Source organism: Bacillus sp. G16 (assembly GCF_021282335.1).
GTDB classification, from domain to species: domain Bacteria; phylum Bacillota; class Bacilli; order Bacillales; family Bacillaceae; genus Bacillus; species Bacillus inaquosorum.
On sequence record NZ_JAJSOZ010000010.1, the window covers coordinates 1 to 115343 of the forward strand.

The 115343-nt window shown below is 43.3% G+C and carries 107 protein-coding genes and 3 pseudogenes (1 of these 110 running past the window's edge); 77 read left to right on the forward strand and 33 right to left on the reverse strand.

All coding sequences use genetic code 11. From position 1 onward, the window contains the following. The 3 genes from LWH95_RS13860 to LWH95_RS13870 form a co-directional block, all read left to right on the forward strand. The coding region (locus LWH95_RS13860; protein WP_232919793.1) for a hypothetical protein at nt 1-864 on the forward strand (864 nt) is incomplete at its 5' end. Between the two features lie 101 nt (nt 865-965). Beyond that, the gene (locus LWH95_RS13865) at nt 966-1772 is read left to right on the forward strand and encodes a toll/interleukin-1 receptor domain-containing protein (RefSeq protein WP_232919794.1); all 807 of its coding nucleotides are present in this window, start codon (nt 966-968) and stop codon (nt 1770-1772) included. Between the two features lie 410 nt (nt 1773-2182). Beyond that, nucleotides 2183-4207, forward strand: a complete 2025-nt coding sequence (locus LWH95_RS13870) for a hypothetical protein (RefSeq protein ID WP_232919795.1) — start codon at nt 2183-2185, stop codon at nt 4205-4207. 609 nt (nt 4208-4816) lie between these two features. On the opposite strand, the gene fbp is transcribed toward LWH95_RS13870, so the two are convergent. Further along, entirely contained in the window at nt 4817-6742 is a 1926-nt protein-coding gene (fbp, locus tag LWH95_RS13875; protein WP_232919796.1) for a fructose-1,6-bisphosphatase, read from the reverse strand. 296 nt (nt 6743-7038) lie between these two features. After that, on the reverse strand, nt 7039-7749 hold the full coding sequence (locus LWH95_RS13880; protein ID WP_225515457.1) for a GntR family transcriptional regulator: 711 nt from the start codon (nt 7747-7749) through the stop codon (nt 7039-7041). Between the two features lie 157 nt (nt 7750-7906). On the opposite strand from LWH95_RS13880, the gene LWH95_RS13885 reads away from it, so the two are divergent. The 3 genes from LWH95_RS13885 (at nt 7907) to LWH95_RS13895 (ending at nt 12862) form a co-directional block, all read left to right on the forward strand. Beyond that, nucleotides 7907-9775 carry a beta-glucoside-specific PTS transporter subunit IIABC gene (locus LWH95_RS13885; RefSeq protein WP_232919797.1) on the forward strand — a complete coding sequence of 623 codons (1869 nt, stop codon included), beginning with the start codon at nt 7907-7909 and terminating at the stop codon, nt 9773-9775. A gap of 13 nt (nt 9776-9788) precedes the next feature. Then, nucleotides 9789-11228 carry a 6-phospho-beta-glucosidase BglA gene (gene bglA / locus LWH95_RS13890; protein ID WP_232919798.1) on the forward strand — a complete coding sequence of 480 codons (1440 nt, stop codon included), beginning with the start codon at nt 9789-9791 and terminating at the stop codon, nt 11226-11228. Between the two features lie 281 nt (nt 11229-11509). Continuing rightward, nucleotides 11510-12862, forward strand: coding sequence for a polysaccharide pyruvyl transferase family protein (locus LWH95_RS13895; RefSeq protein WP_133485311.1), 1353 nt, complete (start codon nt 11510-11512; stop codon nt 12860-12862). A 111-nt stretch (nt 12863-12973) separates the two neighbouring features. On the opposite strand, the gene ahpF is transcribed toward LWH95_RS13895, so the two are convergent. From ahpF to gntR, 6 genes are all read right to left on the reverse strand, one after another. After that, the gene (gene ahpF / locus LWH95_RS13900) at nt 12974-14503 is read right to left on the reverse strand and encodes an alkyl hydroperoxide reductase subunit F (RefSeq protein WP_232919799.1); all 1530 of its coding nucleotides are present in this window, start codon (nt 14501-14503) and stop codon (nt 12974-12976) included. Between the two features lie 13 nt (nt 14504-14516). Beyond that, nucleotides 14517-15080, reverse strand: coding sequence for an alkyl hydroperoxide reductase subunit C (gene ahpC / locus LWH95_RS13905; protein WP_003236447.1), 564 nt, complete (start codon nt 15078-15080; stop codon nt 14517-14519). Between the two features lie 486 nt (nt 15081-15566). Then, complete coding sequence (gnd, locus tag LWH95_RS13910) at nt 15567-16973, reverse strand: decarboxylating NADP(+)-dependent phosphogluconate dehydrogenase (RefSeq protein WP_232919800.1); 1407 nt, start codon at nt 16971-16973, stop codon at nt 15567-15569. A gap of 23 nt (nt 16974-16996) precedes the next feature. After that, on the reverse strand, nt 16997-18343 hold the full coding sequence (gene gntP, locus LWH95_RS13915) for a gluconate permease GntP (protein ID WP_003236443.1): 1347 nt from the start codon (nt 18341-18343) through the stop codon (nt 16997-16999). A 28-nt stretch (nt 18344-18371) separates the two neighbouring features. Next, on the reverse strand, nt 18372-19913 hold the full coding sequence (gene gntK, locus LWH95_RS13920; RefSeq protein ID WP_232919801.1) for a gluconokinase: 1542 nt from the start codon (nt 19911-19913) through the stop codon (nt 18372-18374). Next, nucleotides 19906-20637, reverse strand: coding sequence for a gluconate operon transcriptional repressor GntR (gene gntR, locus LWH95_RS13925; RefSeq protein ID WP_133485317.1), 732 nt, complete (start codon nt 20635-20637; stop codon nt 19906-19908). The genes gntK and gntR overlap by 8 nt, the downstream gene beginning before the upstream one ends. A gap of 195 nt (nt 20638-20832) precedes the next feature. Between gntR and LWH95_RS13930 the strand changes: the two genes are divergently transcribed. Together LWH95_RS13930 and LWH95_RS13935 are read left to right on the forward strand one after the other, a co-directional pair. Then, entirely contained in the window at nt 20833-21981 is a 1149-nt protein-coding gene (locus LWH95_RS13930) for a glycerate kinase (protein ID WP_232919802.1), read from the forward strand. A 93-nt stretch (nt 21982-22074) separates the two neighbouring features. Continuing rightward, on the forward strand, nt 22075-23106 hold the full coding sequence (locus LWH95_RS13935; RefSeq protein WP_232919803.1) for a polysaccharide pyruvyl transferase family protein: 1032 nt from the start codon (nt 22075-22077) through the stop codon (nt 23104-23106). 41 nt (nt 23107-23147) lie between these two features. Here LWH95_RS13935 and LWH95_RS13940 read toward each other — a convergent pair whose 3' ends face one another. Further along, on the reverse strand, nt 23148-23840 hold the full coding sequence (locus LWH95_RS13940) for an LrgB family protein (RefSeq protein ID WP_003236432.1): 693 nt from the start codon (nt 23838-23840) through the stop codon (nt 23148-23150). Continuing rightward, nucleotides 23810-24214 carry a CidA/LrgA family holin-like protein gene (locus tag LWH95_RS13945; protein WP_232919804.1) on the reverse strand — a complete coding sequence of 135 codons (405 nt, stop codon included), beginning with the start codon at nt 24212-24214 and terminating at the stop codon, nt 23810-23812. Before LWH95_RS13945 ends, LWH95_RS13940 begins: the two co-directional genes overlap by 31 nt. A gap of 223 nt (nt 24215-24437) precedes the next feature. Here LWH95_RS13945 and LWH95_RS13950 point away from each other — a divergent pair, with 223 nt between their 5' ends. Further along, complete coding sequence (locus LWH95_RS13950; RefSeq protein ID WP_003236430.1) at nt 24438-24869, forward strand: MarR family transcriptional regulator; 432 nt, start codon at nt 24438-24440, stop codon at nt 24867-24869. Nucleotides 24870-24918: 49 nt separating this feature from the next. Here the strand turns inward: LWH95_RS13950 and LWH95_RS13955 are convergent, their stop codons facing one another. Next, nucleotides 24919-25992, reverse strand: a complete 1074-nt coding sequence (locus LWH95_RS13955; RefSeq protein ID WP_232919805.1) for an SDR family oxidoreductase — start codon at nt 25990-25992, stop codon at nt 24919-24921. Between the two features lie 129 nt (nt 25993-26121). Here LWH95_RS13955 and yxaF point away from each other — a divergent pair, with 129 nt between their 5' ends. The 3 genes and pseudogenes from yxaF (at nt 26122) to LWH95_RS13970 (ending at nt 29118) form a co-directional block, all read left to right on the forward strand. Beyond that, a complete protein-coding gene (yxaF, locus tag LWH95_RS13960) occupies nt 26122-26697 on the forward strand; it encodes a transcriptional regulator YxaF (protein WP_003236428.1) in 576 nt (191 codons plus the stop codon). A 92-nt stretch (nt 26698-26789) separates the two neighbouring features. After that, nucleotides 26790-27803 (forward strand): quercetin 2,3-dioxygenase, encoded by a 1014-nt coding sequence (locus LWH95_RS13965; RefSeq protein WP_232919806.1) that lies wholly within the window; start codon nt 26790-26792, stop codon nt 27801-27803. Between the two features lie 107 nt (nt 27804-27910). Further along, nucleotides 27911-29118 (forward strand): annotated as a pseudogene (locus LWH95_RS13970) (DUF418 domain-containing protein). 29 nt (nt 29119-29147) lie between these two features. Here the strand turns inward: LWH95_RS13970 and LWH95_RS13975 are convergent. Next, nucleotides 29148-29603, reverse strand: a complete 456-nt coding sequence (locus LWH95_RS13975) for an RDD family protein (protein ID WP_003236425.1) — start codon at nt 29601-29603, stop codon at nt 29148-29150. 155 nt (nt 29604-29758) lie between these two features. Between LWH95_RS13975 and LWH95_RS13980 the strand changes: the two genes are divergently transcribed. From LWH95_RS13980 to LWH95_RS13990, 3 genes are all read left to right on the forward strand, one after another. Continuing rightward, the gene (locus tag LWH95_RS13980) at nt 29759-30139 is read left to right on the forward strand and encodes a MerR family transcriptional regulator (RefSeq protein WP_232919807.1); all 381 of its coding nucleotides are present in this window, start codon (nt 29759-29761) and stop codon (nt 30137-30139) included. Nucleotides 30140-30218: 79 nt separating this feature from the next. Then, complete coding sequence (locus tag LWH95_RS13985) at nt 30219-31160, forward strand: aldo/keto reductase (protein WP_133485330.1); 942 nt, start codon at nt 30219-30221, stop codon at nt 31158-31160. A gap of 122 nt (nt 31161-31282) precedes the next feature. Further along, complete coding sequence (locus LWH95_RS13990; protein ID WP_232919808.1) at nt 31283-31711, forward strand: DUF5391 family protein; 429 nt, start codon at nt 31283-31285, stop codon at nt 31709-31711. 418 nt (nt 31712-32129) lie between these two features. Here the strand turns inward: LWH95_RS13990 and LWH95_RS13995 are convergent, their stop codons facing one another. Beyond that, on the reverse strand, nt 32130-33467 hold the full coding sequence (locus LWH95_RS13995) for an aldehyde dehydrogenase family protein (protein ID WP_133485334.1): 1338 nt from the start codon (nt 33465-33467) through the stop codon (nt 32130-32132). 141 nt (nt 33468-33608) lie between these two features. Here LWH95_RS13995 and LWH95_RS14000 point away from each other — a divergent pair, with 141 nt between their 5' ends. After that, nucleotides 33609-34751: a TetR/AcrR family transcriptional regulator gene (locus LWH95_RS14000; RefSeq protein ID WP_232919809.1), complete on the forward strand. Its 1143-nt coding sequence runs from the start codon at nt 33609-33611 to the stop codon at nt 34749-34751. A gap of 28 nt (nt 34752-34779) precedes the next feature. Here LWH95_RS14000 and LWH95_RS14005 read toward each other — a convergent pair whose 3' ends face one another. Beyond that, nucleotides 34780-35601, reverse strand: coding sequence for an SDR family oxidoreductase (locus tag LWH95_RS14005; protein ID WP_133485338.1), 822 nt, complete (start codon nt 35599-35601; stop codon nt 34780-34782). Between the two features lie 117 nt (nt 35602-35718). Here LWH95_RS14005 and LWH95_RS14010 point away from each other — a divergent pair, with 117 nt between their 5' ends. Together LWH95_RS14010 and htpG are read left to right on the forward strand one after the other, a co-directional pair. Beyond that, complete coding sequence (locus LWH95_RS14010) at nt 35719-35970, forward strand: hypothetical protein (protein ID WP_133486268.1); 252 nt, start codon at nt 35719-35721, stop codon at nt 35968-35970. A gap of 175 nt (nt 35971-36145) precedes the next feature. Beyond that, nucleotides 36146-38026 carry a molecular chaperone HtpG gene (htpG, locus tag LWH95_RS14015; RefSeq protein WP_148982279.1) on the forward strand — a complete coding sequence of 627 codons (1881 nt, stop codon included), beginning with the start codon at nt 36146-36148 and terminating at the stop codon, nt 38024-38026. Between the two features lie 41 nt (nt 38027-38067). Here htpG and LWH95_RS14020 read toward each other — a convergent pair whose 3' ends face one another. The 7 genes from LWH95_RS14020 to iolR all read right to left on the reverse strand — a co-directional run bounded on the left by LWH95_RS14020 (nt 38068) and on the right by iolR (nt 43980). Then, on the reverse strand, nt 38068-39453 hold the full coding sequence (locus tag LWH95_RS14020) for a sugar porter family MFS transporter (protein WP_060399896.1): 1386 nt from the start codon (nt 39451-39453) through the stop codon (nt 38068-38070). Nucleotides 39454-39571: 118 nt separating this feature from the next. Beyond that, nucleotides 39572-40060, reverse strand: coding sequence for an HPP family protein (locus tag LWH95_RS14025; RefSeq protein WP_225515665.1), 489 nt, complete (start codon nt 40058-40060; stop codon nt 39572-39574). A gap of 135 nt (nt 40061-40195) precedes the next feature. Continuing rightward, nucleotides 40196-40762: a CGNR zinc finger domain-containing protein gene (locus tag LWH95_RS14030; RefSeq protein ID WP_148982281.1), complete on the reverse strand. Its 567-nt coding sequence runs from the start codon at nt 40760-40762 to the stop codon at nt 40196-40198. A 197-nt stretch (nt 40763-40959) separates the two neighbouring features. Further along, entirely contained in the window at nt 40960-41265 is a 306-nt protein-coding gene (locus LWH95_RS14035) for a DUF2653 family protein (protein ID WP_232919810.1), read from the reverse strand. A 3-nt stretch (nt 41266-41268) separates the two neighbouring features. Next, a complete protein-coding gene (locus tag LWH95_RS14040) occupies nt 41269-41919 on the reverse strand; it encodes a hypothetical protein (RefSeq protein WP_084994141.1) in 651 nt (216 codons plus the stop codon). Nucleotides 41920-42238: 319 nt separating this feature from the next. After that, nucleotides 42239-43171, reverse strand: a complete 933-nt coding sequence (locus LWH95_RS14045; RefSeq protein WP_019259956.1) for an aldo/keto reductase — start codon at nt 43169-43171, stop codon at nt 42239-42241. 53 nt (nt 43172-43224) lie between these two features. Further along, complete coding sequence (iolR, locus tag LWH95_RS14050) at nt 43225-43980, reverse strand: myo-inositol utilization transcriptional regulator IolR (RefSeq protein ID WP_084994145.1); 756 nt, start codon at nt 43978-43980, stop codon at nt 43225-43227. Nucleotides 43981-44397: 417 nt separating this feature from the next. Here iolR and iolA point away from each other — a divergent pair, with 417 nt between their 5' ends. The 10 genes from iolA to fba all read left to right on the forward strand — a co-directional run bounded on the left by iolA (nt 44398) and on the right by fba (nt 55700). Further along, nucleotides 44398-45861 carry a methylmalonate-semialdehyde dehydrogenase gene (gene iolA / locus LWH95_RS14055; RefSeq protein ID WP_060399889.1) on the forward strand — a complete coding sequence of 488 codons (1464 nt, stop codon included), beginning with the start codon at nt 44398-44400 and terminating at the stop codon, nt 45859-45861. Between the two features lie 74 nt (nt 45862-45935). Continuing rightward, nucleotides 45936-46751: a 5-deoxy-glucuronate isomerase gene (gene iolB / locus LWH95_RS14060; RefSeq protein WP_003236390.1), complete on the forward strand. Its 816-nt coding sequence runs from the start codon at nt 45936-45938 to the stop codon at nt 46749-46751. A gap of 23 nt (nt 46752-46774) precedes the next feature. Next, nucleotides 46775-47752 carry a 5-dehydro-2-deoxygluconokinase gene (gene iolC, locus LWH95_RS14065; protein ID WP_019259953.1) on the forward strand — a complete coding sequence of 326 codons (978 nt, stop codon included), beginning with the start codon at nt 46775-46777 and terminating at the stop codon, nt 47750-47752. 32 nt (nt 47753-47784) lie between these two features. Continuing rightward, nucleotides 47785-49698, forward strand: coding sequence for a 3D-(3,5/4)-trihydroxycyclohexane-1,2-dione acylhydrolase (decyclizing) (iolD, locus tag LWH95_RS14070; protein WP_232919811.1), 1914 nt, complete (start codon nt 47785-47787; stop codon nt 49696-49698). 15 nt (nt 49699-49713) lie between these two features. After that, a complete protein-coding gene (gene iolE / locus LWH95_RS14075) occupies nt 49714-50607 on the forward strand; it encodes a myo-inosose-2 dehydratase (protein WP_232919812.1) in 894 nt (297 codons plus the stop codon). Between the two features lie 14 nt (nt 50608-50621). Then, nucleotides 50622-51938 (forward strand): myo-inositol transporter IolF, encoded by a 1317-nt coding sequence (gene iolF / locus LWH95_RS14080; RefSeq protein ID WP_232919866.1) that lies wholly within the window; start codon nt 50622-50624, stop codon nt 51936-51938. A gap of 22 nt (nt 51939-51960) precedes the next feature. Next, complete coding sequence (gene iolG, locus LWH95_RS14085; protein ID WP_148982286.1) at nt 51961-52995, forward strand: bifunctional inositol 2-dehydrogenase/D-chiro-inositol 1-dehydrogenase; 1035 nt, start codon at nt 51961-51963, stop codon at nt 52993-52995. A 19-nt stretch (nt 52996-53014) separates the two neighbouring features. After that, entirely contained in the window at nt 53015-53884 is an 870-nt protein-coding gene (locus tag LWH95_RS14090) for a sugar phosphate isomerase/epimerase family protein (protein WP_232919813.1), read from the forward strand. An 86-nt stretch (nt 53885-53970) separates the two neighbouring features. Beyond that, nucleotides 53971-54807, forward strand: a complete 837-nt coding sequence (gene iolI, locus LWH95_RS14095; RefSeq protein WP_232919814.1) for a 2-keto-myo-inositol isomerase — start codon at nt 53971-53973, stop codon at nt 54805-54807. 20 nt (nt 54808-54827) lie between these two features. Next, on the forward strand, nt 54828-55700 hold the full coding sequence (gene fba / locus LWH95_RS14100) for a class II fructose-1,6-bisphosphate aldolase (protein WP_232919815.1): 873 nt from the start codon (nt 54828-54830) through the stop codon (nt 55698-55700). A gap of 43 nt (nt 55701-55743) precedes the next feature. On the opposite strand, the gene LWH95_RS14105 is transcribed toward fba, so the two are convergent. Beyond that, a complete protein-coding gene (locus LWH95_RS14105; RefSeq protein WP_232919816.1) occupies nt 55744-56709 on the reverse strand; it encodes an iron-hydroxamate ABC transporter substrate-binding protein in 966 nt (321 codons plus the stop codon). 176 nt (nt 56710-56885) lie between these two features. Between LWH95_RS14105 and LWH95_RS14110 the strand changes: the two genes are divergently transcribed. The 6 genes from LWH95_RS14110 to LWH95_RS14135 all read left to right on the forward strand — a co-directional run bounded on the left by LWH95_RS14110 (nt 56886) and on the right by LWH95_RS14135 (nt 62210). After that, a complete protein-coding gene (locus LWH95_RS14110) occupies nt 56886-57284 on the forward strand; it encodes a hypothetical protein (RefSeq protein WP_084994167.1) in 399 nt (132 codons plus the stop codon). A gap of 121 nt (nt 57285-57405) precedes the next feature. After that, nucleotides 57406-58095: a response regulator transcription factor gene (locus LWH95_RS14115; RefSeq protein WP_019259943.1), complete on the forward strand. Its 690-nt coding sequence runs from the start codon at nt 57406-57408 to the stop codon at nt 58093-58095. Then, entirely contained in the window at nt 58092-59069 is a 978-nt protein-coding gene (locus LWH95_RS14120; protein ID WP_133485357.1) for a sensor histidine kinase, read from the forward strand. The genes LWH95_RS14115 and LWH95_RS14120 overlap by 4 nt, the downstream gene beginning before the upstream one ends. 146 nt (nt 59070-59215) lie before the next feature. Next, nucleotides 59216-59989: an ABC transporter ATP-binding protein gene (locus LWH95_RS14125; protein ID WP_084994169.1), complete on the forward strand. Its 774-nt coding sequence runs from the start codon at nt 59216-59218 to the stop codon at nt 59987-59989. Then, a complete protein-coding gene (locus LWH95_RS14130; RefSeq protein WP_148982288.1) occupies nt 59964-61847 on the forward strand; it encodes an FtsX-like permease family protein in 1884 nt (627 codons plus the stop codon). Before LWH95_RS14125 ends, LWH95_RS14130 begins: the two co-directional genes overlap by 26 nt. A 12-nt stretch (nt 61848-61859) precedes the next feature. After that, on the forward strand, nt 61860-62210 hold the full coding sequence (locus tag LWH95_RS14135; protein WP_232919817.1) for a YxeA family protein: 351 nt from the start codon (nt 61860-61862) through the stop codon (nt 62208-62210). Nucleotides 62211-62251: 41 nt separating this feature from the next. Here the strand turns inward: LWH95_RS14135 and LWH95_RS14140 are convergent, their stop codons facing one another. Together LWH95_RS14140 and cotNE are read right to left on the reverse strand one after the other, a co-directional pair. After that, nucleotides 62252-62605 carry a hypothetical protein gene (locus LWH95_RS14140; RefSeq protein ID WP_003236356.1) on the reverse strand — a complete coding sequence of 118 codons (354 nt, stop codon included), beginning with the start codon at nt 62603-62605 and terminating at the stop codon, nt 62252-62254. A gap of 236 nt (nt 62606-62841) precedes the next feature. Further along, nucleotides 62842-63207 carry an inner spore coat protein CotNE gene (gene cotNE, locus LWH95_RS14145; protein ID WP_003236354.1) on the reverse strand — a complete coding sequence of 122 codons (366 nt, stop codon included), beginning with the start codon at nt 63205-63207 and terminating at the stop codon, nt 62842-62844. Between the two features lie 158 nt (nt 63208-63365). On the opposite strand from cotNE, the pseudogene LWH95_RS14150 reads away from it, so the two are divergent. From LWH95_RS14150 to yidA, 3 genes and pseudogenes are all read left to right on the forward strand, one after another. Beyond that, nucleotides 63366-63733: pseudogene (locus tag LWH95_RS14150) on the forward strand (DUF3255 family protein). Beyond that, nucleotides 63723-64283 carry a hypothetical protein gene (locus LWH95_RS14155; RefSeq protein WP_232919818.1) on the forward strand — a complete coding sequence of 187 codons (561 nt, stop codon included), beginning with the start codon at nt 63723-63725 and terminating at the stop codon, nt 64281-64283. Before LWH95_RS14150 ends, LWH95_RS14155 begins: the two are co-directional and overlap by 11 nt. Nucleotides 64284-64322: 39 nt before the next feature. Beyond that, nucleotides 64323-65135, forward strand: a complete 813-nt coding sequence (gene yidA, locus LWH95_RS14160; protein WP_003236348.1) for a sugar-phosphatase — start codon at nt 64323-64325, stop codon at nt 65133-65135. 45 nt (nt 65136-65180) lie between these two features. Here the strand turns inward: yidA and LWH95_RS21625 are convergent, their stop codons facing one another. Further along, nucleotides 65181-65309 carry a hypothetical protein gene (locus LWH95_RS21625; protein ID WP_268280840.1) on the reverse strand — a complete coding sequence of 43 codons (129 nt, stop codon included), beginning with the start codon at nt 65307-65309 and terminating at the stop codon, nt 65181-65183. A gap of 136 nt (nt 65310-65445) precedes the next feature. Between LWH95_RS21625 and LWH95_RS14165 the strand changes: the two genes are divergently transcribed. The 14 genes from LWH95_RS14165 (at nt 65446) to LWH95_RS14230 (ending at nt 80020) form a co-directional block, all read left to right on the forward strand. After that, complete coding sequence (locus LWH95_RS14165) at nt 65446-66432, forward strand: choloylglycine hydrolase family protein (RefSeq protein ID WP_232919819.1); 987 nt, start codon at nt 65446-65448, stop codon at nt 66430-66432. Nucleotides 66433-66873: 441 nt separating this feature from the next. Next, nucleotides 66874-68199 carry an LLM class flavin-dependent oxidoreductase gene (locus LWH95_RS14170; RefSeq protein WP_232919820.1) on the forward strand — a complete coding sequence of 442 codons (1326 nt, stop codon included), beginning with the start codon at nt 66874-66876 and terminating at the stop codon, nt 68197-68199. Between the two features lie 13 nt (nt 68200-68212). After that, a complete protein-coding gene (locus tag LWH95_RS14175; RefSeq protein WP_003236337.1) occupies nt 68213-68710 on the forward strand; it encodes a GNAT family N-acetyltransferase in 498 nt (165 codons plus the stop codon). Nucleotides 68711-68734: 24 nt separating this feature from the next. Continuing rightward, entirely contained in the window at nt 68735-69529 is a 795-nt protein-coding gene (locus LWH95_RS14180) for an amino acid ABC transporter substrate-binding protein (RefSeq protein WP_119914512.1), read from the forward strand. A gap of 22 nt (nt 69530-69551) precedes the next feature. Continuing rightward, nucleotides 69552-70226 (forward strand): amino acid ABC transporter permease, encoded by a 675-nt coding sequence (locus LWH95_RS14185; RefSeq protein WP_003236334.1) that lies wholly within the window; start codon nt 69552-69554, stop codon nt 70224-70226. Between the two features lie 12 nt (nt 70227-70238). Beyond that, nucleotides 70239-70988, forward strand: coding sequence for an amino acid ABC transporter ATP-binding protein (locus LWH95_RS14190; RefSeq protein WP_019259931.1), 750 nt, complete (start codon nt 70239-70241; stop codon nt 70986-70988). 16 nt (nt 70989-71004) lie between these two features. Further along, the gene (gene sndB / locus LWH95_RS14195; protein WP_232919821.1) at nt 71005-72147 is read left to right on the forward strand and encodes an N-acetyl-sulfur-metabolite deacetylase SndB; all 1143 of its coding nucleotides are present in this window, start codon (nt 71005-71007) and stop codon (nt 72145-72147) included. Then, nucleotides 72144-73481 carry an MmgE/PrpD family protein gene (locus LWH95_RS14200; RefSeq protein ID WP_225515518.1) on the forward strand — a complete coding sequence of 446 codons (1338 nt, stop codon included), beginning with the start codon at nt 72144-72146 and terminating at the stop codon, nt 73479-73481. Before sndB ends, LWH95_RS14200 begins: the two co-directional genes overlap by 4 nt. Before the next feature lie 69 nt (nt 73482-73550). Then, a complete protein-coding gene (gene eutH, locus LWH95_RS14205; protein ID WP_232919822.1) occupies nt 73551-74669 on the forward strand; it encodes an ethanolamine utilization protein EutH in 1119 nt (372 codons plus the stop codon). A gap of 64 nt (nt 74670-74733) precedes the next feature. Beyond that, complete coding sequence (locus LWH95_RS14210) at nt 74734-75561, forward strand: DUF1206 domain-containing protein (protein ID WP_232919823.1); 828 nt, start codon at nt 74734-74736, stop codon at nt 75559-75561. A gap of 135 nt (nt 75562-75696) precedes the next feature. Beyond that, the gene (deoR, locus tag LWH95_RS14215; RefSeq protein ID WP_060399869.1) at nt 75697-76638 is read left to right on the forward strand and encodes a DNA-binding transcriptional repressor DeoR; all 942 of its coding nucleotides are present in this window, start codon (nt 75697-75699) and stop codon (nt 76636-76638) included. Between the two features lie 105 nt (nt 76639-76743). After that, a complete protein-coding gene (deoC, locus tag LWH95_RS14220) occupies nt 76744-77415 on the forward strand; it encodes a deoxyribose-phosphate aldolase (RefSeq protein WP_232919824.1) in 672 nt (223 codons plus the stop codon). Between the two features lie 93 nt (nt 77416-77508). Then, the gene (gene nupC / locus LWH95_RS14225) at nt 77509-78690 is read left to right on the forward strand and encodes a nucleoside permease NupC (RefSeq protein ID WP_133485378.1); all 1182 of its coding nucleotides are present in this window, start codon (nt 77509-77511) and stop codon (nt 78688-78690) included. Nucleotides 78691-78718: 28 nt separating this feature from the next. Next, nucleotides 78719-80020 carry a pyrimidine-nucleoside phosphorylase gene (locus LWH95_RS14230; RefSeq protein ID WP_133485380.1) on the forward strand — a complete coding sequence of 434 codons (1302 nt, stop codon included), beginning with the start codon at nt 78719-78721 and terminating at the stop codon, nt 80018-80020. Between the two features lie 43 nt (nt 80021-80063). Here the strand turns inward: LWH95_RS14230 and LWH95_RS14235 are convergent, their stop codons facing one another. The 6 genes from LWH95_RS14235 to hutP all read right to left on the reverse strand — a co-directional run bounded on the left by LWH95_RS14235 (nt 80064) and on the right by hutP (nt 87537). Then, nucleotides 80064-81491, reverse strand: a complete 1428-nt coding sequence (locus LWH95_RS14235; protein ID WP_133485382.1) for an amino acid permease — start codon at nt 81489-81491, stop codon at nt 80064-80066. Between the two features lie 78 nt (nt 81492-81569). Further along, complete coding sequence (gene hutG, locus LWH95_RS14240; protein ID WP_003236314.1) at nt 81570-82526, reverse strand: formimidoylglutamase; 957 nt, start codon at nt 82524-82526, stop codon at nt 81570-81572. Then, nucleotides 82519-83784, reverse strand: coding sequence for an imidazolonepropionase (gene hutI, locus LWH95_RS14245; protein WP_232919825.1), 1266 nt, complete (start codon nt 83782-83784; stop codon nt 82519-82521). The genes hutG and hutI overlap by 8 nt, the downstream gene beginning before the upstream one ends. A gap of 12 nt (nt 83785-83796) precedes the next feature. Next, complete coding sequence (hutU, locus tag LWH95_RS14250; protein WP_232919826.1) at nt 83797-85455, reverse strand: urocanate hydratase; 1659 nt, start codon at nt 85453-85455, stop codon at nt 83797-83799. Further along, nucleotides 85452-86978: a histidine ammonia-lyase gene (gene hutH, locus LWH95_RS14255; protein WP_232919827.1), complete on the reverse strand. Its 1527-nt coding sequence runs from the start codon at nt 86976-86978 to the stop codon at nt 85452-85454. Before hutH ends, hutU begins: the two co-directional genes overlap by 4 nt. Before the next feature lie 112 nt (nt 86979-87090). Beyond that, complete coding sequence (gene hutP / locus LWH95_RS14260) at nt 87091-87537, reverse strand: hut operon transcriptional regulator HutP (RefSeq protein ID WP_003236310.1); 447 nt, start codon at nt 87535-87537, stop codon at nt 87091-87093. Nucleotides 87538-87780: 243 nt separating this feature from the next. Between hutP and LWH95_RS14265 the strand changes: the two genes are divergently transcribed. From LWH95_RS14265 to LWH95_RS14320, 12 genes are all read left to right on the forward strand, one after another. Then, the gene (locus LWH95_RS14265; RefSeq protein ID WP_232919828.1) at nt 87781-88770 is read left to right on the forward strand and encodes a Gfo/Idh/MocA family protein; all 990 of its coding nucleotides are present in this window, start codon (nt 87781-87783) and stop codon (nt 88768-88770) included. Between the two features lie 330 nt (nt 88771-89100). Next, nucleotides 89101-89277, forward strand: a complete 177-nt coding sequence (locus tag LWH95_RS14270; protein WP_232919829.1) for a hypothetical protein — start codon at nt 89101-89103, stop codon at nt 89275-89277. 182 nt (nt 89278-89459) lie between these two features. Then, nucleotides 89460-90740 carry a helix-turn-helix domain-containing protein gene (locus tag LWH95_RS14275; protein WP_232919830.1) on the forward strand — a complete coding sequence of 427 codons (1281 nt, stop codon included), beginning with the start codon at nt 89460-89462 and terminating at the stop codon, nt 90738-90740. Between the two features lie 255 nt (nt 90741-90995). Further along, a complete protein-coding gene (locus LWH95_RS14280) occupies nt 90996-92078 on the forward strand; it encodes a serine hydrolase (RefSeq protein ID WP_232919831.1) in 1083 nt (360 codons plus the stop codon). A 369-nt stretch (nt 92079-92447) separates the two neighbouring features. Further along, nucleotides 92448-93104 carry a DUF5819 family protein gene (locus LWH95_RS14285; RefSeq protein ID WP_232919832.1) on the forward strand — a complete coding sequence of 219 codons (657 nt, stop codon included), beginning with the start codon at nt 92448-92450 and terminating at the stop codon, nt 93102-93104. 13 nt (nt 93105-93117) lie between these two features. Then, complete coding sequence (locus tag LWH95_RS14290) at nt 93118-94485, forward strand: DCC1-like thiol-disulfide oxidoreductase family protein (RefSeq protein ID WP_232919833.1); 1368 nt, start codon at nt 93118-93120, stop codon at nt 94483-94485. 14 nt (nt 94486-94499) lie between these two features. Beyond that, nucleotides 94500-94787, forward strand: coding sequence for a hypothetical protein (locus LWH95_RS14295; protein ID WP_232919834.1), 288 nt, complete (start codon nt 94500-94502; stop codon nt 94785-94787). Between the two features lie 61 nt (nt 94788-94848). Next, nucleotides 94849-95913, forward strand: coding sequence for a serine hydrolase (locus LWH95_RS14300; RefSeq protein ID WP_232919835.1), 1065 nt, complete (start codon nt 94849-94851; stop codon nt 95911-95913). A gap of 119 nt (nt 95914-96032) precedes the next feature. After that, entirely contained in the window at nt 96033-96356 is a 324-nt protein-coding gene (locus tag LWH95_RS14305; protein ID WP_232919836.1) for a hypothetical protein, read from the forward strand. Between the two features lie 541 nt (nt 96357-96897). Beyond that, nucleotides 96898-97056, forward strand: coding sequence for a hypothetical protein (locus LWH95_RS14310; RefSeq protein WP_232919837.1), 159 nt, complete (start codon nt 96898-96900; stop codon nt 97054-97056). A gap of 72 nt (nt 97057-97128) precedes the next feature. Then, nucleotides 97129-98547: an arabinan endo-1,5-alpha-L-arabinosidase AbnB gene (gene abnB, locus LWH95_RS14315; protein WP_232919838.1), complete on the forward strand. Its 1419-nt coding sequence runs from the start codon at nt 97129-97131 to the stop codon at nt 98545-98547. A gap of 109 nt (nt 98548-98656) precedes the next feature. Next, nucleotides 98657-99046, forward strand: a complete 390-nt coding sequence (locus LWH95_RS14320) for a (deoxy)nucleoside triphosphate pyrophosphohydrolase (RefSeq protein WP_003236306.1) — start codon at nt 98657-98659, stop codon at nt 99044-99046. Here LWH95_RS14320 and LWH95_RS14325 read toward each other — a convergent pair. Then, nucleotides 99035-102169, reverse strand: a complete 3135-nt coding sequence (locus LWH95_RS14325; protein ID WP_232919839.1) for a DUF3427 domain-containing protein — start codon at nt 102167-102169, stop codon at nt 99035-99037. The two genes, LWH95_RS14320 and LWH95_RS14325, sit on opposite strands and share 12 nt — an antisense overlap. Before the next feature lie 309 nt (nt 102170-102478). Between LWH95_RS14325 and LWH95_RS14330 the strand changes: the two genes are divergently transcribed. From LWH95_RS14330 to LWH95_RS14375, 10 genes and pseudogenes are all read left to right on the forward strand, one after another. Then, nucleotides 102479-102844 carry a YwqH-like family protein gene (locus tag LWH95_RS14330; RefSeq protein WP_044160051.1) on the forward strand — a complete coding sequence of 122 codons (366 nt, stop codon included), beginning with the start codon at nt 102479-102481 and terminating at the stop codon, nt 102842-102844. Between the two features lie 11 nt (nt 102845-102855). Beyond that, on the forward strand, nt 102856-103125 hold the full coding sequence (locus LWH95_RS14335) for a YwqI/YxiC family protein (protein WP_014481382.1): 270 nt from the start codon (nt 102856-102858) through the stop codon (nt 103123-103125). A gap of 19 nt (nt 103126-103144) precedes the next feature. Then, nucleotides 103145-104824 carry a ribonuclease YeeF family protein gene (locus LWH95_RS14340; protein WP_232919840.1) on the forward strand — a complete coding sequence of 560 codons (1680 nt, stop codon included), beginning with the start codon at nt 103145-103147 and terminating at the stop codon, nt 104822-104824. 3 nt (nt 104825-104827) lie between these two features. After that, the gene (locus LWH95_RS14345) at nt 104828-105079 is read left to right on the forward strand and encodes a hypothetical protein (protein WP_060399853.1); all 252 of its coding nucleotides are present in this window, start codon (nt 104828-104830) and stop codon (nt 105077-105079) included. A 101-nt stretch (nt 105080-105180) separates the two neighbouring features. After that, nucleotides 105181-105553, forward strand: a pseudogene (locus LWH95_RS14350) (hypothetical protein). A 16-nt stretch (nt 105554-105569) separates the two neighbouring features. Next, complete coding sequence (locus LWH95_RS14355; protein WP_060399851.1) at nt 105570-106073, forward strand: hypothetical protein; 504 nt, start codon at nt 105570-105572, stop codon at nt 106071-106073. Nucleotides 106074-106512: 439 nt separating this feature from the next. Then, nucleotides 106513-107028, forward strand: coding sequence for a DUF2247 family protein (locus tag LWH95_RS14360; RefSeq protein WP_080429069.1), 516 nt, complete (start codon nt 106513-106515; stop codon nt 107026-107028). Between the two features lie 301 nt (nt 107029-107329). Then, a complete protein-coding gene (gene bglP / locus LWH95_RS14365; RefSeq protein ID WP_232919841.1) occupies nt 107330-109159 on the forward strand; it encodes a PTS beta-glucoside transporter subunit IIABC in 1830 nt (609 codons plus the stop codon). Between the two features lie 22 nt (nt 109160-109181). Then, a complete protein-coding gene (bglH, locus tag LWH95_RS14370; protein WP_148982308.1) occupies nt 109182-110591 on the forward strand; it encodes an aryl-phospho-beta-d-glucosidase in 1410 nt (469 codons plus the stop codon). 102 nt (nt 110592-110693) lie between these two features. Continuing rightward, complete coding sequence (locus tag LWH95_RS14375; RefSeq protein ID WP_232919842.1) at nt 110694-111140, forward strand: universal stress protein; 447 nt, start codon at nt 110694-110696, stop codon at nt 111138-111140. A 277-nt stretch (nt 111141-111417) separates the two neighbouring features. Here the strand turns inward: LWH95_RS14375 and LWH95_RS14380 are convergent, their stop codons facing one another. Continuing rightward, complete coding sequence (locus tag LWH95_RS14380) at nt 111418-112182, reverse strand: TerC family protein (protein ID WP_232919843.1); 765 nt, start codon at nt 112180-112182, stop codon at nt 111418-111420. A gap of 651 nt (nt 112183-112833) precedes the next feature. Between LWH95_RS14380 and LWH95_RS21820 the strand changes: the two genes are divergently transcribed. The 4 genes from LWH95_RS21820 to wapA form a co-directional block, all read left to right on the forward strand. Beyond that, nucleotides 112834-113202 carry an SDR family NAD(P)-dependent oxidoreductase gene (locus tag LWH95_RS21820; RefSeq protein ID WP_442860844.1) on the forward strand — a complete coding sequence of 123 codons (369 nt, stop codon included), beginning with the start codon at nt 112834-112836 and terminating at the stop codon, nt 113200-113202. Further along, a complete protein-coding gene (locus LWH95_RS21825) occupies nt 113199-113288 on the forward strand; it encodes a hypothetical protein (protein ID WP_268279676.1) in 90 nt (29 codons plus the stop codon). Before LWH95_RS21820 ends, LWH95_RS21825 begins: the two co-directional genes overlap by 4 nt. Nucleotides 113289-113355: 67 nt before the next feature. Beyond that, nucleotides 113356-114291, forward strand: coding sequence for a DMT family transporter (locus LWH95_RS14390; protein ID WP_232919867.1), 936 nt, complete (start codon nt 113356-113358; stop codon nt 114289-114291). 168 nt (nt 114292-114459) lie between these two features. Next, a protein-coding gene (wapA, locus tag LWH95_RS14395) for a tRNA nuclease WapA (RefSeq protein WP_232919844.1) crosses the window boundary here: on the forward strand, nt 114460-115343 show its 5' portion. Its footprint extends 6148 nt past the window's final position; only the first 884 of its 7032 coding nucleotides appear in the window; the start codon lies at nt 114460-114462; the stop codon falls past the right edge of the window.

The following is a 115343-nucleotide window of genomic DNA, read 5'->3' on the forward strand; positions in this document are numbered from 1 at the left end:
ATATTAAATAGCTCAAAATCTCAAAAGGTAGAAGCTTTTATTTTAACTACGATTATTAATAAATGTATTAACAGGTTAGAGAGAGCAAACCCTTATCTAATTAATTCTATTTTATATCATATGTCAAGGAGTACAGGTGCAAAAGGAAGAGGCTTTTCAACACGGTTCAAGTCAGTGATCATTAATAAAATTATTGAAAAAAACATTTATAAGGTAAGCAATTGTGGACAATTCATAATAGATGCCTTTTTAAAGGATGCCTCATTATTAGAACTGTTTGAGAATTCAAATGAGAAAGCACATATAAATTTTTTAGATTTTTTGAGAAAAGAATATCAAGAATTATATAAGCTATTGATTGTTAAAGATGTCCAGGAAGAAATTGTAGAACCAAGTGAAGGTTATTTTACTCTACATAGTTTACATTCTACATTTAATAGTGTGAAAGATATTTTTATTTTCTTAAAAAAGGTTATTACGTTAATTAGGAATGATAATCGATATATGAATAATCCTATTTTCGTAAACCCAAAAAATTTATGGGTGAAAACCTCCTTATACCATGATATGGAGGTTAGGCTTAATCCAAAACCAGTAAAAGATAGAAGCTTATATTTGAGTGCTCCCGAAGATTTTTTTGATAGACAGCATGTCAAAAATGAATTAAAGATATCTTTTATGATAGGACTAATAGTTTTTAGTCTCCTCCTTAAAGAAATGGATAAAATTAATAGCTTAAATTTAATCTCTTTACAGTTTAACCCAAAGCGAGTATGGAAGAATAATAACGATGAATTTAAAACAGTATTTAGTAGGGATTTTGTAGTAAGTCCCCTATACAAGAAGGTTTTTATGAGTTACTGAATATTATTGAAAAACTCACTAAGAAAAATCCACGATCAAGATTATCAATACTAAATTTTAATAACTACTTAGAAAATAAAAAGGGAGATGAGAAAAGAATAATGAAGTTTTTTATTAGTCACTCAACTAAAGATAAAGGAAGAATAACCCCATATATAAACCTAATAGAAAATAATGAAAAAAAACATAAAGCATTTGTAGATACTCATGAGTTTATTCCGGGAAAATCTATAATAGGAGAAATAACTAAAAAAATTGATGAAAGTGACATAGTAATAGTGTTTTATTCAAGCAACGTAGTTGAGAATTTCAAGTGGGTAATGGCGGAAGTTGAATATTCTATACAGACAGAAAAACCTTTTGTCTGTGTGCTTTTAGACGATATTCCAGTTCCACCTTTGTTGCAAGGTGAGAAGGAGAAGTTACACTTTGTGCATAACGAAAATGTTAGTATGGAAGAAATCCAAAGTTTTCTATATAAATTAGAAGGAATTGATGTTGAACAAATTAAAAGTAAATTAAATTTAGATAAAGTCGAACCAGCCTATAGATTTATTAAGCATTTAAATGAAAAGGAAGTTAGTCCTTTAAATATGTTACTGAGCGATAAATACTTTAATATATTTGATGTTCTTACTAAAAGTAGAGAATGCAAATTAGCTCCTGCGAATATATTTAAAATTCATTTAAAGGGCACAGATATTAATGCATCACCTTATCATGATATTATTGAGACTCTAAAATTTTATGATCTAATAGAAACACAGGATTCTGGATCTTTTGTTACAAGGTTAAAGTTGCAAAATAGCAGCTTCCATAGCTGTATTAGAGAAGCTAAAGAGAGATATGGACTATATTGGATGGATTATTTTAAAGATGCTATTAAAATTGAAGAGTATAAAGATTAAATAAAATGATGAGATGTGGTTTATGTTATGCAATTCATAGATATCCAAAGTTCAAAAATACTTAACTTAAAAAAATAGCTTGCATGGCGATCGGGATCCAATTAAAGCTGAAAAATATTTAACATTTAGTCAATTAGAAACTGATGGTATATTTCTTTTATATGTGAAAGGTTTAAATTTGTCTTTGGAAAATATCTTGAGCAAAAACCTAGAGTAGAACAAAATTAGAATAAACTGAGAAATTCATTCGCTCATCACGTTCAATTTCATAAAAATCTCATTTAGATACATTCCTGTGAGCCTTATAATAAGTGAATGAGGTTTTAATATTAAGTCTATCTTCTAAAATAGATAGGCTTTTATTCAATATTATATTGTTAATTGTTATTTAAGCTTGGAAGGTGAGATGAATGTTTTTAATTGATCCAAAAAATTACCCCAAACATAGGGAATGGAATGCAAAAGTATTTTCACTGCCGAAGATCCCCAGAAGTGACATGGGGCAGCCTGTTGTTTTAAGAGAAATTTTAAAAGCGTTAGTGAATAAAGTTCCATATGGTACAAAAATGAAGTTTAAAGGAAGCACCAGTGAAGCAACGTTAGAAAATTTATGTAGATGGTTAAGGCCTATTGGTCTAATCTATAAAGAAGACGGTATATGGAAAATATCAGAGGAAAGCAAAAAATATTTAGAGTCTGAGGATGATTTATACTTAACAGCTTTATTCTGCGCTAATGTTAGATTTATTGGTGAACTTCTTGTAAAACTTGATAAACCAATGACAACTATGGAGTTATTAAATATAGCTAATAAAGACTACAAATTAAATTGGGATACCAAGTCCGAAGTTGGTAATAGATTGACGTGGTTCAGACAATTAGATTTAGTAAATTTTAATGACTTTAAAAACACTTATTGTTTAACTGAAAAAGGAAAGGAATTCATAAAAAATATTAGTTATGTAAAGCCCGAAGAAATAGAAATCATTGGAGACCCGACAACTAAAGAAACTGATATACCGGTTTCTTTTTGGGCAGAAGAGTTAATTCAAATGAGTCAAGAACAACTTAAATCCAGAAAGCCGTCTATAGGCTATATCCCAGGAAATATTTCTGAAGTATGTGATACATTTAATGGATATATTCAATTAATGTATTCGACTGTTGATAAGGAATCCTTTTTAAATTATTCAAAGGAAACTTTTAATATATCAGTTTCTTCAGCAAATTCTTTTGTTACAACTTTAACCAATATTGATTTTTTAGAGCGAAAGTCAAGAAATTTGTATGAGGCTACAGAATTAGCGAAAAAATGGTTAACAACTAAATCAGCTTTAGATTTAGTTTTCTGTTTACAAGCAAAAGTATTATTTATATTTGAAATGTTAAAGGAATTAGAAAAAGAAAGTTTATCTGTTAAAGAACTAGCTGTAATTGCAAAGGTATCTTATGGATTTGAGACTGAAAGAATAGAGGAGATTAGAAAGCGACTAAATATTATGCAATGTGCTTTACTCGTTCAAGAAGAAAGTCCGGGTAAATATTGCTTAACGCAAAGAGCAAAACATATCCTAAAAAAAGTTTTAATACAACAAAAAATAGATATAGAAATTAAAAATGAGATTGAAAACAACCCAAGTGAAAATAAACATTTAGTAGTAAATGAGCATTTAACCGAACTTCGTTTGGCTTCAAAAGACTCTTCAAACCCTGCAAGATTTGAGAAAGCTATTACAGGTGCTTTTTCAACCTTAGGCTTTAATGCAACTTGGCTTGGAGGGTCAGGTAAAACGGACGTGTTAATACATTCTCCAAGTATACCGAAATATTCATATACTGTAACCGTCGATGCAAAATCAACACAATCAGGTGTAGTCTCAGAAGGACAAATAAATTTTGATACATTAAAAGAGCATAAGAAACTACACTCAGCTGATTATATTGCGGTTGTAGGGTATTCTTTTCAAGGAGAACGTTTAGTTAAACGAGCAATAGAACACAAAGTAGTTTTGATAGATATTGATTCGCTGGAAAAATTAATTAGATCCCATTCTCAAATTCCATTGCAAGCTAATGCATATAAAAATATATTTTCACAAGCAGGCAAAGTTGATATTAGTTGTTTAGAAGTCGAAAGGAGAGAAATTAAAAGATCCGGGAAACTACTACTATCTGTTATGGAGTGTCTTGTTGCGGAAAGTAATGATCCTGTGACCGAAGGTTTGTTACAAGAAAAAGACATATATAGAACTTTAAGAAATGATAATAGATTTGATACACCGCCTTCATTAGAAGAAATTGCTGAAATGTTGCAGTTTTTATCTTCACCATTAATAGGATGTGTTGACCGATCTAAGGAAGGTTATTATGCGTTAGGTACAGTATATGATGCTATGAATAAATTTAATTTCTATGCTAAGTCATGTTCAGTTTAATAAATATTATCAAAAGGAAAATATACTTAAACTATTTATGGTGATACCATAAATAAAGGGAAAAGTTATAAGTACAATCGTATTTTATTTTATGGAAACGGGTAATGGCTGTTTGAAAAATCATCGTTATCCGTTTCAAATTAATAGAGTGTCTATTATAGTATAAGTCTTGGATGTGTTGACTTCTGTAAAATCAAGATCGAATTATTTTTTAACGACTCTTGAATGTCTTTTTATTTGCTCAATCGAAATTTTGGTTAATTAGAAATTGAAATATGACTTCGAGTAGTCAAATTGTATGATTTAATGTTCTATTATCATCAAAAGTCTATAACTCAAAGAAATAGCACCAGTTCTAAGTCGTAACAGCAGATGGATAAACATGCTCGAAAATATATCGCAGACCCTATTAAAAAAGTGTGCACTTCCCTTCAAAACACAGCGTCTGTTCTGGGATCAAGATCTTTCTTTTTCCGTCCTCCAACTTTTAATACTGTATTATTTATGCTCATGAAGGAGTAGATAACGAGATTTGTTAACAATTTGTTGTGCTAAATGAGAAACCATAAAAAAGAGCCCAGAGAATTCCATCTCTGAACCCCACATCCCTCACTTCATATACCGATACTCCCGCAAACTCTCCAAAATCGCAACCTCCTGCAGCAATTCCTCACCCACATTCGTTTCCTTCACTTTCTTCCGCTCAAGCTCTTTGTCCACTAATCGCTTCACCGTTAAGACATCAGTTCCGGTGCTTAGGACTTCTGCCTTGGAGTTGAAGTGTTTATGGGCGACGAGCTGCATGCCGTAGGAGTTGTATAGCAGCGTGTAGCCGGCGATGCCTGTTGTGGATTGGTAGGCTTTGGAGAAGCCGCCGTCGATGACGATCATTTTCCCGTTTGCTTTGATTGGGTCTTCTCCTTCGATTTCCTTTACTGGTGTGTGGCCGTTGATGATATGGCCATGATCTGGATTGAGGCCGAATTCTGCCAGGATGTTTCGGCAGGTTGCCTCGTCTTCGCGTAAATAGTAATACGGATTTTTCTTCTCTTTATGCGTTTCCTTCTCTTTGATGAAATAGCGCTCAAATGTCGTCATGGCGCGTTTTCCGAAGAGGGAGGAGTACTCGCCTGTCCATAAATACCAGGCCATATCTGTCGCCAGGTCATCGGTTTTTTCCGGGTGGGCAAACGCTTCCCGTAAGAATCGTTCAAATACATCGAGCAGCTCACGGCCCGCATAGGCTTTATCCTCAATCATCATCGTTTCCATATTGCCGTTATCATCGACTGGAATACAGCCATGAATTAATAGGTTGCCGTTATATTTTAAATAAAGGCTGCCTTTTTTCATCATAAAATTCATATGGCGGCCCAGTTTTTCGGAATGCTGGACAGAGAATAGCAGCTTGTCTATGACTTCTGCTTCTTCTTCTAATAGCTGATCTGGCTGTTCCGGATTAATCGTCGCAAAGCAGGTGTTTTCCAGCTGATATGTTTTTCCGTGCAGCGTGATTTCATTTTTGTCGTAATCTATTTTCTCTAATAACAGCCGCTCTTCCATATTAAAGTTCGGCCGTCTCTTGATAATCGGGCTCTCAAGCTTGAATTGGATCATGGCGATCGCTTGATGGATTTTTGTGATCTGCTTGATCTCATCCTCTGGTCTATTCTCGTCTGCTTTTGGACGGAATGCTGGATTATCGTCGTAATATTTTTCGGCTAGGTTCAGCAGCGGTCTCAGGTTGATGCCGTAGACGTCTTCAATAATATCCAGGTTGTCATAGCGGGCACAGATGCGGATTATATTGGCTAGGCACACTTTGGAACCGGAATAGGCACCGATCCAAAGGACATCGTGATTTCCCCACTGGATATCGACAGAATGATAGTTGATCAGTTCCTCCATAATCCTATCTGGCTGCGGGCCGCGGTCGTAAATATCGCCGACCACATGCAGATGGTCGACCACTAGTCGCTGAACGCTGTAAGCAAGGCCGGTGATCAGCTTATCAGCTTGGCCAAGTTCAATGATCTGATCTATGATTTCAGAGTAATATTGCTCCTTGTTGGCACCTTCTTCAGTTTTGTATAGCAGCTCCTCCGTAATATAAGCGAACTGGGCAGGCAGTGCTTTGCGCAGTTTGGAGCGGGTATACTTCGAGGAGCAATAAGAAACGAGCTTAATCATTCGGTTAATCGTTTCTTTATACCACTCGTTTAATGCTTCTTTCGCATCAAAGTCATGTTTGATTAACTTCAGTTTGTCTTCCGGATAATAGACCAATGCCGCTAATTCATCAATTTCTCTATCGTAAATGACACCGCTGAAAATGTCGCGTATTTTCTCTTTTACTCGTCCTGAACCATTACGCAGCACGTGCTGGAATGCCTGATATTCCCCGTGCAAATCACTGACAAAATGCTCAGTGCCCTTTGGCAGGTTCAGTATCGCTTTTAAATTAATGATTTCCGTTACCACTTTTTCTTCACAATCATATTTTTGTGCGAGTAGATCTAAGTACTTGCTTTCCAAAATCGTCCATCCCCTTTTTAGAATAAACCCCTATTTATGAGCATTTGCATGATAAGGTGAATTTAAAAGTATGACATTATGTTTTAAACATTGGACCTTTATATGATAGTAACGCATAACTGCTTTTAGAGACAATTAAAACGAGGAAAGAGGTGCTGGGATGAGCGAGGATATAGATAAAGCAGAAAACAGAAGAGAAAGCTAAGGCTGCAAGAATGTCGGGTAAGTCATTCAGAAAAAAGACCAAGAATAAATTGTTCTTGGTCTCTTTCACTTTCTGCAGGTTGAGCGTTATTTCACAACAAAAAACTATTAGCCTGCACCACAAACTGCGACTGCTTATAATTATAAGAAATCTTCGAGTAATCAAACGGCTGTCCATTCGTCAGATGAAAAATACTTTCTATATACAGCTTCGGCAGTCCAGCCTCCAACTCCAAATACTCCGCTTCCTCCTCAGTCAGCTGACCCACGTGAAGAAACAAATCAGAAAAACCAATCTTCAATCCCAGTCCTTCCCGGATGTAGTGGAAGATCGAGTGGGAGACGATTTCGTTGTTTAAATACGTCACGATAGATTTGTTGTAGTAGGATTCTTCGTAGCAAAGAGTTTGGCCGTTGATGTAGCGGACCCTTTTGACATAGTAGATGTCCTCGTCAATTCCGATGTTCAGGTTTTCTGCCGCTTCCGGTGTTGGCTTTCTCACGTCCAGTTCGATGACCTTTGAGGTGACGTTGAAATCCTCGAGGTCTTTTTTAAAGCCCTGATTCGACAGGAGGCTGAGGTAGCCTTTTCGTTTATGCTTTCTGACGAAGATGCCACTCCCTCTGAGCTGAAAGATCGCGCCTTTTTGCTCTAATAGATCCAGGGACTTTGTGATTGTACTTTTGCTGACTTCAAACTGGGCCATGAGGGTTTCTAGCACTGGCAGTTTGTCTCCCTGTTTGAGCTGGTGCTCTTCTATATATGTTTCAATTTCCGCTGCGATTTGCTGGTACTTTAACATACGCATTCCTCATTTATTCGTTTAGTTTCACTTGCCAAAATTATAGCATAAACCGCTTACAATGATAGTTAGTGTCAAAATATTTTGTTTGGGTATTGATAAATTATACCGGTACAATTATAATGAAAGCGCAACCAAAACTAAGGGGTGGGTGAAAATGTCGGGGAAAGTGAGAGATTATACGAGACTAGCGAAAGACATTTTGGAGGCCGTAGGCGGGGAAGAGAATGTGATTGGAGCTTCTCGCTGCGCTACCAGGCTTCGGTTGGTGCTGAAGCGGTCTAACCCCAAAGCGAAGGATATCGTGAAGTCGATGCCCGGCGTCATTACGGTAGTAGAGAACAGCGGCCAATTCCAGGTTGTCATTGGACAGCACGTAGGGGAAGTGTATGAGGAATTTTCAAAGCTGGTCAATATTGATCTGTCTGGCGAACAGGGTGAGAATAAAGGAACGATATTGAATGGGATCATTGCGACGATGTCAGCTGTGTTTGCGCCGTTTGTATACATTCTGGCCGCTGCCGGTATTTTGCAAGGTGCACTCATTATAATTAACTTATTGTTTAATGGCTTTGAGAAAACAGGAGTTTATCAGGTTTTCAGTTTCATATCTTGGGCGCCGTTTACGTTTTTGCCTATTTTTATCGCGATTACGGTATCAAAGCATTTTAAAACCAACACGTATATCGCTGTAGCGTGCTGTGCCGCGTTAGTCAGTCCGACATGGGCGGAGATGGCAGCTCAAATCGCAGATGGAAAGAGTATTTCTTTCTTAGGGATTGCCTTATCGGAAACGACATACACGTCTTCCGTGCTGCCGCCATTATTTTTAGTGTGGATTTTGTCTTATGTAGAACGCTTCTTGAATAAGAGAATGAACGAAGTGGTCAGACCGTTGTTTGTTCCGTTTTTATGCATGGTGATCATGGTGCCGTTAACGATACTTCTGATTGGCCCTGTGACAACATTAGGCGCAAATGGGATTGCAAACGGATACAACTTCTTGGCGGAAAACGTGCCGGCTTTGGCTGGAGCAATCATCGGCGCATTCTGGCAGGTCATCGTGATCTTCGGTGTACATTGGGGCATCACGCCGATGGTATTGGCAAACTTTGATTTATACGGTCGGGATTCATTCCAAGCATATCAAACGATTGCGGTCATTGCCCAGGTTGGGGCTGTACTCGGTGTCATCCTGAAAGCGAGAAACAAGGAAACGAGAAAAGTCAGCGTTTCAGCTGGGATCACGGGGCTATTTGGTATTACAGAGCCGGCGATCTACGGTGTGACCTTGAGATTTAAGAAGCCGTTTATCTTTGGCTGTATTTCCGGTGCGGTTGGGGCAGTCGTGGCAAGCTTTTTCAATCCGTATTATTTTGCCTATGCGGGACTTCCAGGGCCGCTGACAGTCGTCAATGGCATCAATGAACAATTCCCGACATCCATCTGGGGCATTTTAATCGGTGCTGCGATTGCGATCATTCTCCCTGTTGTGCTGATTCAGATCTTTGGCTACGGTGAGGATACAGCTGCACAGCCGGAAAAGGAAAATCTTCAAACGGCACAGGCGAATGAAGAATCAGTATATGCTCCGTTTAGTGGCAAGGTCATCCCTCTTTCTAAGGTGCCTGATGAGGTATTCAGTTCAGGTGCGATGGGACAAGGGTTGGCGATTGAGCCATCCGATAACAAGCTCTATGCCCCGTTTGACGGAACCGTCGTCATGGTGGCGCCTACGAAGCATGCGATCGGCCTGCGTTCAGCATCTGGTGTCGAATTGCTTGTGCACATCGGACTGGATACGGTGACATTAGACGGCACTCCTTTTGCCTTGAAGATGAAGGAGGGCGATACCGTCAAAAAAGGCGAAGTGCTTGCTGAATTTGATAAAGCTTTCATTGAAGAGAAAGGGTTAACAACGATTACCCCGGTCATCATCACGAATTCACATGCATATCAGGAAATTCTCATCGAGGATCTTGAAGAAAGTACGTTAGACCAAAAATTATTTACAGTCGTAAGCTGAGGAGGAATAACACATGGGAAACATGCCGAAGGATTTTTTATGGGGCGGCGCATTAGCTGCCCACCAATTTGAAGGCGGATGGAATCAAGGCGGTAAAGGGCCAAGTGTTGTCGATGTGATGACAGCGGGTGCACACGGCGTTCCGAGAAAAATCACGGATACCATTGAAGAAAACGAATTTTATCCGAACCATGAAGCCATTGATTTCTATCACAGATACAAGGAAGATATCGCTTTGTTTGCGGAAATGGGATTAAAATGCCTGCGGACGTCCATCGGCTGGAGCCGGATTTTTCCGAAAGGCGATGAGGCTGAACCAAACGAGGCGGGCTTGAAATTCTATGATGATGTGTTTGATGAATTGCTGAAGCATGGAATCGAGCCGGTCATTACCCTGTCTCACTTTGAAATGCCGCTGCATTTGGCAAGGGAATATGGCGGCTTCAGAAACCGGAAAGTCGTGGATTTCTTCGTCAATTTCGCAGAAGCTTGCTTCAACCGTTACAAAGATAAAGTGAAGTACTGGATGACATTTAACGAGATCAACAACCAAATGGATGTGAACAATCCGCTGTTCCTATGGACGAATTCAGGTGTTACGGTCGACGAAAACGAAAATGCCAAGGAAGTGATGTACCAAACGGCGCACCATGAATTAGTGGCGAGCGCATTAGCGGTGGCAAAAGGAAAAGACATCAATCCAGACTTTCAAATTGGGGCCATGGTGTCACACGTGCCGATTTATCCTTACTCCTCCAATCCTGAAGATGTGATGCTGGCTGAGGAAGAAATGAGACAGCGCTATTTCTTTCCTGATGTACAGGTTCGCGGTTACTATCCAAGCTACGCGTTGAAGGAATTTGAACGAGAAGGCTACAACATCACATTCGAAGACGGTGATGATGAGATTTTAAGAAAGGGTACCGTCGATTACTTAGGCTTCAGCTATTACATGTCAACAACCGTGAAAAGTGATGTGGAAAATGATAATACGGGCGATATCGTCAACGGCGGATTGCCGAATAGTGTCGAAAATCCGTATATCACCTCTAGTGACTGGGGATGGGCGATTGATCCAACTGGGCTGAGATATACGTTAAACCGGTTTTATGACCGGTACCAAATCCCGTTATTCATCGTGGAAAACGGCTTTGGCGCAGTGGATACGCTGGAGGAAGACGGCAAGATCCATGATCCAGAACGCATTCAATATTTGAGATCACATATTGAAGCATTGGAAAAAGCGGTCACTTACGACGGTGTTGATTTAATCGGCTACACGCCGTGGGGGATTATTGATATCGTCTCCTTTACAACAGGCGAAATGAAAAAACGCTACGGCATGATCTATGTTGATCGTGACAATGAAGGAAACGGATCCATGAAGCGGTATAAGAAAGATTCATTTGAGTGGTATAAAAACGTCATTCAAACGAATGGTGAGGAATTATAAGCAGCTGGCCCGAATCGAGCATTGAAGTGCTTGGTTCGGTTTTTGGTGCGCTGTGGTCTGACATCCAGTGATGGGAATAGATTACCAGTGCGGATTGCTATGTTATGATTTCACCTGTGAGATGCTTTTTTGTATAATTTAATATTAGAAAGGGAAGAGAGGGAGAGAGTTTGTGAGTAAAAAGGGATGAAAGCAGGTGTCTGGCTGGGTTATAAGAACATGATAGAGTTCCCTTAGCAAATCTCCTAATTAAAATTTGGATAGGAAGGGGCAACATCACATTGAAAAACATTTTAATAAGAGCTGGCATATCACCATTTGATACATTTGATGCAGCTCAAATGATTGTTCGCAACTCCATTGGCGGCAACGTAGGAAACTTAGTATATGCCTACAGTGTGTTTCGTACGCTGATGACTGAAGAAACGACGATTACTCCTGATTATTATCGGATTCATCCAGCAGACGCTGAACAAATTAATAAAACATATGATATGTATATTATTCCGCTGGCAGATGCATTCCGCGAGGATTTCGTGCCTTCTTTACGGAAATATACCCAATTAATTAAGAAACTAACCATTCCGGTTGTTGTGATTGGTGTTGGTTTACGGGCTCCGTTTGAACCAAAATTAAATGAAGGTTTTCCTTTTGATGAGGATGTAAAGGTGTTTGTGAGTGCCGTGCTGGAGAGATCAAATATGATCGGTGTCCGCGGTGAGATTACAGCGAAATACCTTTCCAGATTAGGATTCCGTGAAGGTATTGACCATACTGTAATTGGCTGTCCGTCTATGTATGCGTTTGGAAGAGAACTGAAGATAAGAGAAACCCATATCACACCAGAATCAATGGTGACGGTTAACTCATCAAGGCTGTCTCCTAAGCATGTGCTGGACTTCATTACGAGAAGCATGAAAGAGTTCCCGAATCATTACTTTATCCCGCAATGGCGAAAAGAGATGATTCTAACGTATGCTGGTGCGCCTGCGATAGCGAAGCCTGCCGATAATTACCCGGTCAGCATGGACGACCCAGCTTATCAGAATGATAGAGTCCGGTTCTTTTTAAATGTGCCGACATGGCTGGATTTCCTGAGACAAGCTGATTTGAGCTTTGGCGCAAGGCTGCATGGAAATATCGCAGCGACGATTGCCGGAACACCGAGCCTTTTGCTTCCGAAAGATGCGAGAATGCGGGAATTAGCTGAGTACCATCAGTTAACGCATGTCATGGCAAATGAGATAACGGAGCAAACAAAACTGTCAGAATTAATTGAAACACTTGATTTTCATCAGCCTGAAAAACGGCAAGCGCAAAACTTTGACCATTTCATCAGCTTCCTGAATCAAAATGAGTTGGATCATATTTATAAAGAGAAAGCGATTCCTGATACCGTTCCTTTTGACGAAAAGCTATCTAACACGAAGCTTCTTCCGCCTGTGACTACAGTTAGCGGCTGCAGTTCCACAGAAACAGCGAAACGCTGGGAAGCGCTTATGGCATTAGAAAATGCCAAAAAGGAAAAAACCATTAAAGATCTGAAAAACAAGGTCAAAAAGTATCAGGGCACTTTAAATAGGAAATCAGTGCGTATCGCTTTAAAAACAGCAAATATGCTGAGTGTGAAGTGACCATTCACTAACATTACAACTATATTACAATTGTATAAAACATGCAATATTTTTGGAATAAAAAAGAAAGCCGCAATGCTGCCAATCTGGCAATATTGCGGCTTTCTTGTATTAGTTACGGATAAGGTAATCAAACGCGCCAAGAGCGGCAGTTGCACCTGATCCCATCGAAATAATGATTTGGTTGTATGCACTGTCTGTACAGTCACCGGCAGCGAATAAGCCTGGGACACTTGTCGCGCCGTGTTTGTCGACGATGATTTCGCCGATGCGGTTGCGTTCAACCGTTCCGTCTAACCATTCTGTGTTTGGCACGAGACCGATTTGGACGAATACACCTTGGAGTTCAACGTGTTTTTCTTCGCCTGTTTCGCGGTCTACGTATGTGATGCCGTTTACGCTCTGATCGCCTGTGATTTCTTTCGTTTGTGCGTTTTTCACGACAGTGACGTTAGGTAGGCTGTAAAGCCGTTTTTGCAGCACTTCGTCTGCTTTCAGATCCGGCGCGAACTCAAGCACAGTAACGTGTTTAACGATGCCTGCGAGATCAATCGCTGCTTCGATTCCAGAGTTTCCGCCGCCGATAACCGCTACGTCTTTGCCTTCAAACAATGGCCCATCACAGTGCGGGCAGTATGCGACACCTTTGTTTTTGAACTCTTGTTCACCAGGTACGTTGACATTGCGCCAGCGGGCACCTGTTGAAAGGATCACTGTTTTACTTTTCAGGACAGCGCCGTTTTCGAGTTCAAGTTCGAACAGCTCTTTCTTCTCAAGGCGTTTTGCGCGCTGAAGGTTCATGATATCAATATCATATTCCTTCACGTGCTCTTCAAGACTTGCAGCAAGTTTCGGACCTTCAGTCGCTTTGACGCTGATGAAGTTTTCGATGCTCATTGTGTCGAGAACCTGTCCGCCGAAGCGTTCAGCGACAACACCAGTGCGGATGCCTTTACGCGCAGTGTAGATCGCTGCACTTGCACCAGCAGGCCCGCCTCCGACAACAAGAACGTCAAACGGCTCTTTCTCAGCAAACTCAGATGCATCTGCGCCGCTGCCCATTTTCGCAAGAATTTCCTCAAGCGTCATACGGCCGCTTCCGAAGGATTCGCCATTCAGGTAAACGGTCGGCACTGCCATGATGTTTTTGCTTTCAACTTCTGATTTGTATGCCGCACCGTCGATCATTGTGTGCGTAATGTTCGGGTTCAGCACGCTCATCATGTTTAAAGCTTGTACAACGTCAGGGCAGTTATGGCATGTCAGGCTGATATAAGATTCAAAGTGGTATTCACCGCTGATCTTCTTCACCTGATCAATGACTTTTTGGTCTATCTTAGGCGGTCTGCCGCTCACTTGGAGCAGCGCCAAAACTAATGATGTAAATTCGTGGCCTAGAGGGATACCGGCGAATGTAACGCCAGTGTCTTCTCCGACACGATTGACACTGAAGCTTGGCGTTCTGTTTAATTCAGCTTTTTCAACTGAAATTTTAGATGACATGGAAGCCAGCTCATCAACGAGAGCCAGCATGTCCTTTGAAGTGTTATCTTCGCCTGCGCTAACTTTGAGAACAATGTCATTCTCAATTAGCTGCATGTATTGATTTAATTGTGCTTTGATATTTGCATCAAGTCCCAATGGAATGCACTCCTTAGATTTTACCTACTAGATCAAGGCTAGGTGTAAGAGTTTCGCCGCCTTCTTCCCATTTAGCCGGGCAAACTTCACCTGGGTTTTGACGAACGTATTGTGCTGCTTTTACTTTGCTGATCAGGTTGCTTGCGTCACGGCCGATACCGCCTGCATTGATTTCTACAGTTTGGATGACGCCATCTGGATCGATGATGAATGTTCCGCGGTCAGCAAGACCAGTTTCTTCGTCAAGAACATCGAAGTTGCGAGAGATCGTTTGAGATGGGTCACCGATCATTGCGTAAGTGATTTTGCCGATTTTTTCAGAGCTGTCATGCCAGCCTTTGTGTACGAAGTGAGTATCTGTAGAGATAGAGTATACTTCAACACCTAATTCTTTAAGTGCAGCGTATTGGTTTTGAAGATCTTCAAGCTCAGTTGGGCATACGAAAGAGAAATCTGCTGGGTAGAAGCAGAATACGCTCCATTGGCCTTTCAGAGATTCGTTTGTTACATCGATGAATTCACCGTTTTTGAATGCTTTTGCTTCGAATGGAAGTACTTCTTTACCGATTAAAGACATAATGTATATTCCTCCTAAAATGTATTAGAAAGCATTTGTGCTTTCAATAATAATTCTAATTATATATGAATTATTAATTAATATATATTTTTTGTCAAGCCATAACCTACTTTTTTTCATCTTATTTAAGGTGTGATAGGTAGGTTTTAGGTATTTCTTTTATAACAGATGAGATTATTGATATGGATTGATTCTCAATTAGACAAGGTTTTCAGGGACTTTTGTAAATCAGAATGCAAGCCGTTTTAGGCATTTGAACATTTAATGACACCATGGGCAAGCGGCAAAGGACAATTACCAAAAGCAGAATAGAACGGAACAGCAAGCATGCTGTCACATGATGATCTTGGGGATTGTTTCTAGCTATTATTGTATCACTGTTTATGATATTTAAAACATAACTTGTCTCCTGTAATTTGAGATAGAAGAAATCATAGATGAAAAAAACACGGTTCAGTTGAAACTGACCGTGTTTTTTTATGACTGTTATTCAGACCAATTCGTGTGAAAAACGCCGTCCATATCTGTCCGTTCGTACGTATGGGCGCCGAAGTAATCGCGCTGCGCCTGCAAGAGGTTCGCATTGGAACGTCCCGTGCGGTAGCCGTCATAATAAGAGAGGGCTGTTGTTAAGCATGGGAACGAGATTCCAGTGCTGATACCCTCGCAAACGACTTTGCGCAGGCCTGTTTGATAGGCTTGGAGCTTATCTGAGAAATAAGGCGCGATCAGCAGGTTTGACAGGTTTGGCTGCTCGCTGAATGCTTCGCTGATCACGTTTAGGAAATCAGCGCGGATGATGCAGCCGCCTCGGAAAATCAACGCGATGTCTTTGAGCGGCAGGTTCCATCCGTAAAGCTCAGATGACATTTTGTATTGGGCAAAGCCTTGTGCGTAGGCGCATACTTTCCCCATGTAAAGAGCCTGTCTGACGTATTCAATCCAAGTGTCTTTATCAAAGTGTTTTTCTTCGCCTTCCGGGCCTGCTAACACGTCTTGAGCTGCCATCCGTTCTTCTTTTAAGGATGACAAGTAGCGGGCGAACAAGGACTCTGTGATGATTGTGGACGGGATGCCGTTATCAATTGCCTGCATGCTCGTCCATTTTCCGGTGCCTTTTTGGCCGGTTTTATCAAGGATGACATCGATCAAAGGCTGTCCTGTTTGTTCGTCTTTTTTGCGTAAAATCTCAGCTGTAATCTCTATTAAATAGCTTTTCAGCTCACCTTGATTCCATGTTTCAAAAATAGATGCAATTTCATCGAGCGGCAGACGCAGCGTTTCTCTCAGAAACGTATACGCTTCTGCAATCAGCTGCATGTCGGCATACTCAATGCCGTTGTGCACCATTTTTGTAAAGTGCCCTGCCCCTTTTGGTCCGATATAGACACAGCACGGGTCATCTCCGACTTGAGCTGCGATTTTCGTCAGGATAGGAGCGGCTTTCTCATAGACTTCGCGATCTCCGCCCGGCATGATGGAAGGCCCTGTTAATGCGCCGACTTCGCCGCCGGAAATGCCGACTCCCAGGTAGCCGATGCCCTTTTCCTTCAGCTCGTCATATCTTCTTTCTGTGTCTTCATAGTGGGAGTTGCCCCCGTCCATGATGACGTCGCCTTCTTCAAGCAAAGGCATTAATGATTGGATGACGGAATCTACGGGTTTACCCGCTGTGACCATCAGAAAGATTTTTCTTGGTTTCTCTAACGATTGAACAAAATCCTGAAGCTCGTAGTACGGGCTGAGAGATTGTCCATCCAGCTTTTGGACAAGCTGGTCCGTTAAATCTCTGGTGTAATTATAGACTGCGACGTTTTCACCTTTGTTTGCCATGTTTAAGGCGATATTGCTTCCCATTACGCCTAAGCCTATGACACCAATCGTATTGAACATGTGTTACAGCTCCTTCATCAATTTCATACAACTAAACTTAACAATAATATGAATCCCAGTCCAGCAACGGAGATAATTGTTTCCAGCAAGGTCCATGTGGCAAATGTTTCTTTCATGCTTAATCCGAAGTATTCCTTGAACATCCAGAAGCCGGCGTCATTGACGTGCGAAGCGATGACGCTTCCGGCGCCTGTTGCGAGTACGACTAATGCCAGGTTGACATCAGAATGTCCCAGCAATGGAATGACCAGCCCTGTTGTGCTTAGCGCGGCAACAGTGGCTGACCCTAGAGAAATACGCAGGATCGCCGCGATGAGCCATGCCAGGATGATTGGCGATAATGCCGTTCCTTTGAATAAGTCTGCCACATAATCGCCGACACCGCCGTTGATCAGCACTTGTTTGAAGGCGCCGCCTCCCCCGATGATCAGAAGCATCATGCCGATTTGTGAAATGGCTGTTGAACAAGAGTCCATCACGGTTTTGACTGGAATGTTGCGTTTGATGCCCATTGTATAGACTGCGACTAATAACGAAATAATCATAGCAGTCGATGCGTTTCCAATCAATCGGATAAGAGCTAAAACTCCGTTATCCGCAAATCCGATTGTTTCTTGAAGCAGGTCGATAATGGTCGCGACCGACATGATGATAATCGGAAGCATTGCAGTGAAGACGCTGATTCCGAAGCCGGGTGTTTCCTCAAGCTTGAACGTTTTTTGCGTGCCGAGTGATGCAATATTGCCGTTTTTCGAAAATGATGCAGGAACGATTTTTTTCGCGAGCTTTGTAAACAAAGGCCCTGCGATGAGCACTGTCGGAACAGCGACGATAAAGCCGTACAGCAGCACTTCCCCAATGTTGGCGCCGTACTCACCGGCAATCGCGGTAGGCCCCGGATGTGGAGGCAGGAAACCGTGCGTGACGGATAGCGCTGCGACCATCGGAATTCCGAGATATAAAATAGAAATCTTCAATTCTCTTGAAATCGCAAATACAATCGGAATTAATAGAACCAATCCTACTTCAAAAAATAACGCAATACCGATAATGAATGAGGCAATGACAACAGCCCATTGAATGTTTTTTTCGCCGAATTTGTTGACGAGTGTCATCGCAATGCGCTGTGCGCCTCCTGAGTCGGCGATCAGCTTGCCCAGCATCGCACCGAGTCCGAAGATGAGTGCGATGTGGCCAAGAGTTCCCCCTATTCCTTCTTCAATGGAGCTGACAACTTTATCGAACGGCATCCCGAGTGCCAATGCCACGCCGAACGATACGACCAGTAAAGAAATAAATGTGTTTAATTTTAAGCCCATAATCAATAGCAGTAATGCTAAGATCCCAAGTGCAACGATGATTAACGGCATGGTAATACCCTCCCCTTCATGTCATGTACTAGTTGTGTGTGATTAAGCCCCTCTGATAATTTGCAATTTGTGTATATTGATTTTCTAATGATCTTGATAGATTGATGAAAATCGGCATTAATGTTCTGTATTCTTTGGCTGAGTCTTCGATCGGCGTATGTCTGTATGTGCTGCCGACCATGTCGGATACGGCGTCGAATGAATTGATTTTTCCTGTTGCATACAGGCCTAAAATGCAGGCGCCGAGACATGAGCTTTCGTAGCTTTCCGGAACGACAACCTCTGATTCGAAGATATCCGACATCATTTGGCGCCAAACCTCCGACCTTGCAAATCCTCCTGTTGCCTGAATCCGGGTTACCGGGCTGTCCATGCATTCCGTTAACGCCAGGAATACCGTATACAGGTTGTAAATGACGCCCTCCAATGCCGCGCGTATCATATGCTCTTTCTTATGCGACATCGTCAGGCCGAAAAATGAGCCGCGCACATCCGGATTCCACAACGGAGCGCGTTCTCCGGCGAGGTACGGGTGGAACAGCAGACCCTCAGAACCTGGTCTGACGCGTTCGGCAATCTTCGTCAGCACATCATATGGATCAATGCCCAATCGTGTCGCTGTCTCGATTTCGGAAGAGGCAAACTCGTCTCTGATCCAGCGAAGGACGATGCCCCCATTGTTCACGGGCCCGCCGATGACCCAATGCTTGTCCGTTAAGGCGTAGCAGAAAATCCGTCCCTTTTCATCGGTTTGCGGCTGGTCAATAATCGTGCGGATGGCACCGCTTGTCCCGATGGTAACGGCGATTTCGCCCTTTTTAATGGCGTTGACGCCGAGATTGGACAGCACGCCGTCGCTGGCGCCGATGACAAAAGGTGTTTCCGGATTGATGCCCATCTGGATCGCTAACTCCGGGCTGCAGTGCTGAAAGATTTGAGTCGTCGGCACAAGTTTTGATAAGTGATCAGGCGTGATGCCTGCGATGCGCAGTGCTTCTTCGTCCCAATCCAAGCTTTTCAGATTCATCATGCCTGTCGCTGAGGCCAAGGAGTAATCGATGACATACTCATTGAACAGCTGTTTAAAAATGTACTCTTTGATGCCGATATATTTTTTGGCTTTGGAAGCGATTTCTTTTCGTTCGTTTGTGATCCAGGCAATTTTGCTTAACGGTGACATCGGATGGATCGGTGTCCCTGTCCGTTTGTACACCTCATGCCCGTTCAATTCCTCTTTAATCTTATGCGCCCAGCCTTCGCTCCGGTTGTCGGCCCACGTGATGCATGGCGTCAGCGGCTGATCATGTTCATCGATTGCGATGACGCTGTGCATGGCGCTGCTGAATGAAATGAATGAGATCTGTTTGTCTGGATGCTGTTTTGTAATTCTCGCTGTTGTGTGGATGACCGCCTGAAAAATCTCTTCCGGGTTCTGTTCAGCCGTAGAGATGTCCGGTGTATAGAGCGGGTAGCCGATGCTTTCTTTCTGTACCACGTCTCCGTTTTCACTGAACAATACAGCTTTTGTGCTTGTCGTGCCGATATCGATTCCTAACATATAACTAGTCATTGTTGTATTCAGCTCCTTTTGCCAGCATTTGTTGTGAGAGCCACAGGTCTTCTACCTTTTCTTGCACATCATCAAAGTTTTGGTGAAGAGACTGGATCATCAGCGCTCTGTCCTTTGCTTTAATGGCCTGAATATAAAGCTCATGGTTATTTAAAATCCTTGTGAAATCTTCATATTTTTCCTTTAACCGTACCCGCATGGACAACAGAATAAAGCTTTCCATGACGGGTTTTAGATTGTGCCAGATCATCTGAATGTATGAATGATCAATGGCGCGGACAATCGTTTCATGGAACAGCACGTCTTGAAATGAAAATTCGTCAGCATCCTCGTATTTGATGGAGACTTTCATCATTTCAAGTATTTTGCTGAGATCTTTAACTAAAGGCTCAATGTCTATTTTGACAAGCCGTTCAAAGACAAATGTTTCTAATAGTAATCGCACATCATAAATTTCCGCGACTTCCTTTTCAGTTAACCCAATCACAACCGCTCCCATTCGTTCTAAGCGGATGATTTTTTCGGATGCGAGTATTTTTAACGCTTCGCGAACCGGCGAGCGGCTTACTGAAAACTCAGCGGCGATCGTATTTTCTGATAAAATGGTACCGCTTTCAATCATGCCTGAAATGATCCGCATTCTCAGCTCGCATGCGACACGAACACCAGTTGACGCTTTTGAGAGCCATTTTGCAGGATACAACAGGTCCTTGGAGTCTAGCATACACTCACCTTCCTCACTAAAGGAGTATACTTGTATACAAGTATGATAACGTGAATATTTCATTTATGCAAACACTTTCATTTCTAATTTTTAATAAAATTTTTCCCAGATAGAATGGTATTTATTTCTAAACGAGATATGGTACATTGGAGATAGATAGCGTAATTGAATCATGTTTTGAAAGAGGCGATTTAGATGAAAATCATCATTGCACCTGATTCTTTTAAGGAAAGTTTATCAGCTCTGGAGGCCGCTGACGCGATAGAAAGAGGTTTCAAATCGGTTTTTCCTGGTGCCGATTATAGAAAACTGCCGATGGCGGATGGCGGTGAGGGCACCGTTCAGTCTCTGGTTGATGCTACAAACGGATGGATCAAAGAGCAGGTTGTCACGGGGCCGCTGGGGGAACCTGTGAAAGCGTTTTTTGGCATGATGGGGGATGAAAAAACGGCTGTGATTGAAATGTCTGCTGCATCAGGGCTGCATCTGGTGTCCGTTGAAAAGCGCAATCCGCTTGTCACTACAACGAAAGGGACGGGAGAATTAATCTCAGCGGCTCTTGATGCGGGAGCGGAGCGTTTGATCATTGGGATCGGCGGAAGCGCCACGAATGACGGAGGAGCCGGGATGATTCAAGCATTGGGCGGAAGGCTTCTTGATGACTCAGGCCGTGAGATCGGCCCCGGGAGCGGCGAGTTATCTCAGCTCGCATCAATAGATGTAAGCGGGCTTGATCCCAGATTGCATAATGTCAAAATCGAAGTCGCCTGCGACGTTGACAATCCGTTAACAGGGCCAAGAGGAGCTTCAGCTGTTTTCGGGCCGCAAAAAGGCGCGACAGACGACATGGTGCGTGTACTGGATCAGCACCTGACCCATTTTGCGGATGTGGCAGAAAAAGCGCTCGGAACAACCTACAGAGAAACAGAGGGCGCCGGCGCAGCAGGCGGTCTTGGGTGGAGCCTGCTGGCTTTTCTTCATGCTGATCTGAAAAGAGGCATTGATATTGTCCTTGAAGCGGTTGATTTTGAAAATGAAGTTCAGGATGCAGATCTTGTGATTACCGGCGAGGGGCGGATTGACAGCCAAACCATCTATGGAAAAACGCCGATTGGTGTGGCCAAAGCGGCTAAATCATATGATGTGCCCGTCATTGGCATTGCGGGTTCAGTGTCACGAGACAGTGATGCCGCCTATCAACACGGAATCGACGCGTTTTTCAGCATCGTTCCCGGAGCCGTGCCTCTTGAAGACGCGTTTGAACATGCCGCAGAATATATGGAAAGAACGGCTCGAGACATTGCAGCATCCATCAAATTGGCGAAAACGATATTTCTGATATAGCCGGCGCACACGCCAATGCATATCCATCCTCCTTTTTGGGTAGAGACAGTTAACCACACAATGAGATATTCATCCCAGAAGGAGGACGAAGACATGACTGTACAAGAAATCAAAGGCAAAAAACTCGTAAAAGGCATTGCGCCAAACGTTGAACCAGAAGCCCTGCTAAATGATAAACGAAAAGTATTTTTGTTTGGTTCTCCGAGTTACACAAACATTGGAGACCAAGCGATTGCGTATGCGGAAGAGAAATTTATAAAAAACCGTTTTCCGTATTATGAATACATTGAGATTATGGATTATGCGACGGATGAGGGCATTGAACTGGTGAAGGAGATCATCCGTGAAGACGATATTGTCTGCTTTACCGGCGGAGGGAATTTAGGAAACCTTTATCTCGATATTGAGGAAGACAGAAGAAAGGTCTTTTCGGCGTTTAAGGACTACAAATCGATTTCTCTGCCGCAATCTGTGTATTTTGAAGATACAGAGGAAGGAAATAAAGAAAAGAAAAAAACACAGGACGCGTACCATCAAAATCCTAACTTAACGATTGCAGCGCGTGAGACGCAGACGTTGGATGTTGTAAAAGAGACATTCGATTCCAATGTGATCTTTACACCGGATATGGTGCTCTCCTTGGATATTGTGCCGAAAGAGCTCGAGCGGGACGGCGTTCTCTTTATTTTAAGAGCGGATAAGGAGAAAGTGACAGACGAAGACTTTATTTCACAGATGATGAAATGGGCAGAAAAAACAACCTATGCGGAGCGTACCGATACGGTGCTGGATACGGTCGACACCATTGATTACGCCGATCGTGAAAAGCATTTTATGGAGATGCTGGACCGCATCGGTTCCAGTAAATTGGTGATTACCGACCGCCTTCACGCGATGATTTTCTCGATTATCACCAAAACACCTTGCCTCGTCTTTGGAAACAGCTACGGCAAAGCCAAACATTCGTACCGGGATTGGCTTGAAAGCTTAAACTTCATTGAATATACGGATAAGAATGATGTTGAGGAACTGGAGCGCATGATCGCCCGCCTGCTTCAAGTAGAGCCGAATGAAGTTGATTTGTCTAAGGATTTTCAGCCGTTGGTTGATTTTTTTGCATCGTGAAGATAAAGAAAGACTGCCCTCCTGTAGGCAGTCTTTCTTTGTTAAATATGAAACAGCCAGACGACGAGCGGGCCGAAAAATGAGCCAAGCACCGCACAAAGCGTCATGGAGACGGAACTCATGGATACGGCCAGTTCCCCGTATTCGAATGCTTTTGAGGTGCCCAGTGCATGGGAGGCGCTGCCTAATGCAATGCCTTGGCCAAGTGAGCTGCGTATGCGGAGCCATTTTAAGACCATCGGCCCGAGGATGACGCCTGAAAAGCCCGCAATCATCACAAAGACGACTGTCATGGAAGGAACACCGCCAAGACCGGCGGCGATCTGAATAGCGACAGGGGTTGTGATCGACTTTGGCAGAATGGATAATAAGAGATCATGATGAATCCCGAATGCTTCTGCGAAGATCAGCCCGCTGATCATTCCCATGCATAATCCGACCAGCACGCCACCTATAATGGGAACACAATGTTTTACAATGATATGCCATTGTTTATAAAGCGGATAGGCCAGTGCCACAACAGCCGGCCCAAGCAAAGAATTGATCCATTTTCCCCCGATCATATAGCCTTCATACGAAACATGGAACAACACCAAAACCGCGACAATCAATATTGTCGTTGTCAGAACAGGGATAAGAAATGGTAACGGGAATCGCTTATAGAGTTTGACCATCGCTAAATAAGCGGCAACTGTTAAAAGAATTATAATGATTGCGATACATGCTTGCTGCATTTCTCTTTCTCCTCACGCTTTTTTGCTTTTTTCTCTAATAGCTGGCTGACGAATCCAGCCGCAATGATCGTGACGATGGTGCTCAGAACGACTGTAATCAGCAGCATCAAACCATTTAATGAAATGAGAGACGGGTATTTCATCACTCCTGTCATTGCCGGGATGAACAACAATGGAAGAAAGGACAATAAAAAACCTGCTCCGTCTTCAATAATGGAGACCGGAACAATACGGAGACCTAAACAGATCAGCAGCAATACCAATCCGACTATGCTTCCTGATACTAGTAAATGAAACAGATGCTGAATGGCTTCCCCAATCATAAAAAATACATATAAAATCAACACTTGCAAAATAATTCGTATGACTTTCACATCGAGTGCTGCCCTCCAATTAGAACAGCCTCCTCCTTTCTGGTGACTTGCTTTGACGATTGTTCTGAGGAATCACTTTACTTTCTTTTTGTATGATTGTACTATACAAGTATAAAAATGATTTAGTTATATAACTTGTATTAATGCAGTTAATATACATTTGTATTATACAAGTATATGCAGTGTTGTCAATGTCGGAGATTGGAATGGGGAGCGAGAGCGATTGCAAAAACAAAATCCAGTTGAATTAATTGAATATGAGCTGACGACTTTTATCAGGAGAGCTGTTTATCTGGATCAATCAGAGAAAAGAACAGGGAATTTGGAGAGATCATCCTACTTATTGTTAAGACAATTGGATGAATTTGGGCCTGCCCGCGTAAAGGAGCTGGCCGATTCGTTTAAATTAGATATCTCTACTCTTTCAAGACAAGCAGCTGCATTAGAGGCGAAGGAGCTCATCTATCGTTTCTCAGACCCTTCCGATGGCAGAGTCAGTCTGTTTACTATTACAAAGCTTGGCAAACAAGCATTAAAAGCCGATAAGCAAAAGCGCCTTGAACGTTATGAACAGATGCTGAAAGAGTGGTCAACAAATGAAAAAGAAATGTTTGGCGAACTTCTGCAGCGTATGAACAAGGCCTTTATCGATTAATAGCCAAAAAACCCATGTGTTCGCATGGGTTTTTTTATGCCATTCAGGTTTATCTGCTTCGTTTGACGGCAGCCCATGCACAAGCAAGCCCGGCAAGAACAGCCGCCGATACAATCGGGCGCTTCGTAGCTTTCATGTAATAGCTTCTTGGCCGTATCCATCCTTTATTTGTGCCTCTGTCATGCAGGCCGTAGCCCGCTTCATAAAGCGCACTTTTTTCTCGGGGGTTCGACGGTCTTTCGGCATGCTGGCTGCAGTACATGATTTTTTCCATCAGTCTGTCGGTCAGCCGGGGGAAAAGAGCACCCAGCATGGCGATGGCTTTTGCCTGTGATCCGATGTACATGTCGCGCTTCGGGTGTTCGGCGGCAAACAGGATGGCTTCGGCGGCCGCTTCCGGCGGGTAGATCATAGAGCGGTAATGAGCCGGCTGTTTGTCGAGGTAGCTGCGCGCGTGTTCGTTGTAAGGCGTGTCAATTCTGCCCGGATGGATGAGCGTAACCGAGACGGGTGCCTGTTCTTTTTCGAGCTCCATTCGGATGCTTTCCGTCCATCCGTGAAGCGCAAATTTGGCTGACGTATATGCGGATTGAATGACCGTTCCCCTGTCGCCGAACAGGCTTCCTACATTGATGAGGGCACCCGGCACGCCTCTGCTGGTGTAGTGTTTGACGGCTGCTCTTGTTCCGTAGACAGGTCCCCAGAAGTTTGTGTCGAACATTCGCTTCATGTCGTCGACGGTGACGTCCATGGCGTGTCCGAAAATCGAGACGGCGGCATTGTTGACCCATGTGTCAAAGCGGCCGAATGTGCTGATCGCGGTTTCTGCGATGCGGTTGACGTCTTCTTCTTTTCCGGTATCCGCTTTCACCCATATGGCGTCGTGCCCTTTTTCCTTAAGCTCATCAGCGAGCTCCTTCAGCGCGTCTTCATTTCGTGCTGCTGCCACGACCTTTGCCCCTTTTTCAGCTGCCATTCTCGCAGTGACAAGACCGATTCCGCTTGAAGCGCCGGTAATGACAATCACTTGATCCTTAAGTTGTTTCAGTTTGAGCTTCGTTTTCATGCCGGGGTTCTGTTGTTCAAGCTGTTCTGTATTTGTGACTGCATCATCGTTTGCCATTAAGAATCCCTCCTGAACGCGTTTTTGTACCTTTACCCCATCCAGGAGGTTCTTAGCCCTTTTGACAATCACAGGGTTCTTTTTTATATTATATAAGTCGCTCTACCATACCTAGGAGGGAATGTTTTAATGACTAGCAGAGGAGATTCACGTGAAAAAATCCTTCACACGGCGTCACGTCTGTTCCAGCTGCAAGGATATCACGCGACAGGTTTGAACCAGATTGTGAAAGAAAGCGGTGCTCCTAAGGGATCGCTTTATCACTTTTTTCCGAATGGCAAAGAAGAATTAGCAATTGAAGCGGTTACATATACAGGAAAATTGATTGAACATCTGATACAGCAAAGCATGGATGAATCCTCTGATCCAACAGAAGCGATTCAGCATTTTATCAAAAAAACAGCCAGCCAGTTTGACAATACAGAAAGCATTCAAGGCATTCCAGTCGGTTTGCTGGCGAGTGAGACAGCGTTAATCAGTGAACCGCTGCGGACGGTTTGCATGAAGGTGTTTAAAAGCTGGGAAGCGGTTTTTGCGAAAAAATTAATGGAAAACGGATTTGCAGAAGAAGAAGCAAATCAGCTTGGAATGCTGATCAATTCGATGATTGAGGGCGGTATCATGCTTTCGTTAACGAATAAAGACAAAACGCCCCTTCTTCTCATTGCCGAGCAAATTCCAGTGCTGGTGAGAAAAAAAGGGTAGCATTTTGTTATCCTTTCTCCTACAATTATATAGAACGGTCTAGTCAGATAAACTATATTATATAGACTGGTCTAAATTGGAGGAAACGATATATGAAAACATTATGTGAAAACTCATTACCTAAAGAAAAAATGCCTTATTTGCTCCGCAGCGGAGAAGGTGAGCGCTATTTGTTCGGCAGACAGGTCGCCACGGTAATGGCGAATGCGAAGAGCACAGGCGATCTGTTTGAGATCGTGCTGCTTTCCGGGGGAAAAGGAGATGCCTTTCCGCTTCACGTCCACAAGGACACACATGAAGGGATTCTCGTTTTGGACGGTAAGCTTGAGCTGACACTTGATGGAGAACATTATTTATTAGTATCAGGCGATTATGCGAACATTCCGGCCGGAACACCGCACAGCTACCGGATGCAGAGCCACAGAACACGATTGGTGTCGTATACGATGAAGGGAAATGTGGCGCATATGTATTCCGTTATTGGGAATCCATATGATCACGCTGAACATCCGCCGCACGCAATCGAAGAAGTGTCAAACGAGCGATTTGCACAAGCGGCCGCTGTGGCGGACATTGCCTTTCTGGATGATGAAAATCCAGCAGATGCGGCAACATTAGCGGAACTTACAGAGCTTCCGGATAGAGCCGTTCCATACGTGCTTGAGTCTGGGGAAGGCGACCGTCTGTTGACGGGGGATCAGCTTCACCGCATTGTGGCTGCACAAAAAAATACAGACGGCCAATTTATCGTCGTATCATCGGAAGGCCCTAAAGGTGATCGGATCGTTGATCACTATCATGAACACCATACAGAAACATTTTATTGCCTTGAAGGGCAGATGACGATGTGGGCAGATGGCCAGGAAATTCAGCTGAACCCGGGAGATTTTCTGCATGTCCCTGCGCACACTGTTCACTCCTATCGTCTGGATTCTCATTATACAAAGATGGTGGGCGTACTGGTTCCAGGCTTATTTGAACCGTTTTTCCGGACGTTAGGTGAGCCGTATGAAGGCCACATCTACCCAAGTGAGCCTCAGGCTCTGCGCTTTGATCGCGTCCTGCAGAATATCGAAGCATTAGATTTAAAGGTAATGAAACCATAAAAATGACAAGATTGTAAGGTTCCCATGCATGCCCGACACCTAAATCGATGTTTGCTCGCTCCTTTTTTTCATACCCTTAAGGTACAGAAAAAAGGAGCGTGATGGATGTGGCTTCATTACAGCCGACTTTGGCAAATGAGCGGATCGGCGTGCTTGATGTGCTAAGAGGAATGGCGATTTTCGGCATCTTATTTGTCAATCTGGCACATTTCAGTTATCCGGATATGTACTTGTCTATGCTTGGAAAAGAGAACTTTTTTACAGAAAAGTGGTCTGAAGCAGACTTTGCAGCAGCAGACATACTGACATTCTTCATCCAAACAAAATGTATTTTGTTATTTTCCTTTTTATTTGGATTTGGCATGGTTGTCATGATGGAGAGAGCCGTAAGCAAAGGGAAGCGGTTTGTTCCGCTATATGCGAGAAGGTTAGCGGCGCTTCTCTTGTTTGGAACGGTTCATGCCTTTTTGATTTGGGACGGGGATATTTTAACGGAATACGCCCTGCTCGGCTTTGTCCTGCTCTTATTCCGAAAAGCAAAGCCGAAAACACTGCTGATATGGGCAGTCTCTTTGTATCTTTTGTTTTCCATTCCGTTTATTTTGACAAGCTTTTATCAATCAAACGGACAGGAATGGGTCCAAGCGGTAACTCAGCAAGCAAAGCAAGCACTTCATGTTTACGGAAGCGGCAGCTTGAAGGACATTGCGGAACAGCGGATCCACGATCGTCTTGTTTACATGTCTTCGAATGGCATGCTTACGTATAACCCGCTCAACTTCTTCTTTGCATCGATTCCTTATTTCAGCATGTTTTTGCTGGGAGCTGCGGCGGCGAAATCACGGTACTTGCACGATCCGGGAAAGTATCGCAAAGGATTGAAACGAGTGTGGATGGCCGGGCTTATCATCGGCATCTGCGCCCAGGTGCTGTACACTGTAACAGATAAGGAAATATTCTTGCTGATTGGCGCGCCTTTCTTGATGTTTTTCTATGTCACAACGGTTGTCTATCTTTATCATAAAACAAGTGTGAGAACAGTGCTCCAATCCTTCTCCGCTGTTGGACGGATGGCATTTACCAATTATCTGATGCAGTCTATCGTGTGTACGTGGATTTTCTATCATTACGGCTTGGGGTTGTATGGGAAAGTGTACCCTGCTGCTGGTGTGCTCATCACGATTGCGGTTTGTGCATTCAAATGGTCTTCAGCCACCTTTGGCTTCGTGTCTTTCGGATGGGGCCGTTTGAGTGGCTGTGGAGAAGCGCTACGTATATGGCGTGGCAGCCTATTGTAAAGAAAACAAAAGTCTAGATGCCCATTGGCGTCTAGACTTTTTTCTATTATTTATACACGACACGTGTTTTGCAAATGATGTCATGCAGGCCTTTTTTCTCTCCAAAGGCGATCATGATAAAACCGATATAAAAGATGATTCCTGATAAGATATATGCAAAGTAACGGCCAATTCCTTGTCCGACAGAAACCCGTTCGCCTTGTTCATTGACCACTTTCAGGCCAAGAATTTTTTTGCCGAGTGTGCCCTGCATTTTAGAAGATGTGAGCAGACCGTAATATAATACACTGATGACGATCGTGATCAGCATGGTAGGCAAAAATGCAAGCGTCATGTATTTCACTAAATACTCTTCTTCCGTCATGTAAGGGTCTGCTGCCACAGATCCAGCTACAAAAACACCATTGATAATAAATAGAATAATATAACTAGGAACAGATACAATAATGCCATCGATAAAATAAGCTAAAAAACGAATCCAAAATCCTGCCGGTTTTTCCATGTATTTTTCTCTCTCCTTTGAATTAATCTGGAATAGTATACTTTGAAAAAAAAGCACATGCAATATGATATGGTGATAAAATCCTGATATGCCTGAAAAATGAGTCTTTTATCCTTCTGTTTTTACTATATAAATCTACTAGTAGGTGATAAAAAATGTCTTATACATTAAAAGAAATGATGGAACATTGCCAAATGACCGAAGATGCCATCCGTTATTATGAGAAGATCGGACTGCTTCCGCCAGTCAAACGAAAGGCAAATGGGCATCGAGCGTTCAGTGAGGACGATAAAAAACGGCTCCTCTTTATCAGATGTCTGAAGAAAACGGGTATGTCTTTGGAGGAAATGAAGCCCTTCCTCAGCCTGCAAGAGCAGACTGACAGGTTAGATGATCATCAGCGCGCGCTGCTGAAAAACTATCAGGATAAGTTGAAACAGAAACAGAAAGAACTGCAAACAATTTGGGAGCTGATTGAAGAAAAGCTGGAGAGCGGAGAAGGATTTGGGCCGTCGCAGCAAAAAAATAGGTATTGACCTGGTGTTTACACCAGGTTTTAGCATAAAACACAACCCTGGCAGCAGGGAATCACGCGAATAGGGAAGTGTTTTATACATGAAAAACGTAAATATTGGAAAGACCGGGCTGAACGCCTTCAACATTGGTTTAGGTGCAGGTGTTGTCGGTAATGCGATGATGTATCCCAATGTGACGGAAGAGATGGGAAAAGATCTGATTCATGCTGCATTCGATGAAGGCATTGATTTTATTGATACAGCATATTTATACGGCTTGGGCAGGTCTGAGGAGATGATTGGAGAGGCCGTTAAGCAGCGCGGCAATCGGGAAAAGATCGTGATTTCAACAAAGGTTTCCCCTTCTCCCGAGTTTGTGAATGGAGCTGTGAAGACAGACATTCGACCGTCAGCGCTGCGCAAGGCTGCTGATGAAGCGCTTATTCGATTGCAAACCGATTATATTGATATCCTTTTTTTGCATTTTCCTGACAGCCGAACACCATTAGGGGAAGCGGCGGACGCGCTGGCTCAGTTAAAAAAGGAAGGCAAAATTAGAGCTGTTGGCGCATCTAATCTGGACTTTCATCAGCTGCAGGAGTTTAATACTGATGGCCATTTGGACGTGTTTCAAACTGAGTACTCTTTACTTGTACGGCATGCTGAGGAGGACATTCTGCCATACTGCAGAGAAAAAAGCATCTCTGTTATCCCGTTTTATCCTCTCGCTTCCGGATTGCTTGCCGGGCGGTACAAACACGATGATGTTTTCACTGATGTATCAAGATCGAATCACCCGCTTTTTCAGCGTCAGGCATTTCTGGAGAACCTTGAGAAAGTGGAGAAATTAAAGCAGTTTGCTGGACAAAAACAAGCGGAACCGGCGCAAATTGCATTGGCTTGGCTGTTACACCAGCCGGGGATTGATATGATTATTCCGGGAGCCACTCGGCCTGAGCAGCTGAGGGCTAATCTAAAAACAGCAGATATTCATTTATCAGAAGATGACCTGAAACAAATGGATCAGATGTTTGGCTCATAACATTTCGCAAAGATATACCCCAGATTGAAGAAAGGGTATATCTTTTAGTTATGATCGCTTTTTCCGCTGTTTTTGTTTTATGATATAAAGGATAAATTTTCTATTTTGAGAGGTGTCTGTTTATGTCTTCTAGAAAAAACAGAGTGGCGATCGTAACAATCATTTCCGCGTTCCTTTTTTGTGCCATGATTGCCGCTGCTTCACTTTCGCCGCTGGCCGGAACGGGAGGGGCGGCCAATCAATTTAACTCAGTCGGCATGTGGTCAGCTATCGGTATGATCCTAGTGTTGTATTTCATTCCTTTTCTCATTTACATGCTTGGAGTAGATGCGATGAGGTATGTAATGGCCGTGCTTTGCGGCTTTGGGCTGCTGATTCATTTGTCTTCGGCCGGTTTTATCTTGATGTTTAGTTTGTTCAGTGACCATCTTCTTTCTGAGGTGATCTTTGTGATCGGGGTTAGTCTCGCTGCGGCTGCTGTCAATGTCATTTGGTTTTTTGCCGCTTTTCGTTCTGCATCAAAAAAGCCCGTTACAAGAAGTATTACATAGTTTCCTAGACTTGTAATTTTACTGCTCATACAATTATAAAATGGATAATATGCTGTACTTATTGCGATCTCATTTATGGTCAAATCATTTCATATGAAAGCTTTGATTTGCTGAGGACGATTTATATCAGAATCTATCAGAAACTAGTGGATTTTGGGAAATAATTGAATGTGAGAAAGGCTGGCGAGAAGATCTCGGCAGCCTTTTTTGCTTTTCTATGTATAAATTTTGATATTATACGTTAGAGGCTGTACGGTTTCAATGAGATTTACTAGAGGAATTTTGTCTCGCAACAAAAATGTATTTGATCGCTAGTTATTTCTTTATTTTCCCTTTTAGTTGGTTTATAGAATGATAGAAAGGTTGGGTGAAAAGCGAAAGAGAACCCGCAAGATGATGCAGATTCTCTTCACTATGATTATTTAGAGGCTTGAATAAATACACCTTTCTCATGAGAAAACTCTTTAAATCCATATACCCCATGATAGGAGCCGATTCCGCTTGTGTTGACGCCGCCGAATGGCAGGTTGACGTCACTGAAGTGAACGACAACATCGTTGATGGCTGCGTTGCCTGATGTCGTATGCTGAAGGACGTTGTCGATCAGGTCTTGATTGTGGCTGAATACATAAAGCGCAAGCGGTTTATCGCGGTCATTGACGTAATCGATGACCTCGTCGATGTCTTCATAGTTCATCATCGGCAGGATCGGTGCGAAGATTTCCTCCTGCATGATTTTCATGTCGGGCGTGACGTTTTTCAAAACGGTTGGCGAGATCGTGCGGTCGCTGGCATCAAATACGCCTCCGAACACCACTTCCGCCCCTTTTTCGATGGCGTCGTCGAACAGGTCTTTGACACGGTTAAAGTTGCGGTCATTGACGATCTGCGTAAATTTGCTGCGGTCCGGGTTGTGATCATCCTCCATAAATCCTGCGTTGACGATTGTTTGTAAAATGCCCGCGAACCTGTCTTGCACGTCTTTTTTAATGAACAGATAATCAGGTGCGATGCAGGTTTGGCCGGCGTTTACGAATTTGCCGACGGCGATCTTTTTCGCTGCGTCCATTAGATCGTATTCACTGTCGATGATCGTTGGGCTCTTGCCGCCTAGCTCAAGTGTGACAGATGCCAAGTGTTTGGCAGCGGCTGTCATAACGATTTTTCCGACATTTGTGCTTCCAGTGAAGAAAATGTGGTCGAACGGCTGATCTAGAAGCTCGGTTGCCACCTCAACCTCTCCTTCAAAAATCGCGACTTCTTTTTCATCAAAAGCATCTCGAATGACTTTTGCGGCAATGTTGCTCGTATTCATCGTAAAATCGGACAGCTTCACAATCGCGCTGTTTCCGGCTGCGAGAGAAGCGGCAAGCGGCGCCATCGTCAGCATAAACGGATAGTTCCACGGGCCGAGGATGAGTGTTACGCCTTTAGGCTCGTACATGAGAATCCCGTTTGCCTCAGGGCTTAACGATGAACCGACTTCTTTAGGCGCCATCCATTTTTCAAGGTTGTTCATATTATCTCTGATCGCTTTTTTCGTTCCTTCGATTTCCGCTTTTTTGACCTCGTGATATGGTTTGCGGACGTCTTTGCGAATCGCTTCGATGATTTCTTCTTCATGGGCGATGACGGAATCTAAAAAGCGTTGAAGCTTCTCTATGCGCTGTTCCGCTGTTGAAGCGCGCAGTGCTTTTTGCTGTTTTTTCTGAAGCTGAAAGACACGCTGAATGTCGTCTTTTACTTGCTGTTCCATTGTAAAATCCCCCTCATTTGCTTTCTTCTTTTCTCGGACCTATTATAAAGTGGTACCTTTTCTGTAAGGAAGACAACGGTGAACCATCTATACGTTACCGTACATATATCGAACATCTGTCTAATGACAGGGGGTGTTTTTGTGGCGGAATCTGCTGAAGCTCAAGTGAAACAGGCGCTGCTGGCTTTATTGGAAGAAAGAGATATTCAACACATTACAATGAAAGAAATTGCTGAAAAGGCCAAAGTGAGCCGCGGGACGCTCTACCTTTATTATGAAGACAAGTTTTCAATCATTGAGGATGTGATCGAAGACATGAAGGAAGGGCTGGGTAAAGCGCTCCATGACGCCTTCAAGCATATGGATACCCTTCATTTGAACAAAAAACGGCAAACGGTGCATCCGACTCTGTCTTTTGTTCACAAGCATCGATCCTTTTTTGGTACGATGATGAACAGAGAACATTTTCATCGATTTTTTAAGGATGTGTTTCAGCAGGATGTCTTGCTGGCTCCGATCCATGTAAATTTAACGCCGATCGAACAGGAAATTTACGGACATTACCGGGCTTTGTACACGTACGCGATTATCTTGTATTGGCTGAATGAGGATGCAGCCGCGACTCCGGAAGCCATCAGCCAAAAGGTATGGGAGCTTGTTTCTCAAAAGCGGTTTTATTGGCTGTTTGGACAGGCTGCATCAGGGGAGCGACAGGAGGACAGGCAAATCGACAGGCGTGTGGTTCGAACGAGAGAGGCGCTGCAGAAGGCTTTGCTGGATGTATTGGCGGAGAAAAAAGACTACGCGGCCATCACGATTTCAGACATTACCCGGAAAAGCAATATCCGCCGCGCAACCTTTTATGATCACTATTCCAGTAAAGAGGAATTGCTGCAAACCATGATTCAGCAATCATGTGCGGAGATCATAGATCACCTGACGATTACCCCAAGTCCGAATGCGCTTTCCTTAGAGGAAGCGGAGGAGGCGCTCGCCAGTCTGCTTTCTGCTTTAGACCGCATGCCCATTGTCCATTTTCTCAATCGGGACTGGGATGTTCCTCATGTGATACCTGAGATGTTTAAAGTGCTGGAATCGTTTTACCTGCATCAGCAGACTGATATTCATGCGGGGAAAAAGCTTTATGCCTATTATGTATCCGCGATGATTATCGGGTTGATTATGTATCGGCTGGATGAAGGAAAGATGCATGCGCCGGAAGTGCTGGCGAGAGAGTTTTTGCAGTTTTTGGATGTGAAGAAATATAAGGTTGTATTGCTTTGAAAGACAAAAGAGAGGGGCATCCCCTCTCTTATTTCGTTTCTTCCTTCCATTTCTCATCAATCAGCATCTTCCCAGGCCATGTGTACGCCATGATGCCGCCGTCTGCGGTGATGTCCTCTCCTGTGACGTATGAGCTGTCGTCTGAAGCGAGAAACAGTGCCACTGTCGCCATTTCCTTCGGCTGGCCGAGGCGTCCAAGCGGCGTGATCCATTTGTTGGCTTCACGGAATTTTTCGCCCATTTCCTGTTCTTTGGTGCCGGCCAATTTATTAATCAGCGGTGTTTCGATTGTGCCCGGTGAAATGGAATTGACGCGGATGCCATTTCGTGCGTAATCAATCGCCATCGCTCTTGTCAGGTTGGTAATGCCGCCTTTTGCGGCGTTGTAGCCGGAACGGTCAAGATCTGCGGCCCGGCCTGACATGGAGGAGGTGTTGATGATGGAGCCTCCGTTTTCGAGCATGAGCGGAATCAGGTATTTGCTGCAAAGGAACGTGCCGCGCAGGTCGACAGCCATAATACGGTCAAACAGCTCAACAGGGTATTCGTGCACTTTTCCCCCTTCCTGATCAACGCCGGCGTTATTAAACAGAATATCTATTGTTCCGCACGCCTCCTTCATTTGATCAGCAAATGCTTTCACACTGTTTTCATCTGACACATCGAGGTGAAAGGCGTCCGCCTGTCCTCCGTTTTGTCTGACTGCTTCAACTGTTTCTTTCATTTGATCTGTATTGATATCTCCAATTATCACACGCGCGCCCTCATTGGCAAAAACCTCTGCCGTCGCTTGTCCAATGCCTGTTGCGGCGCCTGTGATGACTGCGGTTTTGTTTTCAAGTCTTCCCATTGTACAAGTCCTCCTTTTTCTATTTGTCTTCCCTCTGTGTACAGTGATAAACATGTGAGAAAAGAACTGCCAACATATGTTAAGATGGACTAGAAATTGTTGGGAGGTTTTTGTGTGTTGAAGGTGCAGCATAAGAAGGAGCTCAAGTTTTATTGCCTCGTCACGATTCCGTCCGCGTTTGTCGTGCTGACTGTCATCTCTTTTTTATTCCAAGAGATTACGTTTCCGGTCACAGCAAGGGCATTTCTGAATGCTTCATGGCATAATCTATTGTTTCTGATACCGTTCGGGTTGTTTTTCTACCCGGTGCATATATGGATGAAGCGGGAGTTTGGCCGCTGGAATGACACAGAAAAAAAGAGAGGGTGATCCTCTCTTTTCTAACAGAATGACCTAGAAAAGTAGTGAAAACAAACCCAACCAATGTTAAATTTACATATATATGCATCTATCAATCTAATTGACAATTGTCACCGCATGTGATAAATAGATGCTGTAAAGAGTTTACATAACCTAACAACATATCAAAAAGGAGCGATCCAGAGTGGCGAAAAAAGAGTTTAAAGCAGAGTCCAAACGACTGCTGGATATGATGATTAACTCGATTTATACCCAAAAAGAAATTTTCCTGCGTGAGTTAATCTCCAATTCGAGTGACGCGATTGACAAAATCTATTACAAAGCGCTGACGGACGATACGCTTACGTTTGATAAGGACAGTTACTACATAAAGATCGCAGCTGACAAAAGTGCGAGAACATTAACAATCTCTGATACAGGGATCGGGATGACAAAGGACGAGCTTGAGCAGCATCTTGGAACAATTGCAAAAAGCGGCTCCCTCGCGTTTAAAAAGGAAAACGAGCTGAAAGACGGACATGACATCATCGGCCAATTCGGTGTCGGTTTTTACGCGGCATTTATGGTTGCCGATGTCGTGACAGTCATCAGTAAGGCGCTCGGCAGCGAAGAGGCGTATAAATGGGAGTCTGCGGGTGCCGACGGCTATACGATTGAGCCGTGTGAAAAGGATTCTGTCGGTACAGACATTATCCTGAAAATCAAAGAGAACACAGAAGATGATAGCTATGACGAGTTCTTAGAAGAATATCGGTTAAAAGCGATCATTAAAAAGTACTCCGACTTCATTCGCTACCCGATCAAAATGGACACAACCATTAATAAGCCGAAGGAAGGCAGCGAGAATGAATTTGAAGAGGTGCAGGAAGAACAGACGGTCAACAGCATGGTGCCGATCTGGAGAAAGAATAAAAGCGAGCTGACAGATGAGGACTACGAAAAGTTCTATGCTGAAAAGCATTATGGATTTGATAAACCGCTCACACATGTTCATATCAGTGTAGATGGAGCCGTGCGCTACAACGCGATTCTATTCATCCCTGAAAACATGCCGTTTGACTATTATTCCAAGGAATATGAGAAAGGCTTGGAGCTGTATTCCAATGGCGTGCTGATCATGAACAAATGTGCGGATCTGCTTCCGGACCACTTCAGCTTTGTGAAGGGGATGGTCGATTCTGAGGATCTGTCGCTGAACATTTCCAGAGAAATGCTCCAGCATGACCGCCAGCTGAAGCTGATTGCGAAAAACATCAGCAAAAAAATCAAAAGCGAGCTGCAAAGCCTGCTCAAAAAAGACCGAGAGAAATACGAGACGTTCTACAACTCATTCGGCAGACAGCTGAAATTCGGTGTGTACAATGATTTTGGCGCGAATAAGGATCAATTGAAGGACCTCTTATTATTCTACTCTTCGAAAGAGAAAAAACTGGTCAGCTTAGACGAGTATGTTTCCAGAATGCCTGAGGAGCAAAAATACATTTATTACGCGACCGGTGATTCATACGATCGCATTGAGAAATTGCCGCAAACGGAAATGGTCGCGGACAAAGGCTATGAAATCCTCTACTTCACTGAGGACATCGATGAGTTTGCGATTAAAATGCTGGCATCTTATCAGGAAAAAGAATTCAAATCCGTATCAAGCGGAGACCTTGGCATAGACACGGATGAGGATCAAAAGCAATCCGAGGAAGAGGAAAGCAAGTACAAGGATCTGTTTGAGGAAATGAAAAACATTCTGTCAGATAAAGTGAAAAACGTCAGAATCTCAAAACGACTCAAATCACATCCGGTCTGCCTTGCTGCTGACGGTGAAGTGACGATTGAGATGGAAAAAATCTTAAACGCGATGCCGGACAGCCAAAATGTACAGGCGGAAAAAGTGCTGGAAATCAACCCGAATCATGAGGTGTTCCAAACGCTGCAGGACGCATTTGAACAAGATAAAGAAAAGCTGAGCCTGTACACAAATCTTCTGTACAATCAGGCGCTTCTCATCGAAGGCCTGCCGATTCAGGATCCTGTGGAATTTACGAACAATATTTGCAAGGTTATGGTGTAATAGAAAAAGGAATCGTCCCGTGAGGAGACGATTCCTTTTTTTTATAATGTGCGCTCATTCAGCACTTGGCTTTGACTGCTTTTCTTCTTTTTAAACCGTTTTTTCAGGCTTGCTTCAATTTCTTCCAAGCTCTTTCCTTTGGTTTCCGGAACCATGTAGAGGGCGAAGAAAAAGGAGAGAAGACAAATGACTGAGAAAATCATAAAGACCCATGCGATGCCCATTGCGCTGAGCATCAGCGGGAAGACGAGCGACACGATCAGGTTGGCTGCCGATAGCACCAAAGTGGTGAAACCTGTCGCTGCTCCGCGCGCTTTGGACGGGAAGAGTTCGGGCATGAGCACCCAAACGACCGGACCCCATGTCGCCTGGTAAAATACGATATAAACGCCGAGAAAGACAACTGTCATCCACGCTGTTGATGCTGAGAGTCCCAGTGTCAGAAGCACGCCTGATAATGCGGCCAGACTCAGTGTGATGCCGACACTTCCCCAGATCAGGAGTTTTTTGCGGCCGACACGGTCAATTAAGATCATGGCAGTGATGCACATGATGACGTTTAGGACGCCGATGCCCATTGTGCCGAGCGCAGAAGCTGATGTACCAAGGCCGGCTTTCGTAAAAATGGTCGGCGCGTAGTAGATCACCGTGTTAATGCCGACAGCCTGCTGAAAAATGGCAAGGCCGACACCAATCAGAAGCATAGGGCGAATCCATTTGGCTTTCAGCACGCCGAGTGTCGTTTCTTTTTTCTCTGCTTCCCCTTGCTTCATCTCTGCCAATTCCATTTCAATATCCTTGGGATCATGCGTGATGTTCATGATTCGTTTTGCTTCTTCTTCACGGCCTCGCTTCACGAGCCACCTTGGCGATTCCGGCATAAACGCAATGCCGATCAATAAAAGCACGGCAGGCACCGCAGCCAGACCGACCATCCAGCGCCACGCTTCAAACGGTGTAAACAGATAGTTTACGATATAAGCGAGCAAAATCCCGGTGACAATCATTAGATTGTTCATTGTGCCAAGTGTACCGCGGATTTTCGTCGGCGCCATTTCTGACAGGTACACAGGCACAAGCGCTGTTGAACCGCCAACGGCCAACCCGAGAATCACCCGAGACGCAATCAGCATGCCGACTGTTTGAGAAAACGCGCAAGCGAGTGCGCCGACAATAAAAATGATGGAAAGGACAAATACAACTTTTCTCCTGCCCCAGCGATCAGAGCATGTCCCGCTTAAGGCAGAACCGAAAATCGCGCCAAGGAGCAGCATGCTGACAACCAATCCTTCTGTCAATGTTGTTAAAGGAATATCGTTGTTGATAAAGAGCAGGGCTCCGGAGATAACTCCCGTATCGTAACCGTAAAGCAGCCCTCCTAAAGCGCCGAAAAAGTAGATCATATATTTCCTTGTGTTTGTCTTCACAAATGTTCCCCCTCAGTTGTTAGGCCAATGAGTATCTCTTATGTTTAACAAAGTTAATAGATTAGTACCCTTTTCCTATCTGATTTGAAACATTTGTTTTGAAAAAACGGACATTGCTTTAAAACCAAAACGCGGGGTATTGGCGATTTTTGCGCAAATTATTGATAACAAGAGCGATGATCACGATGACGACAGATCCAATGAGTACGGGAAATACTAAATAACTCCAAGCGTATGCACCTTGAATGACGACAATCGGGTCTGCGCCAGCGGGAGGGTGAGTGGTTTTGGTCAGCATCATCAAGCAAATGGCAAGCCCTGTCCCCAATGCAAAGGTCCATGGATGGGCGCCGAATACGTGAAGGACAACAATCCCTGTAAGCGCGGAAATAAAATGGCCACCAATCACATTTCTTGGCTGTGATAATGGAGCACTCCAAGCGCTAAATACGAGCACACAGCTTGCTCCAAAAGGTGCCATTAACCATAAGCTTGATGTATAAGCGGTCAACGAAGCGAGTGTCAGTATGGTGATAAATCCTCCTATAAGCCCTGTAACAGCGTCTTTGCCGTTTACCTGTAAAGGTGTTTTTCCTTTTCCTTTCATTTTCAAAAAGAAGTTGTTTTCCAAATTTATCCCTCCAGTATGTATAGAATAATAGCTAAAAACTAACCTGTCAATTTTATTTTTAATAGTTAGTTTGTCGTTTCAATAAAAAAACCGTTCGCAGGGAACGGTTTTTTACTCATTGTTGGTTTTTTTCTGATGGCGTGAGACCTTTTGTCTGTTGCCGCATATCTTCATGGAGCACCATTTTCGCCTTCCTGTTTTATCAAGAAAAAGCAAAATGCACTTTTCGTTTGCGCACCGTTTCAGCTGTTGGATTTCTTTTGTATGAATCAGCCATAACGCATCGTAAGCGATAAGCGATAAAATGGAATCATCTGGTTTTCCATTCGGAATGCGGGCGAGTTTGTCATCTATAACTTGATAAGAAAAGGGAGCGGCGGCGATTTGATTTTGCAGGAAGGAGATAAAAGCAAGAGAAGGTTCATTGCCTTCTGCTATACGCTCAAAGTGTTTTCTTAGCTCAGCCCGGAATTGATGAATCCGTTGCAATTGTTCTTGGACTTGCGGTAGCGTAAAAGAACTGAGAAAAGGAGCTGTTTCTCCCATTATTTCTAACCACACCATCAGATCTTTTTCTGACTGAATGAGATCGTGCCGTTTATCATAGCTTATGATTTCAGTATTAACGAGATCGAGAGAAAGGTTTTGTGTGATAAGAGGGAATTGAGCATTTGCCATTGTGATCATTCCTTTCAAACTCATTGTAAGCGCCAAAACCTTTTTCACGCAAGGATATGAGTAAAAGGAGTCTTTACAGTTTATCCTTCAGGCGGGCTGCTGATGATAGGGGCGGTGCTCTTCCTGTTTACACGAAAAGTGCCGGAGGAGAAAACATCATAAAAAACCTTACTCACGCGGAGTAAGGTTTTGTTTTTTTATTCTCCCTCATTGACGAAAACCAAGGCGGAGAAGCCTTTTTTCTTATCAAATTGCAATTCAACGACTGTAACGTCTGGATTGAAGTTGTGGTATTTCTCTAAGAACTGAATAATGCCTTCTGAAATGTCATCTGAATCAAGCTGCTTGTGGTGCAGGCCATATTTGGCTTCAGCGAAGAATCCTGTACGCTTGTTGTAAGACAGCTCTTTTACTTCAACGTCCTCAGGGTAAATCTCTTCTTCATTAGATATATACACACAAATCCCGTCTACAATTTCTTGCTCATTTAATACTAATTTCATTACCTAAAAGCTCCTTCTGTACGTCTTCGGTGATTTGAATGCGCGAATCAGAGCGATGACAATGAGTAAAATAATGATCAGAACGATGACATCAACGATCCAGGCAATCGGCGAAGCGCCATAAGAAACATAGCCCGGGCCTCCGACTGGATGATAGGTGTAACCCCAAGGGTGCATCATGCTGATCATAAACATGCCCGTTGTGAATCCGCTATAATAGCCAAACCATCCCGATGGCGAGAATCCTGCATTGTAGTAATGATTCACTGAAACATAACGTCCGCCCACATAAGCTTTAGACGTTTTTCCACTGTATGTCTTTCCGCTTACTTTTGATGTGGCGCCGGAAAACGTGCCTGACGATTTTTTAGAGCTTGATGAGCTCGACTTTTCCGAAGATTTTTTTTTCAGCGAAATCGATGATGATGAATCGTCAGATGTCTTGGACTTTTTGCTTGAAGAGCTTGATCCTGAACTGTAGCTTGATTTCGGGCTGGATTTATAGCTTCCGCTGTATGACGAGCTTGAACTTCGGCTGCTGTAACTGGATGATGAGCGGCCGCTAAAACTTTTGGCATGAGAAATGGTTGATGGCAGCAGTACACCTAAAGCAACGGTTACTGCGACTAAGGCTTTTACATATTTAAGTTTCATTCTGTTTCCTCCATAGACCGGCGAAACGATCCGTTATTCTGAGCAGCAAATAAAAGAAGCTAGGTCAGACTTTTTATTCATATGAGTCTCTTATTCCCATCTAACGTTTCATATCTTGTTTTGCTTTTTCAATCACTTTCTTTCTGAGATAATCTACCTTTATTTTATCGGATTTATGGCTCTTTTTGTAAGCTTTTGCTTAAAATTAGTTAGATTTGGAGCTACTAAAGGGCTTTCTCATCATGCAATCATAGAATGATAGATCAATTTTGCCCAAATAAAAACAGCCTTCCCAATGGAGAAGGCTGTTTTATTCTTCTTATGCGAACAGCTTATCAATAAACGAAATATCTTCCTGAGAAAGCGTCACGTCTGCTGTTTTGATGTTATCAACCAGCTGATCGGCACGTTTCGCTCCCGGGATGAGAATATCAATTTCCGGTCTTGCCAAATACCAAGCCAATACGATGTGAGGGATGTCCACGTTGTGCTTTTCGGCAATCGGCGCAAGCTTGTTGACCTTTCTGATATTTTCTTTGAAACGCTCGCCCTTGAAGTTTTCCATTTCGTTTCGTAGGTCACCCTCAGGGAACGTTGTATCTTCTGTATATTTTCCTGCCAATAATCCCGATACGAGCGGGAAGTAAGGGATAAACGAGATATTATGCTCCTTCGTATACGGGAAGAATGTGTTTTCCGCTTCGCGGTTTAACAGGTTGTATTCGCCTTGCAATACATCTACCAAGCCGTCTCTGTTTGCTTCTTTCAGCTGCTCTAAAGAGAAGTTGGATACACCGATGGAACGGATTTTTCCGGCTTGCTTCATTTCATTTAGTGCGTTAACTGCTTCATCCTTCGGCGTATGTTCGTCCGGGAAGTGAATGTAGAACAAATCGATATAATCCGTATTCAAACGCTTCAGGCTTTCATCAACTGATTTCTTAAGAAATTCTGGTGAATTATCAAAGACAAAATCATTTCCTTGTTTTCTGTGCGCGGCTTTTGTTGCGATGACAACATCTTCACGGTTAAATTCGCGCAGCACTTCACCAATTAATTCTTCGGAACGGCCGATCCCGTAAATATAAGCGGTATCTAACATCGTCACGCCATTACGGATTGCCTCGCGCACCAATTCTTTTCCGGTTTCTTCATTCAGGTTCGGGTAGAGGTTGTGTCCTCCGACAGCATTTGTTCCTAATCCGATAGGGAATACCTGCAAGTCTGATTTTCCGAGCTTTGCTTTTTTCATGATCTGCCTCCTAGAATAAAATGGATGAAAGACTCTCAACACTATTGTAAACGTTAGGCCAGATGAATGCTGATTTGGTGCTCATTGCAGTACTGTGTGTACTCGTCATCTAATGGCTGAGATGTCACAATGCAATGCAGCCTGTCAAACGGCGCATACGTCAGAAGCGTTGATTTTCCGAATTTTGAATGGTCAGCCAATAAATACACTTCTTTTGCTTTTTCCGAAATCCTCTTTTTAATTTCGTACTCCAGCAGATCCGAATTGGTCAATCCGTGTGTCAGCGTCGTTCCGGTAGCAGACATAAAGGCTTTGTTGATATTGTACTTATCAAGCATAGCCGGGTCGTCCATGCCGACAAAGGAGCGCGTTTTTCTCTTATAGTTGTTTCCGATAATGATTAAGTTGATATTCTTCAAAGCTGAAGCCGCATTGATAATGTCTAAACTGTTGGTTAAAATGGTGACATTTTTGGCTGGATCAAGCGTATCGAGAATAGACTTTGTTGTTGTTCCTGAATCAATGAAGATTAAATCGTGATCTTCAATAAACCGGGAAGCATAATGGGCAATTTTTGTTTTTTCATCTTGGTGCTGAATGGTGCGATTCTCAAAAGGAACTAATGCGGTTTTCTCAATAGATGTTACGCCGCCGTATACTTTTTCAATCGCACCCTTTTCTGTTAACTTGTTGATATCACGTCTGACTGTGTTTTTGGAGACATTGAACACTTGGCACAGCTCATCTAAGGAAACAGTGCCATGCGATAAAATGTACTCTTCCATTTCCTGAATCCGCATCAGTTTCATATTAAAAAACTCCTTCTTGAATCTTTACGTAACATAAATATATAATAAAAACCAAAAGTTGATCAATAGTTGCTAAAAAAATGATAACATCGGTGTATATCTTTTGCAAGATTCGACGGTCTTCTCTTACCTCTCTTAATTGATTAAAAGATTAATATAATAAAAATAATGAAAAAATTTAGTGTTTATGATTGACTTATGGGTATTATGCGATTAGAATATAACCAAGAAATGACCAAAAAGTAACCTGATGTGTATGAAATGGTTGCTTGTATCTAAAATTGCATCACCATTTATTTTTTTGGTTTTTTTGAAAGCGTTTAATTCTTGGCTTACTGAAACAGTGGATATTGATATGAATCTATCCTGAACCACCCATACAAGTGTATGTGTTTACTAATGAAGGAGGCAATAAGAATGGCAGAAATCAGAAAATTAAAAAACTACATCAACGGTGAATGGGTTGAAAGCAAAACAGATAAATATGAAGACGTTGTGAATCCGGCGACGAAAGAAGTGCTGTGCCAAGTGCCGATTTCAACAAAAGAGGATATTGATTACGCTGCGCAAAAAGCGGCTGAGGCATTTAAAACATGGTCAAAAGTGGCGGTTCCGCGCCGTGCCAGAATTCTATTTAACTTCCAGCAGCTGCTGTCTCAGCATAAAGAAGAACTTGCTCATCTGATTACGATTGAAAATGGAAAAAACACAAAAGAAGCTCTTGGAGAAGTAGGACGCGGAATTGAAAACGTAGAATTCGCAGCTGGAGCACCTTCCCTGATGATGGGTGACTCACTTGCTTCCATCGCAACAGATGTTGAAGCTGCCAACTACCGCTACCCAATCGGAGTTGTCGGCGGAATCGCGCCTTTCAACTTCCCGATGATGGTTCCTTGCTGGATGTTCCCGATGGCAATCGCGCTCGGCAACACATTTATTTTAAAACCATCTGAGCGTACACCGCTGTTAACAGAGAAATTGGTTGAGCTTTTTGAAAAAGCGGGTCTTCCGAAAGGGGTATTCAACGTCGTATACGGTGCGCATGACGTTGTAAACGGCATCCTCGAGCATCCTGAAATTAAAGCGATCTCATTCGTAGGCTCCAAGCCAGTCGGCGAGTACGTCTACAAAAAAGGAAGCGAAAACTTAAAACGCGTTCAATCTCTGACAGGCGCGAAAAACCATACGATTGTCCTGAACGATGCGAATCTCGAAGATACGATCACAAACATCATCGGAGCAGCCTTCGGTTCGGCTGGTGAACGCTGCATGGCTTGTGCGGTTGTAACAGTTGAAGAAGGAATCGCTGATGAGTTTATGGCGAAGCTGCAGGAAAAAGTGGCTGACATTAAAATCGGTAACGGCCTTGATGACGGCGTATTCTTAGGACCGGTTATTCGCGAAGACAACAAGAAGCGCACACTCAGCTACATTGAAAAAGGGCTCGAAGAAGGCGCGAGACTCGTTTGTGACGGACGTGAAAATGTATCTGACGACGGCTACTTTGTCGGCCCGACGATCTTTGACAATGTCACGACAGAGATGACGATCTGGAAAGATGAAATTTTTGCTCCGGTCTTGTCAGTCATCCGCGTGAAAAACCTGAAAGAAGCGATCGAAATTGCCAATAAGTCTGAGTTTGCGAACGGTGCCTGCCTGTTCACATCCAACTCAAACGCAATCCGCTACTTCCGTGAAAACATTGATGCGGGAATGCTCGGCATCAACCTGGGTGTGCCGGCTCCAATGGCATTCTTCCCATTCTCAGGCTGGAAGTCTTCATTCTTTGGAACGCTGCATGCGAACGGAAAAGACAGCGTCGACTTCTATACGCGTAAAAAAGTAGTTACGGCAAGATATCCAGCACCTGATTTCAACTAAACGACGAACAGCCGAACGGCGTCTATGTGCGCTGTTCGGACTCATTCTACCAATAGAAAGAGGAGGGCTTCACTATGAGTTATTTATTGCGTAAGCCGCAGTCGAATGAAGTATCTAATGGGGTCAAACTGGTGCACGAAGTAACGAAATCCAACTCTGATCTCACTTATGTCGAGTTTAAAGTGTTAGATCTCGCTTCCGGTTCAAGCTATGCAGAAGAATTAAAAAAACAGGAAATCTGTATTGTCGCGGTAACGGGAAACATTACAGTGACCGATCATGAGTCGACTTTTGAGAATATCGGCACGCGTGAAAGCGTATTCGAACGAAAACCGACAGACAGCGTCTATATTTCAAATGACCGTTCCTTTGAGATCACAGCGGTCAGCGACGCAAGAGTGGCGCTTTGCTATTCTCCATCGGAAAAACAGCTTCCGACAAAGCTGATCAAAGCGGAAGACAACGGAATTGAGCACCGCGGGAAGTTTTCAAACAAACGTACTGTTCACAACATTCTTCCGGATTCAGACCCTTCAGCTAACAGCCTATTAGTAGTTGAAGTCTATACAGACAGCGGCAACTGGTCCAGCTATCCGCCTCATAAACATGATCAAGACAACTTGCCGGAGGAATCTTTTTTAGAAGAAACGTACTACCATGAGTTAGACCCGGGACAGGGCTTTGTGTTTCAGCGTGTATACACAGATGACCGCTCGATTGACGAGACAATGACTGTAGAAAATGAAAACGTTGTCATCGTTCCTGCTGGATACCACCCGGTAGGCGTGCCGGACGGATACACATCCTACTATTTAAATGTCATGGCAGGGCCGACGCGGAAATGGAAGTTTCATAATGACCCGGCGCATGAGTGGATTTTAGAACGTTAACAAGTGAGGAGTGGCTGTTTACGATGAAGTATACATTCAATGAAGAGAAGGCTTTTGATATTGTTGCCATCGGCCGGGCATGTATTGATCTGAACGCAGTCGAATACAACCGCCCAATGGAAGAAACGATGACATTTTCGAAATATGTCGGCGGTTCACCTGCGAATATCGCAATCGGCAGCGCGAAGCTTGGCTTAAAAGCGGGCTTCATCGGCAAAATTCCAGATGACCAGCATGGAAGATTCATAGAGTCCTATATGAGAAATACCGGCGTTGACACAACACAGATGATTGTGGATCAAGATGGCCACAAAGCAGGCCTTGCATTTACAGAAATTCTCAGCCCGGAAGAATGCAGCATCTTAATGTATCGCGATGATGTGGCGGATCTTTATCTTGAGCCTTCAGAGGTAAGCGAGGACTATATCGCAAATGCGAAAATGCTGCTTGTTTCCGGGACAGCGCTCGCCAAAAGCCCGTCACGGGAAGCGGTGTTAAAAGCTGTTCAATATGCGAAAAAGCATCAGGTTAAAGTGGTGTTCGAACTGGATTATCGCCCGTATACGTGGCAGTCAGCGGATGAAACAGCCGTTTACTATTCTTTGGTCGCCGAGCAGTCTGATATCGTCATCGGCACACGTGATGAATTTGATGTAATGGAAAACCGCACAGGCGGAAGCAATGAAGAATCCGTCAATCACTTATTTGATCATTCAGCCGACCTCGTTGTCATCAAACACGGCGTTGAAGGCTCTTATGCATACAGCAAATCCGGCGAGGTATTCCGTGCCCAAGCGTACAAGACAAAAGTGCTGAAAACCTTTGGAGCCGGTGACTCCTATGCGTCAGCCTTTATCTACGGCCTTGTCAGCGGAAAAGACATCGAAACGGCATTGAAATACGGCAGCGCTTCAGCCTCCATTGTGGTGAGCAAGCACAGTTCGTCAGAAGCGATGCCGACTGCAGATGAAATCGTACAGCTTATTGAAGCACAGTCATAATTGAAAAAGATCGAGTAAAGGTGGGATCGTTTGTGGGTAAGAAAATTCGCTTAACAACAGCACAAGCGCTGATTAAATTCTTAAACCAGCAGTACATCCATGTAGATGGAAAGGAAGAGCCTTTCGTTGAAGGGATTTTCACGATTTTCGGTCATGGAAACGTATTAGGGATCGGCCAGGCGCTTGAGCAGGATGCAGGCCATTTGAAAGTCTATCAAGGGAAAAATGAACAAGGAATGGCCCATGCCGCAATGGCGTACAGCAAGCAAATGCTGAGAAGAAAAATATATGCGGTCTCTACATCCGTCGGACCGGGAGCTGCTAACTTAGTGGCGGCAGCCGGCACTGCATTGGCAAATAATATCCCAGTTCTCTTAATTCCGGCAGATACATTTGCGACAAGACAGCCAGACCCTGTACTGCAGCAAATGGAGCAAGAATACAGTGCGGCGATTACAACAAACGATGCATTGAAACCTGTATCGAGATACTGGGACCGCATTACGCGCCCTGAGCAGCTCATGAGCAGTTTACTGCGCGCGTTTGAAGTCATGACTGATCCGGCAAAAGCAGGTCCGGCAACGATTTGCATTTCTCAGGATGTTGAAGGAGAAGCATACGACTTTGATGAAAGTTTCTTCGTCAAACGGGTTCACTATATTGATCGCATGCAGCCGAGCGAGCGCGAGCTTCAAGGTGCTGCGGAGCTGATTAAAGCCAGCAAAAATCCTGTGATCCTCGTCGGCGGAGGCGCAAAATACTCCGGCGCGCGCGATGAATTGGTTGCCATTTCTGAAGCGTATAACATTCCGTTAGTTGAAACACAGGCAGGAAAGTCGACAGTTGAAGCTGATTTTGCGAACAACCTCGGCGGAATGGGCATCACAGGTACACTTGCGGCAAATAAAGCGGCCCGCCAAGCTGATTTGATTATCGGTATCGGTACAAGATATACGGATTTTGCGACATCCTCTAAGACCGCTTTTGATTTTGATAAAGCGAAGTTCCTGAACATCAATGTCAGCCGAATGCAGGCGTATAAACTCGACGCGTTCCAAGTGGTAGCGGATGCGAAAGTGACGCTTGGCAAACTGCATGGTTTGCTTGAAGGCTATAAGAGCGAATTCGGCTCCACGATCAAGGAGCTGAAGGATGAATGGCTCGCTGAACGCGAACGCCTCAGCAAAGTGACGTTTAAACGGGAAGCGTTTGATCCGGAAATCAAAAATCATTTCTCTCAGGAGATTCTAAATGAATACGCTGACGCGTTGAACACTGAGCTGCCGCAAACAACGGCATTGCTGACAATCAACGAGACGATTCCTGAAGACAGCGTGATCATCTGTTCAGCAGGCTCCCTGCCAGGAGATTTGCAGCGTTTGTGGCATTCTAATGTTCCGAATACGTATCACCTGGAGTACGGGTATTCCTGCATGGGCTATGAAGTGTCCGGCACACTGGGGCTTAAATTGGCCCACCCTGACAGAGAAGTGTATTCCATTGTCGGAGACGGCAGCTTCCTGATGCTTCATTCCGAGCTGATCACGGCGATTCAGTACAACAAGAAAATCAATGTGCTGCTCTTTGACAACTCTGGTTTTGGATGTATCAACAACCTTCAAATGGATCACGGGAGCGGCAGCTACTATTGTGAGTTCCGCACAGATGATAACCAAATTTTGAATGTTGATTACGCGAAAGTTGCTGAGGGATACGGCGCAAAAACCTACCGTGCCAACACAGTAGAAGAGTTAAAAGCGGCGTTAGAGGATGCGAAGAAACAGGACGTATCAACGTTAATTGAAATGAAGGTTCTGCCAAAAACAATGACTGACGGCTATGACAGCTGGTGGCATGTCGGCGTAGCAGAAGTGTCTGAACAAGAAAGCGTTCAGAAGGCATACGAAGCAAAAGAACAAATGCTGGAATCTGCGAAGCAGTATTAGAGGGGAGGCTCATAGATGGGCAAAGAAAAAATCCTGTGGGGCATTGCTCCTATTGGATGGCGGAATGATGACATTCCTGAAATCGGAGCGGGAAACACACTTCAGCATTTGTTAAGTGATATCGTTGTCGCACGTTTTCAAGGTACGGAAGTCGGGGGCTTTTTCCCCGAACCGGCCATCCTGAACAAAGAGCTGAAACTTCGAAATTTAAGAATCGCGGGAAAATGGTTCAGCAGCTTTATCTTGCGTGACGGACTCGGTGAAGCGGCAAAGGCATTTACCCTGCATTGTGAGTATTTGCAACAAGTAAACGCGGATGTCGCAGTTGTCTCTGAACAAACACACAGTGTGCAAAGCTTGGAGAAAAATGTGTTCACAGAGAAGCCGCACTTTACGGATGATGAATGGGAACGGCTTTGCGAAGGGCTGAATCACCTTGGCAAAATTGCTGATCAGCATGGCTTGAAGCTTGTGTATCATCACCATCTTGGCACCGGCATCCAAACAGCAGAAGAAGTGGACCGCCTGATGGAAGGAACAGACCCTGCGCATGTACACCTCCTCTATGATACAGGGCATGCGTATATTTCTGACGGTGACTACATGGGAATGCTTGAGAAGCATATCGGCCGCATTAAGCATGTGCACTTTAAAGATGCCCGCCTGAATGTCATGGAACAATGCAGGCTTGGAGGGGAATCGTTTCGACAAGCATTTTTAAAAGGCATGTTCACGGTTCCCGGTGATGGATGCATTGACTTTAGAGAAGTATATCAGCTGCTGTTGAAGCACGATTATTCCGGATGGATTGTCGTTGAAGCTGAACAGGACCCCGATATAGCAAACCCGCTTGAGTATGCATTGATCGCGAGAAACTATATTGATGAGCAGTTGTTGGATCTGGCTTAATGGGGACTGAATATATAGGCAATACCAATGCAGATTCGGCCTTCAATAAACGGACAATCGCGGCAGCATTGGCCAACTATATTGATGCCGGTTCGATTGTGGCTGGATCTGCCGGTTTATCGTTATGGGTCAGTTATCTAAAGCTATCTGATACGCAAATCGGGCTGCTCGGCGCGCTAAGCGCAAATGCAATTTCTGCCGCTGTCGGCGCCCTGCTTGGCGGGTATCTGGCTGATAAAGTCGGGCGGAAGGCTGTTTATACCAATAGCATGCTGGTTTATGCATTAGGGATTTGTTTGGTTCTGTTTGGGGTTAATTTCCCCATGTTGTTAAGCGGTTACATGATTATCGGTTTATCAGTGGGAGCTGACATTACCGCATCATGGACCATTATTGCAGAAAATGCGCCAAAGAAAAATCGGGCCCGCCATTGCGGTGTGGCACAAGTCGCTTGGGCCGCGGGCGCTGTCGTTGTGCTGCTTCTCTCCGTACTGGTCGGTGATTTAGGCCTCTTGGGGAATAAAATCGTATTTGCCCATCTGCTTGTGATCGCGCTGATTACGTACATCCTGAGAATCAGGCTTCCGGAGTCAGATGCGTGGCAGCAGAAAAATCAGCCCGCAGACATACAAACAGAGAAGCCGGCCGTACTGAACAAAACATCGTATTTTGATTTGCTCAAGCCAATGTATCTAAAAAGCATACTGTTTTTGATGGGTGTGTACTTGGTTTGGAATTTAGCCGCCGGTGTGATGGGCTTCTTTATGCCATACATTTATCAGCAGGTCGGCGGTGTATCTGCCAACATGGCAAACCTTTTGCAAATGGGACTGTTTATCTTCACAGGGTTGGGGGTCGCCTTGATCTTCATGCCCTTTGCCGACAAATATAGAAAAACCGTATTTGGAATCGCCGCTTTTATGGCGGTGATCGGATGGACGCTGTTTCTGCTGCCGGTTGAAGGCCTGCCGATTCTGCTCCTGTTTATTGTCGTGATCGGCATCAATAACGGAGCCGGGCAGCAAGCCAACTATCAGTTATGGGCCAGTGAAATCTTTCCTACGCAATATCGTGCTTCTGCACAAGGACTAATGTTTTTCCTCGTACGTATTTCAATAGGGATTTGGAGTCTGTTTGTCCCAATGATTATCACCAATTTCGGCATTGGAACGATGGCTGCAATTCTCCTCGGATGTGTGACGGCCAGTATGATCATCGGGCTTCTCTTCGCGCCGAATACGTCTGGCAAGTCGCTTGAACAAATTCAAGAGGAACTCTACGGATCTCCTCAGAGCCAAGTAAAGCAAGGAACAGAAAGCAAAATGATGTAACCAACAGAAGGAGTGGCTGTCAATGAGTTTACGTATTGGCGTAATTGGAACTGGAGCAATCGGAAAAGAACATATTAACCGCATCACGAACAAGCTGTCCGGCGCAGAAATCGTTGCTGTAACGGATGTCAATCAAGAAGCTGCACAAAAGGTTGTTGAGCAATACCAATTAAACGCGACGGTTTATCCGAATGATGACAGCCTGCTTGCAGACGAAAATGTAGACGCTGTCTTAGTGACTAGCTGGGGGCCTGCGCATGAATCGAGCGTGCTGAAAGCCATTAAAGCCCAGAAATATGTGTTCTGTGAAAAGCCGCTCGCGACAACGGCTGAAGGATGCATGCGCATCGTCGAAGAGGAAATGAAAGTGGGCAAACGCCTTGTTCAAGTCGGCTTCATGCGCCGTTATGACAGCGGTTACGTACAGCTGAAGGAAGCGCTCGACAACCATGTCATCGGCGAGCCGCTTATGATTCACTGCGCACACCGCAACCCGACTGTGGGAGATAACTACACAACGGATATGGCCGTAGTTGATACGCTTGTTCATGAAATTGATGTGCTGCACTGGCTCGTCAATGATGACTACGAGTCCGTTCAAGTTATCTATCCGAAGAAATCGAAAAATGCGCTTCCACATTTAAAAGATCCGCAAATTGTATTGATTGAAACTAAAGGCGGCATCGTCATCAATGCTGAAATCTATGTGAACTGTAAATACGGCTATGACATTCAATGTGAAATCGTCGGAGAAGACGGCGTCATCAAGCTTCCTGAACCATCAAGCATCAGCATGAGAAAAGAAGGAAAATTCAGCACAGATATTCTGATGGATTGGCAGAGACGCTTTGTGGCTGCGTACGATGTGGAAATCCAAGACTTCATTGATTCGATTCAAAAGAAAGGCGAGGTCAGCGGACCGACGGCATGGGACGGCTACATTGCTGCCGTTACCACTGACGCGTGTGTAAAAGCCCAGGAATCTGGACAAAAAGAAAAGGTTGAATTGAAGGAAAAACCGGAATTCTATCAATCTTTTACAACAGTTGAAAACTAAAAAACAGAGGAGTGAAAACATGAAATTAGCATTAGATCCATCAATGTATCGAGATGATTTAACGTTAGAGGAAATGGTCTATAAAACGGCGGAGCTTGGTTATGAATATATCGAACTATCGCCGCGCGAGGATTTTTGTCCATTCTATAAATATCCAAAAGTCGATTCAGCAAAGATCAAACAATTAAAGCGGCTTTTAAAGGATACAGGTGTTAAGCTTTCATCGCTCCTTCCTCTTTACCACTGGGCGGGTCCTGAAGAAGACCGCCGTCAGGCTGCAGTGCGCAATTGGAAAAGGGCGATCGAAATTGCGGTTGAACTTGAAGTCGATTTGATGAACAGTGAATTCAGCGGTTCAAAATATGATCCTTTAACAAGTGAAGAAAAATTTATTAAATCCATGGATGAACTTCTCCCAGTCTTTGAGAAAGAAGGCATTAAACTCAATCTTCAAGCCCATCCATACGATTTTATCGAAACGCACAAAGGTGCGATGGATATGATCCGCGCGCTTGACAAGGATTGGATCAATCTTGTCTACTCGACTGCGCATACGTTCTTCTATGATGACGGCAAAGGCGACATCGAGACAATGTTTGACGAAGCCGGCGACCGCCTCACACACGTTTTATTTGCAGATACCTTTAATCATAAAGCGGCTCACGGCCTGCGCTACATCGTCAATCCGCCTGACGCGAAAGTAACGGTTCACCAGCATTTGGACATTGGCCAAGGCGAGGTTGATTTTGAGACGATTTTCAGAAAGCTGAGAGAGATGAAGTTCGACGGAATTGCGACAAATGCCGTTTTTGCTTGGGTCGACGAAAGAGCAGATGAATCAAGCCGATTTATGCTTCGAAAAATGAAAGAAGAATTAGGTCTGGCATAAGCTGAGCATGGAGTTCGGCGGGATATGGCGAACAGCCCTCCTGCCGAACTCCCTTCATATCTAAAACGCAGATGGGGGAGTCTGACATGAAACTTTGTTTTAATGAAGCTACAACATTGGAAAACTCAAACCTTAAACAGGATTTAGAACTATGTGAAAAGCATGGCTATGATTATATTGAAATCCGCACAATGGATAAGCTGGCGGAGTACTTAAAAGACCATTCATTGGATGATCTTGCGGAATATTTTCAAACCCATCACATCAAACCTCTTGCCTTAAACGCACTCGTGTTCTTCAACAACCGTGATGAAAAGGGCCACAATGAGATCATCGCTGAATTTAAAGGCATGATGGAAACGTGCAAAACCCTCGGTGTGAAATATGTCGTGGCCGTTCCGCTTGTGACTGAGCAGAAGATTGTAAAAGAAGAGATCAAAAAGAGCAGTGTAGAGGTGCTGACTGAGCTTTCAGATATCGCGGAGCCGTACGGCGTAAAAATTGCGCTTGAATTTGTCGGCCACCCGCAATGTACGGTCAATACGTTTGAACAGGCGTACGACATCGTAAACACAGTCAACCGTGACAATGTCGGGCTTGTCCTTGATAGTTTCCACTTCCATGCAATGGGTTCAAATATTGAGAGCTTAAAGCAGGCGGACGGAAAGAAAATTTTCATCTATCATATCGACGATACCGAAGATTTCCCAATCGGCTTTTTAACCGATGAGGATCGTGTATGGCCGGGCCAAGGTGCGATTGACTTAGATGCCCACTTATCAGCCCTCAAGGAAATCGGCTTCTCTGATGTTGTATCGGTTGAGCTCTTCCGGCCTGAATACTATAAGCTGAGTGCTGAGGAAGCCATTCAAACAGCGAAAAAAACAACGGTTGATGTCGTATCAAAATACTTCAACATGTAATGGATAAAGGAGGGGTGGACATGGCTTTTGTATCGATGAAAGAGCTTCTTGAAGATGCAAAGCGGGAGCAATATGCAGTCGGCCAGTTTAATATCAACGGCCTGCAGTGGTCGAAGGCGATTTTACAGGCTGCGGAGGAAGAACAGTCACCTGTCATCGCGGCAGCATCGGATCGGCTGATCGACTACTTGGGCGGATTCAAAACCGTAGCCGCGATGGTTAATGCGCTGATAGAAGAATTGTCAATCACCGTTCCCGTTGTCCTTCACCTTGATCACGGCAGCAGTGTGGAGCGCTGCAAACAAGCCGTTGACGCAGGGTTTAGCTCGGTGATGATTGACGGATCACATTCGCCGATTGATCAGAATATCGCCATGACGAAAGAGGTAGCGGACTATGCCAAGCTTCACGGTGTGTCGGTGGAGGCTGAAGTCGGAACGGTAGGCGGCATGGAAGACGGCCTTGTGGGCGGTGTAAAATACGCTGATCTTCACGAGTGCCGGCGTCTCGTGGAGGAAACCAATATTGATGCCCTGGCCGCTGCGCTTGGATCAGTTCATGGAAAGTATCAAGGTGAGCCTAAGCTCGGTTTCAAAGAGATGGAGGAGATCGCTAAGACCACGAACATTCCGCTTGTTCTTCACGGCGCATCGGGAATTCCAGCAGACCAAATCGCAAGAACGATCCAGCTTGGCCACGCGAAGATCAACATCAATACAGAGTGTATGGTGGCATGGGCAGAAAAAACGCGTGTCATGTTTGAAGAAAATCCGGATTTATACGAACCCCGTACTTATATGACGCCGGGAATTGACGCTGTAAAAGATACAGTGAAAAGCAAAATGAGAGAATTCGGCTCAGCGGGAAAAGCCGCGCGTCAGCAAGTTAGCTGAAGAAAAAGCACTCACAACATCGTGAGTGCTTTTATCATGCCATTTATTTTTGGTTTTCTTTCTCGCGCTTCACCAGCATATCAGCAATCAAATCAACCTGTTTGCTGACGGAAATCGGATCGTACGGATAGAACGTGTCGAAGTCGTTGATAAACACACGGTTATGTTTGACAGCGTCTAGGTTTTTCCAGATAGAGGAGTCCTTCAGCTTGTCGAGTGTTTTGCTTTCGCCTTTCGGATTGTAGTCCGTAATGAACATATAATCTGCGGCATACTCAGGAATGACCTCTTGAGAGAGCTGTTTCATCTCTCCTTTTTTGATGACATCTTGTTCAATTTTTTCAGGTGCTTTTAACCCAAGCGCGTTGTAAACAGCTTGGCCGCCGCGTCCGCCATTGTCATTGAACACCCAGAATTCGCCCTTGTCGGTGTTTTCATAAATACCGAAAGTTGCATCCTTGTCGATGACGCCGGCAATTTTCTTTTTGGCTGCTTCTGCTTTTTTGTTAAAGTCATCCATAAATGATTTTGCTTCGTCTTTCGCTCCGGCGATATCCCCGAACATGCTGACTGTGTCTTCTACGTTTTTCGCTGTGTTATAAGGAACGACAACCGTTGGAGCGATTTTCTTTAATTTATCGACATTCTCTTCATTCATGACAACAATTAAGTCAGGCTGAAGCTCCATCACTTTTTCAACGCTGATCGGATCACCGACATCCTTTACATCTTTCAGCTTTGATTTTAAAAACGGATTATCAAATGACCATGAGCCCGAGCCGACCACATTCGCCCCGACAGACAGCAATTCTCCAGCATAAAAATCAGTTACGATGCGTTTCGGATGTGCAGGAATTTTGACGTTCCCTTTTGTTGATTTGTATGTTCTCATTTCTGTCTTTTCGGAAGCTGAATCACTTGAGCTTCCTTTCGAAGCTGTGCCGCTGCAAGCACTGACAAACATGAGAAGCAGCACCAGCATGCCCACGAGCAATGTGTTCTTTTTCATCAAGAACCCCCCAATATGTATTTTTGGTTCATTAGTAATGATTATCATTATCAACTAATAATATAGCAAGAAACCCGTGCCCCGTCTATCACTATTTTAAAGAGGGAAAGTTTTTTCGTTTACAGGTGACGCGATTTGCTTAATCGATTATTATAGGTAAATAGGAGGAGAAAAATATGGGAATTACTAAAAGAGGTGCTGCTTGGGAATGGCTGCATAGCTGGTGGATGCTGTTTATTTTCATGCCTTTTGCCATTACCAGTTTTTTTGCCTTTTTATTTATTGGCATTAAGGTTAGAAATAGAAAGTGGATCATGTACGGAATCATTTATTTTTTCGTATTTGCGTTTGGTTTTGTGCTGCCCGATCTGCCCGGGATTTTTATTGTGCTCCCGCTGTGGGCTGTGACGATTATTCATGGTTTTAAAGTGCGCCCGCTGTATCTGATTCAGCTGGAGGTCTACAAGGATCATGTAGAGGCAAGGGCTTTTGCCGAGGCAAGAAGTGAAGCGGAGAGCAGATTTCATGCGCCGAAACAGTCTATTCAAGATATACATATTCGCAAAGAACGGTAAGAAGCGGGTCTTTTATAAAGGCCCGCTTTCTCTTGTTGCGCAGAACTGATGAAAGCATTATGATGGTGGCATCAAAAAATGATGGCTCTGAAAAGCCGTATCCTTTTGGAGGATGGATTGCATGAATAAAATCATGATTGTAGAAGATAGTGAAGATATTCGGTCATTATTACAAAATTATTTAGAGAAGTACGGCTATGATACGGTGGTTACCACTGATTTCACGTCTGTATTGGATATGTTCTTGCGGGAAAAACCCGATGTGGTGCTGCTTGATATCAATTTGCCGGCATATGACGGATATTATTGGTGCCGGCAGATCCGCCACCATTCGACCAGTCCGATCATCTTTATTTCTGCCAGAAGCGGCGAAATGGACCAGGTGATGGCAATTGAAAACGGCGGCGATGATTATATTGAAAAGCCGTTTTCTTATGATATTGTGCTCGCGAAAATCAAAAGCCAGATTCGCAGGGCGTATGGAGAGTATGCGGTGAAGCAGGGAGAAAGAATCGTGGAATTCGAGGGTGCACAACTGTATGTAGAGCGATTTGAACTGCGTTATCAAGAAGAAAAGTGCGAACTGTCAAAGAAAGAAAGCAAGCTTCTTGAGGTGCTGCTGGAACGGGGGGAAAAGGTAACGGGAAGAGACAGGTTAATGGAAAAAACGTGGGATACTGATCTGTTCGTTGATGACAATACGCTGAATGTATATATCACCCGTTTGCGCAAAAAGCTTCGTGATTTAGAGGTGCCTTTTTCAATCGAATCTGTCCGCGGTGAAGGATATCAGTTGAGGCCGCTGTCATGAAACTGTTTTTACGGACTCATGTTCTCTTGATATTGCTTTTTCTGATTCAAGGCATTTTTGTTTTTACGTACTATTGGTTTGCGGGACAGCATTCCCTTGCCCATTTATTCTATATACTCGGCGTGCAGCTGCTGTTGCTAGCTGCGTATTTGATCTATCGCTGGTATCAAGATCGCGGCGTTTATCAGTGGCTCAGCTCCCATCAGGAGGATGAGGAAGTGCCTGATTTGGGTTCTTCGCTGTTTTGTTCTGAGCTATATGAAAAACAGATGGAACTGAACCGCCTCCACAACCAGAAGCTTCACGAAACAGAAGCGAAGCTGGAAAGCAGGGTGACCTATATGAACCAGTGGGTGCACCAAGTGAAAACACCGCTTTCTGTTATTAATTTAATCATTCAGGAAGAGGACGAGCCCATTTTTGGGCAAATCAAAAAAGAAGTCCGGCAGATTGAATATGGACTGGAAACATTGCTGTATTCATCGAGGCTCGATCTGTTTGAGAGAGATTTCAAAATAGAAGCGGTCTCTTTATCCGACATTCTCCAAACCGTTATTCAAAGCTATAAACGGTATTTTATCGAGCATCGTGTATATCCGAAAACAAATATTCTCACTGACGATACGATTTATACAGACCCAAAATGGCTGAAATTTGCGATTGGGCAGGTCGTGACAAACGCGGTGAAATATTCCGCGGGCATGAGTGACCGTATTGAGCTGACGATTTTTCAGCATGAGGATAAAACCGTGTTAGAAGTAAGAGATTATGGCGTGGGTATTCCCTCGCAGGATATAAAGCGTGTGTTTGATCCCTATTACACAGGCGAAAACGGCCGGCGTTTCCAAGAGTCAACAGGGATAGGTCTTCATCTGGTAAAAGAAATTACGGATAAACTGAATCATGAAGTAGAGATCAACTCTGCTCCGGAAAAGGGCACAGCGGTACAATTTTTATTTCTTACAAAAGTGTAAGGAGGCATTAAGAAAACCGCATAGCACACTGTCATCCCTCTTGATAAGATTTGTTTACCAGCTTATCGGGAGGGTTTTTTTATGAGCTTTCCGCAAACACATGATAAGCCAATTTCTGATGAACAATAACGATAAGGAGGATTCTCATGGCGAATATGCTCGAGGTCAATCATTTAAATAAAACCTACAAAGGACAAGTATCCCATCAGGCGTTAAAACAAATCTCTTTTTCAGTAGAGGAAGGGGAGTTCACGGCGGTGATGGGGCCGTCGGGTTCCGGTAAAACAACGCTCTTGAATATCATCTCAACCATAGACCGTCCCGACTCCGGAGACGTCCTGATCAAAGGAGACAACCCTCATAATCTGAAAAGAACAAGACTGGCACAATTCAGGCGCAAACAGCTTGGATTCGTGTTTCAGGACTTTAACCTGCTTGATACACTGACGGTTGGCGAAAATATCATGCTGCCGTTAACACTTGAAAAAGAATCTCCTTCAGTGATGGTAAAAAAGCTGCATGCCATCGCTGAAAAGCTTGGAATAGAGAACCTTTTACAAAAGCGCCCGTTTGAGGTTTCAGGCGGACAGCGCCAGCGGGCAGCCATTGCAAGAGCGGTGATTCATAAACCTTCTCTGATTCTGGCTGATGAACCGACGGGAAATCTTGATTCAAAAGCTTCAAAGGATGTCATGGAAACGATGCAAAGCTTGAACCAGAACGATCAGATTACAGCATTAATGGTTACCCATGATCCTGTGGCGGCAAGCTACTGCCAGCGTGTGATTTTTATTAAAGACGGTACCCTGTTTAACGAAATTTACCGCGGGGATAACCGCCAGGTATTTTATGACCAAATCCTGGATGTACTTTCTATGCTGGGGGGAAACGCAAATGACCTTTCTTCAGTTCGCATATAAAAATGTTACACGAAACAAACGGTCGTATCTGGCGTTCTTTTTGAGCAGTGCTTTTTCCGTATTGATCTTCTTTACCTTTGCTATGTTTATCTTTCATCCTGCTCTTAAGGAAGGATACTTGAATAACATTGCGAGGATGGGATTAACGGCAGCGGAGTGGATAATTTTTATCTTTTCAATTTTATTTGTTCTATATTCCGTTAATGCTTTTTTGAAATCCAGAAACAAAGAATTTGGAATTCTGCTGATTCAAGGGATTACTCCCGCCCAGCTGCGAGTGCTTGTGACAGCTGAAAACATGATGATCGGCGCCTTTTCAATTGTTGCCGGGATCATCGGCGGACTGATTTTTTCAAAAACGTTTTTTACAATCGGCGCCTATATTTTAGAAATGGACGCTTTGCCGCTGTATATGCCTTGGAAGGCATTGGGGATTACGATTTGCGGATTTATGCTCTTATTTTTCCTTTTATCGCAGTTTACGCTCTTTTTTATTAAATCCAAAACCGTTATTTTGCTGATCAAAGGCGCAGAAAACATGAAACCTGAGCCGAAGCCGTCTATCCTTCTGTCGATTTTCGGCATGGCATGCCTTGTGATGGGCTACGGAATGGCCCTAAAAGGGAATGTTCACTCCTATATGCCGTTTCTGATTTTGATCTTAACCATTGTCGGAACGTATTTTTTCTTCAGCCAGAGCAGCATTTGGATATTGCGAGCCGTGAAGAAGTGGAAGGGCTTTTATTTGCGCGGGAAAAATGTTATTTGGATTTCTGATTTAGTCTATCGCTTAAAGGATAACGCCCGCCTGTTTTTTATCGTCAGTATTATTTCAGCAGTTGCCTTCACAGCCACAGGCGTACTGGCTGTTTACAAATCTACTGTCGGGGCAGTGGATTCAGCCTATGAAATGGAGTACTTATCCTTTGAAGGCAATCCGAAAGAAAAACAGCACCTGCAAGATATTGAACATGAGCTGAAGCAGAACCATTTCTCATTTACTCGTTATGATATGCAGGTTTCATACGTGCGCTATAAGCGGGGAGATGAAGTGCCGCCTGTGATCTTAATGAATCAGAAAACATTTCAAAAGCACTTTAGTATCAGCCTGAATGATCTGAAAAACGGGGAAAGCATCTATTTCCCAAGCACCTATGAGATCAAGGATAAAACTGAATTTCCGCAACAATTAGATATGCTGAACAAGAAAAATGAGCTGGCAAATCAGAAGCTCAAAGTGAAGGAAACAAAAAAACCGCTGATTTCTGTAAACAGTGTTCTTGTCGTAAATGAAACGACCTACAAAGAACTTCATAAGCTTGGAGAAAGCACGAAGCTGATTGGTTACAAATTTAAGAACTGGAAAGACAGTTTAGGCATCAGCCAATCACTTACAAATAAAATTTATGATGATTATTCTGACGTTCACTTTCAATTTGATGCGAAGGCCAACACGCACTATCTTACAGTGCAGCTGCCAAGCTTAAGCTTATTTATCGGGCTCTTCATTGCCATTGTCTTCTTTACCGCGGCCGGAAGCTTTTTATACTTCCGCTTGTTTACAGATTTAGAGGAAGATCAGAAGCGCTACCGTTCATTAGCGAAGATTGGATTTAGTGAAGAAGAAATGTCACAAAGCGTCACCATTCAATTAGCGATCTTGTTCTTCTTTCCGTTTGCGATGGCTGTTCTTCATACGGTCTTTGCCATCAAAGCTGCACAGACCGGCGGCTATGCCGATGTAACCAAACCATTGCTGCTGACAATCGGAGGATTTTTAGCTTTTCAGCTGCTGTTCTTCTTGATGGTACGGTTTAGCTACTTGAAAAAAATAAAAAGCTATTTAACGGTAAAATAAAGGATGGTAAATATGAAAAAAATCTTTTCAATGATAGTGGGGGCAGGGGTTATCGCAGCGATTTGCGGCGTTCTCTTCATTCATAACGAGATAACAGACAGAATCAACCCGCTTGTTCCCAGACAGGACCTGTATGTCCAAATTAGTCGAGATGGCCAGCATCTTAAACAAGGTGGTACTGAATATACACTAGACGGCTACAATAAGTCCGGTGAAAAGAGCGAGGTAACGTTCTATGCCGGCGGTGATTTGAGGAAGAATGCTTATTTAAAAGTCAGTTCAAAAGGCAAATATGTAGAGACCTGGGAAGAAGTGCAACATAAAGATTTGCCAAAAAACGTCCAATCACAATTAAAACAATAGAGAAGTAAGCGGCATAGGAGGAGCTATGCCGCTTTTTTATGTTACTGCTGATAGGATTGCTGCTGAAATGGCGTGTTTTGGCCGAATGGAAGTGTAGACACATTCGTATTCATCACGCTGGATTGTCCAGTGAGTTCCTGCTGCATTTGGTTGCACATGTTGACAACCTGCTGGCATTTTTGAATCGCCATGTCATGTCCGTGCAGCGCTTGCTGAATGGTATGTGCAGCTTGTTGTTCGTGGTTTAGAATCTGCTGCAGCATTTGGATGTTTTGCTGCTCCTGATGAAGCATTTGGCGATATTGCTGGCTGCTTTGCTGTGTTTGCTGAATGAGCTGCTGAGCAGTCTGGCGGCATTGGTTTAGCTGCTGCAAGCCGTGTTGTGTATTATGCATGAATGATCCCTCCAGTATCGATTGACGTGAGTCGGTATTATCATGCAACCTGATTGAAAAGAAATTCTGCAAATGAGGAACTACAATTATTTTCCTTACCCCCTCTATCTTTGAATGAAAACGGTAAAGATTGTATACTTGTACAAACCCTTTTTATGTATTTAATACCATAAGAAGTGCGGAAAACGAAACCCTGAAATCAGGAGAATCGTATTCCGCTTTTTTCTGTGCCTGCTTCAAAAACCGCCTTCGCCTGCAGTAAATGGGATATTCAGCCTGTTTTCTACTGTACGGAGGCGCTGATTGAGCCGGTTTAAGCGGCGTGTATGGCGTTCAACAGCCTGGCTTAGCTGATTGACCTGTTCGGCAATCCGTGCAATTTCCCGATTTTGACGGCGGTCTTCGTTTGTCAGACGGGTTAATTCTCTCGACTGCTGTTCATTTTGCCGTTCAAGTGCTGCGATTCTTCTTTCCAATGCCGGCTGTCTGTCCATTTGGTATGGATCGTATACATCCTGCTGCGGATAAGAATTGTACTCATAGTGGCTATAGTAAGGTTCCTGCTGAGGCAGCTGAGGGCTGTAATATTGATAAGGGTTCATGTGATCAGTCTCCTTAAAAAATGTAAATGTGGGTGAATTCCTTATAACTTATGTAGTCATTGGCACAGTGCCACGGCATTCGCCCAAAAAGAGGAGGAAAGGATGTGATCTCCTTGAGAAACAAATATGGCATTTTGCTTTTAACTGCTGTATTCATCATGGTATCGGGCTGCCAACAGCAAAAAGAGGAGACGCCGTTTTATTACGGAACGTGGGATGAGGGAATGACTCCCGGGCCCATGGACGGCGTGAAATCAGCAACAGTCACATTTACCAAAGACGAGGTAGTGGAGACGGAAGTCATTGAAGGAAGAGGAGAGGTGCAGCTGCCATTTATGGCGTATAAGGTGATTTCCCAAAGCACTGACGGTCCATTGAGATTCAGTATCTCGGCTCCTATTATCCGCTCAAAAGCACGCTGAAAAGAGGAGAAAACGGGACGTTGATCTGGGAGCAAAATGGCCAGACAAAAACGATGACAAGAATCGAATCAAAGACAGGCAAGGAGGAGAAAGATGAGAAATAAAAAAGCAGAAAGACTGGTGGTAACAGGACTTATTTTACATATCATTCAGTGGCTATTTATATTATGGGCTTTTCTCAAGATCAAACATTTATTTAGTGACTATACGATCTATAACCCTAATGTCATCAGCGGATCGATGCAGTCCTTATCGTTTATACAAATGATGCGCGCTATGATCTACTCAGGGGCAATCGTGAATTATGTGTTGTTTTTTGCACTTCTATTTCTTATTTATTGTGTTGTGCTTCATGCCATCTTGATTGTGTTGGAAATGATCGCTTACGTCATGATCAGACGAAACCCCGCATCTTCATGGGTATTCTTTTTGATGGCAGTGGGAGTAAAGCTTGCCATCTTGAATATCACCGGCATTCCATTTTTAGCTGCCGGCTTCCTGCTGATGAAACAGGAAAAAGCAGAAAACGGCGGCATGGAGACAGAAAGAATGCGGAAACCGCGCACGCGTATCCGAAGACAAGGCCGGCGTCTAAACAGAATCCGGAGAAAATCATCTCTTCAGGTTGAATATCAAAAAGAAAAAACGATATGATGGGACTATAGCCTGAAAACGACACGAAGGAGATGCAGGATGTACAAACTAATTGCAATTGATATGGACGGAACACTTTTAAATGATCATCATGAAGTAACAGAGGAGGTCCGCAACGCGCTTCACGCGGCAAAAGCGGAAGGCGTCAAAATTGTGCTTTGCACCGGCCGGCCTATCGGGGGCGTGCGGAGATATTTAGATGAATTAAATTTAATTGAAGAAGGTGACTATGTCATCGCGTATAACGGAGCGCTTGTTCAAAATACGCATACAAATGAAGTGGTCACGGAGCTGTCTCTCGGATATGATGATTTGGCTTCATTATATGACCTGAGCTTAGAGTTGAAGACGCCGATGCATTTCTTTGACTCATCTAACCTGTATACGCCTAACCGGGATATCAGTGAATTTACTGTATACGAATCCTATGTGACACAAGTGCCGCTTCATTACCGCAAGATTGACGAGGTGCCAAAAGATATCCTCATCCCAAAAGTGATGTTTATTGATAAACCGGAGAACTTAAGCCACGTCATTACATCAATTCCAAAAGACGTGAGAGAAAAATATACGATGGTCAGAAGCGCACCTTTCTTTTATGAAATTCTTCATCCTGAAGCCAGTAAAGGAAATGCCGTACGTCAGCTGGCGCAGCTGCTTGGAATTGAACAGGAGGAAGTTATGTGCATAGGCGACAACGGGAACGACCTGACAATGATTGAATGGGCGGGCTGCGGCGTTGCCATGGCAAACGCCATCCCAGAAGTATTGGAAGCCGCAAACTTTCAAACACGTTCCAACAATGAACATGGTGTTGCGCATGCCATTCACGAGCTTGTTTTGGCGAAATAATGAAATCCAGCCTCTTAGAAGGCTGGATTTTTTGTGATCCCGGCTTTATTGTGCCAAGTACGGTCTGTCTTTTTGCGGAATGGACGCTAAGATTTCTTTTCCTGCTGCAGAGGCCTGTAGAAATAAAAAGGAAGCAATCACCATAAACATCAGCATAGTACATTTTTTTCTCATGAACGAATCTCCTTACCTTTCTTTTGGAAGGTAATGTTAATCTTTTGACGAATCTATTTGACTTTCGTTATGCTGATAAAACAAGTTGTTCACAAAATGTATGATTTTATCTTGAATTGAAAGGGGACTGAATCAGATGTGCACAAGTCTTACATTGGAAACTGCTGACCGGAATCATTTATTAGCGAGGACAATGGATTTCGCATTTCAGCTGGGGACGGAGGTCATTCTCTATCCGCGCCGTTACAACTGGAAGAGTGAAGCTGACGGAAAGGTGCATCAAACACAGTACGCGTTTATCGGTATGGGGAGAAAACTTGGAAATATATTATTTGCCGACGGTGTTAATGAAAGCGGTTTATCTTGTGCGACGCTTTATTTTATGGGATATGCGGAGTACGAAAAAACGATACGGGGAGACGGCGTTCATATTGCCCCGCATGAGTTTGTAACATGGGCGCTGTCAGCCTGCAAGTCTTTGGAAGACGTAAAAGAAAAGATCCACTCTTTAACGATTGTGGAGAAGAAATTAGATCTACTGGATACAGTTTTACCGCTGCACTGGATATTGTCAGACCGGACGGGACGCAGCCTGACGATAGAACCGAGAGCAGACGGCATCAAAATCTATGACAATCAACCAGGTGTCATGACGAACAGCCCCGACTTTTTATGGCATGTGAGCAATCTTCGGCAATATATAGGAATAAGGCCGAAACAATTCGAGAGCAAGGAGATGGGCGGATTAACGCTGTCCGCTTTTGGCCAAGGCTCGGGTACTGTGGGTCTGCCGGGAGATTATACACCGCCTTCACGGTTTGTCAGAGCTGTTTTTCTGAAGGAACATCTAGAGCCGGCGGCAGATGAAACGAAAGGAGTATCAGCAGCTTTTCAGCTTTTGGCAAACATGGCGATACCAAAGGGTGCTGTAATAACGGAAGAAGACGAAATTGATTATACGCAATATACTTCTGTGATGTGCAACGACACGGGAAACTACTACTTTCACCACTACGACAATCGGCAAATCCAAAAAGTAAGTTTATTTCATGAAGACCTTGACCGTTTGGAGCCTAAAGTGTTTTCCGCTAAAGCAGAAGAAACTATTTTAGAGCTTAATTAAGATTCAATCAGCTGATTCCGGTATGATTCGGGGTCAGCTTATTTTTTTGTACAATGTCACAGTTTCTGAATGACAACGCCGATCACGTGCGTTTATTTGCAATGAGCAAAAACAGCGGCAAAACAGATGGCGAAATCAAAAATGCGGATGGTCGGAAGCACAGATAAGGTGCAAGCTGCATTTATATAAAAAACTTTGGATCAAAACTGAGTCTCAGCATCATCAGACTCAGTTTTTTTCGAATATACAGGTTGCACTAATGCCGCCTCATTATGATCCCCGCGAGGTTCTTTTCAGGTAGAAAAGAAAAATTTTTTCTCAATTCATTGACAAACTCACAAGACAAATGTACATTTTGATTTATTCATATTAAACAACTAGGAATATAGTAGTTTATTTTTCGGATTTTTCAGCCTAAAACATAATAAAAGGAGAAACGTCATGACAAGCAAAAAGAAACAAATCAAATTAGGGGTTTTCCTTGCGGGGACAGGACATCATGTGGCGTCTTGGCGGCACCCTGACGCGCCTTCAGATGCGAGCATGAATTTGGATTATTTTAAAGATCTTGCAAAAACAGCGGAGCGAGGCAAGCTGGATATGCTGTTTTTAGCGGATAGCCTTTCAATTGACAGCAAGTCTCATCCGAATGTGTTAACAAGGTTTGAGCCATTTACCTTGCTCTCTGCTTTGGCGCAGGTCACATCAAGAATCGGATTGACAGCAACAGCTTCCACCACATACAGCGAGCCATTTCACATTGCTAGACAGTTTGCTTCACTGGATCATCTGTCCAACGGCCGTGCCGGATGGAACGTCGTCACTTCATCTATTGAATCAACAGCGCTTAATTTCAGCGGTGAAAAGCACCTTGAACACCATTTGCGTTATCAGCGAGCAGAGGAATTTGTCGAGGTTGTAAAGGGACTTTGGGATTCATGGGAAGAGGACGCCTTTATCCGCAATAAAGAAACAGGTGAATTCTTTGAGAAAGAAAAAATGCACGAGCTTAACCATAAAGGAGAATATTTCTCGGTTCGCGGGCCTCTGAACGTTTCAAGAACGCCGCAGGGACAGCCGGTGATTATTCAGGCGGGATCATCAGGAGACGGAAAAGCGCTGGCTGCCAGAACAGCAGAAGTGATTTTTACAGCGCAAAACCATCTGGAATCGGCTCAAGAATTTTATCAATCGATCAAAGAGCAGGCAGCCGAATTCGGGCGTGATCCTGAAAAAATTGCAATCATGCCGGGGATTTTCCCGATCATTGCTGATACCGAAGAAGCAGCACAGGCCAAATACAAGGAGCTTCAAGATCTGATTATTCCATCCGCCGGTCTGCAAATTCTCCAAAATTATTTAGGCGGAATTGATTTGTCTTCGTATCCGCTTGACGGGCCGCTGCCGAAGCTTGACGCGGATGCTTCCAATGCGGTGAAGAGCCGGTTCAAGCTTGTTCAAGAAATGGCTGAACGAGACAATATGACAATACGCGAGCTTTACAAATATGTTGCAGGCTCCAGAGGCCATCATATCTTCGTCGGTACGCCGGAGCAGCTCGCTGACAAGATGCAGGAATGGGTGGATAAGAAAGCGTGTGACGGGTTTAACATCATGCCTCCGCTTCTTCCGGAAGGAATTGAAGTGTTTGTTGATAAAGTGGTTCCGATTTTACAGGAGCGTGGCGTGTTCAGAAAAGAATATGAAGGCACAACATTAAGAGAGCACTTCGGTTTGGAAAAGCCGGTAAACCGTTATGCAAAGTAAGGAGGAACGCTAGATGAAGGCACAATATCGCCTTGCAGTTGAACGTGATGCCGAACAGCTTCTCGAGCTGACATTACGGGCTTATGAACCGATTCGAAAGCTCGGTATTCGTTTTGCAGCCGCTCATGCGGACTTGGATTTGGTGTTAACTAACATCAGGAAAAACGCCTGCTACGTCATGGAAGAGGACGGGCGGATCATCGCAACCATCTCCTTAAGAATGCCGTGGGGACAGCAGCCGGGACCTTATGGCGTTCCGCATATCTGGTGGTTCGCTGTTGACCCTGACACCGGTCAAAAAGGAATCGGAACAAAGCTGCTTCAATGGCTTGAGGAAACAATCCTCCGTGATACGTTAAAGGTTCCGTTTGTCTCACTCGGAACAGCGGATAAGCATCCGTGGCTGATTGAGATGTACGAACGAAAAGGCTATGTCCGCGCGGGTGAACAAGACCTTGGCAAAGGGCATATGACAATCTATATGAAAAAACAATTGCGAAATGATCTATAAAAGAGAAAAGGAGGGGAAATCAAAATGAAAAAGAAAAAGTGGACTGTGCTGTTAGTTGCCGCATTATTAGCGGTGCTCTCAGCTTGCGGCAATGGTAACAGCAGCAGTAAAGAGGATGACAACGTACTTCATGTCGGTGCAACCGGGCAGAGCTACCCGTTTGCTTATAAAGAAAACGGAAAACTGACAGGTTTTGATGTGGAAGTGATGGAAGCGGTCGCTAAGAAAATTGACATGAAGCTGGACTGGAAGCTGCTTGAATTCAGCGGGCTGATGGGGGAGCTTCAAACAGGAAAGCTTGACACCATTTCCAACCAGGTAGCGGTGACAGATGAACGCAAGGAAATGTATAACTTTACTGAACCATACGCTTATGCGGGAACACAGATTGTCGTCAAAAAAGACAATAATGACATCAAATCAGTTGACGATTTAAAAGGGAAAACGGTCGCTGCCGTTCTCGGTTCAAATCATGCTAAAAACCTTGAAAGCAAAGATCCTGATAAAAAAATCAATATCAAAACATACGAAACACAAGAAGGCACGCTGAAGGATGTCGCTTACGGCCGCGTAGACGCTTATGTCAACAGCCGAACTGTGCTGATGGCACAAATTAAGAAAACCGGCTTGCCGTTAAAGCTTGCAGGAGATCCGATTGTTTACGAACAAGTTGCATTCCCATTTGCCAAGGACGACGCGCACGACAAGCTCCGCAAAAAAGTCAATAATGCGCTTGATGAATTGCGTAAAGACGGAACACTGAAAAAGCTCTCCGAAAAATATTTTAATGAAGATATCACAGTAGAACAGAAGCATTAAGAAACGGCGGTGAATCACCAGAATGAACACAATTGATTGGGAATTCATGATATCAGCGTTCCCGACTTTAATTCAGGCTCTTCCGATTACCTTGTTTATGGCTGTAGCAGCTATGATTTTTGCGATTATCGGAGGACTTATTCTTGCACTCATCACAAAGAACAAAATTCCAGTGCTTCATCAGCTGTCAAAGCTGTATATCTCTTTTTTCCGGGGCGTGCCGACACTTGTGCAGCTGTTCTTAATCTACTACGGGCTGCCGCAGTTATTTCCGGAGATGAGCAAAATGACAGCTCTCACAGCTGCCATCATCGGATTAAGCTTAAAAAACGCAGCTTATTTAGCAGAAATCTTCCGTGCCGCCCTCAATTCTGTTGATGACGGGCAGCTGGAGGCGTGCCTGTCTGTCGGCATGACAAAACTTCAGGCATACAGACGGATTATTCTGCCACAGGCTGTTCGAAATGCGATTCCGGCAACGGGCAATACATTTATCGGATTACTCAAAGAAACGTCACTGGCCTTTACATTAGGGGTCATGGAGATGTTCGCCCAAGGGAAGATGTACGCATCAGGAAACCTCAAATATTTTGAGACGTACTTGGCGGTTGCGATTGTCTATTGGGTTCTTACCATTATCTACAGCATATTGCAGGACTTGTTTGAACGCGCCATGAGCAAGCCATACCGGACTTAGAGGTGAAATCAGTTGATAACAGTAAAAAATATTCGCAAAGCGTTTAAAGATCTCGTCGTGCTCGACGGAATCGATCTAGAGGTGAAACGCGGAGAAGTAGTGGCGATCATCGGTCCGTCCGGTTCTGGAAAATCAACGCTTCTCCGGTGCTTGAATTTACTAGAGCGTCCGGATCAAGGCCTCATTGAAATAGGGGAAGCCAAGCTGAACGCGGAAAAGTTTACACGCAAGGAAGCACACCGTCTTCGCCAGCAAACGGCCATGGTCTTTCAAAACTACAATCTGTTTAAAAATAAAACCGCTCTGCAAAACATTACAGAAGCTTTAATCGTGGCTCAACACAAATCACGTGATGAAGCAAAACGCATTGGAATGGATATTCTGAAACAAGTCGGTCTAGAGCATAAAGCTGACAGCTATCCGATCACAATGTCCGGCGGCCAGCAGCAGCGAATCGGCATCGCGCGGGCACTTGCGGTCAATCCGCATGCGATTTTGCTGGATGAACCGACTTCAGCGCTTGACCCTGAGCTCGTCACAGGGGTGCTTCAGGTTATTAAATCCATCGCGGAAAAACAAACAACGATGATCATCGTGACACACGAAATGGCGTTTGCAAAAGAGGTCGCTGATAAAGTGATATTTATGGCAGATGGCCATATTATCGAGCAGGGAACGCCGGAAGAACTGTTTGACCATCCGAAAAATGAGCGGACGAAACGATTTATCAAGCAGGTGGGAGAGCCTGCAGAGCTTATATAAGAAGGGGAGAAGAACAATGGCCGACAAAACGTTTCAAACCCGTTTAATCAATATGCGGCGTGATCTTCATGAACATCCTGAACTGTCATTTCAAGAGGTTGAAACGACGAAAAAAATCCGCCGCTGGCTTGAGGAAGAGCATATCGAGATTCTTGACGTTCCTCAATTGGAAACAGGCGTGATCGCGGAAATCAAAGGACAGGAAGACGGCCCCGTGATAGCAATACGAGCGGACATTGATGCGCTCCCGATCCAAGAACAAACGAATCTGCCGTTTGCATCAAAGATTGACGGCACGATGCATGCGTGCGGACACGATTTTCATACCGCTTCCATTATTGGCACGGCCATTTTGCTGAATCAAAGAAAAGCCGATCTGAAAGGTACTGTCCGCTTTATCTTTCAGCCAGCGGAAGAAATAGCCGCAGGAGCAAGAAAGGTAATAGAAGCTGGCGTACTTGATGACGTTTCTGTCATTTTCGGCATGCACAATAAGCCGGATCTGCCTGTCGGGACCATAGGTGTAAAAGACGGTCCGCTCATGGCAAGTGTTGACCGATTTGAGATCGTCGTCAAAGGGAAAGGCGGACACGCCGGCATCCCGAATAACAGTATTGATCCAATCGCTGCAGCCGGACAAATCATCAGCGGCCTGCAATCTGTGGTCAGCCGCAACATCAGCTCATTGCAAAACGCGGTCGTCAGTATTACAAGAGTTCAGGCGGGCACTTCGTGGAATGTGATTCCAGACCAGGCCGAAATGGAGGGCACCGTTCGAACCTTTCAAAAAGAAGCGAGACAGGCTGTTCCGGAGCATATGAAACGAGTGGCTGAAGGAATTGCCGCGGGCTATGGGGCAGAGGCAGAATTCAAGTGGTTTCCTTATTTGCCTTCCGTTCAGAATGACGGCACATTTTTGAACGCGGCATCTGAAGCTGCGGTACGGCTTGGCTACCAAACCGTTCATGCTGAGCAGTCTCCAGGCGGAGAAGACTTCGCTCTGTATCAAGAAAAGATCCCGGGATTTTTTGTCTGGATGGGAACGAACGGTACAGAGGAGTGGCATCATCCGGCCTTTACATTGGATGAAGAAGCCCTGACGGTTGCCTCTCAATATTTTGCTGAGCTGTCTGTTATTGTACTGGAGAGCATCAAATGAGCAGACAAGGGCTGACAGCAGGGCTTGCAGAGGCTGTGAGAACGTCACAGCCTGAGCATTCAATTGACGCGATGCGTGAAGCAAAAAAAGGATTACTCGACTTTACAGCCGCTTCATTCGCAGGAAGAAAAGATAAAGGAATTCAAAAGCTCCTCCGCCTGATTGAGGATGAAGGAGGAACGCCCCTTGTCCCTATTATCGGGCAAGGAAAAAAGGCCGCGCCATTACAATCCGCGATGCTCAATGGATTTATCGCCCATGCATTGGATTTTGATGATGTCCATTCCGATGTAAGAGGGCATCCAAGTGCAGTGATCGTGCCGGCTCTTATGGCTTCTGCCGCTCGCGGACATGACGAGCGGCTTCTTGGCGCTTATATTGTCGGTGTTGAAGTGATGGCAAGGCTGGGCGAATCAATTGGGAGCCGCCACTATGAAAAGGGCTGGCATAATACAGGAACGCTTGGCGCGATCGCTGCTGCCTGCGCCGCAGGTTACGCAGAGGAACTGACTCAAGAAGAGCTGGAAAAAGCCATTGGTTTTGCAGCTACGCAATCTGCCGGGATGAGGGCGCAATTTGGAACAGAAATGAAACCGCTGCACGCCGGGCTGGCAGCTCAGGCTGGCGTGCTAGCCGTTAAGCTGGCCCAATCAGAATTTGGCGGGTCCCGCACTGCACTTGATGGAGAAGCTGGTTTCTTCGGTCTGTACGGCGATTTGGAAAAAGCACAAAACACTTTGCTAAACCGTTGGGGCGCACCATGGAGAATCGTGAAGCCGGGTCTATGGTTTAAAATTTATCCATTTTGCTCCGCGGCACACCATGCCGCAGATGCGATACGCAAACTTGTCTCCGAGCAAGCCATTTCTGCCGCCAATACCGAGCGGGTTGAAGTGATTTTTCCGCCAGGCGGAGATGCTGCATTAACGGAAAGATCGCCGAAAACTGGAGAGGAAGGCCGTTTCAGCGTTGAATATGTCATTGCCCTTGCTTTGCATGGACATGAGCTGACCGCTGAGCATTTCAACAGCCAGCCGATCCCAAGCGGCATTCAATCGACAATAGAACATATTCAGCGAGTGTATGACAATGCCATTCAGCCGGCTCCTCATGCCGTTCCAAAAGGCCGTTTCACAATTATCCGGGCCTATTTATCAGACGGCCGCATATACGAAGCGCGTGTGGACTGTCCAAAAGGAGCTCCCGGCAATGAGCTGTCTGAAGAAGACATAAAAGAAAAATTGACATTAACGGTTCCGTATGAAAAAGCGCGAGACATCATAACAGCAGTTGAGCAAGCAGATATAAAAGAATTTTTGGCGCATATTGAATAAGATTCAGCTCTATTAACCATTTTCAGATGATATGATAAAACCAATCATACGTTTGAAAAAGGAGAAACCATGACGGTAAATGACGCGGTTGTATTCATTTTGGCTGCCTTTTTACTATGGGGAGCGGCGGATTATTGTTTAGGGAACAGATGGGGGCTTGGCGAGCGGTTTGCGGACGGCTTCAAGGCCATGGGTCCGCTGGCGCTGTCCATGATCGGAATTGTGTCGCTGGCACCCGTACTGGCGGCCATCCTGATTCCCATCGTCTCTCCGGTTTACACAGCGATTGGCGCCGATCCTTCATCCTTTGCGAATACCATCTTGGCGATTGATATGGGAGGATATGCGCTCGCTGGAGAAATGGCGAAAGATCCACAGGCCGGGCTGTTTTCATGGGTGTTTTTAGGAACGATGATGGGGCCGGCCATCGTCTTCACGATTCCCGTCGCGCTAGGCATCATCGAAAAAGAGGATCACCCGTACTTTGCAAAAGGAATATTAATCGGGCTGTGTACAGTGCCGATCGGTTGCTTCATCGGCGGATTATGCGCAGGCTTTGACATCGTCATGATAGGTAAAAACCTCCTGATTCCGAGTCTTTTGTCTGCTTTGATCGCTTTTGGGTTATGGCGGTACACCAACAGCATCATTCGTTTATTTCATCTTTTCGGAAAGGCTGTCAGTGTGATTGCGATTATCGGGCTTGCAGCTGTCTCCGTTGAAACGCTAACCGGCATTGTGCTGATACCAGGAATGGAGAACATCGAAACAGGGATACAAACAACAGGCACCATCGCAATTGCCTTGGCAGGAGCTTTTCCGATGACGGCCTTTATCACAAAAGCCTTTAAAAAGCCGCTTCAGGCACTGGGGAGATGCTTTCATTTAGATGAGACAGCAACAGCAGGCTTGGTGACCTCATTGGCTCATCATATTCCAATGCTGGCCTCATTAAAAGATATGACGCCGAGAGGAAAGGTCATCAATGTCGCGTTTGCGGTTAGCGCAGCCTTTGTGCTTGGCAGCCATCTCGGTTTTGTGGCCGGAATGAAAAAAGAAATGGCGGCTGCTATGATCGTTGGAAAAGTAGCTGGCGGAATCACAGCTGCGGCAGCGGCTGCCTGGATGACGCCCGCACAATCAGCTGATCAGCAAAAACATGTCTCAGCCGGACATGCTGAGACATAAGCTGTTTCAACTTTGTCCAATCGGGAATGTTACAGTAAGGATTCTGTGAAAGAGGGTTGGACACATGGCCGTGAAAGACCAGTACATGTCAAAAATCAAACAGGAAACCAAGCCTTGGATCAAGCGATTCGGGAGGCTTGGTTATTTTGCATTTGGCGGCGTTTTTATCCTGCTCGGGATTTTAGCATGTATGACGGCTGCCGGGGCGGGCGGCGCGAAAGATTCGAGCGGAGCGCTCCAAACATTATCACACATGCCGTATGGGTCATTCTTGCTTTTTTTAATCGGTGTCGGTCTTATTGGTTATGTGATCTGGATGGTGCTGAGTGCGCTCAAGGACACGGAGGGCCACGGAACAAGCAGGCGCGGCCTGTCGCGGAGAACGGGAAACTTTTTCAGCGCCGCCGTTTACGCATCCATTGCTTGGAAAGCCTTGCGCTTTGTATTTGGCCGAGGGGACGGGAGCACTTCAGAGCAGACGTGGTCCGCTTATGTATTGGCGCAGCCGTTCGGCCAATGGCTCACAGGGCTTACGGGAGCAGGTTTTATCCTCTTTGCGATTGTTCAATTTATAAAAGGTGTGCGGGCTGCTTTTATGAAAGAATTTGATACGTCAAAAATGAACAAACACATGATATGCATTGCAAAAAACACCGGACGCGCAGGCAATATCGCCCGTGCCATTATTTTCTCGGCTATCGGCTATTTTCTTATCAAGACAGCCATGACCGCTGACCCTGACGACACAAGAGGCTTTGACGGCGCGCTCGCCGAACTCGCGCAGCAGCCGCATGGCAAAATGATTCTATCTTTTTTGGCGTTTGGACTGATCCTATATGGACTGTACGCTATTATGAAAGGGATTTATCAGCATATGACATGGGAGAAGTAAGCTCTGGGCGCAGATTCGCGTGCAGAGCATTTTTCAGTTTCTGAGAAATCGGTGGATGAAAGCCGGCGCCAGCCTGTATAATAAAAGCAAATCGAAAGCAGTTTCATCATGAACTGATCCACAGGGAGGTGCGGAATGGATCGGGAAAAACAACAATTAAGCATAGAAGCGGCAAGGCTTTACTATCAGTCTGACTACAGTCAGCAGCAAATTGCTGAGCAGCTCAACATTTCAAGGCCGACCGTTTCCCGGCTGCTGCAATATGCAAAAGCAAAAGGATTTGTCCAGATTCGCGTCATGGATCCTTTTGAGGATTTGGATGCGCTCGGTTCCATGCTTGAAGAGAAATATGGGCTTCTCGAGGCGCATGTTGTGTTTTCTCCGACACCCGATTATGCAGGAATTACACATGACCTCAGCCGCTATGGTGCAGAATATATGCATGAAACGGTAAAAGACGGCGACATTGTCGGTGTCAGCTGGGGAACCACCATGTATCAAATCGCGCAAAACATGCAGCCGAAGCAGGTAAAAGGCGTCGAGGTCGTCCAGCTGAAAGGCGGCATCAGCCATTCCCGGGTAAACACGTATTCCGCTGAAACAATTCAGCTGTTTGCGGAGGCTTTTCAAACGATGCCGCGCTATCTTCCGCTTCCCGTCGTGTTTGATAATGCGGATGTGAAGCGAATGGTGGAGAAAGACCGTCATATTGAGCGGATCATCGAGATGGGTAAGCAGGCGAATATCGCTCTCTTCACGGTGGGCACAGTCCGTGACGAAGCGCTGTTATTCCGGCTCGGTTATTTTAATGAAGAAGAGAAAGCCCTGCTGAAAAAACAGGCTGTCGGGGATATCTGTTCACGCTTTTTTGATGCGAAAGGGAACATTTGCAGCGCCGCCATCAATGACCGGACCATCGGCGTCGAGCTTGAAGATCTCAGACTGAAGGAACGCTCCATTTTAGTGGCCGGCGGGAGCAGAAAAGTGACCTCCATACACGGTGCGTTAACGGGGAAATATGCCAACGTTTTAATCATTGACCAGCATACCGCAAGGGCGCTTGTTAATGTTTTGTGACACGTTCAAACCGTTTGCTGAACAAAATTTCAATTACCAATTTACATATGTTCAAAAGTCGGTTATGCTAAAAAATATCTTAACAAAAAAGGAAGTGTGCGAAGGATGTCATTAGCTAACATAATTGATCATACAGCTTTGAAACCGCATACACAAAAAGCGGAAATTCTAACATTAATCGAAGAAGCAAAAACATACAAGTTTGCTTCTGTATGTGTAAATCCCACATGGGTGCAGCTTGCTGCAAAAGAGCTTGAGGGAACAGGAGTTGACGTTTGTACGGTCATCGGCTTCCCGCTCGGTGCCAACACAACGGAAACAAAAGCGTTCGAAACAAAAGACGCGATTTCAAAAGGTGCCACTGAAGTGGACATGGTCATTAACATTGCCGCTTTGAAAGACAAAGAAGATAATGTTGTTGAAGCGGATATCCGCGGTGTAGTGGAAGCTGCAGCCGGAAAAGCGCTTGTCAAAGTCATTATCGAAACGTGCCTTCTGACTGATGAAGAAAAAGAACGTGCATGCCGTTTAGCGGTTTCTGCGGGAGCGGATTTCGTGAAAACATCAACAGGCTTCTCTACAGGCGGCGCAACGAAGGAAGATATCGCTTTAATGCGCAAAACAGTAGGCCCTGATATCGGCGTGAAAGCATCCGGCGGCGTAAGAACGAAAGAAGATGTAGACACAATGGTCGAGGCGGGAGCGAGCCGAATCGGCGCAAGCGCAGGCGTTTCCATTGTAAAAGGAGAAAACGCATCAGGCGGAGACAACTACTAAGAAGCTGACGGAAGGCACATTGCTTTCCGTTGCTTATCTTTCTTTTCTGGGGAAACAGTTATTGTAAGCGAATACAAATAAAGGAGAACACATATGAAGTATTTGATTGGGATTATCGGTTTAATCGTGTTTTTAGGCCTCGCGTGGATCGCGAGCAGCGGGAAAAAAAGAATTAAGATCCGCCCAATTGTTGTTATGCTCATTTTGCAATTTATTCTCGGCTTCATTCTCCTCAATACCGGGGTAGGGAATTTCCTCGTTGGAGGATTTGCAAAAGGATTCAATTACCTGCTTGAATACGCGGCAGAAGGAATCAACTTTGTATTTGGCGGTTTGGTGAATGCAGACCAAACGACATTCTTTATGAATGTTCTCTTGCCAATCGTGTTTATTTCCGCTCTGATCGGGATTCTGCAAAAATGGAAGGTCCTCCCGTTTATTATTAAATATATCGGCCTTGCCCTCAGCAAGGTAAACGGAATGGGAAGACTGGAATCGTATAATGCAGTCGCTTCTGCTATTTTAGGGCAGTCGGAAGTATTTATCTCCTTGAAGAAAGAACTCGGTCTTTTAAATCAGCAGCGCTTGTACACGCTTTGTGCTTCTGCGATGTCAACCGTATCAATGTCAATCGTCGGCGCGTATATGACGATGCTGAAACCGGAATATGTTGTAACGGCGTTAGTCTTGAACTTATTTGGCGGTTTCATTATCGCTTCTATTATTAATCCTTACGATGTTGCTAAAGAAGAGGATGTGCTTCGTGTTGAAGAAGAAGAAAAACAATCCTTCTTCGAAGTGCTCGGAGAATACATCCTTGACGGATTTAAAGTAGCGGTTGTCGTCGCTGCGATGCTGATCGGATTTGTCGCGATTATTGCCTTGATTAACGGTATTTTTAACGCAGTATTCGGTATTTCCTTCCAAGGCCTTCTTGGATATGTGTTTGCTCCATTCGCTTTTCTTGTCGGTATCCCATGGAATGAAGCTGTTAATGCGGGAAGCATTATGGCAACAAAAATGGTATCCAATGAATTTGTCGCCATGACGTCGCTAACGCAAAACGGCTTCGACTTCAGCGGCCGTACGACAGCGATCGTATCCGTGTTCCTTGTGTCATTTGCGAACTTCTCTTCAATCGGAATCATTTCCGGTGCCGTAAAAGGACTGAATGAAAAGCAAGGAAATGTCGTTGCTCGCTTCGGCTTGAAATTATTATACGGCGCTACGCTTGTCAGCTTTTTATCAGCGGCAATTGTGGGCTTGATTTACTGAACTTAATCGAAAAGGATCGGTGAACATAATGAGAATGGTAGATATCATCATCAAAAAACAGAACGGTAAAGAACTCACCACAGAAGAAATTCAATTTTTCGTGAACGGCTATACGGATGGAAGCATTCCTGATTATCAGGCAAGCGCGCTTGCCATGGCGATTTTCTTCCAGGATATGAGTGACCGTGAACGTGCGGACTTGACGATGGCTATGGTGAATTCCGGTGAAACGATTGATCTTTCTGCCATTGAAGGAATTAAGGTCGACAAACACTCTACCGGCGGCGTCGGCGACACGACAACACTCGTTCTCGCCCCGCTTGTTGCGGCTCTTGACGTGCCCGTTGCCAAAATGTCCGGCCGCGGCCTCGGACATACGGGCGGGACGATTGATAAATTAGAGGCGATCGACGGCTTTCACGTGGAACTGACGAAGGATGAATTTATTAAGCTCGTGAACCGTGACAAGGTCGCTGTCATCGGCCAAAGCGGCAACTTGACGCCGGCTGATAAAAAACTGTACGCGCTTCGTGATGTAACGGGAACGGTCAATTCCATCCCGCTGATCGCAAGCTCGATTATGAGCAAAAAAATTGCTGCCGGGGCGGATGCGATCGTGCTTGACGTAAAAACGGGAGCGGGCGCCTTCATGAAAACGGAAGAAGACGCGGCTGAACTCGCCAAAGCGATGGTGCGCATCGGAAATAATGTCGGCCGCCAAACAATGGCTGTTATTTCTGATATGTCCCAGCCGCTCGGCTTTGCGATCGGAAATGCTCTTGAAGTCAAAGAAGCGATTGACACACTCAAAGGCGAGGGACCTGAGGATCTTCATGAGCTTGTCTTAACGCTCGGAAGCCAAATGGTTGTGCTTGCGAAAAAAGCCAATACTTTGGACGAGGCGAGAGCGAAGCTGGAAGAAGTCATGAAAAACGGCAAGGCACTTGAGAAATTCAAGGACTTCCTGAAAAACCAAGGCGGCGACAGCTCGATTGTTGACGATCCGGCTAAGCTTCCGCAAGCTGCATATCAAATTGATGTGCCTGCCAAAGAAGCGGGTGTCGTCTCCGAGATTGTCGCGGACGAAATCGGCGTCGCAGCGATGCTGTTAGGGGCCGGACGCGCCACAAAAGAAGACGAAATCGATTTAGCCGTCGGCATCATGCTCCGCAAAAAGGTCGGCGACAAGGTAGAAAAAGGCGAACCGCTCGTGACGCTTTATGCCAACCGCGAAAACGTCGATGAAGTCATCGCGAAAGTCTATGACAACATCCGCATCGCAGCGGAAGCGAAGGCGCCGAAGCTGATTCATACGTTAATTACAGAATAAAAATAACAGCACATCCCATCCTGATTGGGGTGTGCTGTTTTAATTAAAGGATATGATCGATCGGATATTCCTCTTGGCTGATTTTTTTTGTTTTCTCAAACTTTCTTTTGAAATAGAAGATGAGATAGCAAAGGATGATACAAGGGATTCCGCAGAATAGTGCGATTCTTTGATTGGGATCAAAAGCAAGACCGATACAAGAAGCTGAGCATAATAAAAGAGCGGCTATAGGCATCAGAGGATAAAGCGGTGTGCGAAATGTCAGATCTTTTACATTTCCCCCTTTTTTAATAAATCTCTTGCGAAACAAGAGTTGGGACAGCGCAATGCTCATCCAGACCACAACTCCTGCAAATCCAGCAATCGCTACCATCACCACATATACAGTTCCAGGCGCCACGATACTGGAAACGAGAGATAAACAGGATACGGCCATACTGATCATTAAGGCATTTAAGGGAATGCCTTTAGATGTGACTTTCTTAAAACGGGAGCTGATCATGTTTTCATTTGCTAACGACCACATCATACGGGTTGAAGCATATAGGCCTGAATTGGCGACGGACAGCAAGGCTGTTAATATCACGAAATTCATAATATCTGCGGCGTAAGGGATTCCGATCTCTGCAAATACGGCTACAAACGGACTTTCAATCACGCCTGCTTCCTTCCACGAAATCAGCCCGGATAAGACGAACACAGCGCCAATGAAAAAAATGACTGTCCTCCATGCGACATTACGGATGGATCGCGGAATATCCTTTTGAGGATTTGCTGATTCTCCTGCTGTGACTCCGATTAATTCTGTTCCGGAAAAGGCAAAGCTCACAGATATCATGGCGATAAATACGGCGAGAAAGCCATTTGGAAACAATCCTCCATGATCTGTGAAATTTGACAACATAGGAGCATCAGCCGTCCCGTTTAAAGAGATCAGGCCAAACATGGCGGCTCCTCCTAAAATGATAAATAAAATGATGGTGACAATCTTCACGCTGGAAAACCAAAATTCGGTTTCCGCAAATAACTTGACTGAAAATGCGTTGCATACGAAAAGAAGAGCTGCAAAAACCGCGCTCCACATCCATACGCTGCTGTCAGGAAACCAGCGCTGCATGAGAATACCGGAAGCGGTAAACTCAGAACCTACCGTTACCACCCAATTTACCCAGTACATGATGCCGACCATAAAACCGGTAGATGGCCCGATGAATGTTGTGGCGTATTTTTGAAAGGAACCGGTCACCGGCATGGCGACCGACAATTCACCGAGACATTGCATGACGAGGTACATCATCAACCCGCCGATTAAATAAGCGAGTATCGTACCGCCGGGTCCGGCTTGGTTTAGCGTATAACCCGTGCTGAGGAAAAGCCCTGTCCCTATGACGCCTCCCAATGAGATCATAAATAAGTGCCTGCTTTTCATCGTGCGTTTTAGCTGTTGACCGCTGTTCTCCTGAAGATTCACCGTCTCGCCCTCCTTTTAGCTGCCGTTCATTAGGCAGATGAGTTTCTCGTGCCCAAAATACAACCTGCCAGAAGATCACTAGAATTGGGAGCGTTTCATTCCTTTTAATGCGTGTAACAGAACATGAGCTGCGGCTCTGCTTGTCATATCCCGAAAGTCGAGGGTAGGATCAACTTCAACGATTTCAATCCCGGCAACATTGGATTGCTGTGCGATGTAATTGACTGCTTCGAGCAATTCATCTGTATAGAGGCCGCCCGGGCCAATCGCTGGACAGCCGGGTGCATGGGACTGGTCTAAGACATCCATATCAACGGAAATAAAAATGGAGTCTGCTTTTGTTTGAACGGCAGGAAGAATCTCTTTTATCGTCGGGATTAATCCTTTTTCACGAATCATGCCCATCGTGTGAATGTTCACGTTATGTTTTTTTACATATGTTTCATATGCCAGGCTGTTGCTGAATTCTCTGATCCCCAGCTGAATCAAATGTTGGCCTTCAATAATTTTCTCATCCAAAAGGCGGCGGAAGGGAGTGCCGTTTGTCGGCCCCCCGTCCTCCGTATTCCGAACATCGTGATGGGCATCAAATTGAATCACTGCTGTCGTTCCTTTCGTTTGCGTGATCGCTTTTATGGTGGAGTAGCTGATCGAGTTATCTCCCCCTAGTATGAGCGGCACCCAATCTGGATGATCCGACAGCAGAGCATGCATGGTATAGAAGATTTGCTGATGTGACTTTACAATATCAGTTACGTGAATATCGATATCCCCCAGGTCGTAAAGAAAATCTGATACGACATGTCCGCCAAGCTCAGCAGAATAGGCCGATGAATGTTTCAGTGCCTGGCGGATTGTTCCGGGGGCAAAGGAAGCGCCGGAATGACTGATGGAGGATTTTGATAGGGGGACACCTATCAATGCCGGCCCCTTAATGCCTTGGCCGTCCCATTTTGCTATCAGATCGCCCATTTTTGTTACATCCCGGTCTTTAAACGAAGAACCTGCCTCTCTGAGAAAAGGGTATTTATCCAAGAATGGCTCCCTCCCTGTTGACTACAATTGTTCCGTTTTTCATGACTTGATGTACATGATTGACGCCGTAGTGATACGGAATATACATATAATTCGAGGCTTGCCAAATGACAAGATCAGCTGATCGGCCGGCTTTAAGCTGACCGGCTTCTTCTCCTTTTCCTATGGCATGTGCGGCATTGACTGTGACCGCATGCCATATTTCTTCTGCAGTCATTTTCAGATGAAGTGCGGCAATGGACATGATCAGCTGGATATTTTCAGTCGGCGAGCTGCCAGGATTAAAGTCCGTTGCCAAGCTGACACATACACCCTCATCAATCATGTCTCTTGCCCTGGCGTATGTGCTTTTGCCAAGATAAAATGTCGTGCCCGGCAAGAGGACGGCGATCGTTCCAGACTCAGCTAATTTCTTTATGCCTTCGTCTGAGGCGCCTACCAAATGGTCGGCTGAGACAGCCTTTAGCTCTCCCGCTAATTCAGCTCCTCCAAGCGGATCGATTTCATCTGCGTGTATTTTTAACCCGAAGCCAGCCTCAGCCGCTTTTCTTAAATAGCGGCGGGATTGACTGATGGTAAAAACGCCTGTTTCTGTAAAAATATCTGCATAGCTGGCGAGCTCATTCTCTTTGATTTCCGGCAAAAGGTTAAGCATTTGATCCAGAAATTCATCGGGATTGTTTTGATATTCGGGAGGGATCGCATGGGCTCCCATAAACGTGGAGACAAGGTCAACAGGCTGGCTTTCATGCAGTTTTTTTGCGACACGCAATTGCTTCAGCTCTGTTTCTTTTTCCAAGCCATAGCCGCTTTTTACTTCAGCCGTGGTCGTGCCGTAGGATAGCATTCTTTGCAGATGAAAATGGCCTTTTTGCAGCAAATCTTCCTCTGAAGCCGCCCTGGTGTGTTTGACAGTAGACAGAATCCCGCCGCCCTGCGCGAGAATATCTAAATAAGAGATGCCCTGAAGTTTTAGATTCATCTCTTTTTCCCGAGATCCGCCAAATACAAGATGGGTATGCGGATCAACGAGACCTGGCGTTACAAGCCGTCCCGAGCAATCAATGATTTCGTCTGCCTCGTAACCGGCTTCAGCCCCTTTTTTTCCGGCGAACACAATTTTCTGTTCATGGATGCCGACAACAGCGTCTTCGATCACATGAAGATCCTGCATGCTGTTGCCTGCACGGGGGCCGCTGCTTTCCATCGTTAAAAGCTGACCGATGTTAGTGAGAATCGTATCAATTTGTTTCGGCATGTCATCACTCCTTTATTTTTGCATCGGCACGATAATGTCTTGTTTTTTCGCTACTTCAACTGCACGTTCATAACCCGCATCGGCATGGCGGATAATGCCCATCCCCGGGTCGCTCGTTAAGACCCTGGCGAGCCGCTCGTCAGCCAGTTCACTTCCATCGGCAACTGCAACCATACCGGCATGCAGGGAATAGCCCATTCCGACGCCGCCGCCATGGTGGAAGGAAACCCAGCTTGCACCTGCGGCCGTGTTGACAAGCGCATTGAGCACAGCCCAATCGCCGACAGCGTCACTTCCATCCTTCATCGCTTCTGTTTCCCGGTTTGGAGAGGCGACAGACCCGCAGTCTAAATGATCTCTTCCGATAACGACAGGCGCTTTTAGCTCCCCGTTTCTGACCAACTCGTTAATGGCAAGGCCCATTTTTTTCCGTTCTCCATATCCAAGCCAGCAAATACGGGACGGCAAGCCTTGGAACGTGACTTTTTCCTGTGCCATATCGATCCAGCGGTGAAGGGCTTTATTGGCTGGGAACAGTTCTTTTAATAACGCATCCGTACGGTAAATATCTGCCGGATCACCGGAAAGCGCCGCCCAGCGGAACGGTCCTTTTCCTTCACAGAATAAAGGGCGGATGTAGGCAGGGACAAACCCCGGAAAATCGAAGGCATTCTCCAGGCCTTCGTCTTTTGCGACTTGCCGTATATTGTTGCCATAGTCAAATACAACAGAGCCCTTTTGTTGAAATGCCAGCATGGCTTCCACGTGTTTTTTCATGCTTTGCTTCGCAAGGCGTACGTAAAGGTCTGGATTGTCTTGGCGCAAACGATCAGCTTCCTCAAGTGAATAGCCCTCGGGAACATAACCGATTAATGGGTCATGGGCGGACGTCTGATCCGTCACAATATCGATTTTGACGCCTCGGTTCAAAAGTGTGTGGTGAACCTCAGCCGCGTTTCCGAGAAGAGCAATGGATAGAGGTTTTCCTGCCAGCTTTGCCTCTTCAGCCCACGTTAAGGCTTCCTCAATCGAAGCTGTTTTTCGATCGCAGTATTTTGTTTCGATCCGCTTGTCGATACGTTTCTCATCAACCTCGACGGCAATGACGACCCCTTCATTCATCGTGACAGACAACGGCTGGGCGCCTCCCATTCCGCCGAGCCCGGCTGTCAGCGTCAATGTTCCTTTTAAGCTTCCTCCGAAGTGCTGTCTCGCAAGCTCAGCGAAAGTTTCATAGGTTCCTTGCAATATGCCCTGTGAGCCAATGTAAATCCAGCTGCCTGCCGTCATCTGTCCGTACATCATTAACCCTTTTTTCTCAAGCTCGTGGAAATGCTCCCAGTTCGCCCACTTCGGAACAAGAACAGAATTTGCTAAAAGCACGCGCGGTGCCTGCGGGTGAGTACGGAACATGCCAACGGGCTTACCGGATTGCACGAGCAATGTCTCGTCATTTTTCAGTGTTTTCAAAGAATGCTCAATGGCGTGAAAAGCGTCCCAATCCCGTGCGGCTTTGCCAATCCCGCCATATACGATGAGGTCCTCCGGCTTCTCGGCGACTTCCGGATCAAGGTTGTTTCGAAGCATTCGAAGCACCGCCTCTTGTTCCCATCCTAAGCATTCAAGCTCTGTTCCCTTGTTGGCACGGATTGATTTTTTTACATTACTCATATGTTCATCCCCCTCAGTTCTTCATTCTGATAATCAGGTAATAAAGATTCCTTCTTGAGCCAGTCAGTCAAGCGCTCAATGTCATAGGAAAAAACACGGTCCTGCTGAATGGACGGCACGACTTTTCTCATTTCTTGAAAAAGCTGTTTGGTATAGGACGCTGCATGTTCTATGCCTCTGTATTCAACCGCCTGCAATGCGCAAATCGCCTCGATCGCAATGACTCTTCTTGTATTCGCGATCACCTGATAAGCATGCCGCGCAGCGATGGTTCCCATGCTGACATGGTCTTCTTGGTTGGCGGATGACGGAATAGAATCCACACTCGCAGGATGGGCCAGTGTTTTATTTTCAGAAACGAGTGAGGCCGCGGCATACTGCATGATCATTGCACCGGATTGCAGACCGGGATGAGGGCTTAGGAACGGCGGCAGGTCATTCAGCTGCGGATTCACAAGGCGTTCGATCCTGCGTTCTGCGATATTCGCAAGCTCTGAAATTGCGATTTTTAGAAAATCCATGGCAAAGGCGATCGGCTGTCCGTGAAAGTTTCCGCCGGAAATGACTTTGTCACCATCATTGAAAATGAGAGGGTTGTCCGTAGCTGCATTCATTTCAATTTCTAATTTTTCTTTGACATAGCCTAATGTCTGCCAAGTCGCACCGTGTACTTGCGGAATACAGCGCAATGAATACGCATCCTGGACCCGCAGTTCTCCTTGAGAGGTAGTCAGGCCGCTGTCAGACAGATAGAAGCGAATTCGTTCTGCGACATCGATCTGCTCCTGATAGCCGCGGGCTGCGTGAATATCCTCGTCAAACGCATCTATAATTCCTCGCAGCCCTTCAATCGTTAAGCTGGCAATGCGTTCGGTTTGATAGGCTAGTTTTTCTGCTTCAATGTATGCGACCACACCCATAGCAGTCATGGCCTGTGTCCCGTTAATCAAGGCAAGCCCTTCCTTGGATGTCAGTGTTACCGGCTGAATACCGGCTTTTTTCAAGCCCGTCATTGCCGGCATTCTCTTCCCCTCAAAAAAGACTTCTCCTTGCCCGATCAGCGCAAGCGCCAGATGGGAAAGCGGCGCCAGATCCCCGCTTGCGCCAAGTGATCCCTGCTGTGGAATGACAGGATGGACGCGTTTATTTAAAAAGGCAAGCAATTGTTCAATCAGCTCCGCACGTACACCGGAAAAACCTTTTAACAGCGCATTGGCGCGCAAAAGCAGCATGGCCCGAGAAACACACTCAGGAAAAGGATCGCCGACACCGCAGGCATGTGAAAGGATTAAATTCAGCTGCAGCGCCGCCGAGTCTTCTTTCTGAATCAGGACATCGCTGAATTTGCCAAATCCGGTGGTGATGCCGTATATTGTCTTTTCATCGTGTACAATCCGTTCCACTGCCGCTCTGCTTTTTTTCACGCGCTCCATACTTTCCTCGGAAGCCGCTGCCTCTTCAAAATCAAACAGCACACGAGCAACGTCGACTGTTGTCAATGAAGAACCGTCTAAAGTCACCATAAGCCCAACTCCTTTGTCTTTACTTTGATAAAGCGCCCATACAAAAAGGGGCTATGCTGTGAACATCTGTTTTCACGCATAGCCCCCTATCGTCTATGATCTATGGGCTGTTTCATATGTGATTGATTCCAACGCCGAATGTCTCATGCTCAAGACCTTTAATCGGCGCCCCGATTGTTCCGTAAAGCGAGACAGCAATCCAATCGCCCTCCGCTTCACTTTCATAAGGATTTCCCCTCAAAACGGCAAACCTCAGGCCAACCGTCCGAAGCAGCGATCCAAGCAGCATTTCACCTCTGGTCACGCCATGCAAAGCCTCCATCGTCGCATGATAAAGCGCATGTGACTCGCGATAGCCCTCAGATTGAATGACACCGCTCTTTTTGGAAGCGGTTTCAATTGCGGCTACTACTTTATGCGCGTCCATTGATCCTACCTTGCCGAGACAGACCTTCCAGCCATCTCGCTCCAGCTCCCCGACCTGTGTGCTTTCTTCCGCTTCATTCAGCAGCAGAAGAACAGACAGCCGGCCGATCCGGCGCTCTTTGTGCAGTGTCATATGAATCACTCAATTCCTAAAAATTCTGATAACTATTAACTGAGTATTATATTAATTGGTTCAGCAGCAGAAGTCAAAAGGTTTTTTACAGTCTTTAACAAGTTAGATTGCTATTGTAATAGCGTGACAGAGAAAGCAGGACGGGTTTTCTTTCAGCACATTGCACACAGTAGCCAGACAGGAGTGCGGGCGGCGGCTGTCGTACTCTAGATATAAATTTCAATAGAAGAGGAGCGAATTCCAGTGAAGAGCTTAAATTGGGGAATCATCGGTCTTGGCGCAATTGCATCAGATTTCGCCAAAGCGCTGATAGAAGTAAATGGAACAGTCTATGCTGCAGGGTCACGAAGCTTGGATAAAGCCAAGGCGTTCGCCAAGGAGAATCATGTCGAAAAAGCATACGGCAGCTATGAAGAACTGCTGCAAGATGAGAATGTCGATATTGTCTACATTGCCACTCCGCATTCAAACCACTATGAATATATGATGAAAAGCCTTCAGTATCACAAGCATGTTCTTTGTGAGAAGGCGATTACCGTCAATGCGAGGCAGCTAAAGGAGATCATAGACATAGCCAAAGAAAAACAGCTTATTGTGTCTGAAGCGATGACCATCTACCATATGCCGCTTTATAAAAAACTCCGTGAGATCGTAAAGGAGGGTCGCATTGGGCCTCTTAAAATGGTTCAAGTCTCCTTCGGAACGCGCAAACCATACGACGTCACTAACCGATTCTTTAATAAAGAACTGGCTGGCGGCGCACTGTTAGACACGGGAGCCTATGCGCTCGCTTTCGCAAGGTATTTTCTCACGAGCCAGCCGAATGAGATCCTCAGCACGGCCAAGCCGGCTGACACAGGTGTAGACGAGCAGTCAGGCATCATCTTAAAAAACGCCGACAACGAAATGGCTGTCATATCGCTGACAATGAGGGTGAAAATGCCAAAAAGAGGCGTAGTTGCTGGAGAAAAGGGCTTTATCACAGTCGACGACTTTACAAGGCCGGACAAAGCCGTCATTACGTACGCACATGGAAAAACAGAGTTGATTGAAGAAGGAGAAACGGCAAAAGGGTTGAACTATGAAGTAGAGGATATGCAAGCAGCAGTCCTGCACCAAACAAGCAGCCAGACCATCAGTCTCTCCCTGGATGTCATGAGCATCATGGACAATGTTAGAGTACAGTGGGGCATTACCTACCCGTTTGAATATGAAAACATCCGGCCTTCATAGCGGGCCGGTGTTTCTTCATATCAATGTTTTTATACATATTACATTTTAGGGATGAGTGAAGAATTAAATATGAACATCCGTTTATTGTATTTATGTTTCTAAATGTCATTTTGAAATACAGAGATTTTTCTTGGGAACCTTCCATAAGTATAAATCGTACCTAAATTATGAACCTTTATACAAAGTAACGAAAAAACTGCAGCTGAAAATTTTGTTGAAGTGAAAAAGGCATTGCATAGTACGTGGATCTTTTCACATTTAATATCTAGGTTAAGGTTGATCGTTAGAAAAACTTGTTTCGTTCAGTTGAAAAAGAGGAGGTGAGGGTTTATGTCAAGGAAATTACTTGGGAAAATAATGATGGTTCTTGGTGCAATTGCTATGGCAATAAATGTGATGTTTTTTAAATCGGGTGAGTATTATGATGTGGTACGTGGAGCATCTTTTGTGATGTTTATACTGGGCATTATTTTGGTTCCTACTTACTCAAAATCCCAGAAAGACTAATATCGTCGTACGAAACTAGCACTAAGAGGTATTTATGACCCCTGTGCTTTTTTCTTATTAATTGACATATTTTTAAATTATAGTTATTATTTGTTAATATAGTGCAAGGTATTCTTTAATGGATTTTTATGATTGATAGCGATTAAGGTAAAACTAAATTTATGCTTAAAGAGGCTGGAGACATGAAAATTACTATACCACCTATAAACTTAGGACGACTGATTTTCTTAAATAGAATTGAAAAGGGAATGACTCAAGATCAGCTTTCAAAATCTATTTGCTCTGTTCCCTATTTAAGCAAGTTGGAAAATAATAAGATTAACCCAAGTGAGGATATTCTCTATCACTTATTAAAAAGACTTGATATTGAAATTGAGAACGTACAAAACGAGTACAAGGAACTGATCTACGTTCTTGAACAGTGGTATGAGTCTATTATTATCAAAGATAACCATCTTATTGATTATTATAAAAAGAAAGCGAGAAATTATCAGAAGAAAAAACTGCCACCAGATCTTTCTAATTTTGTTCAGTTGTTAGAGATCAGATGTGCTTTATATGTCAAAGATATAGACATTGCTTCGAAATATATAATGAATTTACGAAAAGTTGAAAAAAATATGTCGACTATGGTATGGAACTATTTCACATATTTTAAAGGAATTTTTTATTGCATGAAGTCTAATTACTTTAGGGCGAAAAGCTTATTTTTAGAGGCCGAACAGGGATTTATATCAGAAAAAGCCGAACAAATTCCCGAGCTTTATTACCATCTAGCTTTTGTCAATAGCCAGCTTCATGATATCTCGATGGCTAATTATTATGCAGAAAATGCAAAGCATTTGTTTACCCAGCAATTAAAATATAACCGTATTATTGAATGTGATTTAATTATCGGAATTAATCTGACAAGACAAGAACGACACATTGAGGCAAGAGAAAAATTTGAAACAATTATTAATATGTGCAAATTAAACAAATGTCATCATTTGTGTGCGAAAGGTTTACACAACTTAGCATACCTTGAATCACAAATTGGAAACAATCGAGATGCTATTAAACTATATGAAGAAAGCCTTTTATTTAAAGAGGAGAATGAAAATTCCTATTTAAATACACTGCTCCATCTATCAGAGGAACATCTGAAGCTTAATGAAAAAGAAAAAGCCTATAAAATTTATAATAAAGTTATTATGTATTATTCTACATATAATCTATCAAAAGAATACTACTATAAGGCAAAAGTAGAAAAACTAAAATTTGATGGAAAAATCAAAGAACTGATTACACTCCTTGAAGAAGAAGTCATTCCCTATTTTGAAGAGATAAATAATATTATCTATTTGAGCAAAATTCTTTATGTTACAGCTGACATGTTTGAAAAAGAAAGAAAGTATAAAAAAAGCAGTGAATATTATCAAAAAGCTTATAGATTGTTGTCCTTGAAGAAAGGGGTGATATAGATGGGTTTTAAGAGAAATTGTCTACAGGCTGTCTTAACTAGAGGTATTTTCACAGGTGCGGAAATTCTAGTATTAAATGAGGTAATTAGTGACTATTCTAAATTATTGGTAGATCATCCAGACCCAAACTAATTACATCTCATTGGTAAAGGTTATTTAAACCAGTCTAATTATTTTATTTTGATTTAACATTGCTTTAAAGTGAGAAAAATATGTATGACTTATATATTAGAATTAAAGGGAGGACTTTCATATTTGTTTGAATTCATCATTATTACTGCAGCCTTTATTTTAACCATTGGAGCAGCAATAGTCCTTTATTTTAAGAAGATAAACAATAATCCTTTTATTGCGATAGACTATGCAAAAAAAAGGAGAGAGAAGAAAGATGTTTCTCTGATCATTACAAGAAATCAAACTGAGTTGGTCTCTATTAATCCTGACATTACCATGCCTTTAGCCAGTACAGTGAAAATAATAGTGGCAATCGAATTTGCGAGGCAGGCAAGTAAAAACATAATTGATGTAAATACCTCCATACCTAATGAACAGCTTCTTAAGTATTATCTAGAGGGAACTGATGGAGGAGCACACAAGCTATGGATCAATAAGTTTAATAATAAGCCTTCCTATACTCTTAAAGAGATTGCTATCGGTATGATAGCCTTCAGTTCAAATGCCAATACAGAGTTTCTTATGGACTATTTAGGTTTGAATACCATTAATAAAGTGCCAGAAACTTTAAATCTTAGTCATCATACAATGATATTTCCAATCGTATCTTCTTTGTATATACCTTCCTATATTAGCCAAAAAGAACAGATTAAAAAGAAGGATCAGTTATTAAAACGTTTGACCGAGATGCCTGAAAAAGAATACATAGATTATTCTCTTACCATTCATCAGCATCTTAAAAATAAGGAAAAGCATGAATATATGGAAAAAGTTTATCTTGAATATGAGTTCCAGAAAATCTGGTCTGAGCGCTTGCCGGCAGGATCAGCATCTGATTATCTTAAGGTAATGAGAATGATCAATTGTAGGGAACAATTCAATCAGGACATGCAAACTCATTTAGAAAAACTGCTAGGCTATGCTCTGTTTTCTAATGAAAACAATAGGAAATGGATAGAGAGAGGCGGCTTTAAAGGAGGTTCCACTTTATTTATATTCACTTATGCTTCTTTTTCAACAGATAAGGATGGAAATCAGACAGAGCTTGTTTTCTTCTCTAATAATCTAAATGCATTTACAGCCAAACAATTACAGCTTAATTTTAATCAATTTGTCCTTAACACTTTAAAAGACGAATCTTTTAGAAAAAAACTAGTAAACTAATATCCGAAAGCATAATATATTTCTATCATGCCAGATTAATAGAAAATGGGGGTTTTAAGACTTGATGTCAGAGAAACCCTCATTTTTTTTCAATTTTTTACTTTTAAGACACGATATTCGGTGTCTATTCCTAGCGATCAATCCATATATTGTGTGATTGAATTTTCCAAAAGGACTCCCAAGATTTTCTCGCAGCCTGAACATAATATGTTTCTATTATGCTTTATTCACAGTCAATTTTTTTAGAAAGCTGCTCGGAAATTCAGAAAAGAAAGGCTAAAATCATATGAGTTTTATCAATACCATATTTTCCTATTAATGATAGAATAAGATATATAATATATGAATGAAAGAAGGTAGCCGTTTGTCTTGAAAAAAGTTATGTTTCTTGTTCCTATACTGCTATCCGGTATACTTATATTCCACTTCATGATTGTTATCTTAAATGTCATGCCAATGAATCCAATCTCCAACAAATATAAGAAAGAAATCAGTGAATATATGGAACCTATATTCGTTCAAAACTGGCACCTGTTTGCTCCAGATCCGGTTTCACATAATGAAATCATTCAAGTTAAGGTCGGATTTGAGAGAGAGAGTAAATCTGATTGGATTGATATTACTACTCCCATGATTGAAGAAATGCATAAAAATTACTTTAGTCCTCTGAACAGAATGGCCCGGATTTCTAGTGGAATTATTTCAGAACTCACTTCAGAAGATGATTTAGTCATCGATTACCGAAAAAAGTTGGAAGAATCCGAGAGAGAGAAAGGAAAAATTAAGAAGTTAGATAAGCAACGAGACGAAAAGTTTCAGCAGAATGAGGCAATACTCTATCGCTTCGGTAGTTCGTATGCAAAATACCTGTTTCCTGATAAAAGAATAGCTAACATTGAACTGCGAATTTTAAGGCAGAAGAACACGCCTTTTTCGAAGCGTGACAACAGAGTGGAAAATCCTTGGTATGTGGTAAAGCAATTTAAAGAGAAAGAAATTATTGAAAATGTAGTACCGACTTTATAAGGGAGTGAAGGAGTTGTCTGCCTTTCAGATAAAAGCATTGCCGGAAAGAATCTTTGATTTTTCAAGTAGAGAGAATTACTTAAAAGGGGCTAGTCTTCTAAGAATAGGATTTGGAATTGTAATTCTGTACAATTATGTGCTGCACTACTCCCAGCGTTATTTTTTATGGAGCAGCGAAGGTTTGCTTGGTTCGAACAGAGGAATGTATAGTCTCTATGCACTGAACGATTCACGAATATATTTTGATTTACTCTTTCATCTAGGGGTAATAATCGCTTTCCTATATACCATTGGTTTTATGGGAAGAATAATTGGAGTCTTTAATTACGTTTTTACGTATTCCCTTATTCAGTGTAGCCACTTTCTGTCAGATGGTGGAGATAACCTGATGTATTTATTTTTGTTTTATCTTCTTTTTGCAAACACTACTGCTTATTTTTCATTAGATGCAGCGAAGTTTAAAGCCAGTTATCTCAAGAAGAAGGATACGGCATTCTTTAAAATAAAAATGGTCTTTCACAACTTTGCAGTCCTTGCCTGTGTTATTCAAATTAGCATCTTGTATATGGCTTCGGGTTTATATCAAGTTATGGGGGAGATGTGGAACAGCGGAACAGCTATTTTTTATATCCTTCAAGTAGATCTCTTTTCCAATCCACAGTTACGTGAACTTTTCTTAAATAACGATTTACTTTTAGTGTTTACAGCGTATGCTGCTATTATGGTTAAATTAGCATTTCCCTTTCTATTATTCAATCAAAAAACCAAATACATTGCTGTATTCTTGATGGTATCTTTCCATGTAGGTATAGGCATTGCCATGGGTCTGGTTACCTTTTCACTAATCATGATCATAGCTGATCTCCTCATGATATCCGATCGAGAATATGCTCAATTCTACACGTTTATTAAGCAAAAGTACCATCGTTTACGTATATTTTTGAGGCTTATCATGCGAAAAAAAATAGGGAAATCAACTACAGTACAATCCTTTAAAATCACTGTTTTTTATGACGGATGGTGTCCTTTCTGTATTAACAGTGTAAATCGCTTAAAACGAATGGATTATTTTGGTTTGTTGGACTGCTTATCGTTTAGAGAAGAAGGGGTGAGGGATGAATATAAATTGGATTTAAACAAACTTGAAAAACGAATGCATAGCAAAAGTTCGAAAAGTTCAGTAAAGGAAGGAATCTTTGCCTTTATTCAAATTGCAACGAGACTGTTACCACTGTGGCCGATTCTCCCAGTGCTTTATTTAGGCAAGTTATTTGGCTTGGGTCAACGAGTATATGATTATATTGCTTCTAATCGAAGTATTGTCCCAGCTGGCAAATGTAATCATGATTGCTTTATCAACAATAAAAATCAAAAAGTATAGGAGTGCTGTTCATAATGAAACAAAAAATTTTAGGTGCGGCCCTAGGAGCTGTTTTAGTCGCTACCGTTTTCTACAGCTCAACTTCTGCTTCTGCTGCAACAAGCTCTAATAACAAAAAAGTTGTAAATGATCAGAAAGAAGAAGTGAGACCTCAGGCAGTGGCAAAATGGGTGCTTGCAGGAGGGAAATTTGTTGCAAAACAATTTACAAGCGCATGGGCTGCAGATCAGTGGGGCACTGCAAGCTCCAAGAAAGAATATGTTCTGAATAAAGATGAACTGGAAGTGCTGTTCGACCAATAATAAATCAGATAATCTAGAAGCGAATGCGTATAGCGGACGCTTCTTTTTCTTCGGAGGAGACATGAGCAAAAATGTCAAGTGTGTTCTGATTGCGATCAACAGTATTCTTGTTGTTTTTCTTCTACTAGCTGGATGTGCATTCTACTATTTTAAAGCCAGTGATGTTCAGTATATAGTAAATTTCATAAATGAAAATCCAGAAAAAGTGAGTTTTATTCTAGTTGAAAACGGAGAAGAAGTTATCAGCATTTCAGAGAATAATAAAATGCCATTAGCAAGTGTATATAAGATTATGATTGCTATAGAGTTCATTAAGCAGGTGGAAAAAGGGATAATCAACCCTAAGGAACAGATACCCTTAAAAAAATTAGAAGACTATGTGCTCATTAAAAGAGAGAATGATAACCATAAAAAGTGGTTAAATAAAATTAAAACGATTAAAGGAGAAAAAGCAAAGACTATTCAGTTAGAAGAAATTGTAAGGAGTCTCTTTACTCATAGTTCAAACCCAAATACTGATTACCTGCTGGACAAACTTGGATTGGAAAACGTCAACAATACTATAGCTGAAAACTATAAACCTCATGATAAACTCTATCCCATTAGTTTAAGCGAATTGACCCACCACTATATAAAGTGGAAGTATAAGGACTTTACTTCTAAAGAAACAAATGACAGAATCACAAAACTTAATTATGAGGAATATACCCACCTCATAACCTCTATTCAAAAACTGATTGAGCAAGGTAAATATCCGAATTACAAAAATTATCAGCCTACATTAGAGGAACAAGAAACTATGACGAGATACCTTCCTAAAGCAAGCGCAAAAGTATATTCAGATTTATTGGGTCATATTAACAAAGATAAATTTAAATATAAAAAGGAACTTTTAAGACTATTAGCTATTAAAACAAACAAAGAAATGTACATTGGTGGAAAAGACGGAAGAACGCTGAATATAATTAATAAAACAATATTTGCTAAAGATAAAGAAGGCAACACGACGGAGATTGTGTTCTTTACAAAAGATCTAGACTATGAGGAATATCAGAAGATTGACCATAATATTGATGAATTTATACAAAAGCTTTTAGACAAGGAATTATACCTGAATGCCGAGTAGGAAAAACTTAATAAAAATAAGGTTTAAACACCTATTATTTTTTGTGATATTCATCATATTTCTCAATACCCTATATTTATATTTAATGGTAATATATTACTTAGAAGGAGGTGGTTAATGTGAAATTGAATAAAAAAGCAATGGGTATCGTACTTGGAACTGCAATTCTTATATCGGCAGGTACATATTCATCTGCTAATGCTGCTGCAAATAATACTGACTATCAAAAAAGGATCGTGGTAGCAAACGAACAAGGAACAGTTGAGCCATATAGACTTAAAGCATTATGGAAAGGTGTCAAAGCTGTTGGATCGGCTGCAAAAGCAGCTTATGATGTCGGAATAAGTGCAGCTGATAAAGTTGGAATGTGGTTAGTAGGAGGAGCAGTGGAGCAAACTGACTCGTCTACTCCTGAAGAGATGGAAGTCATATTTGACCGCTAGGCAAGATAATAGCTCCTAGTGACTTTTAATTTCCTTCTCAAAAAGAGTTTAAATAGACGTCTCACTTATCGAATCCACGAAGATTAAATGTTAGAAACCGAAACAAACAAGAAAAGTGGGTATCAACCCCAAAAAAAGCAAAATACAAAAAGAGGCAGGGGATATAATATTCCAGTCTCTTTTTGTATTCTACTTTTTTATAAAGTCGGTGGTTCTGCTAATTTTAGTTAATCACCCTGATTTGTATTGAAGCAATTTTCGATGATTTTGCTATGTGCAACTATTGACCAGTGGACAAAGTCAGAGGCATAAATGTAATAACCGCTGTTTATCGTATCCATAAGTTAAAAGGTGTTCTTTCGGACTTGATATAATTTATAAGTGAAGTGTTCATCTAAACAGACTCGTACTTTTTATAAACTTTTTTTTGATTAAGGATTGTTTTATCATAATCGACAACTTTAAAGATCGAATAAGCGCATTCATAACATCCGTACATGGAAAAACAGAGTAGATTGAAGAAGGAGAAACGGCAAAAGGGTTGAACTATGAAGTAGAGGATATGCAAGCAGCAGTCCTGCACCAAACAGGCAGCCAGACCATCAGTCTCTCCCTGGATGTCATGAGCATTATGGACAATGTCAGAGAACAGTGGGGAATCACCTACCCGTTTGAATATGAAAACATCCGCCCTTCATAACGGGCCGATGTTTCTTCATAGAGGAATGTAAGCGCTTAAAAATTTAATAAAAAAGTGAGGCGAATTGTTTAGATGTTCAACCGATTGTTCCGTGTATGTTTTCTGGCAGCCCTTATCATGGCCTTCACCCTGCCAAACTCCGTCTATGCGCAAAAAGCAGAAAAACCAGTATTTAAAGAAGTCAGCGTCCATGACCCTTCCATCATTGAAACAAATGGCACCTTTTACGTTTTTGGATCTCATCTCTCTTCAGCAAAAACGAATGACCTCATGCAATGGCAACAGCTGACCACCAGCGTAAGCAACAATAATCCTCTGATTCCCAATGTCTATGAAGAATTAAAAGATACCTTCGAATGGGCGCAATCCGATACCCTTTGGGCGGCTGACGTCACACAGCTGGCGGACGGCAAATACTACATGTACTACAATGCCTGCCGCGGCGATTCGCCAAGATCCGCCATGGGTGTTGCCGTCGCTGACAACATCGAAGGACCATACAAAAACAAAGGCATCTTTTTGAAATCAGGCATGGAAGGCACAAGCAGCGATGGAACACCGTATGACGCAACCAAACATCCGAATGTCGTTGACCCGCATACCTTCTTTGATAAAGACGGTAAGCTGTGGATGGTGTACGGATCATACTCAGGCGGCATTTTCATTCTTGAAATGAATCCGAAAACGGGCTTCCCGCTTCCTGGGCAGGGATACGGGAAAAAACTGCTCGGCGGCAACCACAGCAGAATCGAAGGCCCGTATGTTCTCTATAACCCAGATACCAAGTACTACTACTTATACCTATCATATGGCGGTCTCGATGCAACAGGCGGCTATAACATCCGTGTGGCCCGCTCCAAGAAACCAGACGGCCCTTACTATGACGCGGAAGGCAACCCAATGCTTGACGTTCGCGGCAAAGAAGGCACATTCTTTGACGACCGCTCCATTGAACCTTATGGCGTCAAACTCATGGGCAGCTATTCATTTGAAACAGAAAACGAAAAAGGAACCGGCTATGTCTCACCAGGCCACAACTCCGCATATTATGACGAAAAAACCGGACGCTCCTATTTAATCTTCCACACCCGCTTCCCGGGCAGGGGGGAAGAACACGAAGTCAGAGCCCATCAAATGTTCATGAATAAAGACGGCTGGCCGGTTGTAGCGCCATATCGTTACGCAGGTGAAACACTGAAAGATGTAAAACAAAAAGACATCACAGGAACTTACAAGCTCATCCAGCACGGAAAAGACATCTCAGCAGACATCAAAAAAACCACCAACATCCAGCTCAACAAAGATCACACCATTTCCGGGGAAATGACCGGAACATGGAAGAAAACCGAAAAAAATACAGCTGAACTTACGTTAGCAGGCAAGAAGTATAATGGCGTATTTTTACGCCAGTGGGATTCGGTAAGAGAGAAGAACGTGATGACGTTTAGTGTGTTGAATGGCAGCGGTGAGGCTGTTTGGGGATCTAAATAAGATGGAGAAACGCCTTCGAGGGAAGGCGTTTTTTCATTGCTTCTTTACTTTAGAATCCATAGTATTAATATGAGGCAAGAAAAATATTTATCAGAAAGGGAGAAATCTATTGAAAAAAACAATCAAAGTTGCTGCAGCAGTGATTCAAAACGATAGAGATATGATTTTATGTGCACTTCGTTCGCCAACCATGTCTTTGGCTAATCTATGGGAATTCCCAGGAGGGAAACTTGAAGAGGGAGAGAATGCACGAGAAGCTCTTGTGAGGGAAATTCATGAGGAGCTTTGTTGTAAAATTGAAGCAGGTGAAATTATCGCTGACATTCATCACGAATATGAGAAAGTCGTTGTTAATTTGATTTCTATTCAAGCGAAAATTGTAGAGGGTGAACCTGTTGCCCAAGAACATGCGGAACTCAGATGGGTGCCCGTGAGTGAACTTGAGTCACTTGAATGGGCACCTGCTGATATTCCAACTGTAAATGCACTAGTTAATTAAATCAACATACAAGTTTTCTGGGACAGGCTGATGGAGCTTCCATATTACATTCATAGGTTTGTCCCCATTGCTTGATACGTAATCAACTTTACCTAGATAAATAAAAGGTAAGGTGATGTCATGCATTTCGCTAAATTTACGTACGAAAAGATGTATTTTATATTCTTTTTGTCTATGGTTAATAAAATTCTGACCTACAGGAGAATCATGTGATGTTTGATTTTGACTTTGCCAGTGAAAATGATGGGGATCTATAAAGTAATCTTTATATAATAAATGGTCCTCAACTTTTTCAGATTTATTTAATGTGATAAAAATTAAGTAGTTATTGTTAACTCTCCTTACTCCTTCTCGCCACGTTCCCTCTTGATCAGTTGATTGAAATAAATGTATGAGTTCATTTCTAGTATATGTTTGATACAAGGTGAGTTGTAGTTCACTAGATAAAAGTGCTTCTATATTATTCATACGTCTAAATTCGGTTAAACCATATTGGATACGCTCCTTAATATAAGGACCAAACTGAGGATGGCATAAACGTTCAATAATATTTGATTGTAGTATGAACGTATTTTCCTCCACTGTACCAAAACTCCATTGTTGTTTCTTATGTGGTGTGGCTAAACGCTCCATAGATCGTTTAATCAAGTTGTCGTGTATATTAGTATTTTTGATTTGTAAATGAAATGTATCTTCTAAAGACTTTTTAACATCATCTACAGTGATTCTTTGTATATTAAATCCACATTGTAACACTAATAAATCATAAGGCCACTTAATCGGAAACTGTTGCTCTAACCAGGATACCATTCTTAGAACTAACGAATCATTTAATACTTCTTTATCTAAAGAATGAAGGTCATCCATTTTTCTTTTCGTTTCGACCCAAGACTTATATTTTTTTATAAAAAAGGTAAGCCCTGGAGCTTGATCTGAATAAAGAAAATCAAGTAGCTCTGGGGAACGCCCAATATCTCGTTTAAATTGATAATATAATGTTTTTAGCATAGCTGCTGAATTTAGTTTAATACTATCAATTTTGTGTAAAATCTCTTTCTTCGTTACAGATGCAAGATCTACATAAGATCCACCTGGTAAGTCTGCAAACTCATGGGTAACTGCAACTCGCAACGAATCTTTATCAAACGATTTTTGACTTGTTTGTCCAGAAAGGGCTAGCGGTATGACAAATGATTTTTGATAGTTTCCTATAAAATCTAGTACCGTTACAAACTCTTTATCATCAGCCTTTCTTAATCCTCTTCCTAACTGTTGAATAAATATGGTTGGTGACTCAGTTGGCCTCAAAAAAAGCAGTAAGTTTAATTTTGGTATATCAATGCCTTCATTAAAAATATCTACTGTGAAAATCAGTTCTAAACTATGATGCGGATCTTCAAGTTCTCTAATCACTTTCTGACGTTGTGCTGAGGAATCTTGCCCTGTTAAATAAGTTGTATGGAATCCTAATTGATTAAATTCTTGGCTCATATATTGGGCATGTTCAACGTTAGTACAGAAGCCCAACCCACACATTTTTTCTCCGTGAAAACCGTACATGTTTATCATCTTTATTACATAATCGACTCGCTCATGATTTTTCAAATGATTGACCAATGAACGTTCATCGTAGACCCCGTTTGTTATTTTTACTTTATTGTAATCAACAGTATGATCCGGAATTCCAAAATAATGAAATGGGGCAAGCAATTCAGCTTCTAACGCATCTCGAAGGCGGATTTCATAGACAACATTATGATTGCAGATTTCAAGTACATCTTTACCGTCTAAACGTTCTGGAGTTGCAGTTAATCCTAATAAGAATTTAGGTTTAAAGTAATTCAACACTGATTGATAGGTAGAGGCTTCTGCATGATGAAACTCGTCAATGACAATGTAATCAAATTCATCTGGTGCAAACCGTTTTAATGTTTCTTCTTTATACAAGGTTTGAACTGTGCTAAATAAAAACCTTTTATTCCATTCTTTTTTCCATCCAGTTAACAATCCAAAGTTATCATGGTCATTTGTGACTTTTTCAAATGTTTCAATGGCTTTAGTTAGTAACTCCTCACGATGAGCGATAAAAAGATATTTTTTTGGTTGATATTCGGAAAAATCAAATGCTGCAAGATATGTTTTTCCTGTACCAGTTGCAGCGATAATAACAGCCTTTTCCTCACCTTGTTCTCTCGTTTTCTTGAGGTTTTTAAGCGCTATTTCTTGCATGGCATTAGGTTGTATTTTTGTTTGGTAAAGAGAGTTTTGAGAGACGAGAGACGCGCTCATTTTGTGATTAGCTGCTTGAAATTCTTCATAAGCTTTTAAGAACTGGTCATCGACCGGTTGTGTTTTTTCGAGCCATACTTTATTAAAGACATCTTTTGTTTGTTGAAAAATAGGAAGATATTTTGTATCAGGTATTCTCGCATTTAGCTCATACCCAGTGGTCAGAGCGGATTGCGAAAGATTTGATGATCCAATAATGACACTATGTTGCCCTGAAAGACGTTCAAATAAATAAGCTTTTGTATGAAAAGATTGACGGTAATCATTCACAATTCTTAAGTCGACATTTTGAAATTGCATGAGTTGTTTAAGGGCTTTAGGTTCAGTAATTCCCATATATGTTGATGTGATAATACGAACAGGCACATTACGTTTATTGAGCTCTTGTAGTGGTGGAATAAGAAGTTGGACGCCAGACCATCTTGTAAAACTGACCATAAAATCCACACGATCAGCAGTTAACATTTCATTCTTTAATGTTTTAAAAAAATTATCATCCGCTCTATGGTTTCCGAGTAGGTTCAACCGTGATAGCGAAAAGTGCTCCGACACAGGAAGATCCAGGTCACCTACATGATAAAGAACTGAAGAAAGTGGTATTGCAAAGGCAGTATCATTACCAAGATCAGAAGATATTTTTTGGGTTAATTCAACTGCCTGATTATGTTGTCCGTGATGAACAAGCGTTTTGATTTTTTCGCCAAATTGTTTTGCTATATGTAAAGTTAAAATTTCCGTATATTCTTTCGGTAAAACAGGCTGAAAACGATGTTCTATTGGATAAAGCTTATGCTTATCTTGCAATTCTTCATGAAAACCACTGTTTTTTTTCATTTTTTCTCTCTCCATATTTAGATAGATATCATAATTTTATCATTATTATTGACTATAGGTAACAGATATTTGTAAATGGCATCGCGCATCAAATGAGGATAATTGTACCTACACTTATAGTCATGTGTAAGCTCGATTTCACTCGCAGAAAAGTGAAATGAAAAGGATGATAGATAAATATACTTATCTATATTCTCTGCAAGACAAACCTTTTTACCTATTTATCCAATATGACCCATCATGTAATATGAAAATAGTCTGTATTGTCAAGAATTGACACAGTTTGATAGAAACACGAGGTGTTGCGGCATGCATAGTGAAATGTTGTTACATTCGGTAAAAGCCGACTTACATGAAAAACAGGAACAGATCCATCAGTTAAAACGAGTGCTACACGAAATCAGGCAAATTAAACACGAATTTTCCGAGGCCCAGCATCTCATTCACCGGCCTCATCTTAACCGAGAGGCATGGAGAGGAACACATGCTGAGCGGTTTGAGGATATTCGTGAAGGAATGAACAAAGCATATCGTCAAATCAAAAGTGAACAGGTCAGCGGAATCATCGAAAGCATTGAAGGAAAAATTCACTCATTAGAGGGCGACGTATACTCCATAAGACGCCAAATCACGAGGATAGAGCATGAAATAGAGAAGGAAAAACATAAAAAGTGAGGTGAGCACAAATGGCACAGGAAATTAAAATGGTGTATGGCACAGTGAAGCAAGGACTTTCTCAGCTCAAGAATTCAGCTGAACTAAAATCCTCCTTGCCCGGTCATCTCTCAGGCAGAAACCATTTGAATGTTGTGAAGTCCATCGAGCAATTAAATGAGGACATCAAGGAGCTCACTGAAGCATATGCGTCCGTTCTGGCCAAACATATCGCACAAACGGAAAGCGCAGTAAATGCCATGAAGGAAACAGACGAAAACATATCATCTTCCATGAAATAAAGCGCGGGAGGACAAGGGATTGAAAACATTAGATGTCCACGCTCTTCACGAGGGCATTCAGCATACGATTGAGAAACTGGACAAGCAAAAACAGCAGCTGGAGAAGCTGGAAAAAAGCGTTGAACACCTGGCTGGCATGAAGGATGCGCTAAAAGGAAAAGGCGGAGATGCCATCCGGACCTTCTACGAGGAGTGCCACAAGCCTTTTCTCCTTTTCTTTGGCATGTTTATCGACGAATACAAAAAAGTGCTGAAACAAACGCAGCACGGGATTTCCTCAGTAGAATCTGACTCCCATGGCATGATTGCAGAGGCTTTTCTCTCACACGATGCAAGACACGGGGTCAAGCATGCACGAGAAGTGACAGAACAGCTCACAGACGCAGTCAATCGGCAGACATCAGCCATCGACCACATCGTCAGCCTGCCGACAGTCAATGATACCTTTTTCCGGATGGAAACAGAACAGGCTGAGCGGCTGATTACAGACACCCTGCATAAGCTCTTTCAATTTGACGGCCAGCAAACCCAAACACTAGAAACGGCAAAATCAGACTTTCAAACGATGAAAAAATACATTGATCAGCTCGAAAACATGTACACCGGCCCGAAAATTGAAATCACAGGCTACAAAAGCGGCTCCATCCTGAAATCACAGGGGGAAGAAAACATCAACCAAACCTTCGGCGCCATTAACCCGCAAATGAAGCAGGCGGATGATTCTCCGATGGAGATGATGTTGAAGAAACTGGAGAAACATAAGCAATCAAACGTTGATTCTGTGATAATGGATGACAAACAACAAAAGATCGAGCGTGAGATTTATGGTGATGACAGTAACTTGACGGTACTGCAGAAAGAAGCAGCAGCCCACCCGAAAGTCTATGGAGACATACGGGTGATAAATGATAAACTATATAATCATAAAGGATTAAAAAAGATAGATACGATTCAAGTGATTGACGAGCTAGAAAGTGATACTGCAAGCATGGACTACGTCGGCGGCAAATATTTTGTATATGAAAATGGCCAAATTGTGAGAGAATTCTACGCTGGAGGGAAAAAGCGGCTAGAAGAAGTTTCTTACATTCCAGAGGATAAAGTTGGCGGAGCTAAGCCACTTGATTCATTTCTTGCCGGAACTCAATATGAATTTATTGAGTGGGTAAGCCCTCAGGGTGCTGTTAAAAAATTGGCGGTCCGAGGCGGGAAACGCGTTGTCACAGATGTGGCTAAACATGTTGCGGAGAAGGAAAGTAAGGGTGAGGTTAATAAGGTTGCTGCTAAGGTTACAGGTAATATCCAGACTGGTGGCCGAGAACTTTCAATTGATGAATATCTTAAACAATTAGACAAAGCAGATGAGATGTACAAAGTATTTAGAAAGTCAAAAACTGATGTTCAGTCTATCGCTAATAATACAGGAATGACTAAACAAAGAGTACAGAGAATTAAAGAGCATTTGTTTATCAGAGAGCACAAGAAGGAACACGGAATAGGTCGATTCGATCCAGATTATGAAATCGCAAAAGCATGGGATAGACTTCAAAGAGGGACTTACCATAAAAATGATATTGATTTATTAAATCATGAACTTTTTGAATCGAAATTTGAAGGGATATTCAAGACGGATTATAGGACGGCACACGATAAAACAGTAAAGTCCGGACGACCTTGGTATCCACCAGAGGAGGAGTAAAAATTGGCTTCATACGTTTTATTACTAAAAGAATATGAAGATGATGAAACTGTGGTTTACAAATTTGGACCTAATGAAAATACTATGGGTAAAATTAAATTAAATAAAATAACTAGGAAGTTTTCAGAGTTAGAAGAAATTCCTGATAAAGATCTCCCGTCAACATTTTATTTTGATCGAGCTGCACAAAGATTAGCTGTTTGTTTAGTAAGAGAAGGAGGTGTATTTCCAGAAAAAACAGCTTTTGAGTCTTAGCCTATGATAAAACCTTGATTGGCAAAACGCCTTTCAAGGTTTTAATGTATAAAAACAATCTCTATCTTATTCAATATAATAAAAAACATAGAGGTTCACCTATGATATATAAAGCGCTTGTTAAAGGACTTGATACACATATAGAAGCGGAAGTGACACTCAAAATTGATGGTATTGAATTCACAGGTTTTTCATCAGTTTGTCCTTATGAAATCGAAGTCGGGAAAAAATATCCTGTGTTGATTGGCTTTACGATTTTTGATGAGTTAATGATTCGTGAAAATAAAGAAGGAATAAAAGAGAATTGATTTAGGATATCAATATTATATTAGGGGAGTTTTACAAGAGGATTCAATTGATGCAGGAATTGTTCTTACTGATGAAGATGAGTATTTTTCTGAATATCCTCATTTGATTGGGGAACATGTTGAGATAAAGGTTGACAGGATAAGCATAGAATTTTTAAGTAATTAGCAGGTAATTTGAAATCATGTTAAAAACATTAGAATGTAGAGATAAAAAACCTATGAAAGTAGAATTTGATGTCTATACACCAATTAATATAGAATTTGGAAATTGGGATATATCAGAAGATAAAACGGTATACTGGAGAACCGGTGATTTTAAAAAATCATTAATCGAAATAGGATTTGCACAAAAAACAGGAGAAATTCGTTCTATTACATTAATGCTGTGTGAAAGTGTTTATAAATCTAAAGAATGGAATATTGAAAACATTGAACTAATAAAAGGGGTTCCTGTTCTTAGCGTAGACCTCCAACAGAATGAAACGTATATCGATGAAAAAGGAATATTAAACGTATATATAACAGATAAGATAGTTCATATTCAATTTTCAGCTCATGAGATAGAATCTCTTATAGAAAATAATCACGTGTTATTTTGTTTAGATGGTGATGACAACTTTTGTGGCATTATTATAAACGATGTAGGAGATGATGAAATTAACATATTAGAAGAGGCATTAAAATAAAGAAAAACCATGAAGAGCGAACCTTTTAAGGTTTTTCAAAATTATCATCACTTTCTAGCAACCAAAATAAAAAGGTAAGGGGTGGTTTGTAATTTTTACTATTTATAATGAAAATGATTTATTAGAACTGTTTGATAGCGAGCCAATAAGCGTGTCGAGTGATCCCCTTGCAGAAGTATTCATGTATTCTATCCAGGATATGAAAGGCTTTAAACTGATTCTGACAAGGGATGTATACGCTTTGGAGTGCAATCTAAGTCTTGCCTTCAATGAGTTGCTTGTTTTTGAATCTAAGTTTATAAATGTTACTCAATTAAAGAGGTGTAATTCTGATCTATTTATATATATTCATAACGAACCAAAGGTAAAGGTTATATTTAAAAAGCAACTTGGAATTATTTTTATTTAATGACATATATGAAAGCAAGGATGTTAGAAATTGAAAACCGCCTTAAATACTTTCAAAGTACATCATGTAAATTACGATTGGAAAACTCTTTACGTTGGGTTGAAGCAAGGGTGGATAAACAAAATTGAAGTAATGAATTATGCTGTTGAATATTTGATGAACCATCCGGGTGTACAACAAGAAGAAATTCTAGAACTGGCTTGGGGAGACAAGGATGATATTGAAGAAGCCATTTTAAATATAATACGAGTTGAAGAAAATAGTTATTATGCTATTGAAAAAAGAAAATGGAGATATGTTATTCTTCTTGAAGTAAAATCAAAGTATAGTGATCATGCAATTGAACTTTTGAGCAAGCTTGCAGAAGTTTATGCAGATATGAATTACCCTGAAGATATGGAGGATTTTATTCATTATCAGCCTTCTAATAATGGATGCAACCCGCGTTTAAATTCCTATGAAAAAAGTATAAATAGATTATGCAATTTGTTTCAAGATTTTTTAGTAAAAGAAAAACAAAATATAAAAAATGGCTTACCGTTATAAACATAAATACTACTTAAAAAGTAATTCCCTTAGTCAAAAACCAAAAATGAAAGCGTTGACATCACATAATTCTAGTGCTAAAGTATACCTACAAACAAATAAAACGACCCGTCAGGATTGTTACTGCGAAAGCAGGCAAAACCTAAATGGTGCAGGTGCAGGAGGAGACTCTCGCAATCTGTGTCATTTAGGTTTTTTTTATTCTCATGTAGGAGGTGATGCGGCATTTGATACAAAAAAAGCTGGTGAAAGGCGGCCACCTTTCATCCAGCGGGTTCCCCCATAAAAAGGAGGTATACACATGGAATATGATAAATTATCGAAAGACATATTACAACTCGTAGGCGGTGAAGAAAACGTTCAGCGCGTGATTCACTGCATGACGAGGCTGCGTTTTAATCTTCATGACAACTCGAAGGCGGACCGCAGTCAGTTGGAGCAGCTGCCGGGTGTGATGGGCACCAATATCAGCGGCGAGCAGTTTCAAATTATTATCGGGAACGATGTGCCGAAGGTGTATCAGGCGATGCTGAAGCACAGCAATCTCAGTGATGAGAAAAGCGCTGGTTCATCTTCTCAGAAAAAGAATGTGCTGAGTGCGGTTTTTGATGTGATTTCTGGTGTGTTTACCCCGATTCTGCCTGCGATTGCGGGAGCGGGGATGATCAAAGGGTTCGTTGCGTTAGCGGTTACGTTTGGCTGGATGGCGGAGAAGAGCCAGGTTCATGTCATTTTGACGGCTGTTGGTGACGGCGCATTCTACTTCCTGCCGCTCCTGCTTGCGATGAGTGCGGCGAGAAAATTCGGAAGCAATCCGTACGTAGCGGCAGCCATTGCGGCGGCGATTCTGCATCCGGATTTGACGGCGCTGCTTGGTTCAGGGAAACCGATTTCCTTTATCGGGCTTCCTGTAACCGCTGCGACTTATTCTTCAACCGTTATTCCGATTTTGCTGGCAATTTGGATTGCTTCGTACGTAGAAAAGTGGATTGACCGTTTCACACACGCGTCTCTCAAATTGATTGTGGTTCCGACATTCACATTATTGATTGTCGTGCCGCTGACATTGATTACAGTCGGTCCGCTTGGCGCTATTTTAGGAGAATACTTGTCTGCTGGCGTGAATTATTTATTTGATCATGCAGGGCTTGTGGCGATGATTTTGCTTGCGGGAACGTTCTCTTTAATCATTATGACAGGCATGCATTATGCCTTTGTGCCGATCATGATCAACAACATCGCCCAAAACGGCCATGACTATTTACTGCCGGCCATGTTTTTGGCAAATATGGGGCAGGCCGGAGCATCATTTGCCGTCTTCCTTCGCTCCAGAAACAAAAAGTTTAAATCACTTGCGCTTACCACAAGTATTACTGCGCTGATGGGGATTACAGAACCTGCGATGTACGGTGTGAATATGCGATTGAAAAAGCCGTTTGCGGCCGCTTTGCTTGGCGGTGCAGCCGGTGGCGCTTTTTACGGCGTGACGGGTGTTGCTTCCTATATCGTCGGAGGGAATGCAGGTTTGCCAAGCATCCCTGTCTTTATCGGCCCAACGTTTATTTACGCGATGATCGGTCTTGTGATTGCTTTCGCGGCGGGAACAGCAGCTGCGTATTTGCTTGGATTCGAGGATGTGCCTTCTGACGGCAGCCAGCAGCCGGCTGTGCATGAGGGCAGCAGAGAAATCATTCACAGCCCGATTAAAGGAGAAGTGAAAGCATTAAGTGAAGTCAATGACGGAGTGTTTTCTGCCGGGATCATGGGAAAAGGGTTTGCCATTGAGCCTGAAGAAGGAGAAGTTGTCTCACCTGTTCATGGAAGCGTTACCACCATTTTTAAAACAAAACATGCAATTGGCATTACGAGTGATCAGGGAGCTGAAATCCTCATACACATTGGATTGGACACGGTGAAGCTGGAAGGACAATGGTTCACGGCTCACGTCAAAGAAGGCGACAAGGTCGCACCGGGAGATCGGCTTGTGTCCTTTGATCTGGAACAAATCAAAGCTGCGGGATATGACGTCATTACCCCGGTGATCGTGACCAACACAGACCAATATTCGTTTTCGCCGGTGAAAGAAATCGGCAGAGTGCAGACAAAAGAAGCGCTGCTAGCTTTATCTTAAAAAAACTGATGGGGTGATCAATATGAGTTCAAATGCAAAGAGATTTCCAGAAGGATTTTTATGGGGCGGCGCAGTTGCTGCCAACCAAGTGGAAGGTGCTTATAACGAGGGCGGAAAGGGGCTTTCGACAGCTGATGTATCACCGAACGGCATCATGTCTCCATTTGATGAATCGATGACTTCTTTAAATCTGTATCATACCGGAATTGATTTTTACCATCGTTATAAAGAGGACATTGCCTTGTTTGCAGAAATGGGATTTAAGGCGTTCCGCACATCGATAGCGTGGACAAGAATTTTTCCGAATGGTGATGAAGAGGAGCCGAATGAAGAAGGCCTCAAATTTTATGACGATCTGTTTGATGAGCTGTTAAAGCATCATATTGAGCCTGTTGTCACCATATCTCATTATGAAATGCCGCTCGGTTTAGTGAAACATTATGGCGGCTGGAAGAATCGCAAAGTCATAGAGTTCTATGAACGCTATGCCAAAACGGTTTTCAAACGCTATCAGCATAAAGTGAAGTATTGGATGACGTTCAATGAAATTAACGTGGTACTCCATGCGCCGTTTACTGGCGGTGGCCTTGTCTTTGAAGAAGGAGAAAATCAATTAAACGCAATGTACCAGGCGGCACACCACCAATTTGTGGCCAGTGCTCTTGCCGTTAAAGCGGGACACGAGATCATTCCTGATTCGAAAATCGGCTGTATGATTGCAGCTACGACAACCTACCCGATGACATCTAAGCCGGAGGATGTCTTCGCGGCAATGGAGAATGAGCGCAAAACACTTTTCTTCTCAGATGTGCAGGCACGAGGCGCGTACCCGGGATATATGAAGCGCTTCCTGGCAGAAAACAATATTGAAATTGAAATGGCTGAAGGCGATGAAGAGATCTTGAAAGAACATACGGTGGATTACATCGGATTCAGCTATTACATGTCGATGGCGGCAAGCACCGATCCGGAAGATCTTGCAAAATCAGGCGGCAACCTGCTGGGCGGAGTCAAAAACCCTTATTTGACATCATCAGAATGGGGCTGGCAGATTGATCCGAAAGGCTTGCGCATCACTCTCATCACCTTATACGACCGTTATCAGAAGCCGCTGTTCATCGTGGAAAACGGCCTTGGCGCTGTCGACAAAGTTGACGAGGACGGCACGATCCAGGACGATTACAGAATCAACTATCTGCGAGAACATTTAATTGAAGCACGGGAAGCCATTGCTGACGGCGTTGATTTAATCGGCTACACATCATGGGGGCCAATTGACCTTGTCAGTGCATCCACTGCGGAAATGAGAAAACGCTACGGCTACATTTATGTTGATCGGGACAATGAAGGAAACGGAACATTAAACCGCATCAAGAAAAAAAGCTTCAGCTGGTATCAGCAGGTCATTGCCACAAACGGAGAGAGTCTCTGACAACTTTTTGAAAACTCATGCGCTTCAATTGACAATAACCGGAAGCAGGCGGACAATAAAAGAGAAAGATGAACCACCCACAGTCCGAAAGGCGGGAAGAGCATGTTTAATAAAATGTTAGTTGCGATTGACGGATCAGACATGAGTGCAAAAGCGCTTGATGCCGCAGTGCATCTGGCCAAAGAACAGCAGGCGGATCTAAGCATCCTTCATGTGGGGAGAGAAGCCGTCGTCACGACTTCTTCTCTGACGGGAATTGTCTATGTGCCTGAACATTTTATTGATGAAATCAGGGATGAGGTTAAAAAAGAAGGCATGAAAATCCTTGAGAAGGCAAAAGAAAATGCAGCCGAGAACGGTGTTCAAGCTGAAATCATTTACGCGAATGGCGAGCCGGCACATGAGATACTAAATCACGCAAAAGAGAAAGGCGTCAGCCTGATCGTAGTCGGCAGCCGGGGCATCAGCGGCCTGAAAGAAATGATGCTTGGAAGCGTCAGCCATAAAGTGTCCCAATTATCGCCTTGCCCGGTTTTGATTGTTCGATAGATAAAAATTAAATATCTGATATGGCGAATGGCCAGCATCCGAGACTTACTGTATTTAAATAGCTAGAAGAGAGTTTGCTTTTCCACAATTTCGTAAACTGTTCATTAAACACAACCTTTTAAAAATTTGTTTTTACTATAACAACAATATTCAAAAGAGGCGCCCCCTTGATCAGTAAGGGATGACGCCTCTATCTTGTTTGGTTTCAAATATTAGTATATGTTTAGATGCCCCAATATACTTTCCAGTTTTCTATTCATTGTTGCTTTTTATATCTTTATTTCTTTGCTGATTTATTGGCCGGCGCAAACCAGCCGAATAAAGCAATGGCCACTAATACGCCATAGAAGATTATCGTCCAGGTGGTGCTGTGTGGAAAGTGATGGTCCAGGATTCCAATATCCTCATGGGCAAGGGTAATGACCACCAGTTTGACACCGACCCAGGCCACAATGGCATATGCGGTTGTTTCCAGTGCAGGGCGCTGATTAAGAAGCTTTACAAACCAAGTTGCTGCAAACTTAATCAGGATAAGGCCGGCAATCCCACCTAGGACAACAACAATAAATTGTCCTCCATCCATGCCGCCGAAATCATCAAGTGGTGAATCCGGAAGCCCGAGAGCTAAAGCAACCGCAGCTAGAATCGAATCAATGGCAAAAGCGAGGTCCGCTAAAGCAATTTTCCCGACTGTGGGCCAGAAACCTTTCCCAGCAGCCTCCTCTTTGTCCTCCTCGTGAATATTCTCACTTTTTTTCCCGAAACGGGCCTTAATCACATGCTTTAAGCCCAGGTATAGAAGATACGCTGCTCCTATCGCCTGAATCTGCCAGACATTTGCGATAAACGAAATGGCAAAAAGCGCCGCAAACCGGAAGGCAAATGCCATTATGATTCCATAATTTATCGCTTTTTTTTTCTGATCATTGGGTAAATGCTTGGCGATAACTGCCAATACAAGGGCATTGTCAGCCGATAGCAGTCCTTCTAATCCGATTAAGATTAACAATGTCCAGGCATATTCCAGCCAGATAGACTCCATCAACATCTTTCCTTTCTAAAACGTAAAGTATGCCGTAAAAGTTTCGATATCAACAGTATTACCCTTCTCATTTATAGTTAACTCTATTGAGTAGGCTGGTATTTCTTGGGTTGCTTTTTCTTGCTAACAAAAAAATTCACCTGGAAGGGCATTTTTGAACAGATATAGATGTAAAAAATCATCTGCTCATTTCATCGTGCACCTGCAGCTTGAACCATAATGATCTCTCTCCTTAAAAAGCAAATGAGTTTTTTGGCAATTTCCTGTATGATAAAAATATGGGAAATAGAGGATGGAACGTAATGCTAAATTATATGAACAAACTATAGTATGCAAGATTATGTAAAATTATCAAAATGAAAAAAGCAGAAATGTAAAAAAAATATAATGATTACTGGGGCAAATAGCGGAACGGCAATCGGCTTTTCGGCGGTAAAATAATTTCTAGCGGACGGTTTTCGGTCGTTGGAGTAGATATTCAAACGAATAATTGTCAGAATCTATAGTAAACAGTGAATTTCACATGGAAGAAGCAGACTTGTCTGATGTTCAGCAGGCAGAATTTTTGATACCAAAGCTTGAACATAGCCAATTGATTCCGGACATCTTAATCAACGTAGCAGGAATAAGGAAAATCAACCCTGTTCTAGAATGATCAGCCGAATCATTCAAATAGTCATATACATTAATCTCACAGCAGCCTTTATTCTTTCCCGGGACGCGGCAAGGCTGTGGTCTAAGCTGGGAAAACGAGGCTGTATGATCAATATTGCCTCTGTGTCCGGGCTGATGGCAGAGCCTGTGCGGGCTGCCTATGTGTCTTCCAAGCATGCGGTCATCGGACTGACAAAGCAGTTCGCTATGGAATTCGGGTCAAAGGGAATCAGGGTGAATAGCATTTCAACGGGCGTGATCCAAACAGAATTGACGGATGAGTATTTTCAAGACGATGAAATGGTTCAGCTGATCAAAGATAATCATGCCCTCCATACGTGGGGAGTGATATCGTTTCCTGTATGAAGTATTTGGCTTCTGATGAGGCGCACTTTATTACAGGCTCAAACTTTGTCATAGACGGCGGGTGGACGGCCGGCAAGAAACTATAATAAAGGGAAAAGCACCTTGCAGTTGGGGTGATTTTCCATATACATAACTGGAGGTAGAATACACTTGATGCAGCAAGATCTCTCAATCACATCAAAACAAAAATCAACAGCCGTAATCAAAATGGTCATCTCCATGGTGATTTTCGGTTCCATCGGCTTTTTCTCAGAGCATACCAATCTGCCGTCATTTGAATTGGTATTTGTCCGCTGCCTTTGCGCGACGCTATTTTTAAGCTTTTGCTGGCTGGTGTCCGGGCAGTATAAAACGGAAAAATGGAGCAAGAGAGAAGTGCTGCAAACATTGGCGTGCGGTTTCTTTCTTGTATTCAACTGGGTCTTCTTATTTAAGTCTTTTGAAGAAACATCCGTTACGATCGCCATCTCCGTTTATCACCTTGCCCCGGTGCTTGTTCTTCTCCTGGGGAGCATCATCTATAGAGAGAAATTAAATGTCATCTCCGTCAGCTCCATTATTATCTGTTTTCTGGGAACTGCGCTGATTTCTGGGATTAACGGCAGCACTTCATTTGCACAGCTGATGGGATCAGGAATCATTTGGGCCGTTCTCGCCGCACTGTTTTATGCGTTCACAACTTTATTGGGAAAAGGCATTCACAACCTCAGCCCATACACGACCACCTTCTTGCAAACCGGTTTAGGGGTCATCATCCTGATTCCGTTTATTCATTTTGGTGCTTTTGCCCATCTGTCTCAAGGGAACTGGATTATGGTGGTATCTACCGGTATCATCCATACGGGCATCGTGTATTTACTGTTTTTTGACAGTTTGCGATTCTTATCAACGAAGTTTATTTCAATCATTGTCTTCCTTGATCCTGCTGTCGCGATCGTTCTCGATACCGTCTTCACAGGTTTCCGCCCTGACCTCTATCAAACACTTGGCATTGTGATGATCTTTGCGGGCATGGCTTTGACACTTGTCAGGAGGCAGGGGAAGGCGGATCTGGCGGCTGAGCGTAAGGATATTGAACAAATTCAATAAAGATAGAAAAATGTAAAAAGGCCTAAGAGGCCTTTTTTGTTTTTGGGTCAATTTACTCTGGTTAATTCTTAAAATAAGATAAAATTTCTAGAAAAATATTGAAATAACATTTCATGATCGTTAAGATTATTTGTTGAATATTACTTTTATTACAAAAGGAGAGAGGAAATGAAAAAAAGAAAGAGGCAGAACTTTAAAAGGTTCATTGCAGTATTTTTAGTGTTGGCTTTAATGATTTCATTATTGCCAGTAAATGTACTGGCAAAAACCACAGAAGAAGAGACTGGAAATCGTATTGTTGCCGATGATCCAGAAGAAACTCCTCGGAATGAACAAACTGAGGAAGCCGTACCTTTTGATCCAAAAGATATAAACAAAGAGGGTGAGATCACCTCAGAAAGAACAGAAAATACAAAGCTGTATTATGAAGGCGACGGTGTCTATAAACAGGAAGTATACCTTGATCCCATTCATACAAAGGAAACACCGAATGCTGACTGGGAAGACATTTCTCCTGAGTTAAAAGAATCGACAAGCAAACAAGTCGAGACAGAGAATGCCATTTTGAATTCAGATTTTCAAAAGCAAATGAAGAACGGGCTTTATGCGACTTTTGAGCATAATGACCATAAGGTTACATATTCACTTGTAGAAGCGAAAGGCCCAAATAAAACTTCACTTACTCCGAAAGATACCTCAGCAGATTATAAGACTGACAGTAATGAGATTGTTTATCCGGATGTTTTTCCGAATATTGATCTTCAGACTTTCACATTCAATGAAAACATAAAAGAAGATTTAGTCCTTCATCAATATGATGGATACAACACATTTACATTTCAGGTAAAAACCGATTTGCAGGCTAAAGAACAAGAGGATGGATCCATTGATTTTTCTGATGAAAAAGGTAAAGTTGTTTTTTCTGTGCCTAAGCCTTTTATGACGGATTCAAAGTTAGATGAACTTTCTGGCGAGGTTGGACGGTCGGACAAAGTCAGCTATAAGCTGGATAAGAATGAAGAAGGGTATTTGCTTCATCTCACGGCAGACGA

Coding starts and splice junctions, on each gene's coding strand:
- LWH95_RS14090 (WP_232919813.1), top strand. CDS start 53,015: ATGAAATTAGCATTAGATCCATCAATGTATCGAGATGATTTAACGTTA.
- iolA (WP_060399889.1), top strand. CDS start 44,398: ATGGCAGAAATCAGAAAATTAAAAAACTACATCAACGGTGAATGGGTT.
- LWH95_RS13880 (WP_225515457.1), bottom strand. CDS start 7,749: ATGTTAAAGTACCAGCAAATCGCAGCGGAAATTGAAACATATATAGAA.
- LWH95_RS14390 (WP_232919867.1), top strand. CDS start 113,356: ATGCAGCAAGATCTCTCAATCACATCAAAACAAAAATCAACAGCCGTA.
- LWH95_RS21625 (WP_268280840.1), bottom strand. CDS start 65,309: ATGAGAAAAAAATGTACTATGCTGATGTTTATGGTGATTGCTTCCTTT.
- LWH95_RS14230 (WP_133485380.1), top strand. CDS start 78,719: ATGAGAATGGTAGATATCATCATCAAAAAACAGAACGGTAAAGAACTC.
- LWH95_RS14180 (WP_119914512.1), top strand. CDS start 68,735: ATGAAAAAGAAAAAGTGGACTGTGCTGTTAGTTGCCGCATTATTAGCG.
- LWH95_RS14175 (WP_003236337.1), top strand. CDS start 68,213: ATGAAGGCACAATATCGCCTTGCAGTTGAACGTGATGCCGAACAGCTT.
- iolB (WP_003236390.1), top strand. CDS start 45,936: ATGAGTTATTTATTGCGTAAGCCGCAGTCGAATGAAGTATCTAATGGG.
- LWH95_RS14355 (WP_060399851.1), top strand. CDS start 105,570: ATGTTAAAAACATTAGAATGTAGAGATAAAAAACCTATGAAAGTAGAA.
- LWH95_RS21820 (WP_442860844.1), top strand. CDS start 112,834: ATGATCAGCCGAATCATTCAAATAGTCATATACATTAATCTCACAGCA.
- LWH95_RS14120 (WP_133485357.1), top strand. CDS start 58,092: ATGAAACTGTTTTTACGGACTCATGTTCTCTTGATATTGCTTTTTCTG.
- LWH95_RS14110 (WP_084994167.1), top strand. CDS start 56,886: ATGGGAATTACTAAAAGAGGTGCTGCTTGGGAATGGCTGCATAGCTGG.
- LWH95_RS14115 (WP_019259943.1), top strand. CDS start 57,406: ATGAATAAAATCATGATTGTAGAAGATAGTGAAGATATTCGGTCATTA.
- abnB (WP_232919838.1), top strand. CDS start 97,129: ATGTTCAACCGATTGTTCCGTGTATGTTTTCTGGCAGCCCTTATCATG.
- iolR (WP_084994145.1), bottom strand. CDS start 43,980: ATGAAACTGATGCGGATTCAGGAAATGGAAGAGTACATTTTATCGCAT.
- iolG (WP_148982286.1), top strand. CDS start 51,961: ATGAGTTTACGTATTGGCGTAATTGGAACTGGAGCAATCGGAAAAGAA.
- LWH95_RS13885 (WP_232919797.1), top strand. CDS start 7,907: ATGTCGGGGAAAGTGAGAGATTATACGAGACTAGCGAAAGACATTTTG.
- LWH95_RS13955 (WP_232919805.1), bottom strand. CDS start 25,992: ATGGCAAACGATGATGCAGTCACAAATACAGAACAGCTTGAACAACAG.
- nupC (WP_133485378.1), top strand. CDS start 77,509: ATGAAGTATTTGATTGGGATTATCGGTTTAATCGTGTTTTTAGGCCTC.
- LWH95_RS14040 (WP_084994141.1), bottom strand. CDS start 41,919: ATGAAACTTAAATATGTAAAAGCCTTAGTCGCAGTAACCGTTGCTTTA.
- LWH95_RS14200 (WP_225515518.1), top strand. CDS start 72,144: ATGAGCAGACAAGGGCTGACAGCAGGGCTTGCAGAGGCTGTGAGAACG.
- LWH95_RS14140 (WP_003236356.1), bottom strand. CDS start 62,605: ATGCATAATACACAACACGGCTTGCAGCAGCTAAACCAATGCCGCCAG.
- gntP (WP_003236443.1), bottom strand. CDS start 18,343: ATGCCGTTAATCATCGTTGCACTTGGGATCTTAGCATTACTGCTATTG.
- LWH95_RS21825 (WP_268279676.1), top strand. CDS start 113,199: ATGAAGTATTTGGCTTCTGATGAGGCGCACTTTATTACAGGCTCAAAC.
- eutH (WP_232919822.1), top strand. CDS start 73,551: ATGACGGTAAATGACGCGGTTGTATTCATTTTGGCTGCCTTTTTACTA.
- LWH95_RS14210 (WP_232919823.1), top strand. CDS start 74,734: ATGGCCGTGAAAGACCAGTACATGTCAAAAATCAAACAGGAAACCAAG.
- LWH95_RS13865 (WP_232919794.1), top strand. CDS start 966: ATGAAGTTTTTTATTAGTCACTCAACTAAAGATAAAGGAAGAATAACC.
- LWH95_RS14295 (WP_232919834.1), top strand. CDS start 94,500: ATGAAACAAAAAATTTTAGGTGCGGCCCTAGGAGCTGTTTTAGTCGCT.
- gntR (WP_133485317.1), bottom strand. CDS start 20,637: ATGCTAGACTCCAAGGACCTGTTGTATCCTGCAAAATGGCTCTCAAAA.
- LWH95_RS13990 (WP_232919808.1), top strand. CDS start 31,283: ATGTCTTCTAGAAAAAACAGAGTGGCGATCGTAACAATCATTTCCGCG.
- LWH95_RS14135 (WP_232919817.1), top strand. CDS start 61,860: ATGAAAAAAATCTTTTCAATGATAGTGGGGGCAGGGGTTATCGCAGCG.
- gntK (WP_232919801.1), bottom strand. CDS start 19,913: ATGACTAGTTATATGTTAGGAATCGATATCGGCACGACAAGCACAAAA.
- gnd (WP_232919800.1), bottom strand. CDS start 16,973: ATGTTCAATACGATTGGTGTCATAGGCTTAGGCGTAATGGGAAGCAAT.
- bglP (WP_232919841.1), top strand. CDS start 107,330: ATGGAATATGATAAATTATCGAAAGACATATTACAACTCGTAGGCGGT.
- LWH95_RS13985 (WP_133485330.1), top strand. CDS start 30,219: ATGAAAAACGTAAATATTGGAAAGACCGGGCTGAACGCCTTCAACATT.
- LWH95_RS14125 (WP_084994169.1), top strand. CDS start 59,216: ATGGCGAATATGCTCGAGGTCAATCATTTAAATAAAACCTACAAAGGA.
- LWH95_RS14130 (WP_148982288.1), top strand. CDS start 59,964: ATGACCTTTCTTCAGTTCGCATATAAAAATGTTACACGAAACAAACGG.
- hutI (WP_232919825.1), bottom strand. CDS start 83,784: ATGCCGAAACAAATTGATACGATTCTCACTAACATCGGTCAGCTTTTA.
- LWH95_RS14275 (WP_232919830.1), top strand. CDS start 89,460: ATGAAAATTACTATACCACCTATAAACTTAGGACGACTGATTTTCTTA.
- LWH95_RS13995 (WP_133485334.1), bottom strand. CDS start 33,467: ATGGAACAGCAAGTAAAAGACGACATTCAGCGTGTCTTTCAGCTTCAG.
- LWH95_RS14185 (WP_003236334.1), top strand. CDS start 69,552: ATGAACACAATTGATTGGGAATTCATGATATCAGCGTTCCCGACTTTA.
- LWH95_RS14030 (WP_148982281.1), bottom strand. CDS start 40,762: ATGGCAAATGCTCAATTCCCTCTTATCACACAAAACCTTTCTCTCGAT.
- LWH95_RS14170 (WP_232919820.1), top strand. CDS start 66,874: ATGACAAGCAAAAAGAAACAAATCAAATTAGGGGTTTTCCTTGCGGGG.
- LWH95_RS14270 (WP_232919829.1), top strand. CDS start 89,101: ATGTCAAGGAAATTACTTGGGAAAATAATGATGGTTCTTGGTGCAATT.
- LWH95_RS14025 (WP_225515665.1), bottom strand. CDS start 40,060: ATGAAAGGAAAAGGAAAAACACCTTTACAGGTAAACGGCAAAGACGCT.
- LWH95_RS13870 (WP_232919795.1), top strand. CDS start 2,183: ATGTTTTTAATTGATCCAAAAAATTACCCCAAACATAGGGAATGGAAT.
- fba (WP_232919815.1), top strand. CDS start 54,828: ATGGCTTTTGTATCGATGAAAGAGCTTCTTGAAGATGCAAAGCGGGAG.
- cotNE (WP_003236354.1), bottom strand. CDS start 63,207: ATGAACCCTTATCAATATTACAGCCCTCAGCTGCCTCAGCAGGAACCT.
- LWH95_RS14045 (WP_019259956.1), bottom strand. CDS start 43,171: ATGAAAAAAGCAAAGCTCGGAAAATCAGACTTGCAGGTATTCCCTATC.
- deoR (WP_060399869.1), top strand. CDS start 75,697: ATGGATCGGGAAAAACAACAATTAAGCATAGAAGCGGCAAGGCTTTAC.
- LWH95_RS13975 (WP_003236425.1), bottom strand. CDS start 29,603: ATGGAAAAACCGGCAGGATTTTGGATTCGTTTTTTAGCTTATTTTATC.
- bglA (WP_232919798.1), top strand. CDS start 9,789: ATGGGAAACATGCCGAAGGATTTTTTATGGGGCGGCGCATTAGCTGCC.
- LWH95_RS14105 (WP_232919816.1), bottom strand. CDS start 56,709: ATGAAAAAGAACACATTGCTCGTGGGCATGCTGGTGCTGCTTCTCATG.
- hutP (WP_003236310.1), bottom strand. CDS start 87,537: ATGACACTGCACAAAGAGCGCCGGATCGGCCGGCTGTCTGTTCTTCTG.
- LWH95_RS14380 (WP_232919843.1), bottom strand. CDS start 112,182: ATGGAGTCTATCTGGCTGGAATATGCCTGGACATTGTTAATCTTAATC.
- LWH95_RS13930 (WP_232919802.1), top strand. CDS start 20,833: ATGAAAATCATCATTGCACCTGATTCTTTTAAGGAAAGTTTATCAGCT.
- hutH (WP_232919827.1), bottom strand. CDS start 86,978: ATGGTGACTTTAGACGGTTCTTCATTGACAACAGTCGACGTTGCTCGT.
- LWH95_RS13940 (WP_003236432.1), bottom strand. CDS start 23,840: ATGCAGCAAGCATGTATCGCAATCATTATAATTCTTTTAACAGTTGCC.
- ahpC (WP_003236447.1), bottom strand. CDS start 15,080: ATGTCTTTAATCGGTAAAGAAGTACTTCCATTCGAAGCAAAAGCATTC.
- hutU (WP_232919826.1), bottom strand. CDS start 85,455: ATGAGTAATGTAAAAAAATCAATCCGTGCCAACAAGGGAACAGAGCTT.
- LWH95_RS14155 (WP_232919818.1), top strand. CDS start 63,723: ATGAGAAATAAAAAAGCAGAAAGACTGGTGGTAACAGGACTTATTTTA.
- iolI (WP_232919814.1), top strand. CDS start 53,971: ATGAAACTTTGTTTTAATGAAGCTACAACATTGGAAAACTCAAACCTT.
- LWH95_RS14335 (WP_014481382.1), top strand. CDS start 102,856: ATGGCACAGGAAATTAAAATGGTGTATGGCACAGTGAAGCAAGGACTT.
- yxaF (WP_003236428.1), top strand. CDS start 26,122: ATGACTAGCAGAGGAGATTCACGTGAAAAAATCCTTCACACGGCGTCA.
- sndB (WP_232919821.1), top strand. CDS start 71,005: ATGGCCGACAAAACGTTTCAAACCCGTTTAATCAATATGCGGCGTGAT.
- LWH95_RS14005 (WP_133485338.1), bottom strand. CDS start 35,601: ATGGGAAGACTTGAAAACAAAACCGCAGTCATCACAGGCGCCGCAACA.
- LWH95_RS14035 (WP_232919810.1), bottom strand. CDS start 41,265: ATGAAATTAGTATTAAATGAGCAAGAAATTGTAGACGGGATTTGTGTG.
- LWH95_RS14330 (WP_044160051.1), top strand. CDS start 102,479: ATGCATAGTGAAATGTTGTTACATTCGGTAAAAGCCGACTTACATGAA.
- LWH95_RS14165 (WP_232919819.1), top strand. CDS start 65,446: ATGTGCACAAGTCTTACATTGGAAACTGCTGACCGGAATCATTTATTA.
- LWH95_RS13965 (WP_232919806.1), top strand. CDS start 26,790: ATGAAAACATTATGTGAAAACTCATTACCTAAAGAAAAAATGCCTTAT.
- iolC (WP_019259953.1), top strand. CDS start 46,775: ATGAAGTATACATTCAATGAAGAGAAGGCTTTTGATATTGTTGCCATC.
- bglH (WP_148982308.1), top strand. CDS start 109,182: ATGAGTTCAAATGCAAAGAGATTTCCAGAAGGATTTTTATGGGGCGGC.
- LWH95_RS13935 (WP_232919803.1), top strand. CDS start 22,075: ATGACTGTACAAGAAATCAAAGGCAAAAAACTCGTAAAAGGCATTGCG.
- yidA (WP_003236348.1), top strand. CDS start 64,323: ATGTACAAACTAATTGCAATTGATATGGACGGAACACTTTTAAATGAT.
- LWH95_RS14300 (WP_232919835.1), top strand. CDS start 94,849: ATGAGCAAAAATGTCAAGTGTGTTCTGATTGCGATCAACAGTATTCTT.
- LWH95_RS14325 (WP_232919839.1), bottom strand. CDS start 102,169: ATGAAAAAAAACAGTGGTTTTCATGAAGAATTGCAAGATAAGCATAAG.
- LWH95_RS14375 (WP_232919842.1), top strand. CDS start 110,694: ATGTTTAATAAAATGTTAGTTGCGATTGACGGATCAGACATGAGTGCA.
- LWH95_RS13980 (WP_232919807.1), top strand. CDS start 29,759: ATGTCTTATACATTAAAAGAAATGATGGAACATTGCCAAATGACCGAA.
- deoC (WP_232919824.1), top strand. CDS start 76,744: ATGTCATTAGCTAACATAATTGATCATACAGCTTTGAAACCGCATACA.
- iolE (WP_232919812.1), top strand. CDS start 49,714: ATGGGCAAAGAAAAAATCCTGTGGGGCATTGCTCCTATTGGATGGCGG.